We start from the raw sequence: 115,343 nt of genomic DNA on the forward strand, positions 1-115,343 counted from the left end.
TTGACGAGGAGGAGAACTCCCTGGAGAAAACCGCCTACATCCTGGACTAGGCGGCTCCGACGTTAACCCTTGAGCACGAGTTGCGAAAAGCGACCCAGCAGGGACGTGGCGTCCGGCGCGTCGATCACATTATCCAGCAGGGCATCCGCATCAAGCCCTTCTTTTTCAAGATCGGGCGCCTGCACCTTGAGGTAGGCCCGCATCACCTCCGCGGAGAATTCCGGGTGGAATTGCACACCCCACGCACACCGGCCAACCCGAAAAGCCTGGTGCGGCTCAAACTCGTTACGTCCCAGGAGAATGGCGTTATCCGGCAACCGTAGTACCGACTGCCGGTGCGTCAGCTGCGCCGGGAATTGATGGGGAAAACCCTCGAACAGTGGGTCTTCCATTGCAGCGTCCAGCAGTTCCACCTGGTGGGTGCCGGTCTCGCGACCACGGGGGTGATAACCTGCCTCGCCACCAAGGGCATGGGCCAGCAACTGATGACCGTAGCAGACGCCGAGAACCGGTACTTCTTCCTTCACCGCGTCGGCAAGCCATGTGCCAGTCTGTTCGCTCCAGGGTGCCCGGTCACTGACCATGGCTGGCGAGCCGGTTACCACAATACCGTCCCAGTCCCCGGGTTTGCCCGGGAGCTCTTCAGCCGTAACGTCCACCACATGGAGATCAAGTTCCGGCGACAGCCTGGCCACGAACCAGCTGTCGAAATCCCCGAAGGTCTCACGCAGGGAAGGGTAGGTGGCACCGGTTTTCAGTATGACGACCCTGGCCAAGGCGTTGCTCCTGTCAGTCTTCGATCACTGCGTTATGGTATACGTTCTGGACGTCGTCCAGGTCATTCAGCATATCCATGAACTTCTCGAACAGCTCGATATCATCGCCTTCGATGGTTGTGGTGGTCTGGGGCAGGAACTGGATTTCGTCCACCTCGAACTCCAGGCCCTCAAACGCCTCCTGAAGCGCCTGCCGGGCTTTGGCGTATTCCGTATGGGGGGCGAACACGGTAATCATGCCGTCCTCCTGCTCAATATCGGTCACATCCACGTCGGCCATCATCAGTGCTTCCAGGGCCGCTTCCTCGTCGTCGCCCTTGAAACCGAGTATGGCGCAGTGGTCGAACATATGGCTGACGCTGCCCTGGGTACCGATCTTGCACTTGGTCTTGGTAAAGGCCAGGCGAACATCGCCGAAGGTGCGGTTGGGGTTGTCCGTCAGGCAATCAACGATGGCCATGCAATTGCCCGGGCCAAAACCCTCATAGCGGGCAGGGGAGAAATCCTCGCCGGCTCCGCCACGGGCCTTCTCGATGGCCTTCTCGATCACGTGCGCGGGCACCTGGTCTTTCTTGGCGCGGTCTATCAGGCCACGGAGGCTGAGGTTGGCGTCCGGATCCGGCCCGCCGGACTTGGCGCACACGTAGATCTCACGGCCATACTTGCTGTAGACCTTGGTTTTGGCGGCGGCCGTCTTGGCCATGGAGTCTTTGCGGTTTTGGTAGGCTCTGCCCATTACGCTGCCTCAATGTCATTTTCAAAAGTGCGGATTTTACTCGACTAGACAGGTCGGCGACAGAGTTATTTACCGAGCTTGTAATGTTATGTAGAGCCGTTCAGGCCAGCTTCGGTACCCTGCGAATGCCCTTGCGAATGCCCTGGTCCAGGGCGGAGCTGACCAGTCTGCCGGTAAACGGCACAATATCTTCAAAGAAAATGGTGTACTGGATCCGGGTTCTGTTGTCGGCGACATCGTCGAACCGGATGCGGCCCAGGTGATTGCGGACCGGGCTCATGCTGGAAATGGCGTATTCAATCAGTGAATCCGGCTCAAAGGTAATCACGGTCTCTTCAAGACCGATCGGGCCGATGCCGATCTTGCGGATAGAACCAACGCCATTCGGGTCTGCCTGGTCGCTGTCGCGAATGCGTTTAACCGGTGCTCCCAACAGCTTTCCGAAGCGTTCGTGATCGGCAAACAGTGCAAATACCCGGTTTCGGGGAACATCAAATGTTTCATCTATTTCAATCGTGTATGTTGCCATGGTTGAACTCTTGAGAGACTGTTTTCAACAGGGTATCCGGTTATGTAGTACAACAAAAGTGACGTAGCTCTAATGACCACCCATTGACCCAAAAGGGCTGAATGGCCTTTTGCCGTTCTGTTGGCGGTGCCCCTGATGACTGTTATCCGGGTGGTCCTCAAACAAATCCCGAAACTGCGCCCGATTTACAGGGTTATTGCGCGTTAATCGTTCCCTGACACCACCAAAAATCTAACCTATCCTGACGGGATACCCAGCAAAAACAGGAGCAGAAAGCCCATGATCCCCAAGACCATGAAAGCCATGCTGCTCACCGGCCACGGTGGCATCGAAAAACTGGAATACACCGAAGACGTACCCACTCCCACACCGGCTGAGGGAGAAGTGCTCGTAGAGGTAACCGCCACCGCCAAGAACAACACCGACCGCAAGGCCCGGGAAGGCCTGTACCCCACAAAGGATAAGGGCGAAGTTACCTCCTTCCAGATGGGCGGTTCAGCCACCCTCACTTTCCCCAGAATCCAGGGCGCCGATGTTGTCGGCCATGTCGTAGCCGTGGGTGAGGGCGTTGACGACACTCGAATAGGCCAACGCGGCCTGTTGGACTTCAACCTTTACGCCGACGGCCGCCGGGACATCAACCTCACCCCGGACTATTATGGCCACGGTGCCGATGGGGGGTTTGCCGAATACATTGTTGTGCCCTCCAGCCAGTTTCATCACGTTGAAAACACCGATCTTGCCGATGCCGAACTGGCCTCCATGGGGATGTGCTCCTACCAGACCGCCCTGCATATGCTCACGTCTGCCAGGGTCAAATCGGGTGAGCACATTCTCGTCACCGGCGCCAGTGGTGGTGTGGGCACCGCCCTCATCCAGCTGTGTCGCATCATGGGGGCCATTCCCTATGCGCTGAGCCAGCAGGACAAGGCGGAGGCGCTGTTGAAACTGGGTGCCGCCGCGGTACTGGACCGCTCGGACATGACCAACTTCACTGACAAGGTTCGTGCCGTTACCGGGGGCCGGCCCATCGATGCTGTTATGGACCTGGCCGGTGGCGAGATGACCGACCAGTTCATCGACACCATGATCTTCGACATGAACCGTCGTGGTGACTATCCTCGGCTGAGCATTGCCGGTGCCAGTGCCGGTAACGTCAGCGAAATCATGTGGACCCGGATCTACCTCTATCAGGTACAGGTATTCGGGGTTTCACATGGCACCCGTGAGGAAGCCGAACAACTCGTTGCCTGGATTCGCAATGGCCAGCTCAAACCGGTGCTGCACGCCGCCTTCAAACTTTCGCAGCTGCATGATGCCGAACGCTATTTCGTTAACCGCAACAGCAATTACCTGGGCAAGATTGTGATTGTCCCGGATGCCCAGTGGGCCGAGCACGGCGCCCCTTTTGCCCTGGAGAAGTAATGATGCAGCCTGAGCTTAACCTGCAATTGATGGATACCCACGCCGGCGGCGATGTCAGCCGGATTGTAACCGGGGGTATCTGCGCGATACCGGGTGACACGGTACGGGCCCAGATGGAGTACCTGCGGGACGACGCGGATGGCCTGCGCAGACTGCTTCTGCATGAACCTTATGGTATTCCCGAGATGTCGGTTGATCTGCTGGTGCCACCGAGCGACCCTGAGGCTGTTGCCGGCTACATCATCATGGAGGTGATGGGGTACCCGATATACTCCGGCTCGAACACCATCTGCACCGCCACAGCCGTTCTGGAAACCGGTATTGTAACTAAGCGAGAGGGGTGGCAAAGCTTCGCACTGGAGGCCCCGGCGGGTCTTGTCCATATTGACGCACTGGTGCGTGACAACGTGGTAGAAGCCATTACCTGCGAGGGCCTTCCCAGCTATATCGATACATACAGGGCGACAATCCACGTTCCCTCCATCGGCAACGTCACCTACAGCGTTGCCTACAGCGGCGGCTTTTACGCACTGGTGGACGCCACCAGCCTGGGCTTCTCGCTGACCCTGGACGAAGAGCGCAGGCTCAGCGAGTGCGCCTATCATATTACCGAAGCGATCCAGGCAGAGCGGGGGTTTTCCCACTACACGCTAGGCGATGTGGGGCCCTTGCCGTTCCTCCATTTCATGGGCCCGGTTGAACACCTGTCTGACCATTCCTACCGTTCCCGTTCGGCAACCTATGTGCATCCTGGTGTGATCTGCCGCAGCACCACGGGCACTGGCACCTCGGCCCGGCTTGCCCTGATGCACTACGAGGGCACCATCAGCCCGGGCGACCGACTGGAAACCGTTTCCCTCCGTGAAACCGGGTTTATCGGTGAGTTCACCGGTGTGCGCCAGGAAGGGGATCACCAGGTCGTTGAAAATACCATCACCGGCAAGAGCTACGTGCTGAACCGCGCCGAAATTATCGTCAACTGTGAGGACCCGATGGTGGATTGTGGGGGGCTCACTCATATTCTGACCAGTGCCCATCCGGAATGACGGGGAAACACAAGCTCATTGAAGAATTCCGTTTGGGTTGGGAGTCGCCCTCTTTTTTGTAGCCTGAGGGTTTTGCGGGCGGATACGGGGGTGGGGGTATTTTTTCTTCTGGAAAAAGAACTCGCTTCGCTCAGACACCTTTTTCCTTGCCAGAAAAAATACCCCCACCCCCTATCGACGTGCAGCACAGAGATACTCACGTCGAGTTGGCCTTCACTTGCACGGACCCCCAACAACTCCGGGTTTTTCTTTCCGGTAGTATTTTTCTTTTCTTTCGTGAACCCGCCGTGGTCAGCTCGGCGGGGGGTGGTATCTGGATTTTTTGCCAGAAAAAGATGTCTGAGCGGAGCGAGTTCTTTTTCCAAAAAAATACAGATGCCACCCCGCAAGCCCGCCCCCTAACCGGCAGGCTACGAAAAAGAGGGCAACTCCAAATGCCTCAGGCTGTCTGAGACCGAACAACCGAAGTCTGACCAAGGGCAACCTCCGCCACTGTATGCAGCTTCTCCAGCTGTGACTGGAGCATGGCAATCGGGCGGGTGCCTTCCAGGGTCAGGGTGATATCGAGGTGTTCCCCGGTAGATTCCACCGCCATTGTTGCAATCCGGAAACCGCGAATACGGACCACCTGGCACAGGCGCTCCAGGGCGGCGGCTTCCTGCGACATGCGGCAGTTGATTTTATAGCTCGGTGTTGAGGGCTGGCTTTGCGGGTTCATGCAACGTGTTCCTTGTTGGTGGTGCGTCGGGTTTCGTCGATCATTTCACGGTTGCTGGCGCCGGGTTTGACGATGGGCCAGACGTTTTCCTCGCGGCTGATGGCTACGTGCAGCAGCATCGGGCCGTTAAAAGCGAGGATGGTTTCGATGCCGCGGCGGATCTGGTCGGTGCGTTCGATGTGCAACGCCGGGATGTCGAAGGCCCGGGCCATGGCGACAAAATCCGGGTTGTCATCCAGATTGATCTGGCTTTCCCGGTTGTCGTAGAACAGCTCCTGTTGCTGGCGCACCATGCCCAGGCATTGATTGTCCATCACAATGAGTTTTACCGGCAGGTTGTAGCGGCGGATTGTGGCCAGTTCCTGGGCGTTCATCATGAAAGAACCATCGCCGGTGACGTTGATCACCGTGCTGTTGCGGTCGGCAAACTGGGCGCCGATGGCGGCGGGCAGGCCAAAGCCCATGGTGCCGAGGCCGCCGCTGGTGAGGTGGTGGCGTGGGTGGTCGAACTCGTAGTGCTGGGCCACCCACATCTGGTGCTGGCCAACGTCGCAGGCAATCACGGTGTCGTCCGGTGCGATGCGGGAGAGCTGGCGGACAAAGGCCGGGCCGGTAATCGGGGCTAACGGCTCTTCGTTGTCGGCGGCCTTGAAACCGCCGGTGGTGTGCCAGGTTTGACACTGTTTCTGCCAGTCGCTGATGGCCAGCGGCTTGTCCTGCAAAGTGCCTGTCAGCGTGTTCAGGATGTCATTCAGGTCCCCTCGGATAGCCAGATCGGCCGGGCGCAGTTTGTTGATTTCGGCAGCGTCGGCGTCTATGTGAATCGTTTTTGCGTTGGGGGCGAAGCCATCCAGTTTGCCGGTGGCGCGGTCGTCCAGGCGGGCGCCAATAACCAACAACAGGTCGCACTCATCCACCGCTTTGTTGGCGGCGCGGGAGCCGTGCATGCCCAGCATGCCGAGGTTGTAAGGGTTGTGTTTGCCCGGGTTGCCTATGCCCTTGAGGGTTACTACCGCTGGCAGGGCAGAAGCCTCGGCAAAGGCTCGAAAGCTGTCTTCGGCCTGGGCCAGGCTGATGCCGCCGCCGCTGTAGAGTATGGGCTTTCGGGCTGCTCGCAGCATGGTGAGTGCTTCGGCCAGGTCCGGGCAAAAGGCGTCCTGCGGACCTTGCCGTGGGAAGGGCGCATCGCTGACTTCAGTCAGCAACAGGTCCTTGGGGACATCAATCCACACCGGTCCCGGCCGGCCCCTTTGGGCCAGTTCCATCGCTTCTTCCATGATGGCGGGTAGGGTGTCGGCATCGTCGATGAGGTAACTGTGCTTGACGATACCCAATGTCATGCCCAGCACGTCGGTTTCCTGGAAGGCGTCGGTGCCGATCAGGCCGGAGGGCACCTGGCCGGTGATTACCAGCATGGGAATGGAATCCCGGTGGGCATTGGCAACACCGGTAATCAGATTGGTGGCGCCGGGGCCGGATGTGGCTATGCACACCCCCAGCTTGCCACTGGCGCGGGCATAGCCATCGGCGGCCAGGGCACAGGCCTGTTCGTGGCGGCAAAGCACATGTTCCACACCCACATCGTCCACCAGCGCGTCGTATAGCGGCATGATGCAGCCGCCCGGATAGCCGAAAACCGTGCTGATGTGGTGGCGGTGGAACGCGTCAAGAATGTGCTGTGCGCCGTTCATGGTCGTTTTTCCCTTTTTCTTGCTGCAAAAAAAAGCCCCCGGGACCTTTCGGTGCCGGGGGCTTCTCGTGTCTTGTCAGGTTGTTGCTATCTCACCCGCTTGTCCACGCAAAAGCCCCCGGACGGTACCACGACCACCAGGACTAGCTTCACGAGAACAACCACTGCGTTGAGATTCATAAAATCGGGATCTGCTCTGAATCTGTGAGAAATTTATGTGTAGAATCTACCCCACGAAAATAACCGGATGCAACCGTTTTCTGGTAGTTTTTTCAAACGCGAGCCTGAGCCCGGACGACACCAACCGATTCAATCTGTGAGCAATCAATGACGAAAGCAAAACTGGGATCTATCGGCCTGTCCTTTCTGGTACTGGCTTTTCTGGTTGTATGGATGGCGACCGGAGAGGTCAAGGAGGCCCGTGAAAAGTCGCCCGAGCAGGCTCCTGAGGAGAAGGCAGTGGCGCCCTCTGTACAGGTGGATGTGTTGCGGGCAAGGCTCTACGAGCCGGGATTGATGTTGCAGGGGCAACTGGAGCCCTGGCGAACTGTGTCCATCGGTGCGCGGGTGGCCGGCACCGTGGAAGAACTGATGGTGGAACAGGGTGCCCGGGTTGAGGCAGGGGATGTATTGCTTCGCCTGTCCGAGGATGGCCGCCATACCGCCGTTGCGCAGTGGCAGTCCCGTATCCGTAAGCTGGAGGCCGACTTGTCGGCTGCCCAAAAACTGCGTGCCCGCGACCTGACCTCCGAATCGGAAATACTGACCCTGCAGAGTGAATTATCCGCAGCCAGGGCTGAGCTGGCACAGGCACAGCTTGCCGTGGACAACCTTGAGCCAAGGGCACCGTTTGACGGTACCGTGAATCGTCGGGATGTCGACATAGGTGATCTGGTTCAGGTTGGTTCGCCGCTGCTGGAACTGGTGCGGGTTGATCGCCTTAAGGCGACGGGCCAGATTCCTCAGCAGTCGGTGGGTGCTGTTGAAGAGGGTCAGGCGGTGACCATCCGCACGTTGGATGGTGACAGCCTTGAAGGCGAGGTGAGTTTTGTTGCCAGCGCAGCAGACCCGGAAACCCGCAGCTTTGAGGTGGAAGTGACGGTGGATAACCCTGAACGCAAACGCGTCGCGGGTGGCAGCGCCACGCTACGAATCGCGTTGCCGGAGGTCAGGGCCATGTTCATTTCACCCGCCTATCTCAGTCTCGGTGATGATGGCAGGCCCGGTGTTCGCTATGTTGGAGAGAACAACGAGGTGGTGTTCACCACGGTAAAACTCCTGAACGTCACTACGGATGGCGCCTGGGTGACCGGCTTGCCGGATGAAATCAGGCTGATCACCCGGGGGGCCGGGTTTGTATCCATCGGGCAGCAGGTACGCCCGGTCGACCGTGATTCGGACCGGGGCTGACCAGCATGCGAACCCTGATATTCGCCGCACTCGACCGCAGCCGCACCACGCTCCTGACGCTGGCCTTCCTGATTCTTGGCGGAATAGCAGCCTTTCAGACCATCCCCAAGGAAGCCAATCCGGACATCACCATTCCGATGATCTACGTCTCCATGACGCTGGAGGGCATCAGCCCGGAAGACGCTGAGCGGCTGCTGATCCGGCCCATGGAGCAGGAGCTGCGTTCCCTTGAAGGTGTGAAGGAAATGCGTGGTACGGCGTCGGAAGGGCACGCCTCGGTGATGCTGGAATTCGACGCCGGTTTTGACCCGGATATAGCGCTTCAGGATGTGCGGGAAAAGGTCGACACCGCCCGCAGCAAACTGCCCCAGGAGGCTGATGAGCCAAGGGTGAACGAGATAAATGTGGCATTGTTCCCGGTGATGTCCGTTGGCCTGTCCGGGCCGTTATCCGAGCGTGAACTGGTGACCATTGCCCGGCGTTTGCAGGATGCCATTGAGGGGATCCCGGAAGTGCTGGAAGTGGAAATCGGCGGCGACCGGGAAGACCTGCTCGAAATTGTTGTCGACCCCCAGGTGCTGGAAAGCTATGGCGTCGACTTTGATCAGTTGGCGTCACTGGTTACCCGCAACAATCAATTGGTGGCAGCCGGTAGCCTGGATACGGGTGCCGGCCGCATGACCATGAAGGTTCCGGGGGTCATCGAGTCGGTGGAAGATGTGATGTCCATGCCGGTCAAGGTGGACGGCGATACCGTCGTGACCTTTGGCGATGTGGCCATGTTGCAGCGCACTTTCAAGGACCCGACGGGGTTTGCCCGGATCAACGGTGAGCCGGCGCTGGTGCTGGAAATATCCAAGCGTACCGGTGCCAACATCATCGAAACCGTGGGCAAGGTGAAGGCACTGATTGAAAGCGCGGGCCCGCAACTGCCGGATGAGCTTGAAATTCGCTACATCATGGACCAGTCCGGCGAGGTGCGGGACATCCTCAGTGACCTGCTCAACAACGTGCTTACAGCCATTGTGCTGGTGATTATCCTTATTATTGCCGCCATGGGGCCCCGCTCCGCCCTGTTGGTGGGCCTGACTATCCCGGGTGCTTTCCTGACCGGCATCCTGGTGATCTGGGGCATGGGTTTCACCCTCAACATCGTGGTCCTGTTCAGTTTGATCCTGGTGGCGGGCATGCTGGTGGACGGGGCCATTGTGGTCTCGGAACTGGCCGACAGGAACCTCTCCGAGGGCCAGAGTGTGAAGTCTGCCTGGGGAGAGGCTGCCAGCCGTATGGCCTGGCCGATAATCGCCTCCACCGCCACCACGCTGGCTGTCTTCATTCCTCTGCTGTTCTGGCCGGGGGTGGTGGGTGAATTCATGAAATTCCTTCCCACTACCGTCATTATCTGCCTGACGGCGTCGCTGGCGATGGCCCTCATTTTCCTGCCGGTCGTTGGCAGTATCAGCGGTGGTAAACGCAAAGCACAGGCGGCGCCGGGTGGCCGGATGACGGATGTATACCGGGGAGTGCTGGGCCGGTTACTGGCGGTTCCCGGCTTCACCCTGCTTGGTGTGCTCGGTGTGGTCGTGGTGATCTATGTAGCCTATGGCAAGTTCAATCATGGGGTGGAATTCTTTCCAAGCGTGGAGCCGGATTCCGCCCAGGTTCATGTTCGGGCCAGGGGGGACCTGTCGGTAGTGGAGCGCGACGCCATTGTGCGGGAAGTTGAACGGCGTTTGCAGGGCATGCCGGAGGTGAAGGCCCTCTATGCCCGCTCAATGATCAGTACCGGTTCCCTCAACCAGATGGCGCCGGATGTGATTGGTGTGCTGCAGTTCCAATTCACGGACTGGTTTGAGCGCCGGTCCGCCACCCGGATTCTGGAGGATTTTCGTGAGCGTACCGCTGATATTCCCGGTATCGAACTGGAATTCCGGAAGCAGGAAGGCGGGCCGGCGGGCGGCAAGCCCATTGAACTCAAAGTAAGCAGTATGGACAACAAACAACTGGAGCAGTACACGCAACTGATCCGGGACCGAATGGCCGCCATCGACGGATTCGTGGATATCGAAGACGACCGCAGTCTTCCGGGCATCGAGTGGCGACTTAATGTGGACCGTGAGGCCGCCGCCCGATTTGGCTCTGACGTACTCAGTGTTGGCAGTGCCGTGCGGCTGATTACCAACGGTCTGGTGCTTGCCACCTATCGCCCGGAGGATGTGCGGGACGAAGTGGACATTGCCGTGCGGGTGCCGAATAACTGGCGGGAGCTGGACCAGTTCCAGCGCCAGACCATCAACACCAGCCGGGGGCAGGTGCCACTGTCGGAATTCGTGGAATTGGAACCCGGGGATAAGACCGGCAGTATTACCCGGGTGGATGGCCAGCGCACGATTACCATCAAGTCCGACATTGAACCCGGTCGCCGGGTGGATGAGTTGCTTGGCGCGCTGCAGCAACAGATGCCGGAAACCCCGGAGGGCGTATCCGTCCGGTTTGCCGGCGAGAACGAAGACCAGCAACAGGCCTCGAACTTCCTGACATCCGCGTTCCTGGTTGCGATTGCATTGATGCTGCTGATCCTTGTCACGCAGTTCAACTCGCTCTATCAGACCATGCTGATTCTGTCTGCCATCGTGCTGTCTACGGCCGGTGTGCTGCTTGGCCTGCTGCTGAACGGGCAGTCGTTTGGAATCGTGATGGTGGGTATGGGCATCATCGCCCTTGCGGGCATTGTGGTGAACAACAACATCATTCTGATCGACACCTACAATCAGATGCGAAAAAGCGGAATGGCCGCCTTTGAAGCCGCGTTGGAGACCGGCTGCCTGCGTCTCCGGCCGGTCTTGCTGACCGCCATTACCACCATTTTGGGCCTGATGCCGATGGTATTGGGGGTAAATGTGGACCTGCTCACTCCATCCCTCGGCCTGGGGGCACCGTCCACCCAGTGGTGGACACAGCTATCCAGCGCCATCGCCGGTGGGTTGGCGTTTGCAACGATACTGACCCTGTTGCTGACGCCCGCGCTTTTGGTACTGGGATACAAGGCCGGGCGGAAGCTGAAACGGGCCGTCGGTAAGACGCGGACCGATAGTGCATGAAGAGTTCAACGATTACAGGGCTGAAAAGTATTGTTCAATAAGCTTTTCGAAAGGAAGAGGCCGGCTGTACCGATAACCTTGGAGATAATCGCAGCCCTGATTGCGAAGCCATTGTTCGTGGGCCTCCGTTTCCACGCCTTCGGCGACGACCGACAGCCCAAGCCCACGTGCCAGGCCAATGATGGACAGGGTGATGGCACAGTCGTCTTCGTCATCCGGCAGGTTGCTGATGAAGGAACGGTCGATCTTGATCCGTGAGAACGGCAGGCTCTTGAGACGGGAAAGGGATGAATAGCCGGTTCCGAAATCGTCAATGGCGAGGCTGGCTCCATCCGCTACCAGCTCTTCCAGAATGTCGGTCAGCGTGCCGAGGTCGCCCTGGATGGCGTCCTCGGTTACCTCGAAGTGCAGGGCACTGAGGGGCACTTCGTATACTCCGCAGGTTTCCCGGATCAGGCCGGGCAGCTCCGGCACCAGTACCTGTTCAGCCGCCAGGTTGACCGAAATTTCCGGTAGCGTGACGTCCTGGTCATGGGCCATTTTCCAGTGTTCGCATACACGGCGAAGTACGCATTCCCCCAGGGAGTACATCAGTCCACCGCTTCTGGCGATGCCGAGGAATTCTATAGGAGACAGCCACCCGCGTTCTGGATGCTGCCAGCGCACCAGGGCCTCCAAAGACTCTATTTTCAGACCGGTGGCGTTCATGATGGGCTGGTAGAAAACGTCCAGGGTGTGGTTTTTGATGGCAGCCCGCAATTCATTTTCCAGGGCAAAACGGGATCGGGCCGTTACCTGGATGCTGGAATCATAGAAGCAGGCACGGTTGCGGCCCCTATGTTTGGCATTGTACATGGCTGCCTCGGCGCCACGGAGCAGTTCTTCGGTGGTTTCACAGTCCCCTGGCAGGTGACAGATGCCGAGGCTGGCGCCCACGGAAATTGAATGGCCGGAGAGGCGGATCGGTTTGCTGATCTCCTGCCGGATTTTTGAGGCAGTTAACTCCAGCGAGTCCCGCATGGTGTGGTCGCGGACAATCAGCGCGTATTCATCGCCACCGATTCTCGCCAGAAGGTCCTTCCCCGGCATGGTGGTCTGTTTCAGTCGCCGGCCGACTTCCGCAATGACATTGTCACCTACTTGGGGGCCAAGACCATCGTTGATGGATTTCAGGCGGTCCACGTCAATCCATATCAGGGCGAGGCTGCCAAAGCCCCGTCGTTCTATCTTGCTGGCAAGGTGGCTGATGCGGTCCCGTAGGGAGTCGATGTTGGAAAGCCCGGTGAGCGAATCATAACGGGTGACATACTCCAGGGCTTGTTTCGAGCAAAGCCAGGCCTCATGGGTGTTGATCAGGCTGATGGTATCTGCGATGGCAATAACGAAGGAAATTTCCGGCAGGGACCATTCTCGACGGGTAGTCGATTCCAGGCATACAACGCCGCTGAGCCGGGCACCGTCAAACACTGGCGCGTCGAGCATGGAGAGTATGCCGAGGGTTGCCAGGTACCCTGGTGTGAAAGCACGGGTGCGTTGATCGTTCTGGGCGTCCTCTACGGTCAGGACGCGTTCCGTTTCCAGCGCTTCGAAATAATCCGGGTTGTCGGACTGGTAAAGACTGGAGGTTTCCCCGGTGACGCCGTCTGCGGTATGGAGCCATTCGGACACGATGCGGTCACGTTCCTCCGGAAATTGCCACACGCTGACACGGTCAACATTGAGCAACTTCGCGCAGAGGGCTGTCAGGTCGGCGAGCTTCTGCGGGCGCTTCTTGTCGATAAACGCCGGGCTGTGGCTGAGTTCCATCAGCGCCTTGTGAAAGATCACAAAGGTATCCGTATCCTGCATAGTTTCCGGCTGCCCGTCTTTTATTCCGGCAATTTCCTGTTTCCCGCAACACCTACATACTGGCACCGGGCCCTGGAACTGTCCACTTTGCAGCCGCATACCGCAAAGGTATATCAGGGTTTATGACGATTTGTTGTCTGATTGAGTCATTTTTTTGTATTCGGGACCGGAGTTCGGGTTTCTGGTTTATGCTGTGGGTTGGAAACCGATATCTAAAATGCTGTTGTTATCGCGGAGCCGCCTTTGAAAAAAGGTCTGACACAGATTCTGCTTATCATGATGTTCTTTGCGCTGCCGGGTCTGGCATTCGCAGAACCGGCTGTTTGGAAGAATCATTCCAAGCGGCTTGAGCTGTCCCGGTTTGTGGACTATTTGCAGGAACCCTCGGACTCCGTTTCACTGGATTCAGTAAGGCAGCTTCCGGAGAGTGAGTGGCGGCCCAATGGCAAAGACAGCGTTAGCCTGGGATACGGAGATGATGTCTACTGGTTCCGGGTACATGTTCGCAACCCCGGTGCTGCCACGGATCCGCTGTTTCTTGAAATCGGCTACCCGGTACTGGACCACGTTGAGGTTTACCTGGTTGACGATGGCGATCTGTTGGCATCGTATGTTCTGGGGGATAAACAACCGTTCTACAATCGCCTGATTTATCACCGCAACTTTCTCGTCCCGTTTTCCCTGTCAGTTGGAAATAACCTGTCTGTCTACTTACGCGTGGATACCACCAGTTCCATGCAGGTGCCACTTACCCTGTGGGATCAGGATGCATTCTACGTTGCCGAGCAGTCTCGCAGCCTGTTTGAAGGCATCTATTACGGCATCGTGCTGGTAATGATCCTGTATAACCTGTTTGTCTACATGGCGGTCGGTGAGCGAAGTTTCCTGCATTACGTGGGTTATATTTCCGCCATGCCGCTGTTCCTGGCGAGCCTGCACGGGGTAGCGTTCCAGTACCTCTGGCCGGAAGCCACCTGGTGGAATGATCAGGCGATCATTGTGTTTCTCAACCTGGTGGTGCTGTTTGGCGGTACCTTCAGTCTTCGATTTATTAATGTGTCCCGCGCCAACCACCCCGTTCTCAACAGGCTGACGGTATCGTTAATTGTGATTGCCGGGGTAATGGCGACGGCGGGCCTTCTGGTTCCATACCGGCTGATGATCCTGCCCACCATCCTGGTCGGCTTCCTGGGATGCACCACCATGCTGGTTCTGAGCATTGTGCGCTGGGTCAGGAAAGACCCGGCAGCCCGATACTATGCCCTGGCATGGGTGTTCATGCTCTTCGGCGGTATCGTTCTGGCCCTCAGCAAGTTCACCATGTTGCCCCGCAACCTGCTGACGGAGAACGCGACTCAGGTGGGTTCCGCCATCGGCGTTATCCTGCTGTCGGTGGCGTTGGCGGACCGGCTCAACAAGGAGAAAAAGCGTGCCTTTGAGGCCCAGCAACGGTTGCTGCAGGAAGAACGCAAGGCGCGTATGGCGCAGGAGAAGTCCCTTCGCATACAGCAGGAGGCCAATACATTGCTGGAGCAGCGAGTACAGGAGCGCACCCGGGATCTGGAGTCTCTCAATGCTCGCCTGCGGGAGCTCAGCGCCACCGATTCCCTCACCGGTCTCAAGAATCGTGGCCATTTCGATCGGGCGTTCAGCTCGGCAGTGGTGAAGGCCTACCGGTTCGGCCAGCCGCTGTCACTGTTGTTGCTGGATATCGACCACTTCAAGAAGTTCAACGACGTCTACGGCCATCTCGTAGGCGACGACTGCCTGCAGATGGTTGCCAATTGCATCCGTCAGTACGTCACTCGTCCGCAGGATCTGGCTGCCCGCTACGGTGGCGAGGAATTTGTGGTTCTGTTACCGGATACACCGGAAGAGGGTGCCCTGCGGGTTGCCGAGAAAATACGAAGCGAGATTGAAGAAACCGGGTTCCGGGTGTCGGAGGAAGTGTTGCATCTGACCGTCAGTATTGGTGTCTGTGCGGTATGCCCCAGCCAGGCCGACGCCACCAAGGATATTTTCTGCTGGGCGGATGAGGCGCTCTACGAAGCCAAGGGGCGGGGGCGGAACCAGGTGGTCGCCAGCGAGCCTCCTCCGGTTCAGGGAGCTGAGTCCGTTATCACCTGAATGCGTTCCCGTTTATCTTTGGCCAGTCCATGGTGTCCTCCAGCGCAAAGGCCAGTTCCAGCAGTGTACGTTCGCCGCCATTCCGGCCCATTAACTGGATGGATACGGGCAGGTTGTGGTCAGTGAGGCCGGCTGGCAATGCGATAGCAGGGGCACCGGTGGCGTTGGCCAGCGGGGTAAAACTCACATATCGGGTCAGACGGTTGAATAGGGTGTCGAAGTCAACGGACGGGCTCAGGTAGCCGATTTCAGGTGTTGTATGGCCAAGCACTGGTGTCAGCACCGCATCGTAACCGGCCATGGCCCGAGCGTAGTCATGAGCAGACCTGTGCAGGCGCCAGAGTATGGCCGGCAGTTTGTAGAACTGCTTTCTGAAGGCCTTGTCCAAACCCACGGTTAATCCGTCCAGCTGCGACCTGTCAAAACTCGGATGGATCAACCGCTTGCCGTTGGAACGCACGCCAAACGCCAGCATTCCCCAGTAGAGTGCAAAATCTTCCGGAAAGGTTGAGGCAACGGGAACGTCCATCGGCTCTACCCGGTGCCCCAGCTTTTCCAGCATCCGCGCGGTGGTTTCAACGGCCTCCCGTGTGGTTACGTCCGTCGGGTGGCCGTTGATGGAGTCGATGACCAGGCCAATTCTGAGGGGGCGGCTTCCTGGCCCTTCCACTTTGCCGATAGGGGGCAGTTTCGGATTCCGGAAATAACCTTCGGCTCCAGAGTAGAAATTGACGGTGTCCCTTACCGTGCGCGTGACGACGCCATCGCTGACAATGTTGATGGGCAGCGATTTCGCCGCGTCGTTGTCGATCAGCCGGCCCCGGCTGGGCTTCAGGCCCACCAGCCCGCAACAGGCCGCCGGGATGCGGATCGAGCCGCCGCCATCATTGGCATGGGCTATGGCAATAACCCCGGCGGCAACCAGGGCCGCGGAGCCCCCTGAAGAGGCCCCGGTGGAGTATCGCAGATTCCAGGGATTGCGGCTGGGAGTGCCGTGGGCCGGCTCCGTGGTGGCGTTGAAACCGAACTCGGGCAGGGTGCTCTTGCCGAAACAGACCAGGCCCTGGGCCAGTAACTGATGGGCGAAGGGGCTGGTTTTACCCAACGGCGCAGGTTGGATGGCGGCAGTGCCGTGGGACGTCGGAAACTTTTTTACATCGGTGTTGTCCTTGATCACCGTGGGTACACCCGCAAACATACCGGGGCCGGCTCGTGCGGACGACGCCTCTTCCGTTGTTATTTCGGCACCTTCGTCCGGAATCGGGGTGACCAGGCCATGGATAACGGGTTCGACCTGCCGCGCCCGGGCAAGGGTTGCCAGCAGGACTTCGTGCGGGGAAGCCTCGCCTTTCTGGATCAGTGTGGCCAGTGCAGTGGCGTCGTGATGGCCAAGCAGGTCGTCACTGAAGGTGTGCAATGAGTGCGGATGTTGTTGTGCGGTCAAGGCAGGTACTCCGTGTCAGCTCCGGAACAGAGTTTACTGTATACAAAGCCGAAACGTGATGATATGTCATATCAGGAAATTGCATCGCAGTTCATAAAAAAGTAAAAATCCGGTTTCCCGTGCCCGTATCAGGCTATAAGCTTGTTTTTGCGCACAATTACCATAGTAAGCGAATTTCATGGTTTTTCTGGATACTTTCGACACATTAGCCGAGCCACTGGTCCGTTATTTCCTCGGTATTTTTTTCCTGATGATCGGCCTCCAGTTCACCGCTCGCAGCCTCGGTCTCTATGCGAGGATGGGGTTTTCCTTTGTCAATTATGGCGAGCGGGCGTCTGCCGGCTGGTGGCATCGGCACATCTTCAATGTATTCCGTGCCGTGATCCTGGCGGTGGTTGTGGTGCGTATCTTCGTGGATATCGACCCCTGGCTGGGGGTATTCGGCTCGCTGTATCACGGGCCTGTTCTGGCGACAGGGACGGCGTTTCTGTTGCTGTCGTTCAGCCTCGTCAATTATCTCCAGGCGTACATGCATGAGGACTGGCGTTCGGGCGTCGATCCGAAACAGAACCGACACCTGCTCACAGGTGGCCCCTACAGCCGTAGCCGTAATCCGGTATTCATGGCGGTCATGCTGGGCCAGTTGGGTTTTTTCCTGGCACTGCCTTCGGCGTTCTCACTGATATGCCTGATTGCGGGCGTGACAGTATTGATGCGACAGGCAAGGGTGGAGGAAAAAGCACTCGCCAAACTCTTCGGTGATGCCTACGAAGCGTATCGCAGGCGAGTGCCGCGCTGGCTCTGAGCCAGGTGTGTCGGGGCTGGCTATTTGCGGGCTTCCTTGATCACATCGTAGGCGTGGCTGATTTCCCGCGTGCGCTCTTCCGCCATTTCCCGCATGCTTTCCGGCAGGCCCCGCCCGGCCAGTTTGTCCGGATGATTTTCACTCATCAGCTTGCGGTAGACTTTCTTGATTTCCGCATCACTTGCCGTGGGAGAAACACCCAGCGCCTTGTAGGCGTCGTCAATCTGGCTTGCGGAAGACGCCTGTCCAGAGGCACCGGCCTGGCCGGCGTGGGCGCCGCGCAACATGGCCTCAAGTTGGTCCACCTGGGCTTCGGGTAGCCCCAGGCCGCGGGCAATACGCACCAGCATTTCGTGTTCAGCCGGATGGACCACGCCATCAGCGGCAACAGCGGACACCTGAACTTGCAGGAACATCTGCAACAGAGCGGACTGGCGGCCGCTAACCCTCAGGAAATGCTGCAGTTCCGCATCCAGGTCAAAATCGTTGGCCTTACCCCGGTTGAAGGCGGCCTTGGCGCGCTCCCGATGTTCACCTGAAAGGCGGAACCGGTCGAACAGGCGCTCCGCCACCTGTATCTCGTCGCGGGTAACAACCCCGTCCGCCTTGCACAAGGCGCCCATCACCGCAAACACGGATTCCAGGAAGTCTGTCTGCACATTGCGCAGTTTCTGCCAGAGGCGGCTCTTGATATAACGGGTGAGTAGCGCACCGGCAACCGCACCAATCAGTAATCCGGGAAAGCGGCCAAAGAGGTAGCCGATCAAACCGCCGATAAACAGGCCGAACATGGCAGTGTCCTTTTCAAGTGTTTAAAACTGCGCAAAGTATACGGGGGCGAAAACATCATGACCATGGACCTTTTCGAACAATTACCACCGAAATTATGGGTCGAACCGCTCTGTGAAGGGGCGGTTGTTCTACGCCGGTTTGCCAGCGCCCCCGCTACCGACCTGCTGGTGGGGATTGAGCAAGTGGCGGAACAGGCACCATTCCGGCAGATGCAGACACCGGGCGGCCATACCATGTCAGTCGCCATGACCTGCTGTGGGCCCTGGGGCTGGGTAACGGACGCAAAAGGGTACCGGTACCAGCAGAACGACCCACTTTCAGGGGAACTCTGGCCATCCATGCCAGCGTCGTTTCAGGCGCTGGCTGCAGAGGCGGCCGGAATGGCGGGTTATGGCAGCTTTGAGCCGGACTCATGCCTGGTGAACCGGTATTCGCCTGGCGCTAAAATGGGCCTCCATCAGGATAAGAATGAAGAGGATTTTGACCAGCCCATTGTTTCTGTCTCCCTGGGCACGCCGGTGAGCTTCCAGTTTGGCGGCCTGCGGCGGGGCGACCGGCCGCAGCGAGTGCCCCTGGAACATGGCGATGTCGTGGTATGGGGCGGCCCGGCGAGATTGAGGTATCACGGAGTGCTGACACTGAAGCACGCCGAACACCCGTTGACGGGTAGCAACCGTTATAACCTGACGTTCCGCCGCGCCCGATCATAGTTGGCAATAGCGTCTTCAAGGGTGGCAGTCAGCCGCTGCAACAGGTCGCCGCTGTGCCGCCAGAAATGCCAGTAGAGCGGAACCGTCAGTTCGTGGCCGGGTGCCAGGTTGACCAGACCGCCGTTATCAATCCAGTGGTGGGCCTGGATCTGCGGGATCATTCCATAGCCCATGCCGGCCCTGGCAAGCTGGACAAAGCCCTCGGAAGAGGGACACAGGTGATAGGGGAAGCGGCCGTGATAGCCGCAACCGGCCATGAACCGGTGTTGAAGCTGATCATTGGGGCCGAAAACAATGGCAGGTGACGTGGCAAAGGCCTCTGGTGTGATGCCGTCGGGGAAAAACCGACGAACGTACCGGGGCGTTGCCAGAGGCATATAGGTCATTTCCCCCAGTGCCACGCAGCGCCCTCCGGCAATGGGTTGGCTGCTACTGCACAGGCAGGCAGCGACGTCGCCATCGCGCATTCTTTTCAGGCCCACATCCTGGTCCTCGATCACCAGGTCCAGTAGTAATCCTTCCTGGCTGCAAAAGTCTCCGACCACAGACGCCCACCAGGTGGCCAGGCTGTCGGCATTGATGGCGATACGCAGGCGCGTGGTGTCTTCCGCCAGGGCAGGAATGGTCTTGCGCAGGTCCCTTTCCAGCAACTGCACTTGCTGAAAATGATTGAGCAGCTTATTGCCCGCCGGTGTTGCCTGAAGTTCCGGGTGTCTGACCAGCACCGGCTGGCCAAGGCGCACCTCCAGTGACTTGATGCGTTGTGACACCGCAGACTGGGTAAGCCCGAGGACCTCGCCGGCGCGTTCAAACCCACCATTTTCGATGACGGCGGCCAGCGCCTGAAGAAGCTTGTAATCCATCATAAGCAAAATTCATGGGATATAAGGTTTATGATTTTTAAGTATAGCGTTTACCCCTTAAGCTTTCAGCAAATTCGGAGGGAACTATGCTGACAAGTTATCTGACAGGGCTGCTGGTTTGCGGCGGTATCATCATCGCCATCGGGGCGCAGAATGCTTACATCCTGGGCCAGGCGATACGTCGGGAACACCACTGGTACTGCGCGGGTATCTGCATGACGGCAGACATCGTGCTGTTCACTGCCGGCATGTTTGGGCTCAACGCGGCGCTCATGGCCGTGCCGGAGGCGCTGGAAATCATGCGTTGGCTGGGTGTGGCTTTCCTGGCCTGGCTGGCATGCCTGGCCTTTGCCCGAGTCGTAAAGGGGCGGCAGGGGCTGGATGCCCGGGAAGCGGACGTTTCAAGTCTTCGGACCGTGGTGCTGACAACCCTGGCGGTTACGTTGCTCAATCCCCAGGTTTATCTGGACACCCTGTTGCTGATTCCCGCCATTGGCGCCCAGCAGGCAAGCCCGCTGGTGTTTGTGGCCGGTGCCAGCAGTGCCTCAATCATGTGGTTCTGCCTGTTGGCGTTTGGTGGGGCCGCCCTGTCCCCGTGGCTATCGAGCCCGCTGTCCTGGCGCTTCATTGATGGTGCAATAGGGTCGATGATGGCGGTGATTGCCTTTCACCTGGCCAGCAACGGCCTGTCCGGGCCGGTCTCGTAAAGACCGCCCGGTCTCCGGGCATGCCGGTTACTTTTCCGGCATCGTTCTGGTATGCTTCGCCGCCTTTATTTCGCAGCCTATGAACCTACTTTAATGAACGTCTCCCCGACATTCCCGATGATCACTCCGCCCTAGCGCGCTATGCGCTCCCCAGGTTAACTCCCTGAGTCTGTTACCCGGTATTCACCTTTGGTGAGTACGACCGATTTTTCTGTCTCGAATTTTTGCCCTCTCTGACTGGATACCAAAAACATGGTGAACAAGCTTAAAGCCGACTGGCTCTCCAATATACGGGGCGATCTGCTCGCCGGCATTGTGGTTGCGCTGGCGCTGATTCCCGAAGCCATCGCCTTTTCCATCATCGCCGGTGTGGACCCGAAAGTGGGTCTGTATGCCTCATTCTGTATTGCCGTGGTGATTGCCTTCGTGGGTGGCCGCCCCGGTATGATCTCCGCCGCGACGGGAGCCATGGCGCTGTTGATGGTAACCCTGGTCAAGGAGCACGGGCTGGAATACCTGCTGGCGGCCACGCTGCTGACCGGCCTGCTGCAAATCGGCGCCGGCTATCTCAAGCTTGGCGGCCTGATGCGTTTTGTGTCCCGCTCAGTGGTGACCGGGTTTGTGAATGCCCTGGCCATACTGATCTTCATGGCGCAGTTGCCAGAGCTGACCAATGTGACCTGGCATGTGTACGCCATGACCGCCGCGGGCCTGGGCATTATCTATCTGTTTCCGCTGATTCCCGTGGTCGGCAGGATTCTGCCTTCTCCACTGATCTGTATCGTTGCGCTGACAGCATTCGCCATGATCTACAACATCGATATCCGCACCGTGGGCGATATGGGGCAACTGCCGGACACCCTGCCAATTTTCCTGTGGCCGGATGTACCGCTGAACCTGGAAACCCTGATGATTATCCTGCCTTACTCGGTGGGGCTGACCGTTGTGGGCCTGCTCGAATCCATGATGACCGCCACCATTGTGGATGACCTGACGGACACCACCAGCGACCGCAATCGCGAGTGCAAGGGCCAGGGCATCGCCAATATCGGCTCCGGCCTGCTGGGTGGCATGGCGGGCTGCGCCATGATTGGCCAGTCCATCATCAACATCAAATCCGGTGGCCGTACCCGCCTCTCCACCCTGTCAGCGGGTGTTTTCCTGCTGGTCATGGTGCTGGTTCTGGATCAGTGGCTGGTGCAGATTCCCATGGCGGCGCTGGTTGCGGTGATGATCATGGTATCCATCGGTACGTTCAGTTGGGGTTCTATCAAGAACCTGAAGGAACACCCGCTGTCCACCAACATCGTGATGGTGGTGACCGTTATCGTGGTGGTCGCAACCCACAACCTGGCGTTTGGCGTGCTGGCAGGTGTGCTGCTGGCGGCCCTGTTCTTTGCCAACAAGGTGGGGCATTACATGCTGGTGACCTCCGAGTTTGATGAAGCGACCGATACCCGAACCTACAACGTGGTCGGCCAGGTGTTCTTCAGTTCCTCGGAAAAATTCACGGAATCCTTTGATTTCAAGGAAGCAGTGGATAATGTGGTGATTGACCTGACCCGGGCGCATTTCTGGGACATTACTGCCGTGGGCGCACTGGACAAGGCTGTTATCAAGTTCCGCCGCGAGGGCGCCGAAGTTGAAATCATCGGGTTGAATGAGGCCAGTGCCACGATCGTTGACCGCTTTGGAGTGCACGACAAACCCGACGCCGTCGAGCAGTTGATGGGGCACTGACATGACACAAGCCAAGGAATTCAATGACAAACCCGGTCAGAATAACAACCATAATGATCACCAAGGCGAGGTTGAGATGCTACGAGTAGTTGCCTGTATCGACGGCTCCAGGGCTGCACCGGCGGTGTGTGATTACGCCGCCTGGGCCAGCAAGCACATGGAAACCCCCATGACACTGCTGCACGTGCTGGACGAGGAACGCTACCCGACAGAGCCGGACCTGGCCGGCAATATTGGCCTGGGTAGCCGCGAACAATTGATGGACGAACTGGCCGAGCTGGATCGCAGGCGTTCGAAACTGGCTCTGGAACATGGTCATCACATGCTGGATGAGGCTGAAGACCGCGTGAAGTCGCTGGGCATCGACGATGTGATCAAGCGCCAGCGCCACGGTGACCTCACCGAGTCCCTGCTTGCGCTGGAGAATCAGACCCGTTTGCTGGTGATGGGGCTTCACGGTGAAAGCAGCTCGGACCGCGACGTGCATGTGGGCAGCCAACTGGAAACCGTGATTCGCAGCGTCCACCGTCCGATTCTCCTGGTGCCGGATGAATACCAGCAGCCCAAAAGCGCCATGCTGGCGTTCGATGGCAGCGCCACCGCCTTCAAAGGTGTGGAATTGCTGGCCGGTAGCCCGGTCCTGAAAGGAATGCCGATCCACCTGGTGATGATCGGGCCGGACACCAATGATCGCTGGGAACAGCTCAAAAGAGCCGAGAAGATGCTTGGCGAGCTTGGCGCCGAGATTACCCTGGCCATCCGAGCAGGCGATGTGGAACCGGCCCTCCACGCCTACCAGGAAGAGCACAACATCGACATCCTGGTGATGGGGGCTTACGGTCACTCGCGGATTCGTCAGTTCCTGGTGGGAAGTACCACCACAACCGTGCTGAAAACGGCCAAAAAGCCTCTTGTGATCCTACGCTAGGTGACGTCAACCGGAACGGCCGGTGCTGCCGACTGCACCTTGGCCAGCAGTATCTGGGCCGGATGTGGGATCTGTTGGCTGTCGAAGCGCTTTACCTGGCTGCGGCAGGAATAGCCGGTGGCGGTCAGGTTACCGGCGTTCTCCGGATTGTTGACCACTTCCGACCAGCTCAGTTGGTAAATCTGCCGGGAAGTCGACCGGTTATTGGTTTCATGGCCATAGGTACCGGCCATACCGCAACAACCTACGCTTTCCTGGGTCAGCGTCTGGCCAAGCGCAGAAAAGATCGTCTGCCAGTCGCGGATGGAGCCGGCGGCGCTGGTCTTTTCCGTGCAGTGTGCCAACAGCTTGTAGGCGCCTGACGGCAGATCCAGATTCCGTGCCTTGATGTGTTCCGTCTGCTGCGCGAGCCATTCCTGAATCAACAGCACCTGCGGCACATTGTTTCCTCCCAGAAGCTTCGTATACTCCTGTCGATAAGTCAGCGTCATGGAGGGATCGACGCCGATAAAGGGTATCTCGAAAGCCTCCAGAGTCTTCAGCATCCGCGTGTTACGCCGGGCTGCACTTTCAAATGCTTTCAGAAACCCGTGTACCTGTAGAGGCTTGCCATTGGGCCTGAACGGCGCCACGAACACCTGAAAATCCAGCTCGCGCAGCAGCTCGATGATGTCCATGACCAGTTGCGACTCGAAATAGCTGGTGAAGGCATCCTGCACCAGGATGACAGATCTGGCGCGCTGGGCTGGTGTCAGTTTCCCGAGCGTATCGGGTATTGCCCAGTCCACACCCCATTGTGCCAACTGCCGTGCCAGGTTTTTCCTGCAGATTTCCGGGCTGTCTACCATGCCCACTCGCTTGCGCAGGAAACTCCTCAGCATCGGGTTGCGCATGGCCCAGTTATAGGGTGCCGGCCACTTCGCCAGATAGGGAATCAGGTACTCCAGCGCGCCAATCAGATAGTCCTTGCCGGGGCGCAGGTAGCGGCTGTAGTACAGCTCCATGAACCTGGACCGGAAATCCGGCACGTTCACCTTGATGGGACACTGGGACACGCAGGATTTGCAGGCCAGGCAGCCAGCCATGGCGGTTTGCAGCTCATGGGAGAAATCCTCCTGACCAAACCAGCGCTTGCCCAGGGTGTTTTTCAGGCGCGGGAAGAACGATGCCACAAATGGGGTTTTCCTGACGTGCTCGCTTTCCGTCAGCGGGTCCACGCCCCGAACCGCCAACTGCCTCAGCCACTCACGGGTTAGCGACGCTCGCCCCTTGGGCGAATGAATACGCTGGCGAGTCGCTTTCCAGGAGGGGCACATGGCGTCGTAGGGATCGTAGTTATAGCAGGCGCCATTGCCGTTACAGCTCATCGCGCTGTCGTATGCTTCCCGCACCGGCGACGGCACCTGACGATCTTGTTGACCCCGTGTGGGGACGCCATCGATCTTCAGCAGTTCCGCACCGTCAATGGCGGGGGTAGCGATCTTACCGGGGTTGAGCTGGTTGCGTGGGTCGAACGCCGCCTTGATGCGCTGCAGGCTGGGGTAGAGCGGCCCGAAGAATTCAGGTGCATACTCCGAGCGAACGCCTTTGCCATGCTCACCCCACAGCAACCCCTTGTACTTCCTGGTGAGCCTGACGACCTCGTCGGTAATGCGACGGATCAGGGGCTCCTGTTCGGGGTCCTTCATGTCGAGCGCCGGGCGCACATGCAGCACTCCGACATCCACGTGGCCGAACATGCCGTATTCAAGCCCATGCTCATCCAGCACTTGCCGGAATTCCGCTATGAAATCCGCCAGGTTTTCGGGTGGTACGGCGGCATCTTCCACGAACGGGATGGGGCGTCGTTCGCCTGCGGTATTGCCCAGCAATCCCACGGCTTTCTTGCGCATTGCCCAGATCTTATTGATCTCGTCATCACCATTAAGCCAGGGTATAACCGAAACTCTTGCCCTGCTGCCCGGCCACACTGTCCAGGTGTGCCGTCAACTTGTCCATATCGCTCCTGAGCTGCTGCTCATCATCACTGGTGTATTCCACCAGGTTGATGCCGCGGATGGTGGGCTCCTGCTCGCCCTGCGGGAAATAACCGCGCACGGTCTCCCACACAATATCCTGCATGGCAAGATTCAGTACCCTGGAATCCACCGTCTCGATGGAGGTGGGCTGCCAGTCCATCAGGGCCTTGGCATCACGTAGTGCATCATCGAAGCCTGCATACTTGATATTCACCAAAGCGGAATATTTCGGGATGGACAGGACATTGAGCTTGGCCTCGGCGATAAAGCCCAGGCTTCCCTCGGAGCCGCATAGAATAGCGTTGAGATCAAAGCGACCCTCGCCATCGCGGATATGGGCCAGGTCGTAGCCGGTCAGGCAGCGGTTGAGGCGGGGAAAGCGTTCTTCAATCAGTTGCCGGTTGTCCTGGTGGATAGCGTCAACGGCCCGGTGGATCTCGCCCACCCGGTCCCCCCGTTCCTTATACTGCGTCAGCGTCTCTTCACTGACCGGCTGCGAGTGCCACAACGTGCCGTCCAGCAGAACGGTATTCAGCTCCAGCACGTGGTCCCGGGTCTTGCCGTAGAGCACCGAGCCTTGCCCGCTGGCATCGGTATTAATCATGCCGCCGATGGTGGCACGGTTGCTGGTTGACAGTTCGGGGGCAAAGAACAGGCCATGGGGTTTCAGGGCCGCGTTGAGCTGGTCCTTAACGACACCGGCCTGCACCCGCACCCAGCCCTCTTCCGGGCAGATTTCCAGAATCCGGTTCATGTACCTGGAAAGATCCACCACCAGGCCGTCGGTCAGTGACTGGCCATTAGTCCCCGTACCGCCGCCGCGGGGGCTGAACACCACTTCCCGAAACCTGTCCTGATTGCTCAGCCCAGTGAGCAGGATCAGGTCCTCATGGTTCCGGGGATAGAGCACCGCCTGGGGCAATATCTGATAAATCGAGTTGTCTGTGGCCAGAACAACACGGTTGGCGTAGTCGGGGTTAATATCCCCTTCGAAGCCCCGACTTTTCAGTGTGCTGATAAAGTCGATATAGAGGGGCTGGGTCGGGGTTGTCTCAGTGATCGCAGGTATCATGCGCGCTCCGTCTCCGAGGCCGTCGTGGTTCAGTCAAGGCCCCGCAGGCGAGGCAAAATAACGCGAAAGCTTCGGGGGTTTCTGTAAGCAAGACTCCAGAAGAATAAGAAGCAGATACTCAGACTATTTCAGCTACGCTCCCGTGAATATAAGATTTGCGATCTTTTCCGGTAGATCTAGGACTGCGATAAACCCCCAGTCGCGCCTATATTGAAAGTTTTGTACCGCCGCGGCCATCCTGAGTGAGGATCCTTCCGCCTAAATCTTATGTTTTTGGTAGAAGGCATCCTATTAACACGTAATTTTCTCCAATAGTGTTTGTTGCAAAGGGCAGTCGTTTGGGCTGGCCCGTCTATAAAAGCGATAAACAGGCACAGCATATGGAACGTTATAGAGGTTATTGGTATGCAGAAGCGTTGGACTACGACAGCCACGTAGCTCCGGCCCTGACCACCAACATCGAGGCGGACGTCTGCATTATTGGCGGGGGCTATCTCGGACTTTGGACGGCCATTCGCCTGAAGCGTGAAAACGCTGATCTCAAAGTGGTGGTGGTTGAACGGGATTTATGCGGTGGCGGAGCCAGCGGCCGCAACGGCGGTGTGGTCACTAACTGGTGGGCGAAGTTCCTGTCGTTGGTGAAGGTTTGCGGGCGTGATGAGGCCTTTCGCATATGCAAGGCTGCGGAATCCGCAATCGACGAAATCGGCGAGTTTTGCGAGCAGAATGGTATCGATGCGCAGTTTCGCAAAGAGGGTTGGATCTGGTCCGCCAGTTCCGAAAAACAACGAGGCTCCTGGGATATCCTCATCGAGTCGCTGAAAGAATATAACATCGACCACTATGTTCCCCTGGGCTCAAACGAAACCCAGGCCCGTACTGGCAGCCCGCGCAATCTTGAGGCGATCTTTGATCCCAATGCCGCAACCGTCCAGCCGGCCATGCTGGCGCGGGGGCTGCGGCGCCACGCCCTGGATATCGGTGTGGAGATCTATGAAAAGACCCCAATGACGAGCCTGGAGCGCAGCAAGACTCCCATCGTCCACGTTGAACAGGGCAGTGTGCGGGCGCAGAAGGTTGTCGTGGCAATGAATGCCTGGGGAGCGATCTTCCCTGAACTCCGTCGCAATATCGCCGTGGTATCGAGCGACATGATCGCCACCGCAAAGGTGCCCGAACGCCTCAAGAAAATCGGGTTTACCGGCGGTGAAGCCATGACCGATTCCAGGGTTGTGTTGAATTACTACCGCAACACCCCCGAAGGGCGTGTGATCTTCGGTAAGCCGCTGGGCAAGTTCGGGCTGGCCGGCCGGGTTGGCGATATCTATGAAGGTCCCACTCCCGCGGTCAACGAGATTACCAAGGCATTCCACGAGATTTATCCCAACCTCGCTGATGTGCCCATCATCAGTAGCTGGACCGGCCCCATTGACCGCTCCATGAGTGGCCTGCCCACCTTCGGGCATCTCGGGGGGCATGAAAACATCGTCTACGCCATCGGGTTTTCTGGCAACGGCGTCGGCACAACGGTCTTTGCCAGCCGTATTGTCAACTCCCTGGTGCTGGAGAAAAACGACGAGTGGAGCCGCTGTGGACTGGTCGATACCAAGATCAAACGTTTCCCGATCGAGCCCTTCCGCTATGTGGGTGGCCATATGGTGCGTGATGCCCTGGTACGCAAGGAAGCCTTTGAGGACCGCGATCAGACCGTGGGCTGGCTCACTCGTCGTCTTGCCGCGCTGGCGCCTGCCGGCTTTGCCCCCACCAAAAAGAACTGAGAGGCTGAACTATGGAAAAAATTGTATTCCTCGATAAGAGCGCCGTGGCTCCTGGGATCCGGTTGCCAGAGCCCTCCTTTGCCCATCAATGGGTCGAGTACGATTACACCGACAGTCCTCAACTGGTGGAACGTGCGGAGGAAGCAACCATCGCCGTTACCTGCGGCGCGCCCCTGCGCGCCCCGGAACTGGCTCAACTGCCTGATCTCAGGATGATCAGTGTGGCAATGACCGGAACCGATCACGTTGACCTCGAGTACTGCCGTGAACACGGCATTACGGTCAGTCATGTTCCTGCATACTCGCCTGGCACCGTTGCCGAACACGCACTGGGCCTGTTGCTGGCCCTGCGCCGCAAGATACTGGCCTATCACAGGCTGCTCGACAGCAGCGAATGGTATGGCGAGGGCTGGCAGACCAACGTATTCCTCGACCACGAAATCTGGGATGTCCATTCCAGCCGGATTGGCATTGTCGGAATGGGCAAGATCGGGCAGGCGATGGGGAAGATGGCCGCTGGAATCGGCATGGATGTGGTGTACTACCACCCCACCAGGACCGATTCCGACCTGCCTCTGGTGACATTTGATGAGCTTCTGGAAACCTGCGACGCCATCAGTCTGCATTGTCCGTTGACCGACTCAACACGGGATATGTTCACCCTGGCTGAGTTACGGCGCATGAAGAAGAACGCAGTCATTATCAATACCGCCCGTGGCGGCGTGATCAACGAGCAGGACCTGGCGCAGGCCCTCAGGTCCGGAGACCTTGCCGGGGCAGCCATCGACATCGTCGAGCATGAACCGCTGCGCCCCGATGAACCGCTGCTGGAGTTAATGGACCTGCCCAACTTCATTATGACTCCCCACGTCGGCTGGAGCAGCCGGCAGTCGATGCAGGGCCTTATGGACCGTGCCATCCAGAATATCAACCAATTCATCAACGGCACGCCGACCAACCTGGTCTGAGTGCGGCGAACAGGATACTTATCATGAAAACCAGTTATATCAATGGCAGCTTTATACCTTCGGGCGATCGGGTCTTGTCCAATATCAACCCGTCTGATACCTCGGATGTTGTCGATCAGTTCAGTCGTGCCGGCCGCGCGGAAGCGGAATCGGCGATTGCTGCGGCGGTCGCTGCAGCCCCTGCCTGGGGCGTTTCCAATCCCCAACAGCGTTTTGATGCCCTGGATTTCATTGGCAGTGAAATCCTGGCCCGACGTGAGGAGCTGGGCGCCCTGTTGTCGCGGGAAGAAGGCAAGACCCTGCCCGAGGGTATCGGTGAAGTGACCCGGGCCGGATACCTGTTCAAGTTTTTTGCCGGCGAAGCGGTACGTATTGGCGGTGAACGGCTGGAGTCCGTTCGAGCTGGCGCCACGGTTGATATCACCCGGGAGCCGGTCGGCGTGGTGGGCATTGTTACGCCCTGGAATTTCCCCGTCGCAATTCCGTCCTGGAAGATTGCACCGGCACTCTGCTACGGCAACTGTGTCGTGTTCAAGCCCGCTGAAATGGTTCCCTCATCCGCCTGGGCCCTGGCTGAGATTATTTCCCGCGCCGGATTGCCGGACGGGGTTTTCAATATGGTGATTGGTCCGGGTTCGGAAGTGGGGGATGCCATCGTTACCAGCAAAGACGTGCAGGCAATTACCTTTACCGGCTCCGTCGGTACTGGAGCCACCATTGCCCAGCATTGCGCCGCACGCATGGCAAAGGTACAGCTTGAACTGGGGGGCAAGAATCCCCTGATCGTACTGGATGACGCCAACCTTGAGCAGGCGGTGGAGGTTGCGATACAGGGGGGCTTTTACTCGACCGGCCAGCGCTGTACGGCCAGCTCCCGTCTGATCGTAACAAAAGGCATTCACGACGACTTTGTGGCTTTACTGGCGGAAAGAACGAAAGCCCTGCGTGTCGGCCACGCCCTGGCTGAAGGCACCCAGATTGGCCCCGTTGTGAGCGAAAGTCAGTTGAAGCAGGACCTGTCCTATATCAAGTTGGCTCAAGAGGAGGGCGCACGTCTTCTGATGGGTGGCAATCGGGTAGAGGCAGAGACCGAAGGCTACTTCCTGCAGCCTGCGATTTTTACCGATGTCGACAACAGTATGCGTATCTGCCAGGAGGAGGTGTTTGGTCCGGTCGTCACCGTTTCCCGTGTGAAGGACTACGACGCTGCCCTGGCCGAAGCGAACGATACTCCCTTTGGCCTGTCCGCCGGCATTTGCACAACCTCACTGAAACATGCAGAGCACTACAAGCGGCACGCCCAGGCTGGCATGGTCATGGTCAATATGCCGACGGCGGGTGTTGATTACCACGTGCCTTTCGGTGGCACCAAAGGGTCCAGTTACGGGCCCCGTGAGCAGGGGCGTTATGCCGCGGATTTCTATACCCGTGTGAAAACCGCCTATCAAATGGCGAATTAGTCTTCATTTGCGCTCAAAAGGCATAGAGGCAGCAGCATGAAAATAAAAAATCTTCCAGCGGATGATAATAGCTGCGGCTGGAGCAGCATTCTGCCATCCCACGAACCGCAGCGGCTCGAAGGTTCTGCGGAAGCTGAGTGGGTTATTGTCGGGGCGGGCTTCACCGGCCTGGCGGCGGCTCGTCAGCTGGCGCATCATCGCCCGGATGATCGCATCCTGCTCGTGGATGCCCAGTGTGTCGCGGATGGTGCCTCGGGGAAGAACTCAGGGTTCCTGATTGATCTGCCTCATGACCTTAGCGCGCCTGACTACATTGGCGACCTTGATACCGCGCGTAAAGACATGGCGCTCAATCGCGCGGCCATCGACAGTCTTCGGTCTATCGTCAAAACAGAGGAAATCGAGTGCCATTGGCGGGAATCCGGTAAAATTCAGGGTGCGGTTGGCGCAAAGGGTGTGAATGTACTCAATGCCTATCGTACGGGGCTCGATCGCCTGGGTGCCGAGTACCAGATGATGGATACCGCTGAGCTTAAACGTAAATTGGGCACCGACTATTACACCCAGGGCCTGTACACGCCAGGTACCGTACTGGTCCAGCCCGCAGCGTTGGCCCGTGGCCTGGCGCGAACCCTTCCGGAGAACGTGCAGCTGTGTGAAATGACCCCGGTCACTCAGGTTGACTATGGCAGCCCGATTCAGCTGCACACGCCTGCCGGAACCATCAAGGCCCGGAACCTGTTGCTGACCAATAACGCCTTTGCGCAGGAATTTGGCTTCTTTACTGGCCGTCTGCTCCCCGTGTTCACCTACGCAGGTTTAACGCGCCAACTGACCGAGGCGGAGCAACAACGTCTGGGTGGCACGCCATACTGGGGTGTGATTCCAGCCGATCCCTTTGGCAGCACCGTAAGGCGCACGCCTGACCAGCGAATTCTGGTACGCAACTCGTTCAGCTTCAATCCCAACGGACGGAGTTCGGAGGCGACAACGGCGTGGGCCAGCAAACATATTGTCCAAGGCTTCAACGCACGTTTCCCCATGCTTGATGGGGTGGAAATGGAATATACCTGGGGTGGCGCACTTTGTATGAGCCGAAATCACGCACCTTATTTTGGTGAACTGAGGCCCAATGTTTATGGGGCCGGCTGCCACAACGGTATCGGCGTTACCAAGGGAACGATCAGCGGAAAATTGCTTGCAGACTATCTGGCCAATCAGGACTCCGAACTCGTGAGGTATATGTTGTCTCAACCGGCCCCCGCCTCAAACCCGCCACGGCCCTTTCTGGATGCGGGGATTAATGCCACGCTGTGGTACAACCAGTTGAGGGCGGGTGCGGAACGCTGAACGCCCTTGAACAAAGCCGCGCATATAGTATGACGGCGTCTGAGTTGTGCGCTATTTTGTACCTGAAAAGCCTCACTCTCTGCCGCTGGGGTACTCCCATACCATGAGCTTTCATTACCCGGGTGCGTTTGAAGACGAAAATGAACGCCCGCAGGACGCTGCGCCCGACCTGAATGTCGGGTTTCTGTTGATGCAGGATTTTACGCTGATGCCTGTTGCAGGCTTTGTCGAGTCTTTGCGTTTTGCCGCTGACCGTTCCTTTCGTAGCCAGCAGCTGTACTGCCGGTGGAACTGGATATCAGAGGATAAACAGCCCGTTAAATCCAGTTGCTACATGGAGATAAAGCCTCAAAATGGCCTGGAGAACCCACAGCAGTACGACTATATCGCGGTTGCCGGTGGCCTGCTTGATGCGTCGACCTCACCATCCGCCGCTATTATCGATTTTCTTCGGGAAGGTTACGATAAAGGCGTACCGCTGATTGGTCTTTGTTCCGGTAGCTTCGTGCTGGCCGAGGCTGGCCTGCTGGACCGTCGGAAATGTGCTGTCCACTTCACGGTATCCGAGTATTTCAAGCAGCGATATCCCGGCGCGAGGGCGGTCGTGGACTCAGGCCATATTCGGGACGGCAATATCATTACCTGTCCCGGTGGTACTGCCATTGATCTGGCGGCGGAGCTGATATCGACTCACTGTGGCCGTTCGCGGGCAAAGAAAGGGCTGGACTATCTGCTGGTTTCCCAGTTAACCAAGGATGTCAGTGATGACGTGCCCAACGATCAGTTCTTCGAAGTGGCGCGCTATGAAAACCGCCTCCTGGAACGTGCCATCCTGCTGATGCAGGAGAATCTCAGTACGCCTTATTCCATTAAAAACCTGTCAGAGCAGCTTAATACCACTGAGCGCCAGCTCACCCGGCTGTTTTCCAGTTTTCTTCACACGGCCCCTGCCGGCTATTGGCGAAAGTTACGTCTCGAGCATGGCCGTACCTTACTACTGAACACGACGAAAAGGGTGACGGAAATAGCCTATGAAACCGGATTTTCCGATACGTCACACTTCTCCCAGTGGTACCGGAAGAGTTACGGGGAAACGCCTGCAGAGTTCCGCAAAAGACGCACCAGCATTGACGTTTGAATCCAGCCTCTGGTTATCCTGGGTCAGGCCCGCTTCTGATCAGTCGGGTAGGCACCCATTTCAGGAACGCAATCATACCAAAGAGCTCCACCAGTGATTGCAGGACAATCACCACGACGGCCGCGCTCCAGGCGTCCGGCAGGGAGATTGCCAGTGGCAGGACCACGAACGAGTTGCGGGTGCCAAGGCTGAACACCAGTGTGCGGCCTGCCGGCGCCGGCAGGCCAGCTACGCAGGCAAGCAGTTTTCCCACGGTGGCGGCCGCCAGCAGGTACAGCGCGAAGGCCAGAACAACACTCCAGAGCAGGCGCCCGCTTTCGAGCACCAGGCCAACCTGGGACGCTGCAATCAGGAAAACCACCATTGCCAGCAACGGTACCGGGCACCATCCGAGACCAGCAATCAGGGTGTTCAGGGGCTTTTGTTTTTCGGCCAGCTTTTCCGTAATCCAGGCGAGCGACAGAGGCAGGAGAATAAGGCCGATAAACGCCGGCAGCAGGTGGCTGGCAATTGCCATATCTGTAGTGTCTTCATCAATGAACAGCCAGAGATAGAAAGGCAGCAGCAGAATCTGCATCACCAGCAGAACGGGAGTCGCCGCGATGGCCCGGGTTGCATCGCCGCGCCCCAGGTGGGTAAAGCTGATAAACCAGTCAGTGCAGGGCACCAGCAACACCAGCAGTACGCCCAGTTTGATGGCACGATCATCGGGAACGATCGTAAGCAGCAACCAGACAACGCAGGGCATCAGCAGAAAATTACCGGCAAGCAACGATACCAGGAAACGGCGGTCCCTGAAGGCGCCAGACACATGGACCAGTGGCACCTGGGTAAAGGTGGCATACAGCAGTACACCCAACACCGGCCACAGGGCAAGCTCCCAGGTGGCGGTGGCCTCAGGCATGGTCCTGCCCGTCAGCAGACCACTGACGATGGCAGCCAGATAGATCCAGACCTGGTGTTGTTCGAGCTTGTCACGCATGGTCTTCCTTGCTGATTGGTCGCTTCAGGCACTCTGGCCGGCAGCCACCCCGGATGCCCAGGCCCACTGGAAGTTGTGCCCACCGAGATGGCCTGTGACATCCACCACTTCGCCAATGAAATACAGGTCTGGTCGATCCAGAACCGCCATGGTCCTGGAAGAGAGCTGGTGGGTGTCCACGCCGCCCAGGGTAACTTCGGCCGTGCGATAACCCTCGGTACCGGCGGGTTTGATGGTCCATTGCCTGAGGGTTCGGGCCACCTGTTCAATGTCACTGTTTTTGTACCCTTGCAGCGGCCCGGTCCAGCCATGGAGATCGTTCAGGGCCTGGGCGAAGCGTTTGGGCAGGTGCTGGATCAGGTAGTGGGCCACGGTGGATTGTGGCCTGGATTGTCGCTGTTGGTACAGATCCTGTTCAATGTTGGTTGCCGGCAGCATGTTAATGCTCAAGCTGTCGCCGGGCCGCCAGAAACTGGAGATCTGCAGCATGGCCGGGCCGCTCAGCCCGCGATGGGTGACCAGCATGGGCTCGCGGAAGTGTTCTTTGTTGCAGTGGACGTCCACCGGGCAACTGACACCCGCCAGTGGGGCCAGTTGTTCCTTCAGTTCCGGGTGCAGGGTAAAGGGCACCAGCCCCGCGCGGGTGGGCAGTACCGCCAGCCCGAACTGCCGTGCGATCTCGTAACCAAAACCGGTGGCGCCCATGGTGGGAATCGACAGTCCGCCGCAGGCGATGACCAAGGATTCGCAGTTGAGGGTGCCTGAGTTGGTTTGCAACTGGTAACCGTTTTCTGTGGTGCTGACTGTTTTGACACTGGTTTTCAGCCTCACTTCCGCGCCCGCCCATTCGCATTCGGCCAGCAGCATGTTGAGGATCTCCTTGCTGCTGTCCTTGCAGAAGAGTTGGCCGGCGGCTTTTTCCTCGTGTTCGATGCCGTGGCGCTCCACCAGGTCCAGGAAGTGCTGGGGGGTGTAGCGCTTCAGGGCGGAGATGCAGTAGTGGGGGTTGTCCGAGAGGAAGTTGGCCGGGGTGCTGTTGAGGTTGGTGAAGTTGCAGCGGCCACCTCCGGACATGAGGATTTTCTTTCCGGGTTTGTTGGCGTGGTCGATCACCAGGACTTTGCGGCCACGGTAGCCTGCTGTTGCCGCACACATGAGGCCTGCTGCGCCGGCGCCTATGATGATTACGTCGTAGTTCTGGGCGGTCATGGTCTGGAGGTCGCACTTTCGGAGTTCCGGCACGGGTTGAGGGCAGTCAGGGATACGAGGTGAATACGTCCCTGTACGCTCGACAAAAACATCCCTGTTTTTGACGATCCCTGACTGCCCTCAACCCGTACCTTGCCATGCATTGCGCCCATTCTCCCTCGTGACAAAACGGCGATTATACAGCCTATGCCCTGTTATGTGGTGACATGCCGTAACAGAGGGCAGTTGCCGGGGCTTGACCTGTTAGGACGATTGTCCTAGCCTGATGGAATAGGATGGTCGTCCTAGAGGTTTGGTAACGTTTTCGGAAGCGCTTCATGAGCAATAAACAGACAAAAGATCACATCGTCGAGGCTGCGGATCAACTGTTCTATGAGCAGGGGTTTGAGCACACTTCGTTTTCACAAATTGCGGAGGCCGTTGGTATTTCCCGAGGGAATTTCTATTACCACTTCAAATCCAAAGACGAAATTCTTGATGCCGTTATCAATCTCCGCCTGTCCCGTACGGCTTCAATGCTGGGTGACTGGGAAATCGAAGGAGCAACACCCGCGGGCCGGATTCGTTGCTTTATCAATATGCTGGTGATGAACCGGGCCAAGATAAAACGCTATGGCTGTCCGGTCGGGACTCTGTTTGCGGAGCTTGCCAAGCTGGACCACCCAAGCAAAGGCAATGCGAACGAGCTATTCACACTATTCAGGAACTGGTTAAGGCGACAGTTTGAGCAGCTTGGCTGTCGCGAAGATGCTGATGAACTGGCGATGCATCTCCTGGCCGGCAGCCAGGGAATAGCGACGCTGGCCAGCGCCTTCCAGGACGAAGATTTTATCAGGAGTGAGGTAAGCCGGCTGAATGAATGGTTGGCCTCAGTTGAAAGCAAGAACAATACACAACAGGAGGTGTTTTGATGTTTATCGTAACTTTGAGGTTCTCTGACAATAAGGGCCAGGCAAGTGCGTTCATGGAGGGACACAACCAATGGATAAGAAGAGGCTTCGAAGACGGAGTCTTTCTTATGGTTGGCAGTCTCCAGCCCGGTCTTGGCGGAGCCGTCATCGCCCATGACGTATCCCGGGAGGCGCTTGAAAGCCGTGTTAACGAGGACCCGTTCGTGGCTGAGAATATTGTTACCGCCGAACTGCTGGAGATTGAACCAAAGAAAGCCGATGAGCGGCTGAGCTTTCTTCTGGGCTGACAGTGGAGGAGTGACCATGAATTCAACTGTTAAAGGCCCTGATGGCAGATTGCGCTGCAGTTGGTGTTCAGCGGCCCCCGAGTTCTTCGAATACCATGATGCCGAGTGGGGCTATCCCGTTGATGATGATATCAGGCTATTTGAGAAGCTATGTCTCGAAAGTTTTCAGTCCGGTCTGAGCTGGCGCACGATCCTTGCCAAGCGCAATAACTTTCGTGCAGCGTTTTCGAATTTTGATTTCAATAAAGTAGCGATGTTTAGTGAGTCAGACATAGAGAGGTTGCTGCTGGATGAAGGCATTGTCCGGCATCGTGGGAAGATTGAGGCGGTAGTGAACAATGCCAAAAGAGCCCAGGAACTTGTGGAGCGGGAAGGATCACTCGCTGCTTTCTTCTGGCGCTTCGAGCCAGGTATAGAGAATTTGCCTGAACCGCAGACGGTCTCGACGTCGAATGAGTCAGTTGCGCTGTCCAAGGCTTTGAAGAAACAGGGTTGGAAGTTTGTCGGCCCCACCACCGTGTATGCGTTTATGCAAGCGATGGGGCTCGTCAACGATCATTCTGACGCGTGCGTATTTAGAGAGACAGTTGCGCAAGCCCGTAAACGATTCAAGCGGCCTGAAAACTGATAGTGTCTTGATACTAAAAAGCTTCTCGCCTTCGGCGCTGGACGGCATACACCAAGCTGCATTCCGTCCAGCGGCCGATGATCGAAGCGTTAACTCAGGTGTACGCTCCCCTCCATATAGAACGCAGCCTGGCCGGCGATGGCTACGCGGCCGCCTTTGAGTTCGCAGCGCAGTACGCCACCCCTGGCGGAGACCTGTTTCGCCAACAGTGTGTTTTTACCGAGTTGTTCCGCCCAGTAGGGCACCAGAACGCTGTGAGTGGAGCCGGTGACGGGGTCTTCGTCGATGCCGGCGCCGGGGACGAAGTAGCGGCTGACGAAGTCGCAGTCTTCCCCGGGGGCGGTAATGACGACGCCCTGGTTGCCAAGCTCGCCGAGTTTGCGGATGTCCGGTTGTGCGGCCTTTACGGCGGCTTCGTCGCTCAGGACAACCAGGTAGTTGGTGTCGTTGGGCACGAACAAGGCTGTGTCCGGGGCGCCTTCCAGGGCTTCGTGGATCAACTGGAGGGTCGGGCGTTTTTCAACGGCGAGGTTGGGAAAGTCCAGCTCCAGCCAGCCGTCGTCGGTCTGTTGCACGCCCAGGGGGCCACTCTTTGACTGGAACCGGATCTGTTCCCGCTCCCAGCCCAGCTTGTTGAAGATGACCCAGGCGCTGGCGAGGGTTGCGTGGCCGCACAGGGGGACTTCCACGGTGGGTGTGAACCAGCGTATGTGGAAGTCTGCGTCGGCTTCTTCCGGCGTTGGGACGAAGAAGGCGGTTTCAGACAGGTTGTTCTCCATGGCCAGCGCCCGCAGGGTGTCGTCTGGCAGCCATTCCTCCAGAGGCATCACAGCGGCTGGATTGCCGCCGAAAACCCGGCTGGTGAAGGCGTCGACCTGGTAAATCGGTAGTGCTTTCATGATCTCTCCCTTTTGAAGGTTTTAGCGTAGCGGTGTGCCCGATGGACGGCAAACTGGCTCAGTTCCGGAACGCTGTAGAAGTGAAGCTCCGGCAGTGGAGCGGAGTGGGTAACAATCCAGTGCCCGGGCAGGACCTGGCGGACAACAAACCCGAGATTTTCCAGCCATTTCCGGGCAATGCTGGCCGGTACGGGGGCTAACCCCGGGTTTTGGCCAACGCCCAGTAAATCCTTGCTGCTGGCAAGAGGTGCCGCTGTCGGGGAACAGGGCAGCAATCGGTTCAGTGCAGTCATGGTGAAACTCCTTCTTCTGGACTCTGATCACCATTCTCCGCCGGTGCAGACAACCATAACAGATTCAGATATTGTAATTTTGAACCGGTACAGGCTCGTAACTCAGTCATCTGTTCCGGTTAAAATGTGGGCTATCTGTACTGCCCCGTCTTCCACGGGATCTGGCAGGATTAAGCTATGGGCATTCTCTATAATCAGGTGGCAGATCAGTTACACGCTTTGATTCGTGATGGGGTTTATCGCGAAGGGGAGCGGCTGCCTGGTGTCCGGGCACTCAGCCGCCAGTTTGGTGTGAGCGTTTCCACGGTGCTTCAGGCCCACCAGACACTGGAGGCCCGCGGCTATGTGGAAGCGCGGGAGCGCAGTGGCTATTTCGTGCATTTGCCCCGGCGGGACACTCCCGAGCCGGTGATGCAGAAACACAAGGCCAAGCCGGTGCCAGTCAGCGCCCGGGATATGGCTCTTGATCTGTGTGCCGATGAAGAGAAGCGTATGGTGCCGCTGGCGGCCGCAGTGCCGCATCCGGATTTCCTGCCGGTGCGGCAGATCCAGCAGGCGACCTTGTGGGCAGCACGGCGCGGGCTGGAAACCCTGGATTACGCTTTCCCGGGCAAGATCGAGTACCGGCGCCAGGTGGCCCAGCGGATGGCTGCGTTGGGTATCATTACAACGCCAGACGATATCCTGGCCACCAATGGCGCCCAGGAGGCGATCATATTGGCTCTCCAGGCGGTCACCAGGCCGGGCGATATCGTGGTTGTTGAGTCACCTTCGTTTCCGGGTATTCTTCAGGCCCTGGTCGTCCTCGGGCTCAGGGTCATTGAAGTACCCACCCATCCCGCCGAAGGATTAAGTCTTGAGGGGCTGGAGCTGGCGCTGGAACAGTGGCCGGTGAAGGCATGCGTGGTGGTTCCCAATCACAGTAACCCCATGGGCGCGCGGATGTCCGACCTGCGCAAGCAGCAGCTTGTTCAAATGTTGGATGTGGCCGGTGTTCCGCTGATCGAGGACGACATCTACGGCGACCTCTATTACGGCACGGACCGTCCCAGGCCGGCGAAGGTGTTCGATCGCACCGGCAATGTCATCTACTGCAATTCTTTCTCCAAGACCATTTCACCGGGGCTGCGCCTGGGCTGGATGATGCCCGGAAAATACCTGGCCGAGGCTCGTCAGCAGAAGTACTTCAGCAACCTGGGGACAGCAAGTGTGCCGCAGATTGCCGTTGCCCATTTCCTTGAGCAGGGCGGCTATGACCGTTACCTTCGCTCGGCCCGTCAACGCTACCGAGAGGCAACCGACCGGATGCGGGCCGCCGTGGGGCGGTCGTTCCCGGAAGGTACTGCTGTCAGCCGTCCCCAGGGTGGCTTTGTACTTTGGGTTCAGCTTCCGGGCAGCGTGTCGGGCACAGAGGTTTTTCGCCGGGCACGGGAGGAGAACATCAATGTGGCCCCTGGTTTGATGTTCTCCACCACCGACAAATACGAAAACTGTCTGCGACTGAACGGCGCCAATCCATGGAGTGAGCGGGTTGAGCAGGCAATTGCACGCCTTGGTGCCATTGCAACTGCCGTGGCTGACGAATCCTGAGGCTGGCTTAACGCCACGCCTCCCTTTCACTGATTTTTGACAATCTGTCATTTCGTGACAATTTGTCCGATTTTTCGGTTGCTGCCTTCCTTCGTTGTTGAGTTCGGGTTTAAACTGAGGTTTCTGATCAGTTTTCGTACGCGGTTTTCCCGCAGTACGGCGAATGCCGCTCCATAATCACAATAACCCGGAGGCAGTCATGACCATCAGTTCCACCCCCGAGGGCGTTTCGGTTGCTCCCCGGCACCTGCACTTCGATATTGCCGATGACCTCAAAACCCTGTGGCACGGTAACGACACCTTCCGCACAGCATTTTTTAACGCTCTGTCGCTGCAATTCCCCGATGGTGAACAACAGTTTATCAATGCCGTTCGGCTCTATAGGGACAAGGTGGAGGACCCCAAGCTGAAGGAGGAGATTCGGGGCTTTATTGGCCAGGAAGCGCTGCACAGCCGGGAGCACAAGCACTACAACGAAGCGTTGAAGGCGCGCGGGTACGACATTGATGCCATTGATGAGCGTTTCCGCAGGCACATGGCGTGGGTGGGTAACCTCCCGCCCAGCCGTCAACTGGCCGGAACCTGCGGCGCGGAGCATTACACGGCGGTTCTGGCAAATGCCATCCTTCGCCATCCCGAGTGGATGGAGGGTGCCACACCGGGCATGGAGAAGCTCTGGCGCTGGCATGCCATCGAAGAAACCGAGCACAAATCGGTGGCCTTTGATGTCTACCGCCACTGCGTTGGCAATGAACGTTTGCGCCGGATTGTGTTCCTGTTCGTGACCTGGAACTTCTTCAAGTACACCTTCCTGAACACCTGCAGCCTGCTGAAAACCGACGGCAAGTTGTGGAACCTGGGTACCTGGATCGGCGGTATTAATTTTTTATGGGGTAAACCGGGGGTATTGCGCAAGTGCATGCCGGATTTTCTGGCCTATTTCCGCAAGGGCTTCCACCCCTGGCAGCAGGACAACCGTGACCTGATCGAGAAAAACCTCAATGAACTTGAGCTGGAGCAATCGGCCCGCTAGCAGGGTGCTGAAATGTTGACCGCTTTGTGTAAAACTGGGCGCTGCCAATAACAATGACAATAAAGGGAAGTATCCGGCAGGAGAACTTCCCGTAGCTGGAGGCCCCCATGCGCGTTGGTCTGATTGTTGATTCTGCCTGCGATCTGCCCTATGAGTTCAGTCGCAAGCACGATCTGTTCATTCTGCCGGTGACAGCCGTTATTGATGGCCAGACCTACATTGATGAACATGACCCGGTCAGAACCCAGGAATTCTATCAGAGCGGCCTGTTGCAGAAAGGCCACCATGCCGAGACTCACGCCTTCTCCGCGGAACAGATCCACGACCTGTTCATGGAGAAAATTGTCACCCAGTTTGATGTAGCCGTTTGCGAAACGGTCACCCGCTCCCGCAGCCTGATCTTCCAGAATGCCACCGAAGCCATGAACAGCGTGATGGGACACTACCATGAGGCCCGGGAGGCCGCGGGGCGTGACGGCAAGTTCTCCATGCGGGTTATTGATAGTAAACAGATCTTTGCCGGCCAGGGCCTGCTCGCAGCACACACCCTCAGGTTGATTGAGCAGCGGCTGTCGAAAAACGCCTTGCGCAACGAAGTGGACACCTTTACCGACAAGATCTACACCTGTGTGATTCCCCGGGACCTGCACTACATCCGCGAGCGCGCCCGTCGGCGCGGTGACAAGAGTGTATCGGCGCTGGTGGCCTTCCTGGGCAAGGCTCTGAACATTACCCCTGTTATTTTTGGCCAGGGTGCAGAGGGGCAACCCGTAGCCAAAACCCGCAGCTTTGATGTGGCGGTGGAAAAAGTCATGAACTATGCCACCGCCAGAGTTGAGGCAGGCCTGCTAACCCCTTACGTGAGCCTGTCCTGTGGCCTGACCTGGACCGAAATCGAAGACCTGCCCGGCCTGAACCGTCTTCGCGACGCCTGTGAGAAAAACGGCGTTGAGTTGTTATTGTCCCAGATGGGTATTACCAGCAGCATTTACATCGGCCCCGGCAGCCTGTGCCTGGCGCTAGCCGCAGAGCCCCACGAATTCAGCGATTTCCAATAGCGTCTGCTACCTGGCAATCAGGAGGCATCGTTGTTTCTTGGCCGCCTCGCACCCCGCCGCCGGTATCTTCGGCAAACGCAGCCAGTCCTGCTTCGTGTTAGCCTCTTTCCATTCCCAGTATTAATGCCCACTTTTCAGACAGAACCGGACCCTGACTATGACCAAAGGCAAAACGGATCTCGCCAATGCGTTGCTTGAGCAGCATGTAAAACACGAACTGGCGTCCCTGAAAGGGACCAAACTGCGCCGGTTCCTGCAAACCGAGGTGGACGAACTGTTTGCGTACGCCGGCACCATCACGCTGAATCGACTGACCTCGGTGGAACAGGTGATGGGAGTGATCCAGCGCATCGTGGTGAATATGGAACTGGATGCCGGGATACCCGAGATGGCAGCGGAAATGGCCACGGAAGTGCTGAATGCGCCGGTTCAGAAAACCTCCCGGCTGCGGGATATTATCACCCGCGAGCAGGCCACCGGATTCCTGGAGGAGGCGCTGGAACTTCGCCAGCAAAGGGAGCGGGTGATCAGTGAGATCATGGCACACCCGGTCTATCAGGAGCTGGTGTCGAATGTGGTGTACCAGGGGGTGGTGAATTACCTCTACGAGGACAACCTGATCACCAAGAGTGTGCCCGGTGTCGGCTCGATGATGAAATTTGGCAAACGCATGGCCAACAAGGCGGTGCCGGGCCTGGACGAGACCTTCGAGCGCCGTTTCAAGGCCTGGCTTGCGGATAGCCTGCCGGGTTTGATCGCCCGCAGTGAACAGTTCCTGAACCGGGCGCTGACGGATGATGAGTTGCGCGACAGTGTGATGGCGGCCTGGGTGTCCGTGGAGGATCGCACCATCGAAGAACTCCACGAGGGGCTGGGTGATGTGCAACTGCAGGAGTTCGTGGTGCTGGGCTACGAGTTCTGGCTGCAGTTCCGCAAGACCGAGTATTTTGAGGGCTGTGCCAGGGCGGTCGTGGAGCACCTGTTCACCATGTATGGCGACAGACCGGTAATTGCCCTGTTGGGTGCCGTTGGTGTCAACCGCGACGTGGTTATGGCGGAAGTGGATGCCTACGCACTTCCGGTCATAGACGTGCTGCGGGAGGAGGGGTATCTTGAAGCCCTGGTCCGCCGCCGCCTTGAACCCTTCTACAAGTCGGCTGCGGCGAAAAAGCTTCTGCAGCAGGAGAACTGAGCACTCCTGCTCTCCGTGGTGGGGTGTTTGGCAATGTGGATACCAACCGAGCTGTTCTGGGCCTACCTGGTGGCCATATCACTGCTTACAGTGACGCCGGGGGTGGATACCCTGCTGGTGATGCGGAATGCCGGGCGGGGTGGGTCGGAGAGTGGCTTGCGGGATGGTTGCGTAACCAGTGTGGGTATCTGCAGCGGATTGTTCATTCACGCGACTCTTTCAGCCCTGGGCATTTCCATGTTGTTGGTTGAGACCGCCTGGGCGTTTACCGCGCTCAAATGGGCCGGCGCCTGTTACCTGATCTGGTTGGGCTTGAGTTCATTGCGGCAGGCCATGAGGCGGGCCCCTGCACAAGGCGGGAAGCCGGAAACTCCTGAAGCGGTGCCGGTTAAACCGGTATCAACCGCTGTGGCGTTTCGCGAGGGACTGCTGTCCAACGTGCTGAACCCGAAAACCGCGCTGTTCTATATGGCACTATTACCCCAGTTCATTGACCCGGCCGGTAATGCTTTCCAGCAATCGCTGTTTCTTGCGTCAGTTCATTTTGTGCTGGCGATGGTGTGGCAGTGTGCTTTGGCGGTGCTGGTGGTCAAATCCCGCCGGCTTGGGGTGGGGCAGGGCGTCAAGCGTACGCTCAACGCTCTGACCGGCGGTTTCTTCGTTGCTATCGGGGCAAAACTGGCTACGCAGTAAGCGCAGACATTACTTCTCCAGGTACTGCAGTTTGTCCGGCTTTCCGTCCCACTCTTCGGCATCGGGCAGGGGGTCTTTCTTTTCAGTGATGTTCGGCCACTTGCCGGCCAGATCGGCGTTGAGCTCAACAAACTGGGCCTGGTCCGCAGGCAGCTCGTCCTCCGAGAAAATGGCCTCTGCAGGGCACTCCGGCTCACACAGGGCGCAATCAATGCACTCGTCCGGATCGATCACCAGAAAGTTTGGACCTTCGTAGAAGCAGTCCACGGGGCATACTTCCACGCAATCCGTGTATTTGCACTTGATGCAGTTATCGGTAACGACAAACGTCATAGTCAGATTCCTGGTCCAGTATCAGTCTCATCAGTGTAATAATAATTGCGCGATATTGTATTGAGCGGCCTGCCTACTCGCAAGCGCCAAGGCGCACTATCGTTATTACTTGAGTCAATTCTGCGGCATTTTCCGCTTATTTGTTCAGTAGTTCCTTCAGTTCATAAAGGCGATTCAACGCATCCCGGGGCGTAAGTCCGTCAACGTCCAGATCGGCCAGGGTTGTTTCCACCTTACTCGGTTCCAGGCTGGCGAACATATCCCCCTGCATAACCGGTTCGCTGACACGGGCCTGGGGCTTCGGTGTTTCCGGTGCAGCGGGTGCGGCGCTTGCGCTGCCTTCCAGGTGGGACAATTGTTCACGCGCGTTCCGAATCACGTCCTGGGGCACACCGGCCAGCTTGGCCACCTGCAGACCGTAGCTCTGGCTGGCGGGGCCATCATGGACGTTGTGCAGGAATACGATGGTGTCATCGTGCTCGGTGGCGGTCAGATGCACATTGACGGCGTGTTCAAGGTCGTCGGCCAGTTGCGTGAGCTCGAAATAGTGGGTGGCAAACAGGGTGTAGCAGCGAATGTGCTTCGCCAGGTGTTCCGCCGTGGCCCAGGCCAGGGACAGGCCGTCAAAAGTACTGGTGCCACGCCCCACTTCGTCCATCAGCACCAGGCTGTGCTCGGTGGCGTTATGGAGGATGTTGGCGGTTTCCGTCATTTCCACCATGAAGGTGGAGCGCCCGCCGGCAATATCATCGGAAGAACCCATACGGGTGAAGATGCGATCCACCGGGCCGATGACCACGCGGTTGGCGGGCACGAAGCTACCGGTGTAGGCCAGCAGGGCAATCAGTGCAGCCTGGCGCATGTAGGTGGACTTACCGCCCATGTTGGGGCCGGTAATCACCAGCATGCGGCGTTGCTGGTCCATCAGCAGGTCGTTGGGCACGTAGGGGTCGCTCAGTAACTGTTCCACCACCGGATGGCGACCTTCCTCGATGTCGAAGCCGGGGGTGTCGCTGAATTCCGGCGCGTTGAAGCGCAGGCTGGTGGCCCGCTCGGCGAAGTTGCTGAGCACATCCAGTTCCGCCAGGGCCTGGGCGGCGTCCTGCAGGGGCGCCAGTTCCGCGGCAACGGTTTCCAGCACCTCATCGTACAGGGCTTTCTCCCGCGCCAGTGAACGGCTCTTGGCGCTGAGGGCCTTGTCCTCGAATTCTTTCAGCTCCGGGGTGATAAACCGCTCGGCGTTCTTCAGGGTCTGGCGGCGGATATAGTCCGCGGGCGCGTGGCCGGATTGGGCCCGGGTGATCTCAATGTAATAGCCGTGCACCCGGTTGTAGCCCACCTTGAGTGTGCTGATGCCAGTGCGTTCCCGCTCCCGGGTTTCCACATCCAGCAGGAACTGACCGGCGTTTTCGCTGATGTTGCGCAGCTCGTCCAGTTCTTCATCGAATCCCTCCCGGATAACCCCGCCATCACGAATCACGACGGGCGGGTTGTCGATGATCGCCCGCTCCAGCAAGTCCGCCAATTCGGGGTATTCACCGATGGTGGTGGCCAGTTTGACGATATGGTGGGAACTCACCGGTGTCAGCGCCTTCTGCAAATCCGGCAATGCCTGGAAGGCATCCCGCAGTCGCGACAGATCCCTGGGGCGGGCGGAACGCAGAGCCACCCGTGCCAGAACCCGTTCAATGTCGCCGATGCTTTTCAGCAGGTCGTGAACCGGTTCGTAGTGAAACCCGTCCAGCAGCGCGGAAACGGCCTGCTGGCGCTGCTCAACCACGGTTACATCCCGCAGTGGCCGGTTCAGCCAGCGCCGGAGCTGGCGCCCACCCATGGAAGTGGCCGTACGGTCCATCACCCAGGCCAGCGTGTGCTGGGTGCCGCCCATCAGGTTGGTGTCGATCTCCAGGTTGCGGCGGCTGGTGGCGTCCAGGATCACCGCCTCCTCGCGCCGCTCGCGGCTGAGTTTGCGAATATGGGGCAGGGCGGTACGCTGGGTTTCGCGAGCATACTGCAGCAGGCAACCGGCAGCACAGATGGCCAGCGTGAGATCATCACAGCCAAAGCCGGTCAGGTCCCGCACCTGCAGTTGCTGGGTGAGCACGCGGCGGGCAGTGTCGGATTCAAACAGCCAGGGGCCCTGGCGGCGAATGCCGGTGTATCCTTCCAGTGCCTCCTGGTAGGGGAAGTCTTCACTGACCAGAATCTCGGCTGGCCGCAGGCGCTGGAGTTCGCCCTGCAGGCCTTCCAGGTCCTCCAGCTCGGATACCGTAAACCGTCCACTGGAAATATCCAGGGACGCAAACCCGAACTGCTCCCGGTGGTTGTAGATGGCAACCAGCAGGTTGTCCCGGCGGTCCTCAAGGAACGCGTCGTCGCTTAGCGTGCCCGGCGTCACAATGCGCACAACCTGGCGGTCTACCGGCCCCTTGCTGGTAGCCGGATCGCCAATCTGCTCACAAATGGCGATGGATTGACCAGCCCGGACCAGACGTGCAATGTAACCTTCGGCGGAATGGTACGGAATGCCGGCCATGGGGATTGGGTTGCCCCCGGACTGCCCACGGGCCGTAAGGGTGATATCCATCAGCTCAGCGGCTTTTTTGGCATCTTCGTAAAACAGCTCGTAGAAGTCCCCCATGCGGTAGAACACCAGTTCATTGGGGTGTTCGCCCTTGATCTTGAGGTATTGCCTCATCATGGGTGTGTGCTGGGACAGATCGGTCTGGGCTGCTGACATGAACGGTTCCGGATCCATTGGCTTTATGTGAAGGCAGGGATTGTAAGAAAATAACCGCCATGATGAAACGAAGGAGATCATTATGCCACTGACTGATGAAGCATTGGCGGAAGCTGGTAATCAACTGGCCGAGTTGCTGGAGCGGCGCCAGCTTACCATTGCCACGGCAGAAAGCTGCACTGGTGGCTGGGTAGCCAAGGTACTGACTGACCGTGCGGGGTCTTCTTCCTATGTGTTGGCGGGGCTGGTTACCTACAGCAACGACGCCAAGAGGGCATTGCTTGGTGTTACCGAGCCGTCCCTGAACGAGCATGGTGCGGTCAGCGAACCGGTGGTGCGGGAAATGGTTGCAGGCGCGCTATCGACCACCGGTGCCAGCGTTGCCGTGGCTATCAGCGGTGTGGCCGGCCCAGGTGGTGGCAGTGAAGACAAGCCGGTGGGAACTGTCTGGTTTGCCTGGGGGCGCTCTCCGGCGGATACCGAAGCGGTGGTTGAAACCTTCCCGGGAGACCGTGATCAGGTTCGGCGCCAGGCTGTATTGTATGCGTTACAGGGGGTTAGGGGGTTTCTGGAAAACTCCTGAAACGGAGGGGTTGGTCTTGCCCCCGCGTTATGTTTTAATACTGTTCAAATATACAGGGATCCGGTTTTCCGGGTTCCGGATTTCACGATATCGGCCGCCGGGTTCCCGTCCCGATAACGGCATTGGCGACAGAGGGTTTGCAACGATGGAAGATAACCGCAACAAAGCACTGAGCGCAGCACTTAGCCAGATTGAACGCCAGTTCGGCAAGGGCGCCGTCATGAAAATGGGCGACCAGCCACGGGAAGCCATTCCTGCGGTTTCCACCGGCTCGCTTGGCCTGGATGTAGCCCTGGGTATCGGCGGCCTGCCTTACGGTCGGGTTTGTGAAATCTATGGCCCGGAGAGCTCCGGTAAAACCACGTTGACCCTCCAGGTCATTGCCGAAGCCCAGAAAGCTGGCAAAACCTGTGCCTTTATCGACGCAGAGCACGCCCTGGATCCCATCTACGCCGAAAAGCTGGGCGTGAACGTGGACGACCTGCTGGTTTCCCAGCCGGATACCGGTGAGCAGGCGCTGGAAATTGCGGACATGCTGGTTCGCTCCAATGCGGTAGACATCATCATAGTCGACTCCGTGGCGGCGCTGACTCCGAAAGCCGAAATCGAAGGCGAAATGGGCGACAGCCACGTTGGCCTGCAAGCCCGCCTGATGTCCCAGGCGCTGCGCAAACTGACTGGCAACATCAAGCACGCCAACTGCCTGCTGATCTTTATCAACCAGATCCGCATGAAAATCGGTGTTATGTTCGGCAGTCCCGAAACCACCACCGGCGGTAACGCCCTGAAATTCTACTCATCCGTTCGCCTGGACATCCGCCGCATCGGTTCGGTGAAAGATGGCGATGAGGTCGTCGGCAACGAAACCCGCGTAAAAGTGGTCAAGAACAAGGTTGCCCCGCCGTTCAAGCAGGCCGAGTTCCAGATCATGTACGGCAAGGGCATCTACCACATGGCCGAAGTGCTCGACATGGGCGTGAAGGAAGGCTTCGTGGACAAGTCCGGCGCCTGGTACGCCTACAAGGGCGACAAGATCGGCCAGGGCAAGGCCAATGCCTGCAAATTCCTGGAAGAGAACCTGGAAATTGCCAACGAAATTGAAACCGCTGTGCGCGACAAGCTGATGCCCAAGCCGGTGAAGAAGGAAGCGGCTGAAGCGGCAACAGCAGACGCCAATGGTGAACTTCTCTAGGACATCACCGCTTGCTCTTCAAGATACTCCCAGAGGTGGGTGGCTACCGGTCCATGGGGCCGGTCGCTCCGACGACCGGCCACGAGTTCCTCCGTTACACCTGGAAAGTGGCGCCCGGCGATGGACAGCAGTTGGCCACTCTGTAGTTCTTCCTCGACCATAAATTCCGGCAGATGGCCCCATGCCATGCCCTGGAGAATGATCTCCTTCTTCATTTGGTGGTCGGCCACAGTGCACTGATGGGAACCACTGAGCACGAAATAATTGTGATCCCGGGGCTGGCGCGCGGTATCCCTCAGGATGCACTGCGTAAACCTTTTCATCTGGTCCGGTGTGATTGCATCAGTGATTGGAAAGCCCAGAAAGCCTGGTGCTACGACCGGTACCAGTGATATACAATCCAGATCCAACCATTCCAGCCTAGGGTCAGTTTTATCGACGTGATGGAAAATCAGATCTGCATCTTCTTCCAGAAGCCTCTCCATGGGCCCGGACACTGCCTCGAAGCGAAGTTGCAGGCGAGTGTTGGGGTGTGTTGCGAAAAACTTGCTCAATATGTTCAGTATCTGCGGGCGTGGACATAGATCACCAATAACCACACGCAACTCTGTTTCTTCCCCCATCGCCAGTTGCCGGGCGTGAAGAGAGAAGGACTCCGCTTCGTGCAGCAAGCGTTGTGCCCGGTCATACAGTGACATCCCAGCCTGAGTTGGTCGCACTCGATAGCCCCCTCGGTCAAGTAGTGCCATGCCAAACTGAGCTTCGAGCTTCCCCAATCCTGCGAAAACGGCGGCGTGGGACCGATTCAAGGTCGTGGCGGCGGCTTGAAAACTACCCTCTTGTATGACGGCTACCAGGCAGAGAAGGTCTTGCAGGGTGAATTTGTACATTGTCAGAAATTCCTTAGATGACCGTTCGAAGTTTGTAATATATTTCGATCAGGCACTCAACTAGCATTTTGGCTGAAATCCAAACCAGATCTACGCCAAAGGAGCTTTACATGTGCCGCACACTCACTTCTCTGTTCGCCAGCTTCGCTCTGTTCACTCCAATGCATCCCACACTGACACATGCCGGCAATATCCATCCCGGTCCAACCGGGACACAGTCTGCATCGACAAATATTCAGGGCCAAACGCCTTCCTTTTTCACAGCAGGTGATGAGACCCGCATTGCATATCGCCTTGATGGCCCTGCGGATAAGCCCGTGCTGGTTCTATCCAACTCCATCGGTACGGATTTGCATATGTGGGATGCTCAAGTCCCTGAGTTGACCAGGCACTTCCGTGTCCTGCGTTACGATATGAGAGGGCATGGGGCATCCGGTGTGCCAAGTGGCGCATATTCCATAGGTCGGTTCGGTCGCGATGTAATAGAGCTGCTTGATTCTTTGGGCATCGAGCGCGCTCACTTCCTCGGGCTTTCTCTGGGCGGGTACGTTGGTCAGTGGTTAGGAATTCACACTCCAGAGCGGATTGGCCGCCTGATTCTGAGTAATACAGCGGCATACCTTGGGCCAGCCGAACAGTGGGACGAGGCTATCGCCGCCGTACTGGAAGCCGAAGACATGAAGGAGACGGCCGAGAGGTTCCTGCTCAACTGGTTTCCGGCCCGGCTGCTGGAAGCGGAAAGCCCTGTCGTGGAAAGGTTCCGGAATATGCTGCTAGCGACAGACAGGCAAGGTCTCGCGGGCTCCTGGGCTATCGTTCGTGACACTGATATGCGCCGCACCATATCGCTCATCTCGCGTCCCACATTGATCATTGCGGGCGAGCATGATCCTGTGACCACTCTTGAGCATAGTGAACTTATGGCCGGGACCATTCCCGAGGCTCGATTAGTGGTTCTGCCTGCTACACATATGACAAATGTTCAGTACCCGGCGGAATTTCTGGAAGCGGTCGTGACTTTTCTCACCGATTCCGGAGGGAAGGGAATACACGTTAAAGCAGAATAATCATACACCTGATGTGAAGTCATGACTTCGCATCAGGTGTGGAGTGTGCTCTAAAGATCCAGGATGGCAACTGCGCACGCTCCAACCAGGGAAATCTCGCCATCAGCGCAATAACCACCAGCGCGAAAGTGAGCCGGGCCCACAGAATGCCGGAGAGGTCAGCCCCCAGAAGCATAATCAGTAAAGTATCTTCGATCAGGCTGTGACAGAGCCCGAGGAAACAGAGTGTCAGCAGGATGTCCCGAGGCGTCAGTCGACCCGAGTGCGCTTCTCGCAAGAGCAGGCCGGCCCCGAAACTGAGCCCCAGGGTAATGCCGATCACGGTGATATTGGCCGCCGCCGGGCCGATGCCTAGCAACCGCAACAGTGGGTAAAGCAGCTTGTGGACCAGTCGCTCGACGCCCAGCCAGCGCAGCAATCTGAGGAAGCCCATAAGCGCAAGGATCACCACGAAAATGGTGGCAAGAGTCGTGGCTTGACCTTGCAGCCAGGCTGCAAGCGTCGTGTCCCTGGCTGAGGGCTCCCACACTACATGGTTGGCGTACTGGAGCCAGTCGCCCAGCGAGTAACTAAGATGCAGCAGCCAGCCCAGCAACCAGGCACCGCCTACACGTAGCAGTAGTGTCAGCCACCAGGGCACGCCTGCCAGACGCGCCACTGCCCCTTCTATCGGTAGAGAATGCCCCACGGCCATCAACGTACCCAGCACCGTCACCTGTGCCACGGTCAGTGGCGTATCCCCCGTGACTTCGAAGAAGATGACCAGGCCGGTGTAGATGTTGGTCAGCAGCGTGGCTGCCCACACCAGACTCAGTGGCTCAGGAAGCCCCAGCGGTGACATTAAAGGCGCAAGCCATTGAGCAAACAACGCCGTTACACCCAGAACTTCGAGCGCCTTCATGATCAGCAGTGCTGGCACCATCACTTTGAGCAAAGTCCAGTAGACCGCCCAGGCTTCACAAGATGTCTGCACCGTCGTGCTAAGCAGTCGGGCTGGAAGTCGTTTTGTCATACGTACCTCACATCGTCGGGGAGCCAGCTGCTTACTTTACTCATGTACTGAACCAGACGATGGCGTTCTTGGCAGAAAACGGAAAGAATGTTGCCTTCTGCAGATAGAGAGGGAAATTTCCTGCATATGGACAGACTCGACCTTAGAATTCTTGATCAGCTACAGAGCGATGCCAGCCTGACCAACCAGATGCTGGCGGAGCGAGTTGGCCTATCCCCTTCAGCATGCTTGAAGCGTGTGCGTCGACTGAAAACACGAGGCATTATTCAGCGCGAGGTAGCAATCCTGGCGCCAGAAGCTTTCAGCGAAAGCCTGCACATGGTGGTGGAGGTAATTATGGCCCGGGATGAAAAATCCCTTTATCGCGATTTCGTTCGGCGGGTGGAAGCAGCACCAGAAGTCACCCAGTGTTATCAAGTGACGGGGGAGGTCGATTTCGTACTGATTGTGAACGTGCCGAACATGCAGGGCTACGATCGCTTTTGTGAAGACGTGCTCTATGCAGGGGGCGGCATGCACAAATTTCGTACGCTGATCTCACGTAAGCGCAACAAGTTTGAGACACGATTACCACTAAGCGTTTAGTCAGTTGGTTCCCAAAACGCAGACCACCGCTCATGAACCAACGTCTGCAAAGCCGGGTTTTCGGAGGTGTCGTCACCAGAAAAGGCCAGATCTGCCTCGGCCATGCCCGAGCAGGCACCGCCAAAACTGGCACTCAAGGCCCTTGTCGGATTCTGGAGAGGGCCCATGGTTCGTCGCTCAGGTGTTGCTCGATGAAGGCGACAAACGCGCGCACTCTCTCCGGCACCAGTTTCCGTTGAGGCATCACCGCGTAAATGCCAGTCTCGGCAATGGCATACTCTGGCAGAACGGGTTCCAGGCGCCCGGTGCGCAGGTCATCGGCTATATGCCAAACCGAGTGCTGGGCGATCCCCAACCCAGCGACGGCAGCATCCCGAAGTAATTCTCCCTGATTGCTCTGTACCCGTCCGGTGACTTTCACAGCGTGGGTCGTTCCGTTTTCATCGATCAACCGCCAGACGTCTTGCTGTCTTTGGCTTCCAGTCAGTCGCAGGCACTGGTGGTGGTTCAGGTCTACAGGTGTTTCAGGCCTTCCATGACGTTCAATGTAAGCCGGGGAGGCACAAAGGATGCGTTGGTTGTTGGCCAGTTTGCGTGCAACAAGGCTCGAGTCTTCGAGCATTCCTATACGGATGGCCAAGTCATAGCCGGAGGCGACGATATCGACCATCTGGTCGGTGGTGTCCACATGGAGTTCAACCTCGGGATAGCGTTCAAGAAAGGCTGGCAGAAGGGGCGAAATGTACTCTCGCCCAAAGGTTGAAGGCATGGTCAGTCGCAGGGGGCCGGCCACGTGAGCCAGGGTTTGCCGCATTCGGCAGAACAGTGTTTCCAGATCCTCCACCATGGCTCGGCCTTGCTCGGCGAACAGTTTGCCTTCCGGTGTTGCGTGTACCTGCCGGGTCGTCCGGTGCAGCAGCCGGGCACCAAGGTCCCGTTCCAGTCGCTTCAATCGTTGACTTCCTACAGCCGGGGATAAGCCAAGGCTGCGTGCCGCGGCACTGATAGAACCCAGGTCCAGCACGCGTAGAAACAGAGCCAAATCGTTGATGCGGTCCATTATTAAATTTCCATTGAAAATGAATCTGTATTTTGGCCGGTAATTTGATGCTACGCAAAGCGCTATTATCGGCTGCACAGTTACTGAGGAGGTTCAAATTATGGAATATCGTTACCTTGGCTCTTCCGGATTCAAAGTGCCTGCCTTGAGCTTTGGAGCAGGCACTTTCGGTGGCAAAGGCCCTTTGTTCAGTGCCTGGGGCAACACGGGCCCTGACGAAGCGAGGCGGTTAATCGACATCTGCCTGGACGCTGGTGTGAATTTGTTTGATACAGCTGACGTGTATTCGGATGGCGCGTCTGAGTCTGTTCTTGGTGCGGCTTTGAAGGGGCGGCGTAACAAGGTCATATTGTCGACCAAAGTCAGTTTGCGAACTGGCGATGGTCCGAATGATGTTGGTTCGTCACGACACCATTTGATACGCGCGGTCGATGCGGCACTGAGCCGTCTCGATACCGACTATATCGATTTGCTGCAGCTACACCATTTTGACGCCATGACTCCGGTCGAAAGTGTCATGTCGACCCTGGACGATCTGGTTCGAGCCGGGAAGGTAGGTTATATCGGCGCCTCCAATTTTTCCGGCTGGCAACTGATGAAATCCCAGGCCGTTGCTGACCGCTATGGTTACTCGCGTTTCGTGGCCAATCAGACGTACTACTCGCTGGTTGGAAGGGATTACGAATGGGAGCTTATGCCCTTGGGCCAGGACCAGGGGCTGGGCGCGCTGGTATGGAGCCCGCTCGGCTGGGGGCGCCTCACGGGGAAGATCCGGCGAGGACAGCCGCTCCCCCCCAACAGCCGTCTACACGAGACTGAAAACTTTGCACCCCCGGTGGAACAGGAGAGGCTTTACCGAGTTGTGGATGCGCTGTATCAGGTTGCTGAGGAAACCGGCAAAACGGTGCCACAGATAGCAATCAACTGGTTGCTGCAACGACCCACTGTATCCAGTGTGTTGATTGGCGCCCGCAATGAGGAACAGCTAAAGCAGAACCTGGGCGCGGTCGGTTGGCAGCTCAGTCCCGAACAGAGTGCCGCGCTTGACGCCGCCAGCGCCGTGGTACCGCCTTACCCCTACTATCCCTATTGGAACGGCCAGTTCGCCGAGCGTAGTATTGGGCTGCTGTCAGGTGTCTAGGATGCAGGAGGACATGCCAGTACGCCTTTAAGGGTGACAATATCGACCTGGGCAAGGCCAACGCCTGCAAGTTCCTGGAATAGGCCCTGGAGATCGTCAGGGAAATTGAAGCGGCGGTGCGCGACAAGCTGATGCCCAAGCCGGTCCTGGTCACTTGCGAAGAGGTCCTGACGTCGCAACCAGTCTGGAGAGTCCTATGCGTCAGCCTCTCTTTGCAGAAGTGCGCGCTTGCGTTCAATTCCCCAACGATAACCAGAGAGTTCGCCATTCCGGCGCACGACACGGTGGCAGGGGATTGCTACTGCCAGCGGGTTAGCCGCACAGGCTCGGGCAACCGCCCGCGCCGCAGCCGGCGAGCCGATGCGCTCGGCAATCTCTGTGTAGCTCGCGGTTGTGCCGACAGGAATCTCGCGCAGCGCCTGCCAGACACGTTGCTGGAAGGCCGTGCCGCGAATGTCCAGGGGCAAGTCAGTGCCTAGGGCGGGATCGTCAATCAGACCGATCACCTGGGCAACCCAGTTCTTAAAATGGCTGCCACCGGCATCAAGTTCGGCTTCGGGGAACTGGTCCTGGAGGTCGTGGATCAGGGTGTCGGGGTCATCCCCCAGAAGAATGGCGCAGACGCCGCGTTCGCTGCATGCCACCAGGACTGATCCCAGTGAACACTCGCCGAGGGCAAACACGATGGCGATATCCCGACCTCCACGCTTATAGGCCGTCGGTGTCATACCGAGCATGGCGTCGGCGTTTTCGTAGAAGCGGCCGCTGGAGCGGAAACCGGCACTGTGGATGGCCTGGGTAACGTCGCTGTCCTGATCGCTCAGCGCCTCGCGAACCCGTCGCGTCTGATGGGCCATGGCATAGGCTCGGGGAGTGAGACCGGTGACAGCTTTGAAGCGGTGATGCAGATAGGAGGGGCTCAGATCCACTTTCTCCGCCAGTTCGATCAAACTGAGGGATTCATCGGCCTGTTCAATGATCCGGCAGACCCGTTCGACAAGCGCAGCAACCGGTGAAGGAGAGGAAGTATCCGGAACGCAGCGCTTACAAGGGCGGTACCCCGCGGCCTCGGCGTCCTGTGGGCTGTCATGGAAGGAGACATTCTCAGGCTTCGCCTTGCGTGACGGGCAGGAAGGCCGGCAGTACACGCCGGTGGTGAGCACTGCGTATACAAAGGTGCCATCTGCCGCGGCATCGCGCTGCATCACCGCTTGCCATCGTCTGTCACGCTCGGTATCCACGGGACTGTTTACCATGATGAAGGTCATTCCAGTGTCCTCTTATTGTGGGCTATGCGCCCAGTAAAGGACACCTGAAGAGGCTACGCACTCCGCTTCTGGTTTTGCAATTTCATAACGCTGACTTCAGACATAAATGAACAGTCTGTTAGCGCTGCACCGTTCAACCGCTGCCCTAAGGCCTGCGGTGTCACGCCAGCCCCATCTGTGGCCACCGGGAGATCAGGTACTCCTTGAAGATCTGGGTCTTGGCAAGGGGGGACCTGCCTGACGGCCAGACGACATGCACCGGAACCGGTGGACGTTCAAACGGGGTCAGGACAAGTTCTACCTGGCCGGTATCGACGAGATGGCGGATTTGCCAGAGCGGGGAGAAGCCAAGGCCCAGCTCATGCTTCACGGCCGAATAAATCGCTGTCATCGTATTGGCCCGGAAGGGGCCCGACACCCGGACGGGTTGTACCCTGCCGTTGATCTGGAACATCCACTGGTCCGGGTTTCTGTCCACTGTCCTCTGAATACAGGCATGTTGGTCGAGATCGTTGGGGTGTTGAGGGCGGCCGTGGTGCTCGAAATAGCCAGGAGCGCCGAATACCACGCGACGTAGCCCGCCCAGTCTTCGGGCTTTCAGGTCAGAGTCAGGCAACTCGCCAATGCGTACTGTCAGGTCGAGATTCTCTTCCTCAAAATCAGAAAACCGGTCGGTCAGCTTGAGTTCGACGTTGATCCGCGGATAGCGATTCATGAATTCCGCAATGATGGGCATCAGGTAAATAGGCGCGAATAATTCGGGAGCTCCGACACGTAGTAATCCCGACGGCTCGATACGGCTGTTGCTGGCTTCCAGTCGAGCTTCCTTGATTTCCTCGAAGGCGGGTTTTATGCGGCGATAGAAAGCGAGCCCTGCTTCGCTGGGGGTAGAGCGCCTTGTGGTGCGTTCCACCAACTGGATTCCGAGATTCCTCTCCAGGGCGGCCAGGGCCCGGCTCACCGATTGTACGCTGCGATCGAGCCAGCGGGCCGCAGCCGTCAGTCCCCCTTGTTCAACCACCCCAATGAAGGCTTCCAGATCTTCCAGGCGTTCCATTTCACTTTACCGATTTCCGACAAGGTGATTCACATTTTAGGGGGATTATCACCTTTCATGAAGAGTGTATGATCACCGCAACTAACCTACAGAGCCATTGAAGGAGATCGAAAATGATGAATTCGACCCCTACAACCCGCACCTGCCCCACGGTCCTTGTCGTTGGCGCGACGGGACATTTCGCGGGCCTGGTGGTACCGGCACTGGTCGAACGTGGGGTTCGGGTGAGAGCACTGATTCGAGACCCGGACAAGGCTTCCATGGCACGTCACCGTGGTGCCAGAGAAATCGCGGTTGGCGATTTGCGAGACAGGCAGAGCCTGGCCCGAGCCATGCAGGGCATTGATGGCGTTTTCCATCTTGGGCCCGCTTTCGTGCCCGACGAGGTCGAGATGGGGGTCACGCTCGTTGAGGTGGCGGAGGAAGCAGGAGTATGTAAGTTCGTGTTTTCGTCGGTGATCCAGCCGACGAACACGCAGTTGCCAAACCACACGGCCAAGATTCCCGTTGAGACGGCCCTGTTTACGTCGACAATGGATTACACAATTCTTCATCCAGCCAACTTCTTTCAGAACATCGGAGCGGCCTGGCCCGCCGTCATTGAAGATGGCACCTTTGGCGAGCCCTTTCCGACGACATCGCGAGTCACTCGCGTCGACTATCGAGATGTCGCAGAAGTGGCTGCCATCGCCCTGACGGAGGATCGTCTGGCCTATGGCACCTTCGAGCTGTGCGCCACGGACAAACTGAATCGCGAGGAAGTCGCTGTACTCATGAGCCAGACACTTGGCCGGCGTATTGAAGCGACGGCTCCCGACTTCGAGTCCTGGTTCAAGCGGACGGCCTTACCCTATGACAGGAATCAGCAACGACTGCTCGCCAACGTTCACGCCCATTACGCCAATCATGGCGTTGGTGGTAACGACTTGACGCTGCGTACGATCCTGGGCCGACCGCCACGTTCCCTGGAGGCCTATATCAGGGAACTGGCCCAGGGAACCAGCAAGTGAGGCGCCTGTTGGGCTGACAAGTCCTCCCTGGCGTGGATCGGTCAACATTCACCGTGAATTAGAGGAGCACAGGTATGACCATTCCCCAGAACTCTTCGTCTGGAAAGATCAGAAAACTTCCGCCGCGCTACAATGCGATCGTGATGCCCCTGGCACTTTCCATTCTGATGTCTTGCATCGTGTCCGGCATGTCGACCCTGACCAGCGTGGGATTCTCCAGCCACTTCTTTTCGTATTGGATGGATGCGTGGCTTTTCTCCTGGCTGGTGGCATTTCCCAGCCTGTTACTGGTGCTTCCCCTGGTACGCCGGATTGTCTCGGCGCTCGTTCGCCAAGGGTGAGTATCCTGCTTCTAATTCGATCTCAAGAAACGGAGTGTTTCGGTTTGTCTGCTCTGCAAGAGTTGGTGTCGGAGCCGCAGGTTAGAGCGCGGTTCCTTCCGTCAATTGATATGGGAGATGAACCATGCAGACACTTCAAAACAAGGTGGCCATCGTCACTGGTGCCAGTTCCGGTATTGGCCGTGCGACAGCACTTCTGTTTGCCGGTGAAGGGGCAAGGGTGGTGCTCGGCGCCCGTCGTCGGTCAGAGCTTGAGCAGGTTGTGGAGGAGATTGAGACGTTGGGCGGCGAAGCCATTGCCGTGGTCGGCGATGTACAGGATGAAGAGCACGCCAGGGCTTTGGTTGAGACGGCCGTCGACCATTTCGGCGGCCTAGACATTGCATTCAACAATGCCGGAATAATGGGTCGAATGGTGCCAACTTCCGAGCTGTCGCGCGAAGACTGGGACAGCGTGCTCGGAACGAACCTGACCGGGGCTTTCCTGGGAGCAAGGCAGCAGGTGCCGGCCATCATGGAACGGGGTGGTGGCTCACTGATTTTTACCTCAAGTTTCGTGGGCCACACGGTCGGTATGCCCGGGTTAGCCGCCTATGCATCGAGCAAGGCCGGCATCATTGGCCTTGCAAAAACGCTGGCTGCCGAACACGGTGATAAGGGCCTGCGTGCAAACGCCATACTTCCGGGAGGAGCGGACACGCCAGCCAACATGGTGAATGCCCCAGAAACGACCTCGGAAGTTCGGGACTTTGTCGAAGGGTTACATGCCCTCAGGCGCATCGCCAGCCCCGAGGAGATTGCGCACGCGGCGCTTTATCTGGCATCTGATGCCTCAAGCTTCATGAGTGGAACTGCGATGCTTGTAGACGGAGGGCTTTCTATTAACAGAACTTGACCACTCACCGCACCGTGGCTTAGGGCTTACGGTGCGGTTCAAGGCCTCTGGGTATGGCGGGTGTTTTGGCTTCTCCCAATTCAGGGTTTAGCGCCAAGCTTCTTCCTGTACGCATTGTGCGCCCGGTCACACCGTCACGACAATCTTGCCAATTTGTTGGTTCGACTCCAGGAAGCGATGGGCTTCAACAATCTGCTCGAATGGAAATGTCTTCGCGATGACCGGCTCCAGCGCCCCCGATGCTAGCCCGCTAAGGACAAACGCCTTGGCAGCCTCCAGCCGAACTGGATCACCGATGATTTCGTGGATTAGGTAACCACGTAGCGTCAGGCTCTTGGTCAACACGTTGAAGAGTGGGAACGGCGTGGGCTCCGGACTCAGGGCACCATATTCGATAAGGATACCGCCCCGCGACATGGCTGCTGTAAGAGGCTCATATATAGGGCCGCCAATCGGATCAAACACCACTCGCACACCGTCGGGGCCGGCAATGTCTGTCAGCCGGGCTTCCAGCTCTTCCTCAGCTGAGGCGATGACATGTGCCGCGCCGAGATCAAGCAAGGTCTGCTTCTTGGCCGAGGTTCGTGTGACCGCAATCGGGGTTGCGCCAACCATATTGGCAATCTGGATTGCGGCAAGTCCGACGCTGCTGGATGCCGCAGTGATAACGATAAAGTCGCCTTGGCCGAGTTTGGCAATATCGATTATTGCACCATAGGCGGTGACATATTGCATCCAAACCGCCGCTGCCATTTCCCAACTGAGGGTTGTCGGATGCTTCACCACAAGCTCGGCCGGAAATGTGGCAAGCTCACCATAGGCTGGCCATCGCACCATTGATCCCGCTGGTATGACGCTCACGGCATCACCGGGTAAAAGGCCCTCCACACCGTCTCCGACCGTTTCTATATTACCCGAAGCCTCAAAACCAAGGCCCGAAGGGAAAGTTGCCTCCTCAATATATGAACCTGTCCGCAGCATCACTTCGGCCCGATTCAAACCGAGCGCTTTGACCCGGATCTGAACCTCACCTTGACCTGGCCCGGGGATATCGACATGTTCGATACGCAACACCTCGGGGCCACCCAACTCATAAAAACGAATGACACGTGCCATCTGATATCAACTCCTAATTAATTGGTTTTAATAAGTTGTACCAGCAGGCATTTTTTGGATAAATGGGCGCTCAGGTAAAACAGTAGAAACTGAGGGTTCCTAATTATGGACCGCCTTACCAGCATGACCGTATTCGTTAAAGCCGTCGATCTAGGCTCATTCGCCGCCGCAGCAGCTGCGCTTGATGTATCGGGGCCTATGGTAGGCAAGCATGTCAGGTTTCTTGAGGAACGCCTGGGCGTTCGTCTGCTAAATCGCACCACACGCCGCCAGAGTCTCACGGAATTCGGGCGCGCCTATTATGAACGCTGCCGGGTAATCCTCGCCGAATCTGAAGCTGCAGACGCACTCGCCTCTGATCAGTTTTCAGAGCCACGCGGTAAGCTACGCGTCACCATGCCCACGCTGTTCGGCCGGCATTGCGTTGCTCCAGCCCTGCTGGAACTCGCGCAACAACACCCCATGTTGGAACTTGACCTTTCCTTTAGTGACCGCATCAGCAATCTGGCGGAGGATGGCTACGACCTCGCCATTCGCACCGGCATCCTGGCGGATAGTACCGAAGTGGTAGCTCGCCGCGTCGCCAGCCAACGCATGGTCGTTTGTGCATCACCCTCCTATCTTGAAGCCCATGGCCAACCACGACAGATAGAAGATATTCCCTCACATCACGGCATCATCTACAGCCGCTCGGGCCGCCTGCTACCATGGCAGTTTCCACGTCACGGCCAATCGCCGCTGGAAGTCACCCCTCTCAACCGCATGCGACTCGACGACCTAGCCACAATCGCCGATGCCGCAGCAGTTGGCATGGGACTCGCTTGGCTCCCAAGCTGGCTGATACGCGATTATCTCAAGGCTGGTACGCTGGTCCAGCTTCTACCAGACCAACCTGAACTCCTCTATGACGTGCATGTGCTATGGCTACGAACACCTCGGTTAACGCTGAAAGTCCGCGTTGCCATCGATGCTCTGATAAGCGGACTGCCAGGGTACATGGAGTAGGATTGGCAGGAGACAATGGGGAAGTTGTCGAATGACAGTTCATGGGGAGGCTTTTCAAAGTGGGATGACCATGAGTCATATTTTTGGCACTCTGGCTTGGTAGATGCCAGAGTGAGACGTTTCCCCAATTATTGTAAGGTCAGAGGATAGGGTATGCCCGAAAACAGGAAGCTTCTGATAGTCGCCCATGCCCCCTCCCCGAATACCCTCAAACTTCGGGAAGCGGTAGAGCAGGGCGCAAAACACGAAGACATCGAGAATGTCGAGGTGACCGTGCTTCCGCCACTGGAGGCTGGCCCCGAAGACGTTCTCGCCTGTGACGCCATCATTCTTGGTACCACCGAAAATCTCGGTTACATGAGTGGTGCGCTAAAGGATTTCTTTGACCGCAGCTACTACCCCTGCCTTGAGAAAACCCAGGGCTTGCCCTTCACCTTCTACATCCGCGCTGGCCTTGACGGCACTGGCACACATCGCGCCATCGATTCCATTACTACGGGCCTGCGTTGGCGCCTGGTGCAGGAGCCTCTGCTGTGCCATGGGGAGTATCGGGACGAATTCGAGGATCAGTGCCGCGAACTGGGGCTCTACATGGCGGCTAGTCTGGATGCCGGGTTGTTCTAGAAAGACTCAGCTTGCGTAGCGGCTGTACAGGCCTTCAATGCGGGAGAGGGCGTTGTCGACAGCCCTTGAATAGCCCTTCTTTTCAAAACAATAGCTGAACTGGATGCTCACCCGGAAGCCTGTCTGGAAGGGCTGGCAACTGATCACCTGGGCAGCCACCCGGGACTCGCGAATGTACTTGCCGTCGAAATCCATATAAAGCCGCGCACCCACTTCCACGGGCCTGGGGCACAGCACCGCCATACCATAACGGTTCAGGTCGAGGCAGGTTACTGCGGTTGAGTTCTTCCCCCGACCAAAAAAGCCACGCTCCTGCAGTTGCACTTTCAGGCACTGGGCGGGATAGCGGTCCTTGATTCTGCGGTCTGCGGAATCACTCATCATACGCTGGCATCCATTGCTTATTTGTGGTTGTTATTGGCCCGTTCATCCACCGGGACGTTGAAGTTTAGTTCCCGCGTCGGTGACTGAAAAATGACCAAACCGAGAACTGTGACGGGGTTATCAAATTCACGGCTGCGGTACGGAGGGGCTGAAACCAAGCCCGTAATGACATTGCATTCAGGCCTGGGTGCTTACCAGGCGGCCCCTGCGGTCTTCAGTGGGCGCTGCCTGCCCGGTTTTCGGATTGAGCAGGCGGGGGCTGCGTCTGGAGCGCTTTTTGCGCCGATCCGGCCCTTCAAAAGCCACTTGGGCCCTGCGCCTGTCTGGTTGCACCCGTCGGTCTCCTTGCGGTTTTTCCGGGGAGGGCGCCGCTTGTTGTGGCTGCGGTGCCGTAAAGGGTTTGCGTTTCCGCAGTGACTCCAGCACCGTCAGTGGTTGCGACTGATTCCGGTAAATGTCCATCTAATGAGTGTCCTGCCTTCAGGTTGAGCCCACGGTAATTATGCCGATTGATCAATTTATCGACAAGTTGGGCTAAATCTTTAGCCAGAGCGCGACAGGGAGGGCCCCAGATTCTACAATGACCGGCCATAACCAAATGCTTTCATACCGTTACAGGACCGAACCTTGAAGTCACTGTCCCTGAACCAGCTCTACAAAGCCTGTGTTTTAAAAGATTTACCGTTCAAGACCACGCGACAACTCGAGCCCCTGGCGGAAATCGTTGGCCAGAACCGGGCGCAGGCGGCGGTACGTTTTGCCCTGGCCATGCCCCATGGTGGTTACAATGTCTATGCCGTGGGCCGTAATGGCCTGGGCAAGCGCACCATGATGCTGCGTTACCTGGAGCATCATGTGGACACCGAGCACCAGAGCCACGACTGGTGTTACGTGGCCAATTTCGAGGAGCCGCGGATTCCCCGGGTTCTCAGGTTGCCGGCCGGCAAGGGCACTGAGCTCAAGCAGGACATGGAGAAGTTAATGGGGCGTCTGATGAAGATGATTCCCCAGACCTTCGACAGCGACAGCTTTCTTGAGCGTGCTGAACAGCTGAAGAACGAATACGTCAAAAAGCAGGAAGATGAACTGGAGAAGGTCGCCGCACAGGCAAAGCGGAAGAAGGTCAGCCTGAATATCACGACCCCGGGTGGCTATCGACTGGTAGCGATGAACGGCGAGGAGCCCCATACCGCCGAATCCTTTCAGGCGCTGACCGAGGCGCAGCGGGAAAAGTTTGAAAACGACATCAACAAGCTTGAGAAGAAACTGCGCCAGGCGCTACGTAAACTGGCGGACTGGGAGCAGGAATACGCCGAAAGCCAGCAGGCCCTCAACGAGGAAACCCTGGAAGGTATTTCAGGGCACCAGATTGATGAGTTAATCGAGAAATACAAAGACCTGCCTGATGTGGTCAATTATTTTGAGGAAGTGCGTAAGGATCTGTCAGAAAGCCTCGAAATCTTCCTGGAAGACAATGAAGAGCAGGCCGCCATTGCCTATGCGTCGCTGGACAAGAAAATGCCCCGGCGCTATCTGGTCAATGTACTGGTCCACCAGAAAACCGATGAGGTGCCGGTTGTGGTGGAAGACAATCCCACCTACCACAACCTGTTTGGCTACGTGGAAAGCGTGACCTTCAAGGGATCGGTGTTTACGGACTTCTCGCTCATTCGTCCCGGCAGTATCCATCGTGCCAACGGTGGCTATCTGCTGATGGATGCCATTAAAGTGCTGGAACAGCCGTTCGTTTGGGACGGATTAAAGCGTGCCCTGCGCTCCAGATCCATCCAGATCAATTCGCTGGAACGGGAACTGACACTGTCTGGCACTATCTCATTGGAGCCGGAAGCGATTCCGCTGGATGTAAAGATCGTGCTGTTCGGCGACCGTGAAACCTGGATGTTGTTGCAGGAATACGACCCTGAGTTTGCCGAGCTGTTCCGGGTGACAGCAGACTTCGAGAACGAAATGATGCGCACGGATGAGAGCCAACTGCTCTACGCCAAGTTCATCGCCAGTCTGGTCGATGAGAAGAAGCTGCTCCACTGCAGCAACAAGGCGGTGGCCCGTGTAATCGAACACAGCGCCCGTATGGCGGAGCACCAGGACAGACTGTCACTGCATGCGGCGGATATTGCCAACCTGTTGCGTGAATCGGACTACTGGGCCAGGCAGGCGGGGGCGAAACTGATTCAGAATTCCCATGTGGACCAGGCACTGGAAAGCGCCCGTTACCGTAGCAGCCGTATTCGTGATCAGTTCTACGACTCCATCCGTGATGGCACCACGCTGGTATCCACCGCCGGCACCTGTGTGGGGCAGGTGAACGCGTTATCGGTGCTGTCGACAGGCGGGTTCGAGTTCGGCCTGTCCAACCGTATTACTGCCACCTGCTATTATGGAGATGGCGGTGTGATGGACATTGAGCGGGACGTCAAGCTGGGTGGCAACATTCACTCAAAGGGCGTGATGATCCTCAGCTCCTGGCTGTCCGCCCATTTTGCCGTTACCGACCCCATGCACCTGTCGGCCAGCCTGACGTTCGAACAGAACTACGGAGAAGTGGACGGCGACAGCGCTTCGCTGGCGGAATTGTGCGCCCTGGTGTCCGCGCTTTCCGGTCTGCCGGTGAGACAGGACCTGGCCATTACCGGCTCGGTAAACCAGTTTGGAGAGGTTCAGCCCATTGGTGGCGTGAACGAGAAGGTTGAGGGCTTTTACAGCACCTGCAAACTGACCGGGGATCTCACGGGTACCCAGGGTGTGATCGTCCCTTCAACCAACGTGCAGAACCTGATGCTTGAGCAGGACGTCGTCCAGGCGGTTCGGGATGATAAGTTTGCAGTTCATTCGGTCAGTCGCGCCGAGGAGGCAATCACACTGTTACTCGGCAAGCCAGCTGGCAAGGCGGATGACAAAGGCAGGTACCCTAAACAGAGCGTTTTTGGCATTATCCAGCAACGTCTGGAGAAAATGCGGGAGCATGAGCGTCAGGAACATGCCCGGGACGACCACAAAGATCCGTCGATTCACTGAGAGCGTTCGGCGGTAATTGACAGGAGAGACAAGGCACATGACTGATACCCAGCAAACGGTGTACGTAGTTGAGGACGATGAAGCAGTTCGTGATTCACTGGAGCTGCTGCTGAAATCCGATGGCAAGCCGGTCAAGACCTATGACAATGCCAACGCATTTCTCAAGGATTACTCGGAGAAGATGGCTGGCTGTATCGTGCTCGATATCCGCATGCCAGGAATGGACGGCATGGAGCTTCAGAAGAAACTGAACGAAAAGCATTCCATACTGCCGATCATTTTTGTGACCGGGCACGGTGATGTACCCATGGCCGTGGACGCCATGAAAGAGGGTGCGGTGGACTTCATCCAGAAGCCCTATCGGGAAGAAGCCTTGTTGCAGAAAATTGAGGCTGCGCTGGAGCAGGACCAGGAACAGCGCAAAACCCTTGGCGAGAAGCAGGAGATCCTGCGCCGGGTGAAAAGCCTGACGCCCCGGGAGCATGAAATCATGGACCGGATGATTGCCGGCCAGGCCAACAAGGTCATTGCCATCGAGCTGGAAATCAGCCAGCGCACCGTGGAAATTCACCGCTCGCGGGTCATGCACAAGATGGGCACCCATTCACTGGCACACCTGGTTCGTATGGTCCTGTCCGTAAAGGACCTTATCGACGCTCGCTGATTTGGCCGGCATCATGCAATTACCATCGTAACCGGCCGTATTTATATGACAGATGCTGTCCTGGAGACAACAGACGTAACGGTTCTGCTTGTTGACGACAACCCGCAGAACCTCAAGGTTCTCTACGAGACCCTGAAGGACAAGGGCTACCGCCTGCTGATTGCCAACGATGGTGAAAAAGCGCTGGACCTTGCCCATCGCCACCAGCCTGAAGTGATCCTGTTGGACATCATGATGCCGGAACTGGACGGCTACCAGGTGTGTGAACGCCTGAAGGCCGACCCGGTCACCTCTGACAGCGCCGTCGTATTTCTCTCCGCCCTGGACGACCTCCAGGCCAAGGTTCGGGGATTTTCCCTCGGTGGTGCCGACTACATCTCCAAGCCCTTCCAGGCCCAGGAGGTCATCGCGAGGGTGAAAACCCACGCCCGGGTGATCCGGCTGGAACGGGAACTTCAGGCCCGTAACCGCCAACTGGAAAACGACCAGGCCCGCATACTCAATTCCATCAGCGAGGGCATCTACGGCCTGGACGCCAATGGCAAAATTGTATTTGCCAACCCGGCGGCTGCCCTGATTATGCGCAGCCCTGTCGAGGAACTGATCGGCCAGAGTTTCTTTGATCTGCATTTTCGCACCGCCGGCCAGGGATGCGAGTCACTCCCGGTGTACGCCACCTGTACCCAGGGTGTGGCCGAAAACCAGCGTAATATTGAAATGTTGCGGGCCGACGGGACGCCGTTCCCGGTGGAGTATCGCTCCACCCCCAAGCTGGACGGGGATGAGCTGCACGGCGCCGTGGTTGTCTTCAGGGATATCACCACGGACCTGGAGAGCGAGCAGGCGCTGGACGACGCCAGGCACGTGGTTCAGGAACAGCGTGAACAGTTGGCACACTTTTCCCGCCTGACCACCATGGGCGAGATGGCAGCCGGCGTTGCCCACGAGGTAAACCAGCCACTGACCGCCATCACCAATTACGCCCGGGTTGCCAAGCGGGTGCTGGCCAAAGAAGCGCCGGACCATCAACTGCTTGAAGAGACGCTGGAAAAGATCGAAGCCCAGTCACACCGCGCCAGCGAAGTGATCCGCCGAATCCGCCGATTCATGAAAAAGCCTGCCGCCGGGAAGGATGTCCTGTCGATTTCCGCCTTGCTGGAGGATACCCGCCAGTTTGCAGAAGTGGATATCCGCAACAACGAGGGTGGCGTTGAGATCTCGGTGGATGACGATGTGCCTGATGTTCTTGCTGACCCGATCCAGGTTCAGCAGGTAGCCCTGAACCTGATCAGAAACGCCCTGGAATCGACCCGCAGCGCGAACTCGGAAAAGCCGGTCGAGGTCACCGTGGCCATGTCCGGTACCGGGTGTGTCCGTATTGCGGTAACGGACCACGGTGTCGGCCTGCCTGACGATGCCGAAGACAAGCTGTTCCTGCCGTTTTACACCACCAAGGAAGAGGGCATGGGAATTGGCCTGCCCATGTGCCGGTCGCTCATCCAGGCACAGGGCGGTGACATCGGTTTTGAGCGCCCGGAGCATGGAGGTGCCTGTTTCTATTTCACATTGCCCGTGGCCGGAGCCGAAGGCACTCCCTGTGCGCCTGATGCCGACACCGGAGAGCCCACGGAATAACCCTTAACTTCCCCAGCGAATCTCACCGCTCAGGTGGGGTGCGTTTCCTGATGCATTCAACAACTGGTAGTCCCACCCGGACTGCCCGGCCTGCCAGTTAAGCTGGGCTGTACCCGGCAGAAACAGCGGTTTCTTGAACTGGCAGGAGACTGATACCGCATCCTGTCGCCAGCCGCTCTGTTGCTCCAGCAGGGCCAGCACACGGGCCTTGCTCCACATCCCGTGGGCAATGGCCCTGGGAAAACCAAACGCTTTTGCGGTCAGCGCGTGCAGATGTATCAGGTTCCTGTCTCCGGAAACCCCGGCGTATTGGCGGCCGATGGATTCCGGTGCACTGATTTCGGCGGCTTCCGGGTAGCGGGGCAGTTCCGGGGGCTTGCCGCCGGATTTCCCGCCGCTTTTATCCGGTTGCCGGAACAGATTGGTGCTGGTTTCTTCCCATACCAGCCGGCCCGCCGACCAGGCTTCGGTTACCAGGTCGAATTCCAGCCCCTTCGGTGTGCTCGTCTGGCCATCCAGTCTCACCGCAATATCCAGCGTTTCGCCGGTACCGATAGGGCGGTGCTGCGTGATGTCATTGCGAAGGTGCACAAGCCCCAGCAGCGGCAGGGGGAACGCTTTCTCGGTCAGTAGTTTGAGGTGTAGCGGAAACGCGAGAATATGGGGCCAGGTGATGGGTACGTTTGCCTGTGTACCGAAACCACATACCTTCTGATAGCGTTTCAGGTTATGGTTGGCCGTACTGACGCCGATCAGCCTGGTGGACAGCCCGGGTATCCGGAGTTCGCTGCCGGCTTGTTTGTCTTTGGGGAGAATGGCCTTGCTGTAGAGCGTCCACAAGCCTGGCGGGTGATTACGATAGATTGAGGTATCTGGCATATTGTTAACTCTCCTGGTACACCTGTGCGTCTCTGGCCTGATATGCTCTAATATACGACTAAGGTCTCAGAGTCTGGCAAACCCGGCCAGTATGAGCATTGACCTGGCTTGCCGGCAAGGTTGTCCGGCCGGCCAAGCCGAGTACTAAACAACTATAAAGCGGGACATTATGCAGGAACTTCGCGATGCGGGCGTGATGTTGCGCCTGATTTATCAGGCCATGAAGCGCAAAGGGATTGATACTGACGCCATCTTTTCCAGATTGGGTGTGGATGAAGACTATGTCTACACCGAGCAGTTGAGAACACCTCACAGCGCCCAGCTGTACTTCTGGCAGGTAGTTGAGGACGTGTCGGGCGATCCCGACGCCGGCCTTCACCTTGGCCAACTGCTGCCAGCCTACAAGGGGCAGGTTCTGGAATACCTGTTTCTCAGCAGTCCCACCTTTGGTGAGGGCCTGCGGCGGGCCCAGAACTACCAGCGGCTGCTGAGCGATGCCGCCAACACCGACTTTTTTATTGAGGGCGACGAGGCCTGCATGGTGCTGGACGCCGCCTCCAGCGAGGTCAGCCGCTTGCGGCACTTCAACGAATGCTTTGTCCAGGGCCTGATTACCTTCTTCAAGTCCATCACTGACGACCGCTTCTACCCCTCCCGCATTGAGTTTGAACATGAGCGGGAGCGTGGCGAGGACCATGTGAGCGAGATCCTGGGGTGCAATGTGGTGTTTGGCGCCAAGGAAAACCGGCTGTATTTTCCCGCCACGCTGTTATCCCATGCCTCTCCCCATGCGGAACCTGAGTTGCTGGATCTCCACGAGCGGTTTGCCAGCGAACAGGTGGCTCGCCTGGAGAAAAAGGACATCGTTGGTCAGGTGGAGCGAATCGTGGCGGAACTGCTGGATAGCGGTGAGGTTACCCTGGATGCCGTGGCTGAGCGCCTGGGCATCAAGCCGCGAACCCTGCGTACCCGGCTGACAGAAGCGGAAACCAGCTTCAACCAGGTGCTGGCGGATTTCCGCTACCGTCTGGCCCGGCAGCTGCTGGCAACCACCGACGAGTCGATTGATGAAATCGTGTATCTCACAGGCTTCTCGGAACCCAGTACTTTCTATCGTGCGTTCAAGCGCTGGTCGGGGATGACGCCCATCGAATACCGCAAAACCGCACAGGGAAAGGACGCCATGGTTGATGCCATGTGAGCGCGTCCCGTAAACCCAAATTTTTTCATGAAAAACGTTGACATGCGGGGCCGCCTCTTTATAATGCGCCCTCGTTGTCACCGAGCAATCACACCCTTGATTGCGCCCGAGGTGGCGGCTCACGCGGAGCGGTAGTTCAGCTGGTTAGAATACCGGCCTGTCACGCCGGGGGTCGCGGGTTCGAGTCCCGTCCGCTCCGCCATTTTCCTTCCCTGTAGTACCTTTTATAATACCTTTTTCCGTTGTCATTCCTGGTTCATCTCCGCGTAACAGTTTGCATGTTATCGTTTTCCTGTTTGATGCATGGGAGATGGATGATGTCTGATTACGAAGAAGACCTGATAGACCGTCAGTTTGAAGACTATGATGACGACGATGACCTGGACGACGCCACGGAGTTGTAGCACTGCTAAAACGCCTAGCGAATGCCTTTAGCGACCTGTTCCGCTAAATACTGCTTTCGATGTTCTCCCGGGCTGGTTTCAAACCAGCGACGCCACGCCTTGTGAAACGCAGCCGGATTGGCAAAGCCCAACAGCCAGGCAATTTCTGATAACGAGGTCCGGGTTTCCCGGATGTACTCCACTGCCAGTTCCCTGCGGGTTTCGTCCATCAACTCCCGGAAGCCGGTGTTTTCCTCTGCCAGTTGCCTCTGAAGCGTCCAGGGTGCCACGCCCAGTTTTTCCGCCATTGCGGCCAGGGTAGGGGTGTCGCCTTGCAGCAGGGGCGGCAGCAGATCTTTCACCCGGTCGCCGGTACTCCAGCCGGCACGAATTCTCGCAAGTTCCCGCTGGCATTCCCGTGACAGCTTCTCAAACATGGCCCCCTGGGACTGCAATGAGGGGATTTCCGTGATACCCGGGGCAAGCCTCAGGCTGTTGCCCTCGGTGCCAAACCTTACCGGGCAACCGAACCACTCCTCGAACACCTCATCCTGGCCCTGGGAGGGGTATTCAATGGCTACCCGTTCAATAACCCTGTCGCGGCCGGTAATAATCTTCAGAAATTGCGTCCATGCAGCCAGGACCGAATCCACCACGAAAAAGTTGAACACGTTGTAGGGTTTGATCGAATAGAAGTGCGCTTCGCGACCACCATTGGCGGTCCAGGGGGCGCCCCGGCTGTTACGGCTGGTGAGCAGGGCATAGTGAACCAGGGTGTTGATGGCTTCACCGGCTGTGGGCGCGGATTGGGCGGCAAGCCCGGCAAGGCCGGCGTCCACCGGCCGGGACAGCTGCCCCATGGTCAGTCCGAATGCCGGATTGCTGGTGAGGGTAATGGCGGCCTGGCCCATTCGCATGAAGCGCGGAATACTGATACGTGCTTCCGGAGCCCCCAGTGACTGTTCATCCAGCCCGAAACGTTCCAGCAAATCAGTGGGGTCTTTACCTTCAGCCCGTATAGCCCGGGCCATCACGGCAATGTAGAGCACGCTGATGTCACCGAGGGGGCGCTTGTGTCTGGTGGTGGGTCGCATGATCTCGCTATTGTCCTACAAGTTGCCTAAGGATATCAGATTGTTACTTGAGGATATTGTCTGAGGCAAGCCTCGCGGCTAATTTAGGGTCCATATGACGGCACCGCCGACCCAATAAGAGGAGAGAGACCATGACCGTATCAACACCGGGTGTTGCGCGTTACCCCAACTTGCTGGAACCGTTGGACCTCGGGTTTACCCGCCTTCGCAACCGTACCCTGATGGGCTCCATGCATACCGGCCTGGAAGAGGCAAAGAACGGATTTGAGCGGCTGGCGGCCTTTTATGCCGAACGCGCCCGAGGAGGTGCCGGCCTGATTGTGACCGGTGGTATTTCCCCCAACGTGGAAGGTGCCGTGTTCCAGCATGCCGCCAAGATGAGCTGCCAGGGAGAAGCGGATAGGCACAAGGTGATCACCCAGGCGGTGCATGAGGCCGACGGTAAGATCTGCATGCAGATTCTCCATGCTGGTCGCTACGCCTATCATCCGGAATTGGTGGCGCCGTCCGCCATCCAGGCGCCCATCAATCCGCTGAAGCCGAGGGAACTGGATGAGGCGGGTATCGAGAAGCAGATTGATGACTACGTCAACTGCGCGGCGCTGGCCAGGGAAGCCGGCTACGACGGTGTGGAGATCATGGGCTCGGAAGGTTATTTCATAAACCAGTTCATCGTCGCCCACACCAACCATCGTACCGACCACTGGGGCGGCAGCTACGAAAACCGTATCCGCCTGTCCATCGAGATCGTTCGCCGGGTTCGGGAGCGCGTGGGCAGTGATTTTATCCTGATCTACCGCCTGTCAATGCTGGACCTGATCGAAGATGGCAGCACCTGGGAAGAGGTGGTGCAACTGGCGAAGGAAATTGAAAAGGCCGGTGCCACTATTATCAACACCGGTATTGGCTGGCATGAGGCCCGGATACCGACCATTGCCACCTCCGTGCCCCGTGGTGCATTTACCAAGGTCACAGCCCGCCTGAAAGACGAAGTCAGCATCCCCCTGGTGACCACCAATCGCATTAATATGCCGGATGTAGCCGAAAAAATTCTGGCGGAAGGCGATGCCGACATGGTCTCCATGGCCCGGCCATTCCTGGCCGACTCGGATCTGGTGCTTAAAGCCGCTGAAGACCGCGCCGACGAAATTAATACCTGCATAGGCTGTAACCAGGCCTGCCTCGACCATACTTTCAGTGGCAAGCTGACCTCGTGCCTGGTCAATCCCCGGGCCTGCCATGAAACGGAGCTGGCTTATGTGAAAACCGCAGAACCAAAAGCCATTGCTGTTGTAGGTGCCGGCCCCGCGGGCCTGGCGTTTGCCTCCGTGGCGGCTGAGCGTGGTCACCGGGTCACACTGTTCGATGCTGGTAGCGAAGTAGGTGGTCAGTTTAATGTGGCCAAGCTGATTCCGGGCAAAGAAGAGTTCTACGAGACTCTGCGTTACTACCGGGTGATGCTGGACAAGCATGGAGTGGATGTTCGCCTGAATACCCGGGTGGATGTGGAGGAGCTGAAGGTCGGCGGTTTTGACCATGTTGTTCTGGCCACCGGTGTCAGCCCCCGCACCCCGGAAATCGAGGGTGTGGACCATCCCAAGGTGATTGGCTATCTGGATGCGCTACTGGGGCGCAAGCCCGTGGGGAAGAAAGTGGCGGTTATCGGTGCCGGTGGCATTGGCTTCGACGTCTCCGAATTCATGGTTCACAAGGGCACCTCGGCGGCCCTGGACCCGGAGCATTTCATGCGTGAATGGGGGGTGGATCTGCGCGTCGGGCATCGCGGCGGTATCCAGGGCATGGAGCCGGAAGTGCCGGAACCGGCCCGCGAAGTCTACCTGTTGCAGCGGAAGACCTCGAAGGTTGGCAAGAACCTGGGCAAGACCACCGGCTGGATCCATCGTACCTCCCTGAAGAATCGTCAGGTTCAAATGGTGTCGGGCGTCAGCTATCGCAAGATTGACGACGACGGGCTGCACATCACCGTGACCCCGAAAGGCGCTGAGCAGGGTGAAGATCGGGTGTTGCCGGTGGACACCATTGTGATCTGTGCCGGCCAGGAGCCCTTGCGCGAATTGCACGGTGGCCTGGAGGCCGCGGGGGTTCAGGTTCATCTCATTGGCGGCGCCGATGTGGCCGCGGAGCTGGATGCCAAGCGTGCCATTAACCAGGGTAGCCGTCTGGCAGCGGAACTCTGATGGCCATAATCCGGCTTCAGTATCCTGATCACAAAACGTTGCAGTTTTCCTCTTTGCACCGGGCTTTGACCCGCTAGACTATTATCCGGAAGTCTGTCAGTTTGAAATCGGCCCTGTGCAGTGTGTGCAGGGCCGGTTTCTGGTGTCTGTCAGCAAAAACGGAACACCCGGGCGGTGTTATCTGTGTAGCGGTCAGGTTTTCGGAGAGTGGGGAGTCTGTAAATGGGGTCTGCCGACCAGGTTAATGATGGTTATTCGGCGGTGTTTTTCATGGACGGCAGTGACGTGTCTCGCCAGATGCGTGCGTCAGAGTTTGGCGCCTTCCTGGATGGCTATGTAGGGCTGTCCGACCTGGCTGATACTGACGTCAAAGCTGTGTATGTGTTGCTCGGTAGTGACCTTGTGGTGCGCTCCCTGGTGTTTTTCCGTATCTATTTCGATGAAGAGGGGCGGGCCGATAGCCACTGGAATCTTCCTGTGGAAAAACTGGCCAAAAAGGGCGCAAAGGGCCCCGACATGGGGGCTGGCCCGATTCGGCTGGTCTGCCGCAGCCAGTGCCCTAAATCCACCAACGCAGAGGACCTCTGGGACCCGGACATGACGCCGGGTAGCAATCACTTCCAGGCTATTCGACGCGCCGTCGAGGCCAACAGTCTCAAGTTCCGCAAGGTGGAGCCGCCGGCACCGGAAGAAAATATTCCCGTTCTAGGGGCTGAATCCCGTACACCCGAAGATCCCGAAATATCCGCCGACCGCGTGCGTCTGGCTCGGGTTATCCGCGAGCAACGCCTGCGCATCAAGACCCTGCAAAGTGTTCATCGGGACGCATTATCCGATCTGCAGCGCGAAAACCGCCATGAGATGCAGGCCCTGCGCAACGAAACCGCTGAGCTCCAACAGAAATACGAGCGCCAGAAGCTCAGTAATGAGCAGTTGAAAAAGCGCCTTGCCGAGCGCAATGAGCAGTATCTGGCGATGCAGGAGCAGCTCTCCAGCGGCGAGGCCATCAAGGAGCGGGAAGGCGCAACAGCCGATGCCGAGGTTGTGTTGCTGCGGGAACAGTTGGAACGTCGTCAGCGTGAACTGGAGCTGAGGGACGAGAAAATCGTGGTTCTGGAGCAGGAAAACTATGACCTGCGTCACCAGGCGCCCACCGAGAACTCGGTCATGGAGCACCTGCAGAACCACTCCGTGTTCCTGGTGGCCTATCACGCCGGTGTTGGCCACATCACCTTGCCGTACGACGATATCGAAGCCTATTTCCGTAACCCGGTTGCCTACGCCGCCGAACGCTGCGGGCTCAACGAACCGGCCTACCGGCAGTGGCTCGATCACTATGAACAGCCGGTCTGTCATCACAAGAATTCCAATGGCAAAGCCTGCAGCGAGCCCGTAATGCGGGTCAGTCAGCCGGCCGAGTTCAGGGCTGGCATCGACGACCGCTGTGAAAAGCATCAGCCCAAGGAATCGAACTGACCCCGCCTTGATCTGTCTCTAACGGGATCTTTTTTCAGAATCAGGCCGTATTTCGTTACTATGGTCCCTGAAGATGCCCCCGGGTGATGAATCAGCTCCGCCCCGGCCCCATACAGACATCCACAGGAAGCTACATGGATCAATTCAGAAACATTGGCGTGATTGGCCGCATGGGCAGCGTTAAGGTGGTGGAATCGCTGCGTCAGCTCAAACAGTACCTGGTGAACAACAACTACCATGTGATCATCGAGGAAGACACCGCCACCATGCTGCCGGGCCATGGCCTCCAGGTTTCCAGCAAAAAGCTGCTTGGGGAAATCTGTGATCTGGTCATCGTGGTTGGCGGCGACGGTAGCCTTCTGGGTGCGGCCCGGGAACTGGCCAAGTCCAAGATTCCACTGTTGGGCGTAAACCGGGGCCGCCTGGGATTCCTGACCGATATTTCACCCTCGGACCTGGAGGAGCGCCTGGGGAAGGTTCTGCAGGGCGAATACATTGAAGAAACCCGTTTCCTGCTGGACGGACATGTGGAGCGCAATGGCCAGCCCCTTGGCTTTGGAACCGCATTGAATGACGTGGTGCTTCACCCCGGAAAATCCACCCGGATGATCGGTTTCGATCTGTATATTGACGGACATTTCGTATACAGCCAGCGGTCGGATGGGCTTATCGTAGCCACACCGACCGGGTCGACTGCTTACTCTCTCTCGGCGGGTGGGCCCATCATGCATCCCAAACTCGATGCCATTGTGTTGGTGCCCATGTTCCCGCACACCCTGAGCAGCCGCCCGATCGTGGTGGACGGCAAGAGCGAGATCAAACTGGTGATCGGTGAAACCAACGAAACCTATCCGCAGATCAGTTTCGACGGGCAGATGAACATTGCCTGTGCCCCGGGCGATATCATCCGTATCACCAAGAAGCCCTTCAAGATTCGCCTTATCCACCCAGCGGATCATAATTTCTACGCCACATGCCGGGACAAGCTGGGCTGGGCCAGTGAAATAGCAGCGAGTTAACAACATGGCAGGACAGGCAAGATCCGCGAGCCGCGGCTACGACATTATCGGCGATATTCACGGATGCGCGCATACCCTGATAAGGCTGCTGGACCAGATGGGCTACCGAAAGGTAAACGGTGTGTACGAGCACCCCCGGCGTCAGGCCATATTTATCGGGGACATTATTGACCGTGGCCCCCGTATCCGGGAGGCTCTGCACCTGGTGCGGGATATGGTGGAGCATGGCTCTGCCCGCATTGTGATGGGTAATCACGAGTACAACGCCCTGGGCTACTGCACCCGCGCCCGGCCGGGCAGCGGCAAGACGTTCCTGAGGGAGCACAACGCCCGCCACGACAGGCTGATTCGCGAAACCCTTAAGCAGTTCGAGCATTATCCACACGAATGGAATGAGTTTCTTGAGTGGTTCTACACCATTCCGCTGTTTATCGATGAGTCGGATTTCCGGGCGGTGCATGCTTGCTGGGACAGTGACCTGATTACCAAATTCAAGGAAAACCAGGGTGGGGCCTGCATCGATGACGACTTCCTCCACGCCTCCGCAGCGATTGAGTCCTTTGCCGGCCAGGTGATGGACACCCTGCTGCGTGGTACCGACCTGCGATTGCCTCCGGGGGTGAAGATTACCGGCAAGGACGGCTATGTCAGGGAGTTTTTCCGCACCAAATTCTGGGCTGATAACCCGAAAACCTATGCCGATGTGGTGTTCCAGCCGGATCCGTTGCCAAAAGACGTCGCCTGTCGTGAGCTGACGGAGGCAGAGCGCAGCCAGTTGATCAGCTATCCGGCATCGGCACCTCCGGTATTTGTGGGCCACTACTGGATGGAAGGGGAGCCTGCACCACTCAAGCACAATGTGGCCTGCATCGACTTCAGTGCTGTCAAATATGGCAAGCTGGTGGCTTATCGCCTGGATGGCGAACGCACCCTCTCCCGTGACAAATTCGTCTGGGTGGATGTGGAACGGCCGGAGCAGCCGGACTACCCCACCAGCGAAGACAGCGTGGCGAGGTAGACTGTGTACCGGATAAAGCAGATTGACACCGATATTGACCTGTCAGGTTTCAGCCGCTGGCTGAAGGAGCAGGGGGTGGGTCACCGGATTACGGAAGAGGGCGGTTCCCAGATTCTATGGCTTGAAAACCCCGAGCACACCGAACCGGTGATTCAGGCCCTTGAGCGCTTCCTGCGCGAGCCCGATGTACAAAAGGCTGTGAATACAACAGCACGGTCGCCGGTGTTTGTTGGCGGGCGCTGGCAGCCCTCGCCACGCCACGCGCCGGTGGTGCTGGGCATGATTCTGCTGGCGGTGCTGATGGCCTGGGTGACGGCGATGGGGCAGAACCAGTTATCCACGCTGCTGATGTTTGTTGACCCCCGTTTCTATGATGTCGGCACCATGGCGGATCGTATTCAGGCATTGTCCTCCACCCTGGCAAGTGGTCAGGTCTGGCGTCTGATCACCCCGGATTTTCTCCACTTCAGCTGGACCCACATAATTTTCAATTCCGTCATGCTGTGGTTCCTGGGTAGCCAGATCGAATGGTTTGATGGGCGCGCCCGGTTGCTGCTGCTGTTTGTGGCAACCAGCTTGCTGGCCAACGGTTTGCAGTACCTTGTGACCGGGCCACTCTTCGGTGGTTTGTCTGGTGTTGTGTACGGCATTCTTGGTTATTGCTGGCTCAGCCAGCGACGGGTACCCCGTTTCCAGTTCCCGCCCGCGCTGATTACTTTTGCGGTGGCCTGGATGGTGATCGGTTTTACGCCGTTCACGGAAATGGTGGGCCTGGGGCGAATGGCAAACGAAGCTCATCTTGGTGGCTTTGTCGCAGGGCTGGCCCTGGCGGCAATTTTGCCGGTACCAAAAAAAGCCCCGCGAAATCGCGGGGCATGAAAAGAGCATGTAGCTCCTGATGAGAGAGACCAAATGAACACGACCTTCGTCATTTGGTGAGATAATGATAATCATTATCGTTTATTGCTGTCAACAGATTCGCACACATTTTTTTGCTGGAGAATGAAAATGACTTACGAAGAGCTGATCAAACGGCTGGACCCGGCGGTTTATCAGAGCCTCAAAGGCGCCCTTGAGCTGGGTAAGTGGCCGGATGGCCGCAAGTTGACGGATGAGCAGCGCTCGATCTGTATGGAAGCGGTTATCTATTACGAAGAGCATCACCAGATCCCCGCTGAAGAACGGGTTGGGTATCTGGACCGGGGTGCGAAGGCAGGTACGGCCTGTGATCCCAGCGTCGCCCGCACGGCTGGCAAGTCGTCAAACGGGGCGGCTGATCCGGACCAGTTCTTTGAGGTGAAGTCTTGACCGCATTGGTTGATGTGACCGGCCGCCTGCGCAAAATGCCGGCAGAGGCCGGTGATCCGGTCAGCTACACCATTCGGGTTGGTGACACCCGCGTTCCCCTGAACGAGATGGTAGGGTACCCGCTGCAATTTGATTTTGATGGGGTGATACGCTGCATCCATTGCGACCGGAAGACGAACAAGAGTTTCAGCCAGGGCTACTGCTATCCCTGTTTTCGCAAGCTGGCAGCCTGTGACAGCTGTATCATGAGTCCGGAGAAGTGCCATTATTACGAAGGCACCTGCCGCGAGCCGGAGTGGGGGGAAACCCACTGCATGGTTGAGCACGTGGTTTATCTGGCCAATTCATCCGGCCTGAAGGTGGGGATTACCCGCGGTTCACAGGTGCCCACCCGCTGGATTGACCAGGGCGCCGTCGACGCTATTCCAATGGTAAGGGTCGCCACTCGCCAGTTGGCGGGGTTTGTGGAAGTCGCCTGCAAGCAACACGTTGCGGACCGTACCAACTGGCGAGCGATGCTCAAGGGCGATGTGCCGGAACTGGATCTGGTCGCAGAGCGCCGCCGCATACTGGCGCTGATTGCCGATGACCTTGCCGGGTTGCGGACAACACATGGTGATAACGCCATCAGGGCTGTCGATGAAGAGGGGTTGGCGCTGAGTTACCCGGTTCAGGTGTGGCCCCGGACGATAAAAACCCATAATCTGGACAAATCCCCCTCGGCGGAAGGTGTGCTTCAGGGCATCAAGGGTCAGTATCTGATCCTGGACACTGGCGTGATCAACATCCGTAAATACACCGGTTACGAAGTCCGCTTCCGGGTTTTTCCGAATAACTGAACCCGGCCCAACGAATTCTGGAGATAGTGAATGCGTACCAGCCAACCACAAACCATTTACCTGAAGGATTATCGCGCCCCCGTTTTCCTGGTGGATCACGTGGATATGCGTTTCGAGTTATTTGAGAGCGGGGCACGGGTACACAGTGTTCTGTCGATGCGTCGCAACCCGGACAGCGACAGTGCCGATAAAAGTCTGGAGTTGGATGGTGACTCCCTGACCAGGCTTGAGTCGGTGAGCCTGGATGGAAACCCATTAGAGCAAGACGCCTATGAGGACAGCATCGACAAGCTGGTCATCCATCAAGTGCCCGATCGCTTCGAACTGGGGGTCGTCACCTGGATTGAGCCCCAGAACAACACCCGCCTGGAAGGCCTCTACAAGTCCTCCGGCATGTTCTGTACCCAGTGCGAGGCGGAAGGTTTCCGCTGCATCACCTACTTCCCCGACCGCCCCGATGTGATGGCCCGTTTCCGCACCCGTATCGAGGCGGACAAAACCCTGTTTCCCATCCTGCTGTCCAACGGCAACGATGTCGAAAAGGGCGATCTGGAGGATGGCAGGCACTTTGTGACCTGGGAAGACCCGTTCCCCAAACCCTGTTACCTGTTTGCTCTGGTGGCCGGGGATCTGGTGGAGAAGCGGGACAGCTTCAACACCATGTCCGGTCGTGATATCGACCTGCGTATGTACGTGGAGCCGCGCAATTCCGAGAAGTGCGATCACGCCATGGAGTCCCTCAAGCGCGCCATGCGCTGGGACGAAGAGGTCTACGGCCGTGAATACGACCTGGATATCTTCATGATCGTGGCGGTGGATGACTTCAACATGGGTGCCATGGAGAACAAGGGGCTGAACATCTTCAACTCCTCCTGTGTACTGGCCAGCCAGGAAACAGCGACCGACCTGGCGTTCCAGCGCATCGAATCCATTGTTGCCCATGAGTATTTCCATAATTGGTCTGGCAACCGGGTTACCTGTCGCGACTGGTTCCAGCTCAGTCTCAAGGAAGGCTTCACGGTGTTCCGCGATTCCCAGTTTTCCGCCGATATGGGGTCGCCCACCGTCAAACGGATCGAAGACGCCACCATGTTGCGTACGGCACAGTTCGCCGAGGACTCAGGGCCCATGGCTCACCCCGTTCGCCCTGAGTCGTACATGGAGATTACCAACTTCTATACTCTGACGATCTATGAAAAGGGCTGCGAGGTAGTTCGCATGATCCGCACGCTGCTCGGAGCCGACATGTTCCGCAAGGGCAGCGATCTGTATTTCGAGCGTCACGATGGCCAGGCAGTAACAACGGATGATTTTGTCCGGGCCATGGAAGACGCCACTGGCCGTGACCTGTCTCAGTTCCGTCTGTGGTATGAGCAGGCAGGTACACCCGAGTTGACGGTGCGGGACCAGTATGACGAGGCAGCGGGGATTTATCGCCTGACCATTGACCAGGCAATTCCGGATACCCCGGGCCAGACCAACAAGAAGCCGCAGCATATTCCGTTTGCTGTTGGACTGCTGGGGGCAGAGGGCGAGTCACTGCCTCTGAAACTGGCAGTTGATGATGTTGAGGCGCCAGTGGACCGGGTCCTGGAGCTGACTGAAACCAGTCATACCTTTGAATTTCACGGGTTGTCAGAGCGGCCGACACCGTCCCTGTTGAGAGATTTTTCAGCACCGGTTCGGGTGTTTTACCCCTGGACACGGGAGCAGCTCACCTTCCTCATGAGCCACGATCCCGACGGGTTCAATCGCTGGGACGCAGGGCAGCGTCTGGCGGTGGATGTTATCAGCTCCCTTTTGGGAGCAGGCAGTGAAGCCGTTGACCCTGGTTTGATCAAGGCATATCGCGCTCTGCTGGCGGATTCATCCCTGGATCAGGCGCTGGTGGCCAAGATGTTGCAGCTTCCATCAGAAGCCTATCTGATCGAACTGGCGGAAAAGCCCAATGTGCCAGCCATCCACAAGGCCCGCGAACGGGTACTTGAACACATGGCCCGGGCACTGCGTGATGAGCTGCTCGCCTGCTACCACCGCAACACCATTGCCGGCAGCTACGAAGTAACGCCGGAGTCAGTGGCGCGCCGTAGCCTGCGAAACACCGCCCTTGCCTGGCTTTTGCACATCGACGACGAGGAAGGCCGGGCCCTCGCAACCAGTCAGTTTGCCGACGCAGACAACATGACCGATCGTCTGGGCGCGCTGCGCGCGCTGGTCAACTCCGGTTATGAGCAGGAGCGAGAACAGGCACTGACAAGCTTCTACGAACGGTGGAAGAGTGATCCGCAGGTGGTTGAACAGTGGTTCTCTGTGCAATCCGGCAGCAGCCGTACAGGCGGCCTGCGGAAGATCCACGAGCTTATGGAGCATCCCACCTTTGACTGGAAGAACCCCAACAAGATCCGCTCAGTGATTGGTGTGTTCGCGGGCCAGAACCTCCCGGCCTTCCACGAGGAAGAGGGTTCCGGATACCGTTTCCTGGCGGAGCAGGTTCGACGGCTGGATGACAGTAACCCGCAGATTGCAGCAAGACTGGTCTCGCCACTGACACGCTGGCGTAAATTTGCGCCGGTTCACGGCGATCAGATGCGGATGGCGCTGGAAAGTATCCGTGACAAATCCGGCCTGTCCCGGGATGTCTATGAAGTGGTACACAAGAGTCTGGCTGGCCAATAGCCCCGCCAAATCACCTGGGAGTATCCGTCTGGCCTGTCACAGGCGGATACAAAATCGCACTTTCGGTCGATAGACAATAATGGCCAATCGGCTAATCTGTCAGGAGCCAGTATTCCATGACAACACAATAAGAAAAGCCTTATTCAGGGCTTTCAGACAGGTTTAAGGTTAAACAATGACATACAAAAACAACGTGATTCTGGGCAGTCTGTTTGCTTTTTCTGTCTTTGCCACGCAGGCCAGTGCTGCCGTTTCCGCCAGCGAAGCCGCGCGCCTGGGGCAGGATCTCACGCCGTTCGGCTCAGTGAAGGCAGGCAATGAAGCCGGAACCATCCCGGCCTGGACCGGAGGCCTCACTGAAGCCCCTGCAGGTTATGAAGGTAGTGGTCAGCACCACATCAACCCGTTCCCGGACGACGAAGTGCTGTTTACCATCAGCGCGTCCAACATGGATCAGTACGACGAGTACCTGACCGACGGCCTCCGTGCCATGCTTGACACCTATCCGACCACGTTCCGTATCCCGGTCTACAAGAGCCGGCGCACCCACGCGGTGCCGGATTGGGTCGCTGAAAACACCAAAGAAAATGCTGTTGATGCAGAAGTCGTAGGTGAAGGTGAGGGCATCGATGGCGCCTTCGCGGGTTACCCCTTCCCGATCCTACACGGCAATAATGAAGAGAAGGCCTGGCAGGTTATCTGGAACCACCTGACTCGCTGGCGCGGTGTTTCGGTGACACGTCGCTCAAGTGAAGTGGCGGTGCAGCCGGACGGCGATTATTCCCTGGTGACATCGCAGCAGGAAGCTTTCTTTAACTACTACAATCCTGAAGGAAGCGAAGACGAACTGGATAACGTCATTTTCTATTATCTGTCGTTCACCCAGTCTCCACCCCGTCTGGCCGGCGGTGCCATCCTGATTCACGAAACCCTGAACCAGGTTATCAATCCGCGTAACGGCTGGGGCTACAATGCCGGCCAGCGCCGGGTACGCCGCGCACCCAACCTCGGCTATGATTCACCCATTGCGGCAGCGGATAACCTGCGGACAGCCGATGACACTGATATCTTCAACGGTGCTCTGGATCGGTATAACTGGGAATACGAGGGAATGCGTGAAATTTACGTTCCCTACAACAACTATCGCATCGGCGAGCAGGGCACGCCTTACTCGGAAATCCTGGGTATTTCCCACCTGAACCCGGACCTCACACGTTGGGAACTCCATCGGGTGCATGTGGTGGAAGCGACTCTGAAAGAGGGTGAACGCCATATTTATGGCAAGCGTCGCTTCTACGTGGATGCCGACAGCTGGAACACGCTGTTGCTGGATCAGTACGACGGTCGTGGTGAGCTCTGGCGCGTGACCATGGGCCTGGCGAAAAACTATTATGAGTTGCCCGGCGTTTGGACGGTGCTGGATGTGTACCATGACCTGCAGGCCCGCCGTTATCACGTGCTGGGCCTGGATACCGAAGAAAGCTCCACCCGCAAGTTTACCAACGATGTGCCCAATCGGCGTTACTTCTCTCCGGCGTCCCTGCGTCGCAGGAGTGTGCGTTAACGCCCGCGCACGTCTGTAGGACAAAATTTCGCCAGAGACGGACGGCGACGAATATACCGGTGGTCGGAAGGCCACCGGTATATTCTTGGTATCAGCCGGCATGATCGGCAAAATCAGAGAGACACAGTTCAACACAACATATAGGCAATCTGAATGGCTACAAGGTTGATGTGCAAGACTCTGGGAGCGGCCTGTCTTGGACTATCCATGGCATGGTCCGCGCCCTCGGTGTTTGCGCTTGCAGATATCATCGAAACTCCATCCCGGCCCACGGAGCTTGCGCCAGAGCATCTGCTCAATGATGCGGATAGTGCGGGTGAACGAATCGTGGCAGCTGGTGAGCGTGGTCATATCATTTTCTCCGATGACGAAGGTGAAAGTTGGGTGCAGGGCGAGGTTCCGGTATCCGTAACACTGACCGGTGTCGATTTCGGCACGGAACAGCATGGCTGGGCGGTTGGTCACAGTGGGGTTGTTCTCCATTCCAGTGATGCGGGCGAAACCTGGGAGCTTCAACTGACAGGCATCCGCGCCGCCGAACTCGCCATTGAAAGTCGCCAGGAACAGATCGATGAACTGGAGCAAAAGATAGAAGAGGCTCCCGAGGAAGAGAAAGCCGACCTGGACTGGGCGTTGGGTGACCTGCTTTTTTCATTGGAAAACCTGCAGGCGGATCTTGAGATCGGACCGGTGAACCCTTTTCTGGATGTCTGGTTTGAAAATGAGAACCACGGTTTTGTGGTAGGCGCCTACGGAATGTTCCTGCGTACCAGGGACGGTGGTAAAACCTGGAAAGACTGGGCGCCGAAGCTCGATAACCCCAGCGGTTTTCACCTGAACAGTATTGGCCGTATTGCCGGCGGCGCCTTGGTGATTGTCGGTGAGGCGGGCCAGATTTTTGTTTCCGTTGACGGCGGGGACAGCTGGGAGAAGCGTGAGAGTCCTTATGAAGGGTCCTGGTTTGGTGCCATAGGAACCGGCAATGTGAATGAAATACTCGCATTTGGCTTGCGGGGAAACATTTTCTTCTCGTCCGACCTTGGCAGAAGCTGGAAAGTGGTGCCGAGCGAGTCCGACGCAACCCTCAATGATGGAGTGGTTTCCGAAGATGGCCGTATTACGTTGGTGGGTAATGGTGGCGCAGTGTTAATGAGCACCAACGGTGGAGATACCTTTCGTCCCTATTTTCGGGATGACAGGGAAGGCGTTATGGATGTTGTACCGGTATCCGGAACCAACCTCCTGATTGTGGGCGAGGGTGGCGTGAAGCATACCGATGCCCGTGGCAAGAATCTTCAATAACGCCCTGATGCGGCACCAACAGATTGAAAATTAGAGGGGCTTTTGAATGTCGAACCCGAAGCATGACAAGGGCGAGCATTACCTGACTACACCGAAGGCAGAACCGTTCCTGGAGCGGCTGATCTTCAACAATCGGGCGATTATCCTGATTGCATTTTTTTTCCTGACCCTGTTTCTCGGCTACAACGCCGTCAAGATCCAGCCGGATGCCAGTTTCGAGCGGATGATTCCGCTGGAGCATCCTTACATTGTCAACATGCTGGAACACAGGGACGACCTGGAAAACCTGGGTAACTTCGTGCGTATCGCCGTGGAGGTGGAAGAGGGCGATATCTTCACAGCCGAGTATATGGAAACCCTGAAGCAGATCACCGACGAGGTGTTTTATCTCAACGGGGTGGATCGTTCCGGGTTGAAGTCACTCTGGACATCCAACGTTCGCTGGGTAGAAGTGACTGAGCAGGGGTTCCAGGGGGGCACGGTCATCCCGGATGGCTATGACGGTTCCCGGGCGAGCCTTGAACAGTTGCGTCAGAACGTACTCCGGTCGAACGAGGTGGGACGTCTGATTTCAGACAATTTCCGCTCCACGATCGTTTATGCACCGCTTTACGAGAATAACCCGGAGACCGGTGAGCCGCTGGACTACGGTGAGTTTTCGCGTCAGTTGGAAGAAAAGATTCGGGACAAGTACGAAACGCAGAACCCGAATATCGAAATTCACATTGTGGGTTTCGCCAAGAAAGTGGGCGACCTCATTGAGGGTATCGGCTCCATCGCCTGGTTTGCCGGCATCACCATCATTCTCACCACGTTGCTGTTGTTCGGGTATTCCCGCTGCATTACCGGAACACTGGTTCCGGTGTTCACTTCCATCATCGCGGTGTTCCTGCAACTGGGTACGTTGAGGTTGTTGGGTTATGGCCTTGATCCATACTCTGTGTTGGTTCCATTCCTTGTATTCGCCATCGGTATCAGTCACGGCGTTCAGATTGTTAATGCCATGGCAGTGGAGGCGGCAAAAGGGTTTGATTCCGTTACCGCTGCACGCCTGGCGTTCAGGGCGCTCTACATCCCGGGCATGCTGGCGCTGATTTCCGATGCATTTGGCTTCCTGACGCTGTTCTTCATTGAAATCGATGTTATCCGGGATCTGGCTGTTGCCGCCGGTATCGGCGTGGCGTTCGTCATCCTCACCAACCTGGTGTTGCATGTACTGATCATGTCTTACCTCGGCATTTCCAAGGGTGGCGTCCGCCACGTGCAGAATCACGGTGAAAAGCAGGATCGTAAGTGGCGCATCATGTCCTACTTTGCGCATCCGGGCGTGGCACCGATCTCACTGCTGATTGCGGTGATTGGTCTGGGCCTTGGTCTCTACTACAAGCAGGGCCTGAAAGTCGGTGACCTTGATCAGGGTGCGCCGGAGTTGAGGGCGGATTCCCGTTACAACAAGGATAATGCCTACATCATCGACAATTACTCGACCAGTGCCGATGTGCTGGTGGTGATGGTGAAAACCGAGGAAGAGCAATGTACCCAGTACAACGTTCTCCGCGCCATGGATACCCTGCAGTGGGAGCTGCAGAACACCCCGGGTGTCCAGTCCTCGGCCTCGCTGGCAAATGTGTCCAAACTGGTCACCAAAGCGCTGAACGAGGGTAACTGGAAGTGGTATGAAATTTCCCGTAACCAGACCATTATCAACGCCTCAATCCGGGAAGCTCCGGCTGGCCTGATCAACACTAATTGTGATCTGACCCCCGTGCTTGTTTTCCTGGAGGATCACAAGGCGGAAACGCTGAAAACGGTTACGGAGCGGGTAGAAGAGTTTGCCAGCAACAATAACAGTGATGAATACACCTTCCTGCTGGGGGCTGGTAACGCGGGCGTAGAAGCGGCAACAAACGACGTTATCTCCAGTGCCAAGAACATGATGCTGATCTTCGTCTATGGTGTAGTCGCGGCACTGTGCCTGCTGACCTTCCGCTCAGTCCGGGCGGTATTGTGTATCCTGATTCCACTGGGACTGACCTCGATCCTGGCAGAGGCGATCATGGCAGTGTCCGGAATTGGTATCAAGGTAGCGACGTTGCCGGTTATTGCGTTGGGTGTGGGTATCGGTGTCGACTACGGCATTTATATCTACAGCAAGCTCGAGAGATTCCTGCTGGAGGGCAAAACGCTCCAGGAAGCCTACTTTGAAACCCTGAAGTCTACCGGTAAGGCCGTTATCTTTACCGGTGTGACCCTGGGTATCGGTGTGGTGACCTGGATCTTCTCCCCCATCAAGTTCCAGGCGGATATGGGTCTGCTATTGTTCTTCATGTTCATCTGGAACATGGTGGGCTCCATCTGGCTGCTGCCGGCCCTGGCGCGCTTCCTGTTGCGCCCGGATCGAATGGTTGCCAAGGCCCGCGCGAACAAATAAGATTCGCAGGCGCCTGACCAGAAAAGCCCGCATTGCGGGCTTTTTTGTTTCTCGCTCAAGTGGTTAGCGAGCTAATCCTTGCTTTATTTATGACGCAAAGTGGTCTATGTTTTAAGGCGAAAGTGGAGAGTGTCCGTGTTTTCATGCGGGCCCAAAAAAGCAATAACGAACAGATAAGGGAAAAGTCATGGCACTGAAACAGAAATTTTCCGCACTCGCGGTTGCAGCGGCCGTCAGCTTTGGAGCGACCTCAACAGGGGTTAACGCGCAGGAGCAGCAATTTGTCACCATCGGCACAGGTGGTGTAACGGGGGTTTACTATCCGGCGGGCGGTGCGATTTGCCGCCTGGTCAATATGGACCGTAAAGAACATGGTATCCGTTGCTCTGTAGAGAGCACCGGCGGTTCGGTCTACAACCTGAACGCGATTCGTCAGGGCGAGCTGGATCTGGCGGTTGCCCAGTCCGACTGGCAATACCATGCCTACAATGGCACCAGCCAGTTCAAGGACGACGGAGCGAACAAAGAACTCCGTGCCGTGTTCTCCCTGCATCCGGAACCATTCACGGTTGTTGCCAGTAAAGGATCCGGCATCAAGACGTTCGAGGACCTGGAAGGCAAACGGGTTTCCGTGGGTAACCCGGGCTCTGGTCAGCGCGCAACGGCTGAGGTTCTGATGGACGAAATGGGCTGGACAATGGACAAGTTCTCCCTGGCCGCGGAATTGAAAGCGGCTGAGCAGTCCCAGGCCCTGTGCGACGGTAATATTGACGCCTTCTTCTATACGGTTGGTCATCCCTCCGGTTCCATCAAGGAAGCTACCACGTCCTGTGACAGTGTCATTGTGAGCGTTGACAACGAAGCTACGAAGACACTGATTGACAACAATCCGTATTATCGGAAAGCCGTCATCCCGGGTGGCATGTATCGGGGAAGCGATGACGACACCACCACCTTCGGTGTTGCCGCAACGTTTGTATCGTCAACGGATGTGTCTGACGAGGTGGTTTACGAAGTGGTCAAGGCCGTGTTCGAAAACTTTGACAGCTTCAAGCGTCTGCACCCTGCGTTTGCCAACCTGAACAAGGAAGAAATGGTGTCTGACGCGCTGAGTGCTCCCTTGCATCCTGGTGCGGCGAAGTATTACAAAGAAGCCGGTTTGATCGACTGATCCTGTAACCGGTAAAAATGACACCGCGGGCAGCCATGCCCGCGGTGTTTTGATCTCCGACCCGCTTTACTCTTACAGGATCCAGCTATGGCCAATAGCGAACCGAGAGCCGGGGATACTATCGACAGCAAGAAAGTTGCAGAGGTCCTCCAGACCGAGACCGGAGGAAGAGCTGCAACCGGTATGGCTGCAAAGATACTGTTTGTTGTTCCTCTGCTTTGGTCCCTCTTTCAGCTATGGATAGCATCACCGCTGCCTTATATAGTCGAGTTTGGTGTTTTCAACTCGACGGAAGCAAGATCCATCCATCTTGCATTTGCCGCGTTCCTCGCTTTTGCGGCTTACCCCATGATTCGTGGCAGGAATGTTGATCACGTACCGGTTTATGACTGGATTCTTGCCCTGGCTGCCGCCTTTGCGGCGTCTTATCTTTACGTTTTCTACGACCAGCTTTCGACACGACCGGGCTCCCCGATAACCCAGGACCTGATTGTGGCTCTTGGTGGCCTGGTGTTGCTGCTTGAGGCTACTCGTCGCGCCCTTGGGCTTCCGCTGACCATTGTAGCCGGTGTCTTTCTGATCTATGCGCTGGCCGGTCCTTACATGCCGGACGTGATCTCCCACAAAGGGGCAAGCCTGAGCAAGCTGTCGTCCCACATGTGGTTAGGTACGGAAGGTGTTTTCGGTGTTGCCCTGGGCGTTTCAACCAGTTTCGTTTTCCTGTTCGTTCTCTTCGGCGCACTGTTGGAGCGGGCAGGGGCAGGTAATTACTTCATCAAGGTTGCTTACGCCATGCTGGGACACATGCGCGGCGGTCCCGCCAAGGCTGCTGTTGTCTCCAGCGGTTTAAGTGGCGTGATTTCCGGTTCGTCCATTGCCAACGTGGTCACGACGGGTACTTTTACCATCCCGTTGATGAAGCGGGTTGGCTTCCCGGCGACCAAGGCGGGTGCTGTCGAGGTGGCCGCATCCACCAATGGCCAGCTGACGCCCCCCATTATGGGTGCTGCGGCATTTTTGATGGTCGAGTATGTCGGAATTTCCTATCTGGAAGTCATCAAACACGCCATATTGCCGGCGTTGATTTCCTATGTGGCGCTGATTTACATCGTTCATCTGGAGGCCTGCAAGCTGAAGATGAAGGGTATTGAGCGCCCCAATCGTCCGACTCTAGCTCAACGCATGCTGAACTGGGTTGTGATTCTGATTGGCCTGAGTGCTCTTACATTCGTTGTCTACTACGGTATTGGTTGGCTTAAGGCACTATTTGGCGAGGCGGCGGTCTGGGTTCTTGGTCCCTTGCTGCTTCTTGTCTACATAGGACTGGTCTGGTATTCCACCCGCTTTCCGGAACTTGAACAGGATGATCCTGAGTCCGCGATGGATACGCTTCCGGACGTTGGTCCAACGGTGAAGACCGGCCTTTATTTCCTGTTGCCGGTCGTCGTCCTGGTCTGGTGCCTGACGGTTGAGCGCTTTTCTCCCCAGTTGTCAGCGTTCTGGGCCACGGTGTTCATGATTTTTATCGTTATCACCCAACAGCCCCTGAAAGCCTTCTTCCACAAGAGAGGCAACTTCCTGGCGGAAACCAAAACCGGTTTCGTTGACCTGACCCTTTCACTGGTGACGGGCGCGCGCAACATGGTCGGTATCGGTGTGGCGACGGCGACGGCCGGCATCGTGGTAGGTACGGTGACACTGACCGGTATCGGCCTGGTGATGACCCAGTTCGTGGAATTCATTTCCGGCGGCAACCTTCTGCTGATGCTGATTTTTACCGCCGTTATCAGTCTGGTCCTGGGGATGGGGCTGCCCACGACGGCGAACTACATTGTGGTTTCCACGCTGATGGCGCCGGTGATCGTCACTCTGGGCGCTCAAAGTGGTCTGCTGGTGCCGCTCATTGCGGTACACCTGTTTGTGTTCTATTTCGGCATCCTGGCGGATGATACGCCGCCCGTGGGGTTGGCCGCCTACGCGGCGGCTGCCATCTCGGGTGCCGACCCGATACGAACGGGTGTCCAGGGCTTCACCTATGATATCCGGACAGCAATCCTGCCATTCATGTTCATCTTCAACACCCAGTTGTTGCTGATCGGGCTGACGGGCTGGTTTGACCTGCTGGTCACCATTGCCAGTGCAGTGACCGCCATGCTGGTGTTCTCCGCGGCCACCCAGGGTTATTGGTTCACCAAGAGCTACAAGTGGGAGTCGGCCTTGCTGTTACTGATCACCTTTACCCTGTTCCGGCCGGGTTACTGGTGGGATATGGTCTATCCGGCAACGGAGGATCGTCCGGGAACCGAGGTGATTGAGCACATCGAGAATGTGCCCGCCGGTGAGGCCATTGTTCTGCAGGCGTCCGGTATGTCACTGAGTGGTGACGAGGTGTCTACCTATCTGAGCCTGGAGCTGCCGGCCGGGGAGTCTCCGGAAGCAAGGCTTGCGAGTGCCGGCCTGGAGCTGTCCCGCAAGGACGATGCGATGGTGGTGGACTTTGTTGGCTATGGCAGCACGGCGGAGGACGCGGGCATCAGCTTCGGCTGGACGATTGACGCAGTGCAGGTTGAAAATGAGCGCCCACCAAAAGAGCTGATGTTTATTCCCGCTCTTATCCTGCTGGGCCTTGTAGCCTTCGGGCAGCTGCGGCGACGAACGCCTGAAGAGGCCAGCGCTTACCGCTGATTGCCCCCTCTTATAAGCCCGGCATTAACCTGCCGGGCTTTTTTCTGTTAAACTCCTGCGCGCTACGGTCCGCGGTTTGTGTCGCGGCCAACCGTCAACACGTGGTCTTTGGTACGGATCACCTCTGAGACTCGAGGAGTTAACTATGCCTGTTGTTACCCTGCCAGACGGCAGCCACCGCAGTTTTGCCGAATCCGTTACCGTTCACGATGTTGCTGCAGACATCGGGGCGGGCCTTGCCAAGGCCGCTATTGCCGGCCGTGTGAATGGCAAACTGGTTGATACCAGTTACCCCATTGATGAAGATGTCGATCTCGCCATTGTTACCGAGCGGGACGAAGACGGCGTGGATATTATCCGCCACTCCACCGCCCACCTTTTGGCGATGGCCGTGAAGGAATTGTTTCCTTCTGCACAGGTCACCATCGGCCCGGTTGTGGACAACGGGTTTTACTACGATTTCAAGTTCGACCGGCCGTTTACCAATGAAGATCTGAGCCGGATCGAAAAGCGCATGGAAGAGCTGGCGAAGCAGGACATTCCGGTTTCACGCTCGGTGATGTCCCGCGACGAAGCCGTCCGCCTGTTTGATGAAATGGGCGAGGAATACAAAGTCCGCATTATTGAGGATATTCCCGGTGACGAAGACCTGTCGTTTTACCGCCAGGGTGACTTTATTGACCTGTGCCGTGGCCCACACGTGCCCAGCACCGGCAAACTCAAGGCGTTCAAGCTGACCAAGGTGGCCGGCGCCTACTGGCGCGGTGATACCGGCAATGAGCAATTGCAACGGGTATACGGTACTGCCTGGGGCAACAAGAAAGACCTGAAGGCCTATCTGCATCGCCTGGAAGAGGCCGAGAAACGCGACCACCGCAAGATCGGCAAGAAGCTGAGTCTGTTCCACATGCAGGAAGAGGCGCCAGGCATGGTGTTCTGGCACCCGGATGGCTGGTCCCTGTACCAGGAAATCGAGCGGTACATGCGCCGCAAGCAGCATGAACACGGTTACCGGGAAATCAAGACTCCACAGGTGGTTTCCAGAGCGCTGTGGGAAAAGTCGGGGCACTGGGACAAGTTCAAGGACGACATGTTTACCACGGAGTCCGAAAAACACGACTACGCCATCAAGCCGATGAACTGCCCGTGCCATGTGCAGGTATTCAATCAGGGCCTGAAGAGCTACAAGGATCTGCCCCTGCGCCTGGCGGAATTTGGTTCCTGCCACCGCAATGAAGCCTCGGGCGCCCTGCATGGCCTGATGCGGGTTCGCGGGTTTACCCAGGACGACGCGCATATCTTCTGCGAAGAAGACGCCATTCAGCAGGAAGTCTCTGACTTCATTGGTATGCTCCACGAGATTTATGTGGATTTCGGGTTTACGGAGATTCTCTACAAGCTCTCCACCCGCCCGGAAAAGCGAGTGGGCTCGGACGAAGTCTGGGACAAGGCGGAAGCAGCCCTGGAAGAGGCTCTGAATCGCGAAGGCGTGGATTGGGAGCTTTTGCCGGGTGAGGGAGCGTTTTACGGCCCGAAAATCGAATTTTCCCTGAAAGACTGCATCGGCCGGGTGTGGCAGTGTGGTACCATTCAGGTCGATTTTTCCATGCCTGGGCGCCTGGGTGCCCAGTACGTAGCGGATAATTCCGAGCGTAAGACACCGGTTATGCTGCACCGGGCAGTATTGGGGTCGTTTGAGCGATTCATTGGCATCCTGATTGAAGAATATGAAGGTGCCTTCCCGACGTGGCTCGCGCCAACACAGATTGCGGTGCTGAATATTACCGATAATCAGCGTAATTTTTGCCAGAATCTTGCGAAAAAGTGGGATTCCCTTGGCTATAGGGTTAATGCTGACTTGAGAAACGAGAAGATCGGCTTTAAAATCCGCGAGCATACTATCAACAAAGTCCCCTTCCTTGTTGTTGTCGGCGACAAAGAAGTCGAAAACAACGCCGTTGCGGTGAGAACCCGCAAAGGTGAAGATCTGGGGACTTTATCGCTGGAAGCGTTTGAGCAGCTGATGGCTGACGAAATCAACCGCAAAGGCAGAACCAAAACGGAGATCTAATTATTAAACAGCGAGCGAATCGGGGTGGGCGCACACCAAAGGCGCCGATCAATGAGAATATTGACGCAACTGAAGTCCGTCTGATCGATGCCGAAGGCAATCAGGTCGGTGTCGTACCGATTGAAGATGCACTCAAGCAGGCTGAAGAAGCGTCTCTTGACCTGGTTCAGGTTACGGATTCCGATCCGATCGTCTGTAAGATAATGGACTACGGCAAGAAAATCTTCGACGAGAAGAAGGCCAAGGCGGCTGCCAAGAAAAAGCAGAAGCAGACGCAGGTCAAAGAGCTTAAGTTCCGTCCAGGAACTGAAGAAGGGGATTATCAGGTCAAACTACGCAACCTGGTACGTTTCCTTGAAAACGGGGACCGCGGCAAAATCACTATTCGCTTCCGTGGGCGTGAGATGGCACACCAGGAAATCGGTATGAAGCTCATGAACAGGATCGAAGTGGATATTGAAGAGCTTGCCCAGGTAGAACAGCGGCCGAAAATGGAAGGCCGCCAGATGACCATGGTTGTGGCTCCCCGCAAAAAGAAGTGAACCTGATCCGGTGATGGTCCCCCGCGGTCGCGGGGGATTTGTCGTTCAGGGGCACATTGATATCACGTAAAAACAGAATGCGGAGTTTTAAAAATGCCCAAGATGAAAACCAAAAGCGGGGCCACCAAGCGGTTCAAGAAAACCGCCACTGGCTTCAAGCACAAGCAGTCCTTCACCAGTCATATCCTGACCAAGAAGAGCCCCAAGCGTAAGCGTCAGCTCCGCGGTACCAAGCTGATTGCCAAGTCTGATGTGGCTTCCATCAAGCGTATGACGGCGTGCTGATTCAGCCGCTCATCATTCCTGAACAGGTTTAAAGGTAGAAGGATTAAAGTATGGCTCGTGTAAAGCGTGGCGTGGTAGCACGTCGTCGTCACAAGAAAATCATGAATCAGGCCAAGGGTTACTACGGAGCGCGCAGCCGCGTCTACCGCGTAGCCAAACAGGCGGTTATCAAGGCCGGTCAGTACGCATACCGTGACCGTCGTAACCGTAAGCGCTCGTTTCGCGCACTGTGGATTGCCCGTATCAATGCTGGCGCCCGTGCCAACGGCCTGTCTTACAGCCGTCTGATTGCTGGCCTGAAAAAGGCCAATGTTGAGATCGACCGCAAGGTTCTGGCCGACCTGGCCATGAACGAACAGCAGACGTTTACTGCTGTTGTTGAGAAGGCAAAAGCGTCTCTGTGATCGCTTAGCTCTTTCATCGGTTAACCGATCGATTCAGGCGTCTCCATGGATTCATGAAGGCGCCTTCTGATAGGGGAAGGGCGCGCTCTTCCCCTATTTTTGTTTAGAGTGATTCCATTTCTGGATTGGAGCAGGGTCAATGGAAAACCTGGATCAACTCGTTCAGGACGGCCTGGCGGCGGTTGAAAGTGCCGACAGCTTGCAGGCACTGGATCAGATTCGTGTTGAATACCTTGGCAAGAAGGGTGTGATCACCCAGCAGGCGAAAACACTGGGCAAGCTGTCTGCGGACGAGCGCCCGGCCGCGGGCCAGAAGATCAACGACGCCAAGGGGCAGGTGGAGCAGGCAATCAACACCCGCCGAACAGACCTTGAGCGCACCGCTATCGAGCAGAAACTGGCCGGTGAATCCATTGACGTGACGCTTCCGGGGCGTGGCCAGGACCTGGGCGGCCTGCATCCGGTTACCCGAACCCTGCAGCGTATTGAGCAGTTCTTCTCCCGCGCGGGTTATACCGTGGAGCAGGGGCCGGAAATCGAAGACGACTACCACAACTTCGAAGCCCTGAATATTCCCGGGCACCATCCCGCCCGCGCAATGCACGACACTTTCTATTTTAATCCCGGCACTCTGTTGCGTACCCATACTTCACCGGTACAGATTCGCACCATGGAAGATGGCAAACCGCCGTTTCGCATGATTTGCCCGGGGCGTGTCTATCGCTGTGACTCCGACATGACTCACACGCCCATGTTCCACCAGGTGGAAGGGCTGCTGGTTGAGAAAGACGTCAGCTTCGCCGATCTCAAGAGCACCGTTGAGGAGTTCCTGCGGGTGTTCTTCGAGCGCGACCTGGAGGTACGTTTCCGTCCCTCTTATTTCCCTTTCACGGAACCGTCCGCGGAAGTGGATATCGAGTGGGGGCGTGAAGAGGATGGCAGCATCAAATGGCTGGAAGTGATGGGCTGCGGCATGGTCCATCCCAAAGTATTCGAACATTGCGGTATCGACGCCGAGGAATACCGTGGTTTTGCGTTTGGTCTCGGCGTTGAGCGTCTTGCCATGCTTCGCTATGGCGTGAACGACCTGCGTATGTTCTTCGAGAACGACCTCCGCTTTCTGCGGCAGTTTCGTTGAACACGGCATTACGATAAACGAACTAACAGGCAAAACCGCACCAGGACAAGGCAGAAACCATGAAATTCAGTGAGCAGTGGCTACGGGAATGGGTCAATCCGGCAAACGATACCCAGGCATTGATGGACCAGATCACCATGGCGGGTCTGGAAGTTGACGGATTCGAGCCGGTAGCCGGCAAGTTCAGTGGCATTGTCGTGGGTGAAGTTGTGTCGGTATCACCCCATCCCGACGCCGACAAGCTGAGGGTGTGCCAGGTCAGTGATGGCGACCAGACCGTACAGGTGGTTTGTGGTGCGCCCAATGTCCGGGATGGCCTGAAAGTACCCTTCGCTGTTGTGGGTGCAACGTTGCCAGGTGACTTCAAAATCAAGAAGGCAAAACTCCGTGGCCAGCCCTCAGAGGGGATGTTGTGCTCGGAAGCTGAACTGGGCCTGTCTGACAGTCACGATGGCCTGATGGAATTGCCGGACGACGCGCCGGTGGGGCAGGAACTGAGTGAGTTTCTCAATCTGAACGATGTCACCATTGATGTCGACCTGACACCAAATCGCAGTGACTGTCTGTCTATCAAGGGCATTGCCCGGGAAGTCGGGGTACTGAACAGCCTTGTGGTTGAGGGCCCGGAGATCCTCCCTGTGGAAGCGGTGCACTCAGAGGTGCCCGACATCGCTGTAAAGGCTCCCGAAGGATGCCCACGATACCTGGGGCGGATTCTGCGCAACGTGGATTTGAGCGTTGAGTCCCCGCTGTGGATGCAGGAAAAGCTGCGTCGTTCCGGTATCCGCTCTATCGATGCTGCCGTGGACGTTACCAACTACGTCATGCTTGAACTGGGCCAGCCGCTGCATGCTTTTGACCGCGAGGAACTTGAGGGTGGCATTGTGGTGCGTATGGCGAAGCCGGGTGAAAAGCTGGTGCTGCTGGACGGCCAGGAAGTGGAGCTGACGGGCGATACCCTGGTGATTGCGGATCATGCCAAGCCAATTGCCATTGCCGGTGTGATGGGGGGCGAGCATTCCGGTGTCAGTGAAAGAACCCGGGATCTGATCCTCGAAGCTGCCTATTTCGATCCGATTACTCTGGCAGGAAAAGCGCGCCACTATGGCCTTCATACCGATGCCTCTCATCGCTTTGAGCGGGGCGTGGATTACGAGCTTGCCCGTGACGCCATGGAGCGTGCAACCGCGTTGCTGATGTCCATCGTTGGCGGTGAGCCGGGGAGCATTGTTGAGGTGGTCAGCAAGCAGGACCTGCCGGAAGACCGCACCGTTGACCTGCGTGAGCAACGTGTTGCAGACGTACTGGGCCTTGAAATCGACCGGACCACAGTGGAAGAAATTCTGACGCGGCTGGGACTGCACATCGACAAGTTGCTGAAGGATGGCTGGCGCGTGCACGTACCAAGTTTCCGCCCGGATATCAGTATTGAAGAAGACCTGATTGAAGAAATCGGCCGGATATACGGCTACAACAACCTGCCAGTGACCGAACCAATCGGATCCCTTGGACTCCGCCCGCAGGAGGAGGCTGTCCGACCGGTATCGGCCATCCAGAACTATTTCGTGGCCAGTGGTTACCAGGAAGCGATCACCTACAGCTTTGTCGACCCGAAAGTCCAGGGTCTGATTGATCCGGAGCGGGAGGGGATTGCACTGGCCAACCCCATTTCCTCTGATCTGTCGGTGATGCGCACAAGCCTCTGGAGTGGGTTGCTGAAAACCGTGGCCCACAACCAGAATCGGCAGCAGCCCCGTATTCGCCTGTTCGAGACCGGCCTCCGCTTTGTGAAGGAAGACGACCGAATTGATCAGCAACCGATGCTTGCCGGCGTGGTCGCAGGTAATCAATTGCCGGAAAATTGGGTAAATGGTCGCAGAAATGCCGATTTCTTTGACGTAAAAGGAGAGTTGGAAGGTCTGTTCCAGCTTCTTGGCATTGAAGTGCAGTTTCTCCCGAGTCAGCATCCAGCGTTGCATCCGGGCCAGACGGCTGAATTGCTTCGCGACGGCGAACATGTAGGCTGGCTGGGCACATTGCATCCACAAGTTCAGAAAAAACTGGAACTTAATGGCACGATCCTGATGTTTGAGCTATTCTTGAATTCGGTCGTTTCTGGATATGTGCCTAATTTCAAAGATATTTCAAAATTTCCTGAAGTTCGGCGGGATTTGGCTATCATTATCGGAAGCGACGTGGGGTTTGCAGACGTCGAGCGTGTGGCGAAAAAGCACGCCGGGGAGCACCTCACAGCTTTGCGTGCGTTTGATGTCTATGAGGGTGAAAGCCTGGGCGAAGGTAATCGCAGCCTGGCCCTCAGCCTGTTCTGGCAGCACCCCGAGCGCACACTAAATGAAGAAGAGGTGCATTCGCTCTTCAACGGTGTTATCGAGGCACTGCGGGAAGAGTTGGGGGCAACACTGAGGAGTTAACAGATGGCGGCTTTGACGAAAGCGGAAATGGCGGAGCGCTTGTACGAGGAATTGGGTCTCAACAAACGTGAAGCCAAGGAGATGGTGGAAGCTTTTTTCGATGAGATCAGAGGCGCTCTCAGCCATAACGAACAGGTGAAGTTATCCGGATTCGGCAACTTCGACCTGCGCGACAAGAAGCAGCGGCCGGGACGGAACCCGAAAACTGGTGAGGAAATTCCAATCAGTGCACGGCGTGTTGTTACGTTTCGCCCGGGACAAAAACTAAAACAGAAAGTAGAAGCGTATGCTGGAACCCAGTCATAACAACGAACTACCCACGATACCGGGTAAACGTTATTTCACCATCGGTGAGGTCGCTGAACTCTGCGCGGTGAAAGCGCACGTGCTCAGATATTGGGAGCAGGAGTTTCCCCAATTGTCCCCGGTCAAGCGTCGTGGTAACCGCCGCTATTACCAGCGTGCCGACGTTATCACCATTCGCCAGATCCGAAGCCTGCTTTATGATCAGGGGTATACCATTGGCGGAGCGAAACAGAAGCTCAGTAGCCACGAGGTAAAAGACGATACCTCCCAGTACAAGCAACTGATACGGCAGATGATCACCGAGCTTGAGGACGTTCTGGACGTGCTCAATACTCCGGTAAAGTAAACGCATCGGATACAGACACTAAAAGCCGAGGGTTCGCCTTCGGTTTTTTTGTGGTCAGTGGCTATTTTCATGCAATGGCTCTGACCTGCCCCCCAACTTTCTAGTCCAGCCTGATATGAAATGAATATTCCGTAAGCGTTTGGTTCTTGAAATCGGTGTCCTGCAGGTTAGTATTTTTGTTAAGCGATTTGGAAGGCTACTTGTTGTCAGCACAAAGTAGCCGCCCCGACTCAATGGATAATCTAACCGAGGGGTTGAGGTTCATGCGAAGTTGATTGATTGAAACTTTGCGAGAATCAACAGCACAAGAACTCGTGAAATATCTAGACACGGAACGTGCAGGTTTTGTCTTGTTTTTTCTGGCTACCGCCTTTCTTGCCTTTGTGGGCGGGGCGGTTGTTGTTCTGTCCGAGGTATTTCCCTACAAATACTTTGATGACGCCTACAAGGCGGCCCTGGCATTGAAGGAGCAGAAGTCGGTTGACGACCCCTACACCCAGACCGACCTCTGGCGTGACGCCCGCACCGATGAGCGTGGCGTCACCATCAACAAGCCTGACGCCGTCTACGAAGGGCTGACCCTCTACACCTCCGGCGATGGCGCCTACGCCAACCTGATCGACATGGACGGTAACATCGTTCACCGTTGGTCACTGCCGTACAGCAAGGTCTGGGACAAATCACCCCGTGATGCCGAGCCCCGGTCGGACGACCTGATGTTCTGGGACAAGGTCCGTATGCTGCCCAATGGAGACCTGTTTGCCATTTACAATGCCGCCAATGACTCGCCATGGGGTTACGGCATGGTCAGAATAGATCGAAACTCGCAATTGCTGTGGGGCTACCATGCCCATACCCACCATGATCTGGATATCACCCCGGATGGGCGCGTCATCACCTTGACCAATGCGTACATCGACGAACCCATTGAGACCTTTTCCACACTGGAGATCCCCTGGCTGGATGATTTTGTGGTGGAACTCGACGGCGAGACCGGTGAGGAACTGAGCAAAATCTCTCTGTTGCATTCCTTTTTGAATTCACCATATCGCGAGCTGGCTTATGCGATACCCCGCTTTGCGCTCGCCGACCCTTTGCACGCAAACAGTGTGCAGTTTATCGATGGGCCGACTGCCCGTGCGTTTGCGCCTGCTCGTGGTAATTCCGAACAGGTGATGGTGTCGTTTCGCCACCCCGGTGCGATTGGCCTGATTGATCTCAAGAGTGGTGAGATGACCTGGGCACAGCATGGTCCCTGGCTGGGCCAGCACTATGGCCGCGCCCTACAGAATGGCAACTTTATGCTCTTCGACAACTATGGTAATTTCAAAAAAAAGAACGATAGCCGTGTGCTGGAGGTCAACCCTCAGAGTAATGCTATTGTCTGGCGTTATACAGGGGACAGCGATCATCCGTTCAAGAGTGGTTTGCGCAGTTCAGCGGAAGCGCTACCCAATGGCAACCGCCTGATTACCGAATCAGACGGCGGGCGGTTGTTCGAGGTCAACCGGGCGGGTGACATCGTTTGGGAGTTCATCAATCCGGTACGCGGAGGGGAAGGGGACCAGTTCATTCCCGTCGTCTCGGCAGGACAACGCATCGCTCTGGGAGATATCGACGCAGACTTTCTCGAAAGTCTCGATATAACCAGGAGGTAATTGCCATGAGGCGCCAATTCAGCCGTTACGGTCTTCCTTTCTCCGCGGTGACATTCACCGCTCTTACTTTTCCCGTTGTTGCGCAGGCCTATGTCGGGCCAGGGGCGGGCCTGAGCCTGTTGGCGGCCCTCTGGGGGCTCGTCGTGGCCATCGGAGTTGCGATCTTCTTCTTCATAATGTGGCCCATAAGGCGAATGCGGCGTCGAAAAGCTGCCAATCAGGCAGTTGCTTCCCAGGCCTCTTCCGAGTCGGTCCAGGATGTTGCCCCCTTGCCAGCTCAGGAGACTACCGAGGCCAGGATGGCGCCGGTCGATGAAAACAGATCCTTACCTCCCAGGACCTGATTGTACAGCGTGCCTGCCCCCAGAGGGTGGTGGGCAATCTGATCTCCGCCATGCCGTACCGGTGGTGCGTGTTTAAAGGGAATATCAGGAGGCTACATGGGAATCCTTGAATTGCCTGCTCCTTTGTTCGCCTCGCTGGACCAGTTCATGGCGGTCGGAATACTCGCTACCGTTCGCCTGATCATCTGGGGCTCTATTGGTGCGGTGGTGACGATGGGACTGTACAAACTATTCTCGCCGCAAGCTAAGATCGGCCACGCCAAACGGGCGGCGCAGGCTGCAAGGCGCCGGTTGTATGAGTTTGATGGGGAATTAGCCGACGCTGGTCCCCTGATTCGCGGCCAGTTTATTGCTGCGTTCAAGCACATCGGCCTGGTGGTGCCTGCTTCGCTGCTGGCCATGTTTCCGCTGCTCTGTCTGTTGGTGTGGCTCGACACCACCTACGGCCAGAGCAATGTCGCCTACCTGCCGGTGGGTCCAGAGTGGGGCCGCTCCTGGATGGCGGTGTTCTTCCCTGTAATGGTGATGGTTTCCTTACTCATCTATCGATGGGCGCGCATAGAATGACGAGTTCTTCGGCACAGGATTCCAGTACTAACACAACGGTTGACCCCGGCTTCACCGTGCCTACGTGGATGCATATTCTTGGGGGCTGGATTCACTGCCACCCGCGCACCTGGATCAGGCTCGGTAATCTCGAAACCCGTGCCATTCAGGATGTCATTGCCAACATCAAGGTCGAGCAGCCGGTATATGTCGCCGGGCTGGCACGCTCGGGCACAACGGTTCTGCTCGAGCGGCTGGCCGGGCATCCGCAGGTGGCAACGCACCGCTACGTTGATTTTCCGCCACTGCTGACGCCTTACTGGTGGAATCGCTGGCTATCACTGGTGCCGCGTTCCCCGGAAGTGGCACAGGAACGCGCCCATAAGGACGGTATCGCCGTTACCTCTCAAAGCCCCGAAGCCTTTGAAGAGGTGCTGTGGATGGCATTTTTTTCTGACATTCACGACCCGTCCCGTTGTGGGGCTTTTGACCACCAGGCATCGCACCCGGCATTCGAACGCTTCTATGATGAGCACATACGTAAGCTACTGGCCATACGGCGGCGTCAGCGTTACGTTGCCAAGGGCAACTACAACCTCGTGCGCATGGGCTATCTGCACAAACTTTACCCCGACGCCCGTTTCGTGGTGGCGATACGCGATCCGGTGTGGCACATTGCATCGCTGATGAAACAGCAAAGACTGTTCGCCACCGGTGAAGCCAGCCAGCCGCGTGCGCTGGAGCATATGCGTAGGGTGGGCCACTTTGAATTTGGTCTGGACCGCCGGGCTATTAATGTTGGTGACGACGCCATGACAGCCAGGATCACCGAGTTATGGGAAGCCGGGCGTGAGGTTGAGGGTTGGGCTTTGTACTGGGCCGACATCTATCGCCATGTGGCGGATGTGCTTGACACCGACCCGGCACTACGTGATGCCTGTCTGGTGGTGCACTATGAGGATTTGTGTAACCAGCCCGAGGAGACGCTGATACGTTTCCACGAGCACTGCCAACTGCCCGTCAGGTCGCAGGTTATCAGGGATGCAGCAGCAGGGCTCCGGTTCCCCACTTATTACCGCCCCCAGTTCAATGAGCAGGAACTTTCGCTTATCAGGGAGATCACTCAGCCCGTTGTTGCGCGCTTTGGTCAGCCGCACGTGTCATGATGGCAAGGTTGGTCATCCTCCGGCTACATGGCCGTTTTCCAGAAACAACAAAGCCCGGACCTTCCGGCCCGGGCTTTGTGTAGGGAATTCTGGTCGGGACGGCAGGATTTGAACCTGCGACCCTCTGCACCCCATGCAGATGCGCTACCAAGCTGCGCTACGCCCCGAATTGCCAGCGGCCAGAGAGAAACTTGAGAGAGATCTCAGTGGCTTAGCGGGAGCGAAGTCTACACCAGCCTCGGGCAAAAATAAACAGCCTTCGGCAATTCGCCGGGAAGGATGCCACCGTGGCCAGGTTTTGCACCCTGGGATAGTTTGACCTCAATCATTTTCACCTGGTCCAGGGTGGCGTTGCGGACAAACATCTCCTCGTTAAAGCTGCCGTCCTCGTTACGGCATCCAAAGTATCCGGAGCCGATCTCCCACACCAGGTCACCACCGGGTTCCCGGTGATATCGGGAGATAGAGCCCTCGCCAGTGTCATGGTAGAAGTTGCCCATTTTGGCGCCGGTGTTCAGGCTTGATATGGCGTTTGTCCAGCACGTTCTTGGCCCGCTGATAGACGATGGTACGCTGCTCCCTGGAGAAGGGGCGCTCATAAGTATCAGACTGGATGAAATACTGTCGTATTTCGGGGCCAATAGACTCAAGAAAGTACCGGAAGTGGGCAAGGATGGGGTAGTTGCGGCTGACGGTGCGCTTGCGTTGAAGAAGGTCCCAGGTGCCCGTGGCAGCTAAAACCCCGAGTATCAGTGGCAAGATATAGAGCCAGCCTCCCAACGCGATGCTGACCAGCAGTGAGCAAAAAAAGCCAGCCAGGCTCAGCGCGTAAAGCATGTAGCGAAAGGGGAAGGTCCTGGTTTTATCCATAAGCTCCTCTGAACGGGGTTGCGAATTGCTTCCGAATACTAACAGCATTCAAGCCGGCAATACGCTCCTGTATGGCCAGGCGGATCACGGGTATTTTGCACGAATATCTGAATATTGGTCTAAGCTTGGTTTCAGGGCGTAAGCAATCGCTCTTTGATGTTTTGAATTCAAAGCAATAAGATGACGAGCTTGTAACGTTTGCATCCGAAGATTAAAAAGATTTACCCAAACAGGAGGCTCAAAACGTGGGCGACGTTGTAAAAGACGAATATCAGACGGATTACGTCACAGGTCAGGACAATATCAGTCCTTTTGGCCTGGACCTGCACGCGCCAGTATTCCCGATTACCGCAATCATCGTGGTTGCGTTCGTCATCGGGACGCTGATTTTCCCGGGAGAGGCGAAGGAGCTTCTTGACGGCGCGAAATGGTGGACAATTGCACAATTTGACTGGTTCTTTCTACTCAGTGCCAACATCTTTGTTGTCGTGTCTCTCGCCCTGATTTTTCTACCTGTCGGCAAGATCCGTATCGGCGGCATGGATGCCAAACCTGAGTTTTCGACGATGTCCTGGTTTGCCATGCTCTTCGCAGCCGGTATGGGCATCGGCCTTATGTTTTGGGCCGTAGCCGAGCCAGTGGCCTACTACACGGGTTGGTACGAAACGCCGCTTGGCGTCGAAGCCAATACCGCCGAAGGCGCAAGGCTGGCCATGGGCGCCACCATGTACCACTGGGGCCTGCACCCCTGGGCGATCTATGCGATCGTGGCTCTGTCACTGGCATTTTTCGCCTACAACAAGAACATGCCACTGACCATTCGTTCCGCATTCTTTCCGCTGCTCCGCGACAGGGTGTGGGGCTGGCCCGGCCATATCATTGATATCCTGGCAGTGGTCGCAACGATATTTGGCCTCGCGACCTCGCTCGGTTTTGGCGCCCAGCAGGCAGCCTCCGGCCTGGATTACCTGTTCGGAATTTCGTCCGGTATCAATGTGCAGATGGCGATTATTACCGGTGTGACGGCTGTTGCCCTGATTTCGGTTCTGCGTGGCCTGGATGGTGGCGTGAAAATCCTGAGTAACTTCAATATGGCACTGGCCGGAATCTTGTTGTTTTTCATCATCTTTGCCGGCCCGACAATGACCATTCTTGAGACGATCTGGGTGACATCTTCCAGCTACGTTGGTAATTCCTTGTCACTGAGCAACCCGTTCGGACGTGAAGACGAGGCCTGGTTCCACGGCTGGACTGTCTTCTACTGGGCATGGTGGATTTCCTGGTCGCCGTTCGTTGGTATGTTCATTGCCCGTGTATCCAAGGGTCGTACGGTTCGTGAGTTCGTAACTGCGGTATTGATTGTTCCGACCGTGATTACCGTGGTCTGGATGAGTGCATTTGGCGGTTCTGCGCTGGAGCAAATCCAGGAAGGCGTCGGTGCGCTTGCCGAGGACGGCCTGACAGATGTTTCCCTGGCCATGTTCCAGATGTTCGCCAATCTGCCGCTCGTTGCCATTAGTTCCTTTGTCGGCATCGTGCTGGTTCTGGTGTTCTTCGTAACGTCCTCGGATTCTGGCTCGCTGGTTGTCGACAGTATTACCGCTGGTGGCAAGACCGATGCTCCTACTGCTCAGCGTGTGTTCTGGGTGGTTATGGAAGGCGCTATCGCTGCGGCACTGATTTTTGGTGGCGGTGAAGACGCGCTGGGCGCGATCCAGGCGGCTGCGATAACGGCAGGGCTTCCGTTCACTGCGGTGTTGCTGGTGATGACTTGGGGGCTGCTGAAAGGCCTTACCCATGAGCGCAAACTGCTGATTGCGGAAGGCAAGCTCTGAAAAGAGTGAGAAAGAAAAACCGGGGTTCGCCCCGGTTTTTTTGTGTCTGGAATTTGCGGCTCAGGTTTGTGAAGTGAAGGTTGCCATGGCAAAGGCAGCCCTCTCTTCTGGAGTGAAGTGCGGCCTGCGGAGAGCCTCAATCTGCCTCAGGCGTGGTAGCAGGCCCCGACCATTGGCCATCTGGATAGCGAGGCCCGGCCGTGCGTTCAGTTCAAGCAACAAAGGTCCTTCCCTGGCATCCACCACCAGATCGACTCCCATGTAACCCAAGCCGGTTGCCTCGTAGCATCGCGATGCCATTACCAGCATTTCCTGCCAGTTATCAATAACGAGGTTCTCAAGGGCAAGGCCGGTATCGGGGTGCAGGGTAATGGGGCGGTTGAACTGTACCGAGTTCAGGCTTTGGCCATTGGCTATGTTGAGTCCGACACCAACGGCGCCCTGATGCAGGTTGGCCTTGCCATCCGAGGCAGTAGTGGCCAGCCGGAGCATGGCCATCACGGGGTAGCCCTGAAAAACGACAATGCGGATATCGGGTACACCCTGGAACGAGTATTTTGCGAGTGCCGGAATGGATTCCACCAGGTTCTCGACAATAGCCACGTCCGGTGTGCCGGCCAGTGAATAGAGGCCGGCCAGGATATTGGAAAGGTGCCGTTCAAGGAAAGACGCAGACACCCGGGAGCCGGAAGCTTTGACGTATTCGTCACCATCCCGGCCGGTAATCACGGTAATACCCTTGCCGCCAGACCCTTTTGCCGGCTTTATGGCGAAGCCGTCCAGATCTTCGGCCATTTCCCTGAAGTGGGATATTTCGTGTTGCTGGCGCACCACTTGTAGCAGTCTGGGAGTGCGGACATTGTACTCGGCGACCACCAGCTTGGTTTTCAGCTTGTTGTCGACCAGGGGGTAGGATGAACGGCTATTGTACCGGGCAATGTAATCCACATTGCGTCGGTTCATGTTCAGCATTCCCAGCTGATTCAGTTTGAAGGGCGAAATCCAGCCCATCAGTTGTACACCTTCATCGGGTAAAAACGGCGGAGCTCAGAGAGCTTGTAGCCGGTGTACTGTCCCATCAGAAAGATCAGCCCGAGTACTACGAAATGGAGTTCAGGGAAGTTGAAGGTCAGGTGGCTTGCCAGCGGTGTGCTCATGATCAGGAACGCGCAGACGGCGACAAACAGGCTCCCGGCACCCTGAATAAAGACCTCACGGGCACCTTCCTCTTCCCAGAGGATGGACATGCGTTCTATCGTCCAGGCAATGATGACCATGGGGAAGAAGGTTACCGTCATCCCGGTGTTGAAGCCCATTTGGTAGCCCGCAATGCTTAGGCCGGCAGTTATGAATATTACAAGGATGATGAGCGCTGATATTCGTGAGACCAGCAACAGGTTCAGGCTGGACAGATAACCACGCATGAGCAGGCCTATGGCCACCACGGAAATGAAGGCAATCAGCCCGGGTATAAGGGTGGTCTGCACAAATGCCACGGCGATCAGTATGGGCATGAACGTGCCGGAGGTCCGTATACCCACCACGATGCGCATAAACGCAACCACGAGAGCGCCAAGGGGCAGCAACAGGAGCATCCTGAACATGCTCTGTTCCTCGATGGGAAGTTGGTACAGGCTCAGGAAACCGAGGCCGTTCTCATTGGATTGGGCCTGGGCCAGTTGCAGCGCAGGCACGGTCTGCCTGAGCATGGAGAAACTGACGTCCGAATTGTCACCGCCGACGAGGTCCAGTAAAGAGACGGCAGCCTGCCGCCACAACAATACGTGTTCCGGAAGACCCTGTTCAGCAGTGCGGGGGTTGAACGTCAGCCATCTTGAGCCGTCGTAGATCTGCAGGAACGGACGAAGTTGTTGCCGGCGTCTCGCGTCTTCCAGGCTTAGCCCGTCTGCCGTGCGTGCAGGTATGCCGGCATGGTTGAGCATCCTGGTAAGCAGGTCGATATAGTTTGCTTCAGACACAAGCAGAGTTGTGTTCTGGGCGCCTCCGTCCGGCTGGAGCAACTTGATCAGTTCCCGGGTCATACTTTCGGGAGTGCTGGAACGCTCAGCGGCCTGCTGTAACAATTCTTCCACCGCTGTCGCCTGGGGCTCCTCCCAGAATACCGGCTCTGGCTTCGGGCGTCGTTTGGGTATGCTGCCCAGGGCGGTGTCGTCAGGTACGAGTTGCACCTTGAAATAAAGTGTCTGGGGGCCGTTGACATCGCGTTTGGACCATTCGGCCCGACGGTCGCCGGATTCTTCCACGATGGAGAAGCCATAACCGGGGGAGGCGGCCTGTTCAGAAATGATGCGGAATCCGGGTGGTTGATCGGGAATGTTCAGGCTGGCCAGAACAGGCCGGCCGGTACCGTCAAAGTCGACCCGGGCTTCCACCATCCAGACCGGTTTCTGTTCTCCGGTAAACCAGGGGATACCTAGTTCAACGTGCCGCCATATGGCTATAGAAATCCCGGCTGCAATGAGCAGGAGAATGGCGAAAAAGAACGGAATGCGGGATCGGTTGGTCAAGAGTCGTCCCCATTTTCTTTAGCCGAAAGTGAATCGGGTAATTCAGTGGCAAACTCTTTGCCGACATCAATCAGCATGACATCCCTCAAAATGTTGCGACCAACCAGCACCGTATGGGACAGGTGCTCCCTGTTTGTCAGCGTAAACTCTGCCTGTTGTCGGTGATCGCCAATCATGAATTGTAGCTCTACCACGACTCGGCGCTCTGACTCTTCCGTGCTGGACTGGATAATCCTGACCCGGCGGGAGACCTCCCGTTCCAGAGTCACCATGTTGTCAGACCCGGGTTGCGGGACATCAAATCGTACCCAGTTATTGCCGTCGCGCTCAAACCTGGTGATGTTCCTGGCGTCGAGGGAAGACGTTTCTGCTCCGCTGTCGATCCGGGCGTCGTAAATCAATCCGGGACCGGCCAGATAAAATTTTTCCAGTTCGCCGACGATAACCTTACCCTTGAGTCTATCGGCTCTGCCGCCCCCGTCAGGCTGGCCTGCCGCACAGGCTGGCTGTTTTGGGACAGGAGGACAGGAGGGTTTCTCAACCTGTTCCGTAATCGCGTTCAGAATATTTTTAGTGGACTCTTCATTGAGCCGGGTCAGCGCCTGGAAGCTCTCATCGGTCCGGTTCTCCAGACGAATGACGTGTTCTCCCTGATTGATAACCGAGGTGTTCAGAGCATCAAGGTCCTGTTTTGGCACCATAAAGTAGTGATCCGAGGCACAGCCGGAGAGAATGGAGATCAATAGGCCGGCCGCCGCTAACTTTCCAAAATCTGAACGTATAAACAAGACCCGAAACCCCTGAACCTGCGGCTTGAATTCTTTCATCGCGGAGTGTCGCAACGAAAATATGGGGCAGTTAAAACAGCCCCTTGTAATCACGAGCCGGCAGTATACAACAACATAACTGTTGAGTTGGTTTACAGATCATTAACGGCGGGGATTATTCTTTCCCGGAATTCCGGGAAAGAAAATGGTTTTCAGCAAGCACTTCGTCAGAGCGAAGGTATTCCTGTACGACAGGGGAGCAATTCAGGTAGAACAGTAATAACTCCCTTTGCACATCCTGGTCCTGAATGCGGGAAGCGAAGTGAATCAGGTCGCGGATAGATTCATCTCCGTTGTTCTGAAAGGTTTTTCCATATCGCCCCTTCAGAATGCCTGTCAGTCGTTCCAGGTGAAACTCCCCGGTGTGCGTCATATGAGGCAGAATGCGGAATTCGCCGTGATTGGCTTTTGCGCCGGCATTGCCGTATTGGCCGTCTGCCACATTCGAACAGCCGGAATGGGAAAGTTCCGATCCCAGTTTTCTCCAGAGCTCTTTGAGCATGTTGAATTCCTGTCCTTTATACTGCTCAGGGACCTTGGCACCCGGCTGTAAAACCAGCCATTCTTTCGGTATAAGGGCCATGTTTACCCTTTTAGATGATATTACGTTCCGAGTCCAGAGCCGGATGCTTCGGACCGGAAGATTTGCCAATCAGTCCACTTGCACAAGGCATTGACTGGCCTTTGACGGAAGTCTGGCCAAAAAGGTTCCGTTAATACGGTAAACTGTTGTTCTGTCGTAACGTTCGAGTCAATTATTCAAGGAGATCGGGGTGTCCGAGGCAATCATCGATGTATTGGGGAATAAGCCGGAAGCCATCACACTGTTCATTTTACTGGCTTTGACCCTGTGTCTTCTCGCATTTGTAGGGGAGAAGGCGAATCGTGTCAGGACCCAACTCCGGGAACTTGAACATGCCCGGGCAATGGACCAGCAACGCTCAGCGCAGCTTGAAGCGGCACTTGAAGACGAGAGAACAAAGCTTGACCAGGCCGGCCTCGACACCGAGCAATGGCGACAACGGGCGGCAACCCTGGAAAACCAGGTGGCCGGGCTGGAGTCGGAAAGCAAGTCCCGGTTGGCGCGGATTGAGCAACTGGAAACAGAAAGAAAATCCCAGCAGCAACGAGCCGATGAATTGTCCCGTGAGCTTGGTGACGCCAGGGTTGCCCTGCGTGAGCAGGAAGTCACACTGGACAAGGAGCGCCGCTCAACAACGGAAAAACTGGAACTGCTCGAGCGTAACCGGGATGCACTGAAGCAGGAGTTCGAGAACCTCGCCAACCGCATCTTCGAGCAGAAAAGCGAACGCTTCAGCCAGCAGACCCGCACAAGCATTGACACCCTGCTGAACCCGTTCCGGGATCAACTGCAGGATTTCCGCAAGCGGGTGGAAGATGTTTACACCAGTGAAACCCGGGATCGCCAGGCACTGAGAAGTGAGATCAAGTCCCTGCAGGAACTGAATCGCCAGATCACCGAAGAAGCCTCCAACCTGACCAAGGCTCTTAAGGGCGATAAAAAAATCCAGGGCAACTGGGGTGAATTGATTCTTGAGCGCGTGCTCGAACGCTCCGGTTTGCGTAAGGGAATCGAGTACGAGACTCAGGGCAGCTACCGCGACGATGACAACCAGTTGTTGCGCCCGGACGTCATCGTTCACCTGCCGGACAAGCGCAATCTTGTGGTGGATTCCAAGGTTTCCCTGCTGGCTTATCAGCAATGGGCCACGGAAGAAGACGAATCGGCCAAGGAGGAAGCGCTTCGACAGCATGTCGAAGCGGTGCGCAACCACATACGCACACTCAGCGAAAAGGACTACAGCCAGCTGCACGGCCTGCATTCACCGGATTTCGTGTTTCTGTTCATGCCGATCGAACCTGCCTTTGTGGCCGCTTTTCAGCAGGACGAGAACCTATTCGCAGAAGCATTTGAGCGGAAGATTATCGTGGTTACACCAACCACCTTGCTGGCCACCTTGCGTACCATCGAGAATATCTGGCGGTACGAGCGCCAAAGCCAGAATGCGCGCCGGATCGCCGACAGGGCCAGTGCCGTGTATGACAAATTGCGGGTCTTTGTAGAGGCGATGGAAAAACTGGGAAGCCAGTTGCACACCGCCCAGGGCACGTACGATTCAGCGATGAACACGCTCACCCGTGGTCGGGGGAACCTGATATCGCAAGCCAACCGCTTTGTGGAGCTGGGCGTTCGTGTTAAAAAAGAACTCCCGAAAGCGATTATGGATCAGGCGGAAGTGGATGCCGATGGTGGCGACGACACCAGTGATCCGGTACAGCCCCCGGTGGACGAAGACACCGAGCGGGAAAACCAGCAGGAGTAAGAGAAATGGTGAAGATAACCCGAGTCGGGCGTAGTTCAGTGCGCGGCCTTGTATTGGCATCGCTACTGGTGGCCGGTCAGGTTTATGCCCTGGAGCCTGAACACGAGACCCGTCGATTGATGCTCGCCACCGAAGAGGCTGTGACCGCAGAGAGCTGGGGCGAGGCGGGGGAGTACCTGAATCGTTTACAGCAACTGGAAGGGGCGAAGCCGGCGGACTATTTCTATTTCCGTGGCCGCGTGATGCTGGAGTCTGGCCATTACAATGAAGCGCAAGCTGCGCTGGAGAAGTATGTCAGCCTTGCTGGAAGTGAAGGCCAGCATTATACCGACGCACTCAAGCTGATAACCGATGTCGAGAAGGCACGTCAGCAGGAGAGTGTGAGTGCTAATGGCAGTGGGGCCGGTACATCGGAACAGGTAGCGATTATCGAGCCGGCCGGCGATCAATCGCTGGAGAAGTTGAGGGAACTCTATCTCGCGGACTCAAACGCCGAAGCATTGGTTATCCATGCCAATACGCTCCTGGACGTTGCGGGCTGGCGGGAAGACCAGCGAGTTGTACGGTTGGACCGTCCTGCGGATGTGTCCTATCGGATCGATAAACGCAATGACATCATCAGTATTCAGGAATCTCGTCGTGAATCAGGCGGCCGCGTCGTCAGGACCACCGAATCCTTGGGCGTGTTTGGTGTTAATCCGCAGATTGAGTGGAACTGCGAAAGTTCTACGGTCAGTTGCTGGATTTATGACCCGCGAGACGGTTCCCGGTTGATGAAGCTGAGCCAGGACCGTGAACGGGCGGAAGAAATTGCCCGTACCCTTGGTCGCCTGATCCGGACTATGCAAAGCCCGGATCAGTCCCGCAACTGACCCCGTTCACCCTCGCGATAGGCCCCGGGGGTGACGCCTGTCCACTTTTTGAAGGCGCGATGAAACGTGGAAGGCTCGGTAAATCCGACCCGAAACGCAATATCATTAATCGGCAGGTCCGGCCGGGACAGGTAGTAAATGGCCATGTCCCGACGTAACAGATCCTTGATCTCCTGAAATGAAGTGTTTTCCTGCTTCAGCCTGCGGCGGAGGGTCTGGGGGCTGGTATGCAATTCCGCTGCAATCCACTCGAAATCGGGCAGGGAGCGGGCAAAGTCACGGCCAATCAGGGCACGGATGCGGCCGGTAAAGGTGTTGCTCTCATCCGGCCGCGACAGCAGGTCGGCCGGTGAGGTTTTCAGGAACTGCCGCATCTCCGACCTGTCGCGAATCACCGGCGCCTGAAGAAATCGCTTGTCGAACGTCAGCGCCGTCTCGTTGGCTTCGAACGACAGCGGGCAATGGAATATATGCCGGTATTCGTCACCATGGGGCGGGCGAGGGTAACTGAACTCCGCCTTCAGAAGTTCCACCGGTTGCCCAATCAGCCAACTGCCCAGCCGGTGCCAGATCACCAGGATGCTTTCCCGGAAAAAGTGCATCGGGTCGTGGATATCCCCTTCGATCACCGTGACCAGGCGGGCGGCGGTGTCTTCTACCTCCAGTTCCATGGCCACCATGGGGTCGAACAAACGGCAGAATTCGAACGCCTGGCGGTAAACCGCTTCCAGGTTAGGGCAGTCAATCACCAGCGCACACATGGTCGCAAAGGTGCCGGTGCGGCAGCGTCGCGGGCCCAGGCCCATGAACTCATCTCCCATCGCGTTCCACGTGACCTGCATCAGCCGGCTGTATTGGGTGCTACTGACGCGGGCCATCTCGATCCGGAGCAGGTCCGGTGAAATTCCGGCCTCACGCAGCATGGCCCGGGTATCAAGCCCGGCCCTTTCGGCGCCAACCAGCGCGGCTTCCACGAAGTGTCTGGAAACGGTGAGTTCCGACATGTCATCCTTTATCCTTGCTGAACGAAGCCCATCATAAAACCCCCCGGGTACAATGCAACCACCACACCGGCTGCAAGCTGGAAGAAATGGCCAATTGGATTGATGGAACCGGCAGTTGGCCCGGCGGGGAAAACAGGGCAGCATCAGGCTGTCATAACAACCGAAAAGGAGTATTGCATGCCTGGCCCGCTAAGCCACCTCAAGGTTCTGGACTTCAGCACACTGCTGCCCGGCCCCTACGCCACCATGTTGCTGGCGGATATGGGCGCGGATGTGTTGCGAGTGGAAGCCCCCGGTCGTCTGGACCTTACCCGTGTCATGCCCCCACTGGAAGACGGCGTGAGCACCTCCCACACTTTTCTGAACCGGGGTAAACGCTCTCTTGGCCTCGACCTGAAAAAGGAAGGCAGTGCAGACCTGGTCAAACAGTTGGTGAAGAACTACGACGTTGTGATCGAACAGTTCCGACCGGGCGTGATGGACCGGCTTGGCATTGGTTACGAAACCCTGAAAGCCATCAACCCCAGGCTAATCTACTGCGCCATCACCGGCTACGGCCAGACCGGCCCCTATAAAGACCGTGCCGGGCACGATATCAACTACCTGTCGCTGGCCGGTGTGTCCAGCCACTGTGGCCGCAAGGAGACCGGACCACCCCCGCTGGGCATTCAGGTGGCTGACGTGGCTGGCGGTTCGCACCATGCCGTTATGGGTGTCCTGGCGGCGGTGATTCACCGGCAGCAAACCGGAGAAGGGCAGTACATCGACATCAGTATGACCGATGCGGCCTTTGCCATGAACGGTATGGCTGGAGCAGCCGCACTGGCAGGAGGCCAGGAACAGAAGCCGGAAAGCTCCATGCTCAATGGTGGCACCTTCTATGACTATTATCAGACGAGTGATGGCCGCTGGCTGTCCGTCGGCAGCCTGGAACCCCAGTTCTCCGACCGGCTGTGCGATGCCCTCGATATTCCCGAAATGAAAAGCTTCGCTCTCAGCCAGAAGCCGGAACACCAGCAGACGATACGAGAAGCACTGAAAGCCGCCATTGCCCAGAAGACGCTGGAAGAATGGGAGAATGTTTTCTCAGGCGTGGACGCCTGCGTTGAACCTGTATTGACGATCACCGAGGCAGCCGGGCACCCGCAAATGAAAGCACGCAATATGGTGATTGACGTGGCGAAAGGAGATGGAGCTACCCAGAAGCAGATCGGGCACCCGATCAAGTTCAGTGTGACGCCCTGTGAAAGTCTCTACACTGGGCGCGTATTGGGGGCGGATAACGACGATTTCTGAGAGGCCTCGGTTGGTGCGGGAGCCAGTTTTACATTATTGCGGCCATCGGCTTTCGCTGCATACAGCGCCTGATCCGTGCGCCTTCGAGTGGCGTCTGAGGCAGCACCAGCAGGAATTCCTCCCCACCATAACGGCCGAAGCAGTCGATCGCTCGCAGCCCTTCCGTCACCGAGCGGGCCACCGCCTGCAGGATCGCATCCCCCGCCTGGTGCCCGTAAGTGTCATTCACCGCCTTGAAGTGGTCAATATCCATCAGGCAGATGGAAAACGAGCCCGGCATCCGGCTGTACCGATTGCATTCCTCGGATATCACCTCGAACAACCGACGGCGGTTGTAGACACCGGTCAGGGCATCCACGTTTACCAGCTCCCGGATCTGCTCCATGGCTTCGCCCAGTTCAAGGTTGCGTTGCCGCAGCTTGCCCCGGAGGCTACTGATAAAGCCGCCAATGACTGTGATTTCCGCCATCACCAGGGCAAAGGCAACGGTTTGCAGGATTTCCAGCTCACTGTTGAGCACTTCAGGTCGATACAGCCATAAGCCCAGGTGGAGGACACCATAGAAAGCGAAAAACCAGAGCCCCACCACAACAAACTGGCGCGTCGTCAGGGCGAGGATGCCGTAGAGCATGGGCACAATGGCAATCAGCAGGAACACAGCGCGGGCCTGGCCCGCATCAAGAAATGCCATCACCCAGAGAGCGGGGAGCAGCGAAACGATCATCTGCACGGATGTCATGCTGGGATCGCGGAATTTCAGATTGCGGCCAGTGTGAATCAGATACCAGACAGTGCCGTTAATCAGGAGGCTGAACACCAGGAATTCCCCTGCCACCCTCAGCGAAATCATGCCCTGTACCCAGCAATACACCACAATACTGAACGTTACCATGTACGAGGCAAACGACATGGCAAGTCGCCGAAGGCGAAGCTTCTGCTCACGGTTTACGGCATCTGACGTTGAACCCGTTATCTGGGCGTTTTCGGAATCACTCATGGGCTTCTTATTGGCATTTCGGTGGTGAATTCGACCGGGCGCAGCATGGATAGTGACATGCCGTTTAATAAGGATATGTGAAATAAATCATAATGCCATCCGAATAAAAATGAATCTCCCCTCAGTTCTTAGCGGTGCGTTGGTTTGTCTGCTAATTTGTGAGAGTGAGTCACCTTTGGCTCATTCATAACAATCACAATGGATAAACAACTATGAAATCGCTTCGCAAACCTTTCAGGAGCGCTGAAAAAGGCGCATTGAAAGCTGCCGGAGTAGCGCTGGCCAGCAGCTTTCTGATTGCAGGATGCTTCGATGGTAGCAGCTCTTCGGATTCCGGTAGTTCCGTGAACGAAAAGCTTTTCCCGGCGGACGGCAAATTTGAGGCAACGATAAGGAGGACAACCAACGGGGTTCCGCATGTGAAGGCGGATGACCTTGCTTCTGCGGCGTTTGGCGCCGGTTATGCTCAGACCCAAGACAATGTTTGTTTGCTTGCAGAGGCCATCGTCAAGGCCCGTAGCGAACGGGCCAAGTATTTCGGCCCCGGGCCCAATGATATCAACATCATCAACGATTTTAGCTACAAAGCACAGAAGATACTCAGTGGAGCTGAAGAGGAATATCCCAATTTGAGTGCGGAAACCCGCGCCATGATTGAGGGCTTTACTGCCGGTTATAACAAGTACGTGAACGAA

The 115,343-nt window shown here is 57.1% G+C and carries 98 protein-coding genes, 2 tRNA genes and 3 pseudogenes (2 of these 103 running past the window's edge); 69 read left to right on the forward strand and 34 right to left on the reverse strand.

Features of this window, described 5'->3' with window-relative positions:
* Positions 1–50, forward strand: the end of a protein-coding gene (locus NLU14_RS12505; protein WP_275706994.1) for an FHA domain-containing protein. It extends 301 nt beyond the left edge of the window; 50 of the gene's 351 nt are visible here — the last part of the coding sequence; the start codon falls outside the window, past its left edge; it ends in the stop codon at positions 48–50.
* A 12-nt stretch (positions 51–62) separates the two neighbouring features.
* Here NLU14_RS12505 and NLU14_RS12510 read toward each other — a convergent pair whose 3' ends face one another.
* From NLU14_RS12510 to NLU14_RS12520, 3 genes are all read right to left on the reverse strand, one after another.
* Positions 63–776, reverse strand: coding sequence for a glutamine amidotransferase (locus NLU14_RS12510; protein WP_275706997.1), 714 nt, complete (start codon positions 774–776; stop codon positions 63–65).
* A gap of 13 nt (positions 777–789) precedes the next feature.
* Positions 790–1,512 (reverse strand): YebC/PmpR family DNA-binding transcriptional regulator, encoded by a 723-nt coding sequence (locus NLU14_RS12515; protein WP_275706999.1) that lies wholly within the window; start codon positions 1,510–1,512, stop codon positions 790–792.
* Positions 1,513–1,612: 100 nt separating this feature from the next.
* Positions 1,613–2,041 carry an SRPBCC family protein gene (locus tag NLU14_RS12520; RefSeq protein ID WP_275707001.1) on the reverse strand — a complete coding sequence of 143 codons (429 nt, stop codon included), beginning with the start codon at positions 2,039–2,041 and terminating at the stop codon, positions 1,613–1,615.
* Positions 2,042–2,320: 279 nt separating this feature from the next.
* Between NLU14_RS12520 and NLU14_RS12525 the strand changes: the two genes are divergently transcribed.
* The gene (locus NLU14_RS12525; protein WP_275707003.1) at positions 2,321–3,466 is read left to right on the forward strand and encodes a zinc-binding dehydrogenase; all 1,146 of its coding nucleotides are present in this window, start codon (positions 2,321–2,323) and stop codon (positions 3,464–3,466) included.
* Positions 3,467–3,468: 2 nt separating this feature from the next.
* Entirely contained in the window at positions 3,469–4,512 is a 1,044-nt protein-coding gene (locus NLU14_RS12530) for a proline racemase family protein (RefSeq protein ID WP_275707220.1), read from the forward strand.
* A 439-nt stretch (positions 4,513–4,951) separates the two neighbouring features.
* Here the strand turns inward: NLU14_RS12530 and NLU14_RS12535 are convergent, their stop codons facing one another.
* Both NLU14_RS12535 and ilvG read right to left on the reverse strand, forming a co-directional pair.
* Positions 4,952–5,230 carry an ACT domain-containing protein gene (locus NLU14_RS12535; protein ID WP_275707005.1) on the reverse strand — a complete coding sequence of 93 codons (279 nt, stop codon included), beginning with the start codon at positions 5,228–5,230 and terminating at the stop codon, positions 4,952–4,954.
* Positions 5,227–6,921: an acetolactate synthase 2 catalytic subunit gene (gene ilvG / locus NLU14_RS12540; RefSeq protein ID WP_275707007.1), complete on the reverse strand. Its 1,695-nt coding sequence runs from the start codon at positions 6,919–6,921 to the stop codon at positions 5,227–5,229. Before ilvG ends, NLU14_RS12535 begins: the two co-directional genes overlap by 4 nt.
* A 326-nt stretch (positions 6,922–7,247) precedes the next feature.
* On the opposite strand from ilvG, the gene NLU14_RS12545 reads away from it, so the two are divergent.
* Both NLU14_RS12545 and NLU14_RS12550 read left to right on the forward strand, forming a co-directional pair.
* Positions 7,248–8,330 (forward strand): efflux RND transporter periplasmic adaptor subunit, encoded by a 1,083-nt coding sequence (locus NLU14_RS12545; RefSeq protein ID WP_275707009.1) that lies wholly within the window; start codon positions 7,248–7,250, stop codon positions 8,328–8,330.
* A gap of 5 nt (positions 8,331–8,335) precedes the next feature.
* Positions 8,336–11,431 carry an efflux RND transporter permease subunit gene (locus tag NLU14_RS12550; RefSeq protein WP_275707011.1) on the forward strand — a complete coding sequence of 1,032 codons (3,096 nt, stop codon included), beginning with the start codon at positions 8,336–8,338 and terminating at the stop codon, positions 11,429–11,431.
* 12 nt (positions 11,432–11,443) lie between these two features.
* On the opposite strand, the gene NLU14_RS12555 is transcribed toward NLU14_RS12550, so the two are convergent.
* Positions 11,444–13,279 carry a putative bifunctional diguanylate cyclase/phosphodiesterase gene (locus NLU14_RS12555; RefSeq protein WP_275707014.1) on the reverse strand — a complete coding sequence of 612 codons (1,836 nt, stop codon included), beginning with the start codon at positions 13,277–13,279 and terminating at the stop codon, positions 11,444–11,446.
* Between the two features lie 243 nt (positions 13,280–13,522).
* Between NLU14_RS12555 and NLU14_RS12560 the strand changes: the two genes are divergently transcribed.
* Entirely contained in the window at positions 13,523–15,406 is a 1,884-nt protein-coding gene (locus NLU14_RS12560) for a sensor domain-containing diguanylate cyclase (RefSeq protein ID WP_275707017.1), read from the forward strand.
* Here NLU14_RS12560 and NLU14_RS12565 read toward each other — a convergent pair.
* Complete coding sequence (locus NLU14_RS12565) at positions 15,399–16,850, reverse strand: amidase (RefSeq protein ID WP_275707019.1); 1,452 nt, start codon at positions 16,848–16,850, stop codon at positions 15,399–15,401. The genes NLU14_RS12560 and NLU14_RS12565 overlap by 8 nt on opposite strands.
* Before the next feature lie 178 nt (positions 16,851–17,028).
* Here NLU14_RS12565 and NLU14_RS12570 point away from each other — a divergent pair, with 178 nt between their 5' ends.
* Positions 17,029–17,655: a methyltransferase family protein gene (locus NLU14_RS12570; protein ID WP_275707021.1), complete on the forward strand. Its 627-nt coding sequence runs from the start codon at positions 17,029–17,031 to the stop codon at positions 17,653–17,655.
* Between the two features lie 20 nt (positions 17,656–17,675).
* Here the strand turns inward: NLU14_RS12570 and djlA are convergent, their stop codons facing one another.
* Positions 17,676–18,446, reverse strand: a complete 771-nt coding sequence (gene djlA / locus NLU14_RS12575) for a co-chaperone DjlA (protein WP_275707023.1) — start codon at positions 18,444–18,446, stop codon at positions 17,676–17,678.
* 57 nt (positions 18,447–18,503) lie between these two features.
* On the opposite strand from djlA, the gene alkB reads away from it, so the two are divergent.
* Complete coding sequence (gene alkB / locus NLU14_RS12580; protein ID WP_275707025.1) at positions 18,504–19,157, forward strand: DNA oxidative demethylase AlkB; 654 nt, start codon at positions 18,504–18,506, stop codon at positions 19,155–19,157.
* Here alkB and NLU14_RS12585 read toward each other — a convergent pair.
* Entirely contained in the window at positions 19,124–20,023 is a 900-nt protein-coding gene (locus tag NLU14_RS12585; RefSeq protein ID WP_275707028.1) for a LysR family transcriptional regulator ArgP, read from the reverse strand. The two genes, alkB and NLU14_RS12585, sit on opposite strands and share 34 nt — an antisense overlap.
* An 83-nt stretch (positions 20,024–20,106) precedes the next feature.
* Between NLU14_RS12585 and NLU14_RS12590 the strand changes: the two genes are divergently transcribed.
* The 3 genes from NLU14_RS12590 (at position 20,107) to NLU14_RS12600 (ending at position 23,395) form a co-directional block, all read left to right on the forward strand.
* Complete coding sequence (locus NLU14_RS12590) at positions 20,107–20,727, forward strand: LysE/ArgO family amino acid transporter (protein ID WP_275707031.1); 621 nt, start codon at positions 20,107–20,109, stop codon at positions 20,725–20,727.
* Positions 20,728–20,979: 252 nt separating this feature from the next.
* Complete coding sequence (locus NLU14_RS12595; protein WP_275707033.1) at positions 20,980–22,467, forward strand: SulP family inorganic anion transporter; 1,488 nt, start codon at positions 20,980–20,982, stop codon at positions 22,465–22,467.
* A 1-nt stretch (position 22,468) separates the two neighbouring features.
* Positions 22,469–23,395, forward strand: coding sequence for a universal stress protein (locus tag NLU14_RS12600; protein ID WP_275707035.1), 927 nt, complete (start codon positions 22,469–22,471; stop codon positions 23,393–23,395).
* Here NLU14_RS12600 and ydiJ read toward each other — a convergent pair.
* Positions 23,392–26,485: pseudogene (ydiJ, locus tag NLU14_RS12605) on the reverse strand (D-2-hydroxyglutarate dehydrogenase YdiJ). The gene NLU14_RS12600 and the pseudogene ydiJ overlap by 4 nt on opposite strands.
* A gap of 380 nt (positions 26,486–26,865) precedes the next feature.
* Between ydiJ and NLU14_RS12610 the strand changes: the two are divergent.
* The 5 genes from NLU14_RS12610 (at position 26,866) to NLU14_RS12630 (ending at position 33,179) form a co-directional block, all read left to right on the forward strand.
* Positions 26,866–28,263: an NAD(P)/FAD-dependent oxidoreductase gene (locus tag NLU14_RS12610; protein WP_275707037.1), complete on the forward strand. Its 1,398-nt coding sequence runs from the start codon at positions 26,866–26,868 to the stop codon at positions 28,261–28,263.
* An 11-nt stretch (positions 28,264–28,274) separates the two neighbouring features.
* On the forward strand, positions 28,275–29,231 hold the full coding sequence (locus NLU14_RS12615; RefSeq protein ID WP_275707039.1) for an NAD(P)-dependent oxidoreductase: 957 nt from the start codon (positions 28,275–28,277) through the stop codon (positions 29,229–29,231).
* A 23-nt stretch (positions 29,232–29,254) separates the two neighbouring features.
* The gene (locus NLU14_RS12620) at positions 29,255–30,691 is read left to right on the forward strand and encodes an aldehyde dehydrogenase family protein (protein WP_275707042.1); all 1,437 of its coding nucleotides are present in this window, start codon (positions 29,255–29,257) and stop codon (positions 30,689–30,691) included.
* A 36-nt stretch (positions 30,692–30,727) separates the two neighbouring features.
* Positions 30,728–32,041, forward strand: coding sequence for an NAD(P)/FAD-dependent oxidoreductase (locus NLU14_RS12625; protein ID WP_275707045.1), 1,314 nt, complete (start codon positions 30,728–30,730; stop codon positions 32,039–32,041).
* Positions 32,042–32,144: 103 nt separating this feature from the next.
* Complete coding sequence (locus NLU14_RS12630) at positions 32,145–33,179, forward strand: GlxA family transcriptional regulator (RefSeq protein WP_275707047.1); 1,035 nt, start codon at positions 32,145–32,147, stop codon at positions 33,177–33,179.
* A 13-nt stretch (positions 33,180–33,192) separates the two neighbouring features.
* Here NLU14_RS12630 and NLU14_RS12635 read toward each other — a convergent pair whose 3' ends face one another.
* Together NLU14_RS12635 and NLU14_RS12640 are read right to left on the reverse strand one after the other, a co-directional pair.
* Positions 33,193–34,161 carry an arsenic resistance protein gene (locus tag NLU14_RS12635; RefSeq protein WP_275707049.1) on the reverse strand — a complete coding sequence of 323 codons (969 nt, stop codon included), beginning with the start codon at positions 34,159–34,161 and terminating at the stop codon, positions 33,193–33,195.
* 24 nt (positions 34,162–34,185) lie between these two features.
* A complete protein-coding gene (locus NLU14_RS12640) occupies positions 34,186–35,370 on the reverse strand; it encodes a BaiN/RdsA family NAD(P)/FAD-dependent oxidoreductase (protein ID WP_275707222.1) in 1,185 nt (394 codons plus the stop codon).
* Between the two features lie 317 nt (positions 35,371–35,687).
* Between NLU14_RS12640 and NLU14_RS12645 the strand changes: the two genes are divergently transcribed.
* From NLU14_RS12645 to NLU14_RS12655, 3 genes are all read left to right on the forward strand, one after another.
* On the forward strand, positions 35,688–36,281 hold the full coding sequence (locus NLU14_RS12645; protein WP_275707051.1) for a TetR/AcrR family transcriptional regulator: 594 nt from the start codon (positions 35,688–35,690) through the stop codon (positions 36,279–36,281).
* Between the two features lie 107 nt (positions 36,282–36,388).
* A complete protein-coding gene (locus NLU14_RS12650; protein ID WP_275707053.1) occupies positions 36,389–36,568 on the forward strand; it encodes a YciI family protein in 180 nt (59 codons plus the stop codon).
* A 16-nt stretch (positions 36,569–36,584) separates the two neighbouring features.
* The gene (locus tag NLU14_RS12655; protein ID WP_275707054.1) at positions 36,585–37,196 is read left to right on the forward strand and encodes a DNA-3-methyladenine glycosylase I; all 612 of its coding nucleotides are present in this window, start codon (positions 36,585–36,587) and stop codon (positions 37,194–37,196) included.
* 89 nt (positions 37,197–37,285) lie between these two features.
* Here NLU14_RS12655 and NLU14_RS12660 read toward each other — a convergent pair whose 3' ends face one another.
* Complete coding sequence (locus tag NLU14_RS12660) at positions 37,286–38,095, reverse strand: PhzF family phenazine biosynthesis protein (protein WP_275707056.1); 810 nt, start codon at positions 38,093–38,095, stop codon at positions 37,286–37,288.
* Positions 38,092–38,388: a hypothetical protein gene (locus NLU14_RS12665; protein ID WP_275707059.1), complete on the reverse strand. Its 297-nt coding sequence runs from the start codon at positions 38,386–38,388 to the stop codon at positions 38,092–38,094. The genes NLU14_RS12660 and NLU14_RS12665 overlap by 4 nt, the downstream gene beginning before the upstream one ends.
* Positions 38,389–38,565: 177 nt before the next feature.
* On the opposite strand from NLU14_RS12665, the gene NLU14_RS12670 reads away from it, so the two are divergent.
* From NLU14_RS12670 to NLU14_RS12690, 5 genes are all read left to right on the forward strand, one after another.
* Positions 38,566–39,978: an aminotransferase-like domain-containing protein gene (locus NLU14_RS12670; protein ID WP_275707062.1), complete on the forward strand. Its 1,413-nt coding sequence runs from the start codon at positions 38,566–38,568 to the stop codon at positions 39,976–39,978.
* A gap of 199 nt (positions 39,979–40,177) precedes the next feature.
* The gene (locus NLU14_RS12675) at positions 40,178–41,011 is read left to right on the forward strand and encodes a metal-dependent hydrolase (RefSeq protein ID WP_275707065.1); all 834 of its coding nucleotides are present in this window, start codon (positions 40,178–40,180) and stop codon (positions 41,009–41,011) included.
* Positions 41,012–41,118: 107 nt separating this feature from the next.
* Entirely contained in the window at positions 41,119–42,069 is a 951-nt protein-coding gene (locus NLU14_RS12680; protein ID WP_275707068.1) for a DegV family protein, read from the forward strand.
* 157 nt (positions 42,070–42,226) lie between these two features.
* The gene (locus tag NLU14_RS12685; protein ID WP_275707071.1) at positions 42,227–43,261 is read left to right on the forward strand and encodes a hypothetical protein; all 1,035 of its coding nucleotides are present in this window, start codon (positions 42,227–42,229) and stop codon (positions 43,259–43,261) included.
* 33 nt (positions 43,262–43,294) lie between these two features.
* The gene (locus tag NLU14_RS12690; protein WP_275707074.1) at positions 43,295–43,954 is read left to right on the forward strand and encodes a LysE family translocator; all 660 of its coding nucleotides are present in this window, start codon (positions 43,295–43,297) and stop codon (positions 43,952–43,954) included.
* A 9-nt stretch (positions 43,955–43,963) separates the two neighbouring features.
* On the opposite strand, the gene fdxA is transcribed toward NLU14_RS12690, so the two are convergent.
* Together fdxA and mutS are read right to left on the reverse strand one after the other, a co-directional pair.
* Entirely contained in the window at positions 43,964–44,287 is a 324-nt protein-coding gene (fdxA, locus tag NLU14_RS12695; RefSeq protein WP_275707076.1) for a ferredoxin FdxA, read from the reverse strand.
* Between the two features lie 136 nt (positions 44,288–44,423).
* Positions 44,424–47,027 (reverse strand): DNA mismatch repair protein MutS, encoded by a 2,604-nt coding sequence (gene mutS / locus NLU14_RS12700; RefSeq protein WP_275707079.1) that lies wholly within the window; start codon positions 47,025–47,027, stop codon positions 44,424–44,426.
* An 82-nt stretch (positions 47,028–47,109) separates the two neighbouring features.
* Between mutS and NLU14_RS12705 the strand changes: the two genes are divergently transcribed.
* Together NLU14_RS12705 and recA are read left to right on the forward strand one after the other, a co-directional pair.
* Complete coding sequence (locus NLU14_RS12705; protein ID WP_275707082.1) at positions 47,110–47,610, forward strand: CinA family protein; 501 nt, start codon at positions 47,110–47,112, stop codon at positions 47,608–47,610.
* Positions 47,611–47,755: 145 nt separating this feature from the next.
* Positions 47,756–48,802, forward strand: coding sequence for a recombinase RecA (recA, locus tag NLU14_RS12710; RefSeq protein WP_275707083.1), 1,047 nt, complete (start codon positions 47,756–47,758; stop codon positions 48,800–48,802).
* Here recA and NLU14_RS12715 read toward each other — a convergent pair.
* Positions 48,799–49,692 (reverse strand): LysR family transcriptional regulator, encoded by an 894-nt coding sequence (locus NLU14_RS12715; RefSeq protein WP_275707085.1) that lies wholly within the window; start codon positions 49,690–49,692, stop codon positions 48,799–48,801. The two genes, recA and NLU14_RS12715, sit on opposite strands and share 4 nt — an antisense overlap.
* 110 nt (positions 49,693–49,802) lie before the next feature.
* Here NLU14_RS12715 and pcaD point away from each other — a divergent pair, with 110 nt between their 5' ends.
* A complete protein-coding gene (gene pcaD, locus NLU14_RS12720; protein WP_275707087.1) occupies positions 49,803–50,759 on the forward strand; it encodes a 3-oxoadipate enol-lactonase in 957 nt (318 codons plus the stop codon).
* A gap of 19 nt (positions 50,760–50,778) precedes the next feature.
* On the opposite strand, the gene NLU14_RS12725 is transcribed toward pcaD, so the two are convergent.
* The gene (locus tag NLU14_RS12725) at positions 50,779–51,771 is read right to left on the reverse strand and encodes a nucleoside recognition domain-containing protein (RefSeq protein ID WP_275707089.1); all 993 of its coding nucleotides are present in this window, start codon (positions 51,769–51,771) and stop codon (positions 50,779–50,781) included.
* A 126-nt stretch (positions 51,772–51,897) separates the two neighbouring features.
* Here NLU14_RS12725 and NLU14_RS12730 point away from each other — a divergent pair, with 126 nt between their 5' ends.
* Positions 51,898–52,356 carry an Lrp/AsnC family transcriptional regulator gene (locus NLU14_RS12730; protein WP_275707091.1) on the forward strand — a complete coding sequence of 153 codons (459 nt, stop codon included), beginning with the start codon at positions 51,898–51,900 and terminating at the stop codon, positions 52,354–52,356.
* 133 nt (positions 52,357–52,489) lie between these two features.
* Here the strand turns inward: NLU14_RS12730 and NLU14_RS12735 are convergent, their stop codons facing one another.
* Positions 52,490–53,416, reverse strand: coding sequence for a LysR family transcriptional regulator (locus tag NLU14_RS12735; protein ID WP_275707093.1), 927 nt, complete (start codon positions 53,414–53,416; stop codon positions 52,490–52,492).
* A gap of 100 nt (positions 53,417–53,516) precedes the next feature.
* On the opposite strand from NLU14_RS12735, the gene NLU14_RS12740 reads away from it, so the two are divergent.
* A complete protein-coding gene (locus NLU14_RS12740; RefSeq protein WP_275707095.1) occupies positions 53,517–54,557 on the forward strand; it encodes an aldo/keto reductase in 1,041 nt (346 codons plus the stop codon).
* A gap of 20 nt (positions 54,558–54,577) precedes the next feature.
* Positions 54,578–54,703 (forward strand): annotated as a pseudogene (locus NLU14_RS12745) (recombinase RecA); the annotation flags it as partial.
* Between the two features lie 48 nt (positions 54,704–54,751).
* Here NLU14_RS12745 and ada read toward each other — a convergent pair.
* A complete protein-coding gene (ada, locus tag NLU14_RS12750) occupies positions 54,752–55,825 on the reverse strand; it encodes a bifunctional DNA-binding transcriptional regulator/O6-methylguanine-DNA methyltransferase Ada (protein WP_275707097.1) in 1,074 nt (357 codons plus the stop codon).
* Between the two features lie 160 nt (positions 55,826–55,985).
* Positions 55,986–56,882: a LysR family transcriptional regulator gene (locus NLU14_RS12755; protein ID WP_275707099.1), complete on the reverse strand. Its 897-nt coding sequence runs from the start codon at positions 56,880–56,882 to the stop codon at positions 55,986–55,988.
* 113 nt (positions 56,883–56,995) lie between these two features.
* Here NLU14_RS12755 and NLU14_RS12760 point away from each other — a divergent pair, with 113 nt between their 5' ends.
* The 3 genes from NLU14_RS12760 to NLU14_RS12770 all read left to right on the forward strand — a co-directional run bounded on the left by NLU14_RS12760 (position 56,996) and on the right by NLU14_RS12770 (position 59,128).
* Entirely contained in the window at positions 56,996–57,892 is an 897-nt protein-coding gene (locus NLU14_RS12760) for an NmrA/HSCARG family protein (protein ID WP_275707101.1), read from the forward strand.
* Between the two features lie 74 nt (positions 57,893–57,966).
* Entirely contained in the window at positions 57,967–58,233 is a 267-nt protein-coding gene (locus tag NLU14_RS12765; RefSeq protein ID WP_275707103.1) for a DUF2798 domain-containing protein, read from the forward strand.
* 124 nt (positions 58,234–58,357) lie between these two features.
* Complete coding sequence (locus tag NLU14_RS12770) at positions 58,358–59,128, forward strand: SDR family oxidoreductase (protein ID WP_275707105.1); 771 nt, start codon at positions 58,358–58,360, stop codon at positions 59,126–59,128.
* Positions 59,129–59,254: 126 nt separating this feature from the next.
* Here NLU14_RS12770 and NLU14_RS12775 read toward each other — a convergent pair whose 3' ends face one another.
* Entirely contained in the window at positions 59,255–60,244 is a 990-nt protein-coding gene (locus tag NLU14_RS12775) for a zinc-dependent alcohol dehydrogenase family protein (RefSeq protein WP_275707108.1), read from the reverse strand.
* A gap of 123 nt (positions 60,245–60,367) precedes the next feature.
* Here NLU14_RS12775 and NLU14_RS12780 point away from each other — a divergent pair, with 123 nt between their 5' ends.
* Both NLU14_RS12780 and NLU14_RS12785 read left to right on the forward strand, forming a co-directional pair.
* Positions 60,368–61,249 carry a LysR family transcriptional regulator gene (locus NLU14_RS12780; protein WP_275707224.1) on the forward strand — a complete coding sequence of 294 codons (882 nt, stop codon included), beginning with the start codon at positions 60,368–60,370 and terminating at the stop codon, positions 61,247–61,249.
* 153 nt (positions 61,250–61,402) lie between these two features.
* Positions 61,403–61,873, forward strand: coding sequence for a flavodoxin family protein (locus tag NLU14_RS12785; RefSeq protein WP_275707110.1), 471 nt, complete (start codon positions 61,403–61,405; stop codon positions 61,871–61,873).
* A gap of 6 nt (positions 61,874–61,879) precedes the next feature.
* Here the strand turns inward: NLU14_RS12785 and NLU14_RS12790 are convergent, their stop codons facing one another.
* Both NLU14_RS12790 and NLU14_RS12795 read right to left on the reverse strand, forming a co-directional pair.
* Positions 61,880–62,257, reverse strand: coding sequence for a PilZ domain-containing protein (locus NLU14_RS12790; protein WP_275707112.1), 378 nt, complete (start codon positions 62,255–62,257; stop codon positions 61,880–61,882).
* Between the two features lie 177 nt (positions 62,258–62,434).
* Positions 62,435–62,719: a hypothetical protein gene (locus tag NLU14_RS12795; protein ID WP_275707115.1), complete on the reverse strand. Its 285-nt coding sequence runs from the start codon at positions 62,717–62,719 to the stop codon at positions 62,435–62,437.
* Between the two features lie 165 nt (positions 62,720–62,884).
* Between NLU14_RS12795 and NLU14_RS12800 the strand changes: the two genes are divergently transcribed.
* The 3 genes from NLU14_RS12800 to NLU14_RS12810 are packed head-to-tail and all read left to right on the forward strand — an operon-like array spanning position 62,885 to position 67,592.
* Entirely contained in the window at positions 62,885–65,293 is a 2,409-nt protein-coding gene (locus NLU14_RS12800; RefSeq protein WP_275707117.1) for a Lon protease family protein, read from the forward strand.
* A 37-nt stretch (positions 65,294–65,330) separates the two neighbouring features.
* Positions 65,331–65,957, forward strand: a complete 627-nt coding sequence (gene fixJ, locus NLU14_RS12805; protein ID WP_275707119.1) for a response regulator FixJ — start codon at positions 65,331–65,333, stop codon at positions 65,955–65,957.
* Positions 65,958–66,002: 45 nt separating this feature from the next.
* Positions 66,003–67,592, forward strand: a complete 1,590-nt coding sequence (locus tag NLU14_RS12810) for an ATP-binding response regulator (protein WP_275707121.1) — start codon at positions 66,003–66,005, stop codon at positions 67,590–67,592.
* Between the two features lie 3 nt (positions 67,593–67,595).
* Here NLU14_RS12810 and NLU14_RS12815 read toward each other — a convergent pair whose 3' ends face one another.
* Positions 67,596–68,471 (reverse strand): MaoC/PaaZ C-terminal domain-containing protein, encoded by an 876-nt coding sequence (locus tag NLU14_RS12815; RefSeq protein WP_275707124.1) that lies wholly within the window; start codon positions 68,469–68,471, stop codon positions 67,596–67,598.
* Between the two features lie 169 nt (positions 68,472–68,640).
* Between NLU14_RS12815 and NLU14_RS12820 the strand changes: the two genes are divergently transcribed.
* Both NLU14_RS12820 and NLU14_RS12825 read left to right on the forward strand, forming a co-directional pair.
* A complete protein-coding gene (locus NLU14_RS12820; RefSeq protein ID WP_275707127.1) occupies positions 68,641–69,672 on the forward strand; it encodes an AraC family transcriptional regulator in 1,032 nt (343 codons plus the stop codon).
* Positions 69,673–69,797: 125 nt separating this feature from the next.
* Positions 69,798–69,874 (forward strand) — tRNA-Asp (locus NLU14_RS12825).
* Positions 69,875–70,090: 216 nt separating this feature from the next.
* Here NLU14_RS12825 and NLU14_RS12830 read toward each other — a convergent pair.
* Positions 70,091–71,149, reverse strand: coding sequence for an AraC family transcriptional regulator (locus NLU14_RS12830; protein ID WP_275707129.1), 1,059 nt, complete (start codon positions 71,147–71,149; stop codon positions 70,091–70,093).
* Positions 71,150–71,280: 131 nt separating this feature from the next.
* On the opposite strand from NLU14_RS12830, the gene NLU14_RS12835 reads away from it, so the two are divergent.
* From NLU14_RS12835 to NLU14_RS12950, 24 genes are all read left to right on the forward strand, one after another.
* Positions 71,281–73,347 carry an oxidoreductase gene (locus NLU14_RS12835; RefSeq protein WP_275707131.1) on the forward strand — a complete coding sequence of 689 codons (2,067 nt, stop codon included), beginning with the start codon at positions 71,281–71,283 and terminating at the stop codon, positions 73,345–73,347.
* Positions 73,348–73,569: 222 nt separating this feature from the next.
* Positions 73,570–74,823, forward strand: a complete 1,254-nt coding sequence (locus tag NLU14_RS12840; RefSeq protein WP_275707133.1) for a DNA repair protein — start codon at positions 73,570–73,572, stop codon at positions 74,821–74,823.
* Positions 74,824–74,957: 134 nt separating this feature from the next.
* The gene (locus tag NLU14_RS12845; protein ID WP_275707135.1) at positions 74,958–75,842 is read left to right on the forward strand and encodes an NAD(+) kinase; all 885 of its coding nucleotides are present in this window, start codon (positions 74,958–74,960) and stop codon (positions 75,840–75,842) included.
* Positions 75,843–75,846: 4 nt separating this feature from the next.
* The gene (locus NLU14_RS12850; protein ID WP_275707139.1) at positions 75,847–76,860 is read left to right on the forward strand and encodes a metallophosphoesterase; all 1,014 of its coding nucleotides are present in this window, start codon (positions 75,847–75,849) and stop codon (positions 76,858–76,860) included.
* Positions 76,861–76,863: 3 nt separating this feature from the next.
* Positions 76,864–77,739, forward strand: coding sequence for a rhomboid family intramembrane serine protease (locus tag NLU14_RS12855; protein WP_275707140.1), 876 nt, complete (start codon positions 76,864–76,866; stop codon positions 77,737–77,739).
* Positions 77,740–77,868: 129 nt separating this feature from the next.
* Positions 77,869–78,168 (forward strand): YeaC family protein, encoded by a 300-nt coding sequence (locus NLU14_RS12860; protein ID WP_275707142.1) that lies wholly within the window; start codon positions 77,869–77,871, stop codon positions 78,166–78,168.
* Positions 78,165–79,007 carry a DUF2797 domain-containing protein gene (locus tag NLU14_RS12865; protein WP_275707144.1) on the forward strand — a complete coding sequence of 281 codons (843 nt, stop codon included), beginning with the start codon at positions 78,165–78,167 and terminating at the stop codon, positions 79,005–79,007. The genes NLU14_RS12860 and NLU14_RS12865 overlap by 4 nt, the downstream gene beginning before the upstream one ends.
* 30 nt (positions 79,008–79,037) lie before the next feature.
* Entirely contained in the window at positions 79,038–81,683 is a 2,646-nt protein-coding gene (gene pepN / locus NLU14_RS12870; protein ID WP_275707146.1) for an aminopeptidase N, read from the forward strand.
* Between the two features lie 175 nt (positions 81,684–81,858).
* Positions 81,859–83,247 carry a DUF1329 domain-containing protein gene (locus NLU14_RS12875; protein WP_275707148.1) on the forward strand — a complete coding sequence of 463 codons (1,389 nt, stop codon included), beginning with the start codon at positions 81,859–81,861 and terminating at the stop codon, positions 83,245–83,247.
* Positions 83,248–83,454: 207 nt separating this feature from the next.
* Positions 83,455–84,549: a YCF48-related protein gene (locus NLU14_RS12880; protein WP_275707150.1), complete on the forward strand. Its 1,095-nt coding sequence runs from the start codon at positions 83,455–83,457 to the stop codon at positions 84,547–84,549.
* Positions 84,550–84,595: 46 nt separating this feature from the next.
* The gene (locus NLU14_RS12885) at positions 84,596–86,980 is read left to right on the forward strand and encodes an efflux RND transporter permease subunit (RefSeq protein ID WP_275707152.1); all 2,385 of its coding nucleotides are present in this window, start codon (positions 84,596–84,598) and stop codon (positions 86,978–86,980) included.
* Positions 86,981–87,167: 187 nt separating this feature from the next.
* Positions 87,168–88,151 (forward strand): TAXI family TRAP transporter solute-binding subunit, encoded by a 984-nt coding sequence (locus NLU14_RS12890; RefSeq protein ID WP_275707154.1) that lies wholly within the window; start codon positions 87,168–87,170, stop codon positions 88,149–88,151.
* An 87-nt stretch (positions 88,152–88,238) separates the two neighbouring features.
* A complete protein-coding gene (locus NLU14_RS12895) occupies positions 88,239–90,836 on the forward strand; it encodes a TRAP transporter permease (RefSeq protein WP_275707156.1) in 2,598 nt (865 codons plus the stop codon).
* A 145-nt stretch (positions 90,837–90,981) separates the two neighbouring features.
* Positions 90,982–92,907: a threonine--tRNA ligase gene (gene thrS, locus NLU14_RS12900; RefSeq protein WP_275707158.1), complete on the forward strand. Its 1,926-nt coding sequence runs from the start codon at positions 90,982–90,984 to the stop codon at positions 92,905–92,907.
* Between the two features lie 2 nt (positions 92,908–92,909).
* The gene (infC, locus tag NLU14_RS12905; RefSeq protein ID WP_275707226.1) at positions 92,910–93,449 is read left to right on the forward strand and encodes a translation initiation factor IF-3; all 540 of its coding nucleotides are present in this window, start codon (positions 92,910–92,912) and stop codon (positions 93,447–93,449) included.
* Positions 93,450–93,542: 93 nt separating this feature from the next.
* Positions 93,543–93,734: a 50S ribosomal protein L35 gene (gene rpmI, locus NLU14_RS12910; RefSeq protein WP_007151842.1), complete on the forward strand. Its 192-nt coding sequence runs from the start codon at positions 93,543–93,545 to the stop codon at positions 93,732–93,734.
* A gap of 50 nt (positions 93,735–93,784) precedes the next feature.
* Positions 93,785–94,138: a 50S ribosomal protein L20 gene (gene rplT / locus NLU14_RS12915; protein ID WP_275707160.1), complete on the forward strand. Its 354-nt coding sequence runs from the start codon at positions 93,785–93,787 to the stop codon at positions 94,136–94,138.
* Between the two features lie 139 nt (positions 94,139–94,277).
* Complete coding sequence (pheS, locus tag NLU14_RS12920) at positions 94,278–95,276, forward strand: phenylalanine--tRNA ligase subunit alpha (RefSeq protein ID WP_275707162.1); 999 nt, start codon at positions 94,278–94,280, stop codon at positions 95,274–95,276.
* Between the two features lie 59 nt (positions 95,277–95,335).
* On the forward strand, positions 95,336–97,708 hold the full coding sequence (pheT, locus tag NLU14_RS12925) for a phenylalanine--tRNA ligase subunit beta (RefSeq protein WP_275707164.1): 2,373 nt from the start codon (positions 95,336–95,338) through the stop codon (positions 97,706–97,708).
* Between the two features lie 3 nt (positions 97,709–97,711).
* Positions 97,712–98,014, forward strand: coding sequence for an integration host factor subunit alpha (gene ihfA, locus NLU14_RS12930; RefSeq protein ID WP_007151838.1), 303 nt, complete (start codon positions 97,712–97,714; stop codon positions 98,012–98,014).
* Positions 97,995–98,360, forward strand: a complete 366-nt coding sequence (locus tag NLU14_RS12935) for a MerR family transcriptional regulator (protein WP_036204624.1) — start codon at positions 97,995–97,997, stop codon at positions 98,358–98,360. Before ihfA ends, NLU14_RS12935 begins: the two co-directional genes overlap by 20 nt.
* A 314-nt stretch (positions 98,361–98,674) precedes the next feature.
* Positions 98,675–100,018: an arylsulfotransferase family protein gene (locus tag NLU14_RS12940; protein WP_275707166.1), complete on the forward strand. Its 1,344-nt coding sequence runs from the start codon at positions 98,675–98,677 to the stop codon at positions 100,016–100,018.
* 440 nt (positions 100,019–100,458) lie between these two features.
* Entirely contained in the window at positions 100,459–100,929 is a 471-nt protein-coding gene (locus tag NLU14_RS12945) for a hypothetical protein (protein ID WP_275707168.1), read from the forward strand.
* Entirely contained in the window at positions 100,926–102,074 is a 1,149-nt protein-coding gene (locus NLU14_RS12950; RefSeq protein WP_275707170.1) for a sulfotransferase family protein, read from the forward strand. The genes NLU14_RS12945 and NLU14_RS12950 overlap by 4 nt, the downstream gene beginning before the upstream one ends.
* Positions 102,075–102,164: 90 nt before the next feature.
* Here NLU14_RS12950 and NLU14_RS12955 read toward each other — a convergent pair.
* Positions 102,165–102,241, reverse strand: a tRNA-Pro gene (locus NLU14_RS12955).
* Between the two features lie 102 nt (positions 102,242–102,343).
* Positions 102,344–102,944, reverse strand: a pseudogene (locus NLU14_RS12960) (glutamate synthase-related protein); the annotation flags it as partial.
* Between the two features lie 245 nt (positions 102,945–103,189).
* Between NLU14_RS12960 and NLU14_RS12965 the strand changes: the two are divergent.
* On the forward strand, positions 103,190–104,779 hold the full coding sequence (locus NLU14_RS12965; RefSeq protein WP_275707172.1) for a BCCT family transporter: 1,590 nt from the start codon (positions 103,190–103,192) through the stop codon (positions 104,777–104,779).
* Positions 104,780–104,839: 60 nt separating this feature from the next.
* Here the strand turns inward: NLU14_RS12965 and NLU14_RS12970 are convergent, their stop codons facing one another.
* The 4 genes from NLU14_RS12970 to NLU14_RS12985 all read right to left on the reverse strand — a co-directional run bounded on the left by NLU14_RS12970 (position 104,840) and on the right by NLU14_RS12985 (position 108,636).
* Positions 104,840–105,790, reverse strand: a complete 951-nt coding sequence (locus NLU14_RS12970; protein ID WP_275707174.1) for an alpha-L-glutamate ligase-like protein — start codon at positions 105,788–105,790, stop codon at positions 104,840–104,842.
* Complete coding sequence (locus tag NLU14_RS12975) at positions 105,790–107,307, reverse strand: inactive transglutaminase family protein (RefSeq protein WP_275707176.1); 1,518 nt, start codon at positions 107,305–107,307, stop codon at positions 105,790–105,792. Before NLU14_RS12975 ends, NLU14_RS12970 begins: the two co-directional genes overlap by 1 nt.
* Positions 107,304–108,008: an ATP-dependent zinc protease family protein gene (locus tag NLU14_RS12980; protein WP_275707178.1), complete on the reverse strand. Its 705-nt coding sequence runs from the start codon at positions 108,006–108,008 to the stop codon at positions 107,304–107,306. Before NLU14_RS12980 ends, NLU14_RS12975 begins: the two co-directional genes overlap by 4 nt.
* A 241-nt stretch (positions 108,009–108,249) precedes the next feature.
* Complete coding sequence (locus NLU14_RS12985; RefSeq protein WP_275707180.1) at positions 108,250–108,636, reverse strand: hypothetical protein; 387 nt, start codon at positions 108,634–108,636, stop codon at positions 108,250–108,252.
* A gap of 424 nt (positions 108,637–109,060) precedes the next feature.
* Between NLU14_RS12985 and NLU14_RS12990 the strand changes: the two genes are divergently transcribed.
* Together NLU14_RS12990 and NLU14_RS12995 are read left to right on the forward strand one after the other, a co-directional pair.
* Positions 109,061–110,479, forward strand: coding sequence for a DNA recombination protein RmuC (locus NLU14_RS12990; RefSeq protein WP_275707228.1), 1,419 nt, complete (start codon positions 109,061–109,063; stop codon positions 110,477–110,479).
* 5 nt (positions 110,480–110,484) lie between these two features.
* Entirely contained in the window at positions 110,485–111,351 is an 867-nt protein-coding gene (locus NLU14_RS12995) for a hypothetical protein (protein ID WP_275707182.1), read from the forward strand.
* On the opposite strand, the gene NLU14_RS13000 is transcribed toward NLU14_RS12995, so the two are convergent.
* On the reverse strand, positions 111,336–112,355 hold the full coding sequence (locus tag NLU14_RS13000; protein WP_275707184.1) for an AraC family transcriptional regulator: 1,020 nt from the start codon (positions 112,353–112,355) through the stop codon (positions 111,336–111,338). The two genes, NLU14_RS12995 and NLU14_RS13000, sit on opposite strands and share 16 nt — an antisense overlap.
* 177 nt (positions 112,356–112,532) lie before the next feature.
* Here NLU14_RS13000 and NLU14_RS13005 point away from each other — a divergent pair, with 177 nt between their 5' ends.
* Positions 112,533–113,651: a CaiB/BaiF CoA transferase family protein gene (locus NLU14_RS13005; protein WP_275707186.1), complete on the forward strand. Its 1,119-nt coding sequence runs from the start codon at positions 112,533–112,535 to the stop codon at positions 113,649–113,651.
* 28 nt (positions 113,652–113,679) lie between these two features.
* On the opposite strand, the gene NLU14_RS13010 is transcribed toward NLU14_RS13005, so the two are convergent.
* On the reverse strand, positions 113,680–114,648 hold the full coding sequence (locus NLU14_RS13010) for a GGDEF domain-containing protein (protein WP_275707188.1): 969 nt from the start codon (positions 114,646–114,648) through the stop codon (positions 113,680–113,682).
* A gap of 212 nt (positions 114,649–114,860) precedes the next feature.
* On the opposite strand from NLU14_RS13010, the gene NLU14_RS13015 reads away from it, so the two are divergent.
* Positions 114,861–115,343: the start of a penicillin acylase family protein gene (locus NLU14_RS13015; RefSeq protein WP_275707190.1), read on the forward strand. 2,163 nt of this gene lie beyond the right edge of the window; only the first 483 of its 2,646 coding nucleotides appear in the window; its start codon is at positions 114,861–114,863; its stop codon lies beyond the right edge, outside the window.

Source organism: Marinobacter iranensis, from assembly GCF_029207565.1.
GTDB lineage: Bacteria > Pseudomonadota > Gammaproteobacteria > Pseudomonadales > Oleiphilaceae > Marinobacter > Marinobacter iranensis.

Bases quoted from the DNA above. Each gene is read 5' to 3' on its own strand.
- NLU14_RS12830 (WP_275707129.1), bottom strand. From the start codon at position 71,149: ATGCGACCCACCACCAGACACAAGCGCCCCCTCGGTGACATCAGCGTG.
- NLU14_RS12990 (WP_275707228.1), top strand. From the start codon at position 109,061: ATGGACCAGCAACGCTCAGCGCAGCTTGAAGCGGCACTTGAAGACGAG.
- ada (WP_275707097.1), bottom strand. From the start codon at position 55,825: ATGACCTTCATCATGGTAAACAGTCCCGTGGATACCGAGCGTGACAGA.
- NLU14_RS13000 (WP_275707184.1), bottom strand. From the start codon at position 112,355: ATGTCGGAACTCACCGTTTCCAGACACTTCGTGGAAGCCGCGCTGGTT.
- pheT (WP_275707164.1), top strand. From the start codon at position 95,336: ATGAAATTCAGTGAGCAGTGGCTACGGGAATGGGTCAATCCGGCAAAC.
- rpmI (WP_007151842.1), top strand. From the start codon at position 93,543: ATGCCCAAGATGAAAACCAAAAGCGGGGCCACCAAGCGGTTCAAGAAA.
- NLU14_RS12840 (WP_275707133.1), top strand. From the start codon at position 73,570: ATGGGGTCTGCCGACCAGGTTAATGATGGTTATTCGGCGGTGTTTTTC.
- NLU14_RS12635 (WP_275707049.1), bottom strand. From the start codon at position 34,161: ATGCGTGACAAGCTCGAACAACACCAGGTCTGGATCTATCTGGCTGCC.
- NLU14_RS12665 (WP_275707059.1), bottom strand. From the start codon at position 38,388: ATGACTGCACTGAACCGATTGCTGCCCTGTTCCCCGACAGCGGCACCT.
- NLU14_RS12660 (WP_275707056.1), bottom strand. From the start codon at position 38,095: ATGAAAGCACTACCGATTTACCAGGTCGACGCCTTCACCAGCCGGGTT.
- NLU14_RS13005 (WP_275707186.1), top strand. From the start codon at position 112,533: ATGCCTGGCCCGCTAAGCCACCTCAAGGTTCTGGACTTCAGCACACTG.
- NLU14_RS12645 (WP_275707051.1), top strand. From the start codon at position 35,688: ATGAGCAATAAACAGACAAAAGATCACATCGTCGAGGCTGCGGATCAA.
- NLU14_RS12585 (WP_275707028.1), bottom strand. From the start codon at position 20,023: ATGATGGATTACAAGCTTCTTCAGGCGCTGGCCGCCGTCATCGAAAAT.
- NLU14_RS12760 (WP_275707101.1), top strand. From the start codon at position 56,996: ATGATGAATTCGACCCCTACAACCCGCACCTGCCCCACGGTCCTTGTC.
- NLU14_RS12690 (WP_275707074.1), top strand. From the start codon at position 43,295: ATGTGGATACCAACCGAGCTGTTCTGGGCCTACCTGGTGGCCATATCA.
- NLU14_RS12715 (WP_275707085.1), bottom strand. From the start codon at position 49,692: ATGTACAAATTCACCCTGCAAGACCTTCTCTGCCTGGTAGCCGTCATA.
- NLU14_RS12655 (WP_275707054.1), top strand. From the start codon at position 36,585: ATGAATTCAACTGTTAAAGGCCCTGATGGCAGATTGCGCTGCAGTTGG.
- NLU14_RS12950 (WP_275707170.1), top strand. From the start codon at position 100,926: ATGACGAGTTCTTCGGCACAGGATTCCAGTACTAACACAACGGTTGAC.
- thrS (WP_275707158.1), top strand. From the start codon at position 90,982: ATGCCTGTTGTTACCCTGCCAGACGGCAGCCACCGCAGTTTTGCCGAA.
- NLU14_RS12770 (WP_275707105.1), top strand. From the start codon at position 58,358: ATGCAGACACTTCAAAACAAGGTGGCCATCGTCACTGGTGCCAGTTCC.
- NLU14_RS12815 (WP_275707124.1), bottom strand. From the start codon at position 68,471: ATGCCAGATACCTCAATCTATCGTAATCACCCGCCAGGCTTGTGGACG.
- recA (WP_275707083.1), top strand. From the start codon at position 47,756: ATGGAAGATAACCGCAACAAAGCACTGAGCGCAGCACTTAGCCAGATT.
- NLU14_RS12685 (WP_275707071.1), top strand. From the start codon at position 42,227: ATGACCAAAGGCAAAACGGATCTCGCCAATGCGTTGCTTGAGCAGCAT.
- NLU14_RS12545 (WP_275707009.1), top strand. From the start codon at position 7,248: ATGACGAAAGCAAAACTGGGATCTATCGGCCTGTCCTTTCTGGTACTG.
- NLU14_RS12620 (WP_275707042.1), top strand. From the start codon at position 29,255: ATGAAAACCAGTTATATCAATGGCAGCTTTATACCTTCGGGCGATCGG.
- NLU14_RS13010 (WP_275707188.1), bottom strand. From the start codon at position 114,648: ATGAGTGATTCCGAAAACGCCCAGATAACGGGTTCAACGTCAGATGCC.
- NLU14_RS12625 (WP_275707045.1), top strand. From the start codon at position 30,728: ATGAAAATAAAAAATCTTCCAGCGGATGATAATAGCTGCGGCTGGAGC.
- NLU14_RS12875 (WP_275707148.1), top strand. From the start codon at position 81,859: ATGACATACAAAAACAACGTGATTCTGGGCAGTCTGTTTGCTTTTTCT.
- NLU14_RS12775 (WP_275707108.1), bottom strand. From the start codon at position 60,244: ATGGCACGTGTCATTCGTTTTTATGAGTTGGGTGGCCCCGAGGTGTTG.
- NLU14_RS12885 (WP_275707152.1), top strand. From the start codon at position 84,596: ATGTCGAACCCGAAGCATGACAAGGGCGAGCATTACCTGACTACACCG.
- NLU14_RS12880 (WP_275707150.1), top strand. From the start codon at position 83,455: ATGGCATGGTCCGCGCCCTCGGTGTTTGCGCTTGCAGATATCATCGAA.
- NLU14_RS12820 (WP_275707127.1), top strand. From the start codon at position 68,641: ATGCAGGAACTTCGCGATGCGGGCGTGATGTTGCGCCTGATTTATCAG.
- NLU14_RS12735 (WP_275707093.1), bottom strand. From the start codon at position 53,416: ATGGACCGCATCAACGATTTGGCTCTGTTTCTACGCGTGCTGGACCTG.
- NLU14_RS12790 (WP_275707112.1), bottom strand. From the start codon at position 62,257: ATGATGAGTGATTCCGCAGACCGCAGAATCAAGGACCGCTATCCCGCC.
- NLU14_RS12520 (WP_275707001.1), bottom strand. From the start codon at position 2,041: ATGGCAACATACACGATTGAAATAGATGAAACATTTGATGTTCCCCGA.
- NLU14_RS12525 (WP_275707003.1), top strand. From the start codon at position 2,321: ATGATCCCCAAGACCATGAAAGCCATGCTGCTCACCGGCCACGGTGGC.
- NLU14_RS12630 (WP_275707047.1), top strand. From the start codon at position 32,145: ATGAGCTTTCATTACCCGGGTGCGTTTGAAGACGAAAATGAACGCCCG.
- NLU14_RS12615 (WP_275707039.1), top strand. From the start codon at position 28,275: ATGGAAAAAATTGTATTCCTCGATAAGAGCGCCGTGGCTCCTGGGATC.
- NLU14_RS12860 (WP_275707142.1), top strand. From the start codon at position 77,869: ATGACTTACGAAGAGCTGATCAAACGGCTGGACCCGGCGGTTTATCAG.
- NLU14_RS12675 (WP_275707065.1), top strand. From the start codon at position 40,178: ATGACCATCAGTTCCACCCCCGAGGGCGTTTCGGTTGCTCCCCGGCAC.
- NLU14_RS12845 (WP_275707135.1), top strand. From the start codon at position 74,958: ATGGATCAATTCAGAAACATTGGCGTGATTGGCCGCATGGGCAGCGTT.
- NLU14_RS12600 (WP_275707035.1), top strand. From the start codon at position 22,469: ATGACACAAGCCAAGGAATTCAATGACAAACCCGGTCAGAATAACAAC.
- fixJ (WP_275707119.1), top strand. From the start codon at position 65,331: ATGACTGATACCCAGCAAACGGTGTACGTAGTTGAGGACGATGAAGCA.
- NLU14_RS12850 (WP_275707139.1), top strand. From the start codon at position 75,847: ATGGCAGGACAGGCAAGATCCGCGAGCCGCGGCTACGACATTATCGGC.
- NLU14_RS12680 (WP_275707068.1), top strand. From the start codon at position 41,119: ATGCGCGTTGGTCTGATTGTTGATTCTGCCTGCGATCTGCCCTATGAG.
- NLU14_RS12590 (WP_275707031.1), top strand. From the start codon at position 20,107: ATGCTGACAAGTTATCTGACAGGGCTGCTGGTTTGCGGCGGTATCATC.
- djlA (WP_275707023.1), bottom strand. From the start codon at position 18,446: ATGTTCGGCCTGTTTATCGGCGGTTTGATCGGCTACCTCTTTGGCCGC.
- NLU14_RS12550 (WP_275707011.1), top strand. From the start codon at position 8,336: ATGCGAACCCTGATATTCGCCGCACTCGACCGCAGCCGCACCACGCTC.
- NLU14_RS12995 (WP_275707182.1), top strand. From the start codon at position 110,485: ATGGTGAAGATAACCCGAGTCGGGCGTAGTTCAGTGCGCGGCCTTGTA.
- ilvG (WP_275707007.1), bottom strand. From the start codon at position 6,921: ATGAACGGCGCACAGCACATTCTTGACGCGTTCCACCGCCACCACATC.
- pcaD (WP_275707087.1), top strand. From the start codon at position 49,803: ATGTGCCGCACACTCACTTCTCTGTTCGCCAGCTTCGCTCTGTTCACT.
- NLU14_RS12670 (WP_275707062.1), top strand. From the start codon at position 38,566: ATGGGCATTCTCTATAATCAGGTGGCAGATCAGTTACACGCTTTGATT.
- NLU14_RS12935 (WP_036204624.1), top strand. From the start codon at position 97,995: ATGCTGGAACCCAGTCATAACAACGAACTACCCACGATACCGGGTAAA.
- NLU14_RS12810 (WP_275707121.1), top strand. From the start codon at position 66,003: ATGACAGATGCTGTCCTGGAGACAACAGACGTAACGGTTCTGCTTGTT.
- NLU14_RS12730 (WP_275707091.1), top strand. From the start codon at position 51,898: ATGGACAGACTCGACCTTAGAATTCTTGATCAGCTACAGAGCGATGCC.
- NLU14_RS12640 (WP_275707222.1), bottom strand. From the start codon at position 35,370: ATGACCGCCCAGAACTACGACGTAATCATCATAGGCGCCGGCGCAGCA.
- rplT (WP_275707160.1), top strand. From the start codon at position 93,785: ATGGCTCGTGTAAAGCGTGGCGTGGTAGCACGTCGTCGTCACAAGAAA.
- NLU14_RS12970 (WP_275707174.1), bottom strand. From the start codon at position 105,790: ATGGGCTGGATTTCGCCCTTCAAACTGAATCAGCTGGGAATGCTGAAC.
- NLU14_RS12515 (WP_275706999.1), bottom strand. From the start codon at position 1,512: ATGGGCAGAGCCTACCAAAACCGCAAAGACTCCATGGCCAAGACGGCC.
- NLU14_RS12610 (WP_275707037.1), top strand. From the start codon at position 26,866: ATGGAACGTTATAGAGGTTATTGGTATGCAGAAGCGTTGGACTACGAC.
- mutS (WP_275707079.1), bottom strand. From the start codon at position 47,027: ATGTCAGCAGCCCAGACCGATCTGTCCCAGCACACACCCATGATGAGG.
- NLU14_RS12785 (WP_275707110.1), top strand. From the start codon at position 61,403: ATGCCCGAAAACAGGAAGCTTCTGATAGTCGCCCATGCCCCCTCCCCG.
- fdxA (WP_275707076.1), bottom strand. From the start codon at position 44,287: ATGACGTTTGTCGTTACCGATAACTGCATCAAGTGCAAATACACGGAT.
- NLU14_RS12835 (WP_275707131.1), top strand. From the start codon at position 71,281: ATGACCGTATCAACACCGGGTGTTGCGCGTTACCCCAACTTGCTGGAA.
- NLU14_RS12985 (WP_275707180.1), bottom strand. From the start codon at position 108,636: ATGCTCAAAGAGCTCTGGAGAAAACTGGGATCGGAACTTTCCCATTCC.
- NLU14_RS12980 (WP_275707178.1), bottom strand. From the start codon at position 108,008: ATGGTGCCAAAACAGGACCTTGATGCTCTGAACACCTCGGTTATCAAT.
- pheS (WP_275707162.1), top strand. From the start codon at position 94,278: ATGGAAAACCTGGATCAACTCGTTCAGGACGGCCTGGCGGCGGTTGAA.
- NLU14_RS12705 (WP_275707082.1), top strand. From the start codon at position 47,110: ATGCCACTGACTGATGAAGCATTGGCGGAAGCTGGTAATCAACTGGCC.
- NLU14_RS12530 (WP_275707220.1), top strand. From the start codon at position 3,469: ATGCAGCCTGAGCTTAACCTGCAATTGATGGATACCCACGCCGGCGGC.
- NLU14_RS12650 (WP_275707053.1), top strand. From the start codon at position 36,389: ATGGTTGGCAGTCTCCAGCCCGGTCTTGGCGGAGCCGTCATCGCCCAT.
- NLU14_RS12895 (WP_275707156.1), top strand. From the start codon at position 88,239: ATGGCCAATAGCGAACCGAGAGCCGGGGATACTATCGACAGCAAGAAA.
- alkB (WP_275707025.1), top strand. From the start codon at position 18,504: ATGACCATGGACCTTTTCGAACAATTACCACCGAAATTATGGGTCGAA.
- NLU14_RS12765 (WP_275707103.1), top strand. From the start codon at position 57,967: ATGACCATTCCCCAGAACTCTTCGTCTGGAAAGATCAGAAAACTTCCG.
- ihfA (WP_007151838.1), top strand. From the start codon at position 97,712: ATGGCGGCTTTGACGAAAGCGGAAATGGCGGAGCGCTTGTACGAGGAA.
- NLU14_RS12595 (WP_275707033.1), top strand. From the start codon at position 20,980: ATGGTGAACAAGCTTAAAGCCGACTGGCTCTCCAATATACGGGGCGAT.
- NLU14_RS12755 (WP_275707099.1), bottom strand. From the start codon at position 56,882: ATGGAACGCCTGGAAGATCTGGAAGCCTTCATTGGGGTGGTTGAACAA.
- pepN (WP_275707146.1), top strand. From the start codon at position 79,038: ATGCGTACCAGCCAACCACAAACCATTTACCTGAAGGATTATCGCGCC.
- NLU14_RS12945 (WP_275707168.1), top strand. From the start codon at position 100,459: ATGGGAATCCTTGAATTGCCTGCTCCTTTGTTCGCCTCGCTGGACCAG.
- NLU14_RS12795 (WP_275707115.1), bottom strand. From the start codon at position 62,719: ATGGACATTTACCGGAATCAGTCGCAACCACTGACGGTGCTGGAGTCA.
- NLU14_RS12890 (WP_275707154.1), top strand. From the start codon at position 87,168: ATGGCACTGAAACAGAAATTTTCCGCACTCGCGGTTGCAGCGGCCGTC.
- NLU14_RS12725 (WP_275707089.1), bottom strand. From the start codon at position 51,771: ATGACAAAACGACTTCCAGCCCGACTGCTTAGCACGACGGTGCAGACA.
- NLU14_RS12535 (WP_275707005.1), bottom strand. From the start codon at position 5,230: ATGAACCCGCAAAGCCAGCCCTCAACACCGAGCTATAAAATCAACTGC.
- NLU14_RS12780 (WP_275707224.1), top strand. From the start codon at position 60,368: ATGACCGTATTCGTTAAAGCCGTCGATCTAGGCTCATTCGCCGCCGCA.
- NLU14_RS12555 (WP_275707014.1), bottom strand. From the start codon at position 13,279: ATGCAGGATACGGATACCTTTGTGATCTTTCACAAGGCGCTGATGGAA.
- NLU14_RS12740 (WP_275707095.1), top strand. From the start codon at position 53,517: ATGGAATATCGTTACCTTGGCTCTTCCGGATTCAAAGTGCCTGCCTTG.
- NLU14_RS12570 (WP_275707021.1), top strand. From the start codon at position 17,029: ATGGTTTTTCTGGATACTTTCGACACATTAGCCGAGCCACTGGTCCGT.